The 114,619-nt window shown below is 66.5% G+C and carries 101 protein-coding genes, 1 tRNA gene, 2 pseudogenes and 2 riboswitches (2 of these 106 only partly in view); of the genes and pseudogenes, 56 read left to right on the top strand and 48 right to left on the bottom strand.

What is annotated here, in order from left to right; all coding sequences use genetic code 11:
• The 4 genes from QF031_RS00970 to QF031_RS00955 all read left to right on the top strand — a co-directional run.
• On the top strand, positions 1-1,584 hold the 3' portion of the coding sequence (locus QF031_RS00970; RefSeq protein WP_307422866.1) for a discoidin domain-containing protein. 1,929 nt of this gene lie to the left of the window's left edge; the window shows 1,584 of its 3,513 coding nt (coding positions 1,930-3,513); its start codon lies off the left edge, out of view; the stop codon is at positions 1,582-1,584.
• Positions 1,585-1,767: 183 nt separating this feature from the next.
• Entirely contained in the window at positions 1,768-2,766 is a 999-nt protein-coding gene (locus QF031_RS00965) for a LacI family DNA-binding transcriptional regulator (protein WP_307422864.1), read from the top strand.
• Between the two features lie 142 nt (positions 2,767-2,908).
• Positions 2,909-4,039 carry a Gfo/Idh/MocA family protein gene (locus QF031_RS00960; RefSeq protein ID WP_307422860.1) on the top strand — a complete coding sequence of 377 codons (1,131 nt, stop codon included), beginning with the start codon at positions 2,909-2,911 and terminating at the stop codon, positions 4,037-4,039.
• Positions 4,039-4,797 carry a ThuA domain-containing protein gene (locus QF031_RS00955; protein WP_307422857.1) on the top strand — a complete coding sequence of 253 codons (759 nt, stop codon included), beginning with the start codon at positions 4,039-4,041 and terminating at the stop codon, positions 4,795-4,797. The genes QF031_RS00960 and QF031_RS00955 overlap by 1 nt, the downstream gene beginning before the upstream one ends.
• Here QF031_RS00955 and QF031_RS00950 read toward each other — a convergent pair.
• From QF031_RS00950 to QF031_RS00930, 5 genes are read right to left on the bottom strand one after another with little or no spacing between them, the layout of a single operon-like run.
• Positions 4,794-6,707, bottom strand: a complete 1,914-nt coding sequence (locus QF031_RS00950; RefSeq protein ID WP_307422855.1) for a DUF2264 domain-containing protein — start codon at positions 6,705-6,707, stop codon at positions 4,794-4,796. The two genes, QF031_RS00955 and QF031_RS00950, sit on opposite strands and share 4 nt — an antisense overlap.
• A 16-nt stretch (positions 6,708-6,723) precedes the next feature.
• Positions 6,724-7,434 (bottom strand): ThuA domain-containing protein, encoded by a 711-nt coding sequence (locus QF031_RS00945; RefSeq protein WP_307422850.1) that lies wholly within the window; start codon positions 7,432-7,434, stop codon positions 6,724-6,726.
• The gene (locus tag QF031_RS00940; protein WP_307422847.1) at positions 7,431-8,579 is read right to left on the bottom strand and encodes a substrate-binding domain-containing protein; all 1,149 of its coding nucleotides are present in this window, start codon (positions 8,577-8,579) and stop codon (positions 7,431-7,433) included. Before QF031_RS00940 ends, QF031_RS00945 begins: the two co-directional genes overlap by 4 nt.
• Positions 8,576-9,322, bottom strand: a complete 747-nt coding sequence (locus QF031_RS00935) for a hypothetical protein (RefSeq protein ID WP_370874459.1) — start codon at positions 9,320-9,322, stop codon at positions 8,576-8,578. The genes QF031_RS00940 and QF031_RS00935 overlap by 4 nt, the downstream gene beginning before the upstream one ends.
• Positions 9,243-10,535 carry a hypothetical protein gene (locus tag QF031_RS00930; RefSeq protein WP_307422842.1) on the bottom strand — a complete coding sequence of 431 codons (1,293 nt, stop codon included), beginning with the start codon at positions 10,533-10,535 and terminating at the stop codon, positions 9,243-9,245. Before QF031_RS00930 ends, QF031_RS00935 begins: the two co-directional genes overlap by 80 nt.
• Before the next feature lie 158 nt (positions 10,536-10,693).
• On the opposite strand from QF031_RS00930, the gene QF031_RS00925 reads away from it, so the two are divergent.
• The 8 genes from QF031_RS00925 (at position 10,694) to QF031_RS00890 (ending at position 17,710) form a co-directional block, all read left to right on the top strand.
• Positions 10,694-11,707 carry a hydroxyacid dehydrogenase gene (locus QF031_RS00925; protein ID WP_307422838.1) on the top strand — a complete coding sequence of 338 codons (1,014 nt, stop codon included), beginning with the start codon at positions 10,694-10,696 and terminating at the stop codon, positions 11,705-11,707.
• A gap of 54 nt (positions 11,708-11,761) precedes the next feature.
• Positions 11,762-13,042: an ABC transporter substrate-binding protein gene (locus tag QF031_RS00920; RefSeq protein ID WP_307422835.1), complete on the top strand. Its 1,281-nt coding sequence runs from the start codon at positions 11,762-11,764 to the stop codon at positions 13,040-13,042.
• A gap of 8 nt (positions 13,043-13,050) precedes the next feature.
• On the top strand, positions 13,051-13,977 hold the full coding sequence (locus QF031_RS00915; protein WP_307422833.1) for a carbohydrate ABC transporter permease: 927 nt from the start codon (positions 13,051-13,053) through the stop codon (positions 13,975-13,977).
• Positions 13,977-14,906, top strand: coding sequence for a carbohydrate ABC transporter permease (locus QF031_RS00910; protein WP_307422830.1), 930 nt, complete (start codon positions 13,977-13,979; stop codon positions 14,904-14,906). The genes QF031_RS00915 and QF031_RS00910 overlap by 1 nt, the downstream gene beginning before the upstream one ends.
• Complete coding sequence (locus QF031_RS00905; protein ID WP_307422827.1) at positions 14,903-15,622, top strand: hypothetical protein; 720 nt, start codon at positions 14,903-14,905, stop codon at positions 15,620-15,622. The genes QF031_RS00910 and QF031_RS00905 overlap by 4 nt, the downstream gene beginning before the upstream one ends.
• A gap of 181 nt (positions 15,623-15,803) precedes the next feature.
• On the top strand, positions 15,804-16,178 hold the full coding sequence (locus QF031_RS00900; RefSeq protein WP_307422824.1) for a cupin domain-containing protein: 375 nt from the start codon (positions 15,804-15,806) through the stop codon (positions 16,176-16,178).
• 106 nt (positions 16,179-16,284) lie between these two features.
• Positions 16,285-17,271: an NAD-dependent epimerase/dehydratase family protein gene (locus QF031_RS00895; RefSeq protein ID WP_307422819.1), complete on the top strand. Its 987-nt coding sequence runs from the start codon at positions 16,285-16,287 to the stop codon at positions 17,269-17,271.
• A gap of 262 nt (positions 17,272-17,533) precedes the next feature.
• Positions 17,534-17,710 (top strand): CsbD family protein, encoded by a 177-nt coding sequence (locus QF031_RS00890; RefSeq protein WP_307422816.1) that lies wholly within the window; start codon positions 17,534-17,536, stop codon positions 17,708-17,710.
• A gap of 56 nt (positions 17,711-17,766) precedes the next feature.
• On the opposite strand, the gene QF031_RS00885 is transcribed toward QF031_RS00890, so the two are convergent.
• From QF031_RS00885 to gdhA, 3 genes are all read right to left on the bottom strand, one after another.
• Positions 17,767-18,174 (bottom strand): DUF1003 domain-containing protein, encoded by a 408-nt coding sequence (locus QF031_RS00885; protein ID WP_307422812.1) that lies wholly within the window; start codon positions 18,172-18,174, stop codon positions 17,767-17,769.
• A 94-nt stretch (positions 18,175-18,268) separates the two neighbouring features.
• Complete coding sequence (locus tag QF031_RS00880) at positions 18,269-18,943, bottom strand: DUF1345 domain-containing protein (protein WP_307422809.1); 675 nt, start codon at positions 18,941-18,943, stop codon at positions 18,269-18,271.
• Between the two features lie 84 nt (positions 18,944-19,027).
• Complete coding sequence (gdhA, locus tag QF031_RS00875) at positions 19,028-20,365, bottom strand: NADP-specific glutamate dehydrogenase (protein WP_307422806.1); 1,338 nt, start codon at positions 20,363-20,365, stop codon at positions 19,028-19,030.
• A 200-nt stretch (positions 20,366-20,565) separates the two neighbouring features.
• Between gdhA and QF031_RS00870 the strand changes: the two genes are divergently transcribed.
• Entirely contained in the window at positions 20,566-21,180 is a 615-nt protein-coding gene (locus QF031_RS00870) for an AmiS/UreI family transporter (RefSeq protein ID WP_307422803.1), read from the top strand.
• Here QF031_RS00870 and QF031_RS00865 read toward each other — a convergent pair.
• From QF031_RS00865 to glyA, 8 genes are all read right to left on the bottom strand, one after another.
• On the bottom strand, positions 21,167-22,015 hold the full coding sequence (locus QF031_RS00865; RefSeq protein WP_307422800.1) for an ABC transporter ATP-binding protein: 849 nt from the start codon (positions 22,013-22,015) through the stop codon (positions 21,167-21,169). The genes QF031_RS00870 and QF031_RS00865 overlap by 14 nt on opposite strands.
• A gap of 141 nt (positions 22,016-22,156) precedes the next feature.
• Entirely contained in the window at positions 22,157-23,053 is an 897-nt protein-coding gene (gene purU / locus QF031_RS00860; protein ID WP_307422797.1) for a formyltetrahydrofolate deformylase, read from the bottom strand.
• Positions 23,054-23,056: 3 nt separating this feature from the next.
• On the bottom strand, positions 23,057-24,472 hold the full coding sequence (locus tag QF031_RS00855; RefSeq protein ID WP_307422795.1) for an L-serine ammonia-lyase: 1,416 nt from the start codon (positions 24,470-24,472) through the stop codon (positions 23,057-23,059).
• Complete coding sequence (locus tag QF031_RS00850) at positions 24,472-25,122, bottom strand: sarcosine oxidase subunit gamma (RefSeq protein WP_307422793.1); 651 nt, start codon at positions 25,120-25,122, stop codon at positions 24,472-24,474. The genes QF031_RS00855 and QF031_RS00850 overlap by 1 nt, the downstream gene beginning before the upstream one ends.
• Positions 25,115-28,057 (bottom strand): 2Fe-2S iron-sulfur cluster-binding protein, encoded by a 2,943-nt coding sequence (locus QF031_RS00845; protein WP_307422790.1) that lies wholly within the window; start codon positions 28,055-28,057, stop codon positions 25,115-25,117. Before QF031_RS00845 ends, QF031_RS00850 begins: the two co-directional genes overlap by 8 nt.
• Positions 28,054-28,458, bottom strand: coding sequence for a sarcosine oxidase subunit delta (locus tag QF031_RS00840; RefSeq protein WP_307422787.1), 405 nt, complete (start codon positions 28,456-28,458; stop codon positions 28,054-28,056). The genes QF031_RS00845 and QF031_RS00840 overlap by 4 nt, the downstream gene beginning before the upstream one ends.
• Before the next feature lie 29 nt (positions 28,459-28,487).
• On the bottom strand, positions 28,488-29,708 hold the full coding sequence (locus QF031_RS00835; RefSeq protein WP_307422784.1) for a sarcosine oxidase subunit beta family protein: 1,221 nt from the start codon (positions 29,706-29,708) through the stop codon (positions 28,488-28,490).
• Complete coding sequence (glyA, locus tag QF031_RS00830) at positions 29,705-31,045, bottom strand: serine hydroxymethyltransferase (protein ID WP_307422781.1); 1,341 nt, start codon at positions 31,043-31,045, stop codon at positions 29,705-29,707. Before glyA ends, QF031_RS00835 begins: the two co-directional genes overlap by 4 nt.
• A 124-nt stretch (positions 31,046-31,169) precedes the next feature.
• Between glyA and QF031_RS00825 the strand changes: the two genes are divergently transcribed.
• Positions 31,170-31,838 carry a GntR family transcriptional regulator gene (locus QF031_RS00825; protein WP_307422779.1) on the top strand — a complete coding sequence of 223 codons (669 nt, stop codon included), beginning with the start codon at positions 31,170-31,172 and terminating at the stop codon, positions 31,836-31,838.
• A 19-nt stretch (positions 31,839-31,857) separates the two neighbouring features.
• Here the strand turns inward: QF031_RS00825 and QF031_RS00820 are convergent, their stop codons facing one another.
• Together QF031_RS00820 and QF031_RS00815 are read right to left on the bottom strand one after the other, a co-directional pair.
• Positions 31,858-32,910 (bottom strand): tartrate dehydrogenase, encoded by a 1,053-nt coding sequence (locus QF031_RS00820; RefSeq protein ID WP_307422776.1) that lies wholly within the window; start codon positions 32,908-32,910, stop codon positions 31,858-31,860.
• 41 nt (positions 32,911-32,951) lie between these two features.
• Positions 32,952-34,184: an ROK family transcriptional regulator gene (locus QF031_RS00815; RefSeq protein ID WP_307422773.1), complete on the bottom strand. Its 1,233-nt coding sequence runs from the start codon at positions 34,182-34,184 to the stop codon at positions 32,952-32,954.
• Positions 34,185-34,275: 91 nt separating this feature from the next.
• Between QF031_RS00815 and QF031_RS00810 the strand changes: the two genes are divergently transcribed.
• The 5 genes from QF031_RS00810 (at position 34,276) to QF031_RS00790 (ending at position 40,409) form a co-directional block, all read left to right on the top strand.
• Positions 34,276-35,559: an ABC transporter substrate-binding protein gene (locus QF031_RS00810; RefSeq protein ID WP_307422771.1), complete on the top strand. Its 1,284-nt coding sequence runs from the start codon at positions 34,276-34,278 to the stop codon at positions 35,557-35,559.
• 38 nt (positions 35,560-35,597) lie between these two features.
• A complete protein-coding gene (locus tag QF031_RS00805) occupies positions 35,598-36,533 on the top strand; it encodes a carbohydrate ABC transporter permease (RefSeq protein WP_307422768.1) in 936 nt (311 codons plus the stop codon).
• Positions 36,530-37,462, top strand: a complete 933-nt coding sequence (locus QF031_RS00800) for a carbohydrate ABC transporter permease (protein WP_307422765.1) — start codon at positions 36,530-36,532, stop codon at positions 37,460-37,462. Before QF031_RS00805 ends, QF031_RS00800 begins: the two co-directional genes overlap by 4 nt.
• Positions 37,463-37,597: 135 nt before the next feature.
• Positions 37,598-39,502, top strand: coding sequence for an alpha-amylase family glycosyl hydrolase (locus QF031_RS00795; RefSeq protein WP_307433044.1), 1,905 nt, complete (start codon positions 37,598-37,600; stop codon positions 39,500-39,502).
• Between the two features lie 52 nt (positions 39,503-39,554).
• Positions 39,555-40,409 carry a prephenate dehydratase gene (locus QF031_RS00790; protein WP_307422762.1) on the top strand — a complete coding sequence of 285 codons (855 nt, stop codon included), beginning with the start codon at positions 39,555-39,557 and terminating at the stop codon, positions 40,407-40,409.
• Here the strand turns inward: QF031_RS00790 and QF031_RS00785 are convergent.
• Positions 40,382-42,304, bottom strand: a complete 1,923-nt coding sequence (locus QF031_RS00785) for an FAD-binding monooxygenase (protein ID WP_307422759.1) — start codon at positions 42,302-42,304, stop codon at positions 40,382-40,384. The genes QF031_RS00790 and QF031_RS00785 overlap by 28 nt on opposite strands.
• Positions 42,305-42,538: 234 nt before the next feature.
• Between QF031_RS00785 and QF031_RS00780 the strand changes: the two genes are divergently transcribed.
• From QF031_RS00780 to QF031_RS00745, 8 genes are all read left to right on the top strand, one after another.
• Positions 42,539-43,999 carry a fumarylacetoacetate hydrolase family protein gene (locus QF031_RS00780; RefSeq protein ID WP_307433041.1) on the top strand — a complete coding sequence of 487 codons (1,461 nt, stop codon included), beginning with the start codon at positions 42,539-42,541 and terminating at the stop codon, positions 43,997-43,999.
• The gene (locus QF031_RS00775; RefSeq protein ID WP_307422756.1) at positions 43,992-44,657 is read left to right on the top strand and encodes a GntR family transcriptional regulator; all 666 of its coding nucleotides are present in this window, start codon (positions 43,992-43,994) and stop codon (positions 44,655-44,657) included. Before QF031_RS00780 ends, QF031_RS00775 begins: the two co-directional genes overlap by 8 nt.
• Before the next feature lie 11 nt (positions 44,658-44,668).
• Positions 44,669-46,180 (top strand): 5-carboxymethyl-2-hydroxymuconate semialdehyde dehydrogenase, encoded by a 1,512-nt coding sequence (hpaE, locus tag QF031_RS00770; protein ID WP_307422753.1) that lies wholly within the window; start codon positions 44,669-44,671, stop codon positions 46,178-46,180.
• A gap of 54 nt (positions 46,181-46,234) precedes the next feature.
• Positions 46,235-47,314 carry a 3,4-dihydroxyphenylacetate 2,3-dioxygenase gene (hpaD, locus tag QF031_RS00765; protein WP_307422750.1) on the top strand — a complete coding sequence of 360 codons (1,080 nt, stop codon included), beginning with the start codon at positions 46,235-46,237 and terminating at the stop codon, positions 47,312-47,314.
• Between the two features lie 2 nt (positions 47,315-47,316).
• Positions 47,317-48,102, top strand: a complete 786-nt coding sequence (hpaH, locus tag QF031_RS00760; protein WP_307422747.1) for a 2-oxo-hept-4-ene-1,7-dioate hydratase — start codon at positions 47,317-47,319, stop codon at positions 48,100-48,102.
• Complete coding sequence (locus QF031_RS00755) at positions 48,087-48,899, top strand: HpcH/HpaI aldolase family protein (RefSeq protein WP_307422744.1); 813 nt, start codon at positions 48,087-48,089, stop codon at positions 48,897-48,899. The genes hpaH and QF031_RS00755 overlap by 16 nt, the downstream gene beginning before the upstream one ends.
• A 23-nt stretch (positions 48,900-48,922) precedes the next feature.
• On the top strand, positions 48,923-50,431 hold the full coding sequence (locus QF031_RS00750) for an NAD-dependent succinate-semialdehyde dehydrogenase (RefSeq protein WP_307422741.1): 1,509 nt from the start codon (positions 48,923-48,925) through the stop codon (positions 50,429-50,431).
• Positions 50,432-50,658: 227 nt separating this feature from the next.
• Positions 50,659-52,068, top strand: a complete 1,410-nt coding sequence (locus QF031_RS00745) for an aldehyde dehydrogenase family protein (protein WP_307422739.1) — start codon at positions 50,659-50,661, stop codon at positions 52,066-52,068.
• A gap of 74 nt (positions 52,069-52,142) precedes the next feature.
• Here the strand turns inward: QF031_RS00745 and QF031_RS00740 are convergent, their stop codons facing one another.
• The 7 genes from QF031_RS00740 to QF031_RS00710 form a co-directional block, all read right to left on the bottom strand.
• Entirely contained in the window at positions 52,143-52,529 is a 387-nt protein-coding gene (locus QF031_RS00740) for a hypothetical protein (protein ID WP_307433038.1), read from the bottom strand.
• Positions 52,530-52,723: 194 nt separating this feature from the next.
• Complete coding sequence (locus QF031_RS00735; protein WP_307422736.1) at positions 52,724-53,149, bottom strand: heat shock protein transcriptional repressor HspR; 426 nt, start codon at positions 53,147-53,149, stop codon at positions 52,724-52,726.
• A 15-nt stretch (positions 53,150-53,164) separates the two neighbouring features.
• Complete coding sequence (locus tag QF031_RS00730) at positions 53,165-54,136, bottom strand: DnaJ C-terminal domain-containing protein (RefSeq protein ID WP_307422733.1); 972 nt, start codon at positions 54,134-54,136, stop codon at positions 53,165-53,167.
• Between the two features lie 275 nt (positions 54,137-54,411).
• A complete protein-coding gene (locus tag QF031_RS00725) occupies positions 54,412-55,125 on the bottom strand; it encodes a nucleotide exchange factor GrpE (RefSeq protein ID WP_307422731.1) in 714 nt (237 codons plus the stop codon).
• 3 nt (positions 55,126-55,128) lie between these two features.
• A complete protein-coding gene (gene dnaK / locus QF031_RS00720) occupies positions 55,129-56,997 on the bottom strand; it encodes a molecular chaperone DnaK (RefSeq protein WP_307422729.1) in 1,869 nt (622 codons plus the stop codon).
• 225 nt (positions 56,998-57,222) lie between these two features.
• Positions 57,223-57,519, bottom strand: coding sequence for a hypothetical protein (locus QF031_RS00715; protein ID WP_307422727.1), 297 nt, complete (start codon positions 57,517-57,519; stop codon positions 57,223-57,225).
• A 93-nt stretch (positions 57,520-57,612) separates the two neighbouring features.
• The gene (locus QF031_RS00710) at positions 57,613-58,359 is read right to left on the bottom strand and encodes a TetR/AcrR family transcriptional regulator (RefSeq protein ID WP_307422724.1); all 747 of its coding nucleotides are present in this window, start codon (positions 58,357-58,359) and stop codon (positions 57,613-57,615) included.
• A 125-nt stretch (positions 58,360-58,484) separates the two neighbouring features.
• On the opposite strand from QF031_RS00710, the gene QF031_RS00705 reads away from it, so the two are divergent.
• Positions 58,485-59,414, top strand: coding sequence for an NAD-dependent epimerase/dehydratase family protein (locus QF031_RS00705; RefSeq protein ID WP_307422722.1), 930 nt, complete (start codon positions 58,485-58,487; stop codon positions 59,412-59,414).
• Between the two features lie 19 nt (positions 59,415-59,433).
• On the opposite strand, the gene QF031_RS00700 is transcribed toward QF031_RS00705, so the two are convergent.
• Together QF031_RS00700 and QF031_RS00695 are read right to left on the bottom strand one after the other, a co-directional pair.
• The gene (locus QF031_RS00700) at positions 59,434-60,402 is read right to left on the bottom strand and encodes an IS481 family transposase (RefSeq protein WP_307422720.1); all 969 of its coding nucleotides are present in this window, start codon (positions 60,400-60,402) and stop codon (positions 59,434-59,436) included.
• 108 nt (positions 60,403-60,510) lie between these two features.
• The gene (locus QF031_RS00695; protein ID WP_307422718.1) at positions 60,511-62,712 is read right to left on the bottom strand and encodes an MMPL family transporter; all 2,202 of its coding nucleotides are present in this window, start codon (positions 62,710-62,712) and stop codon (positions 60,511-60,513) included.
• Between the two features lie 218 nt (positions 62,713-62,930).
• Here QF031_RS00695 and QF031_RS00690 point away from each other — a divergent pair, with 218 nt between their 5' ends.
• The 7 genes from QF031_RS00690 (at position 62,931) to QF031_RS00660 (ending at position 69,477) form a co-directional block, all read left to right on the top strand.
• Positions 62,931-63,431: a MarR family winged helix-turn-helix transcriptional regulator gene (locus QF031_RS00690; protein ID WP_307433034.1), complete on the top strand. Its 501-nt coding sequence runs from the start codon at positions 62,931-62,933 to the stop codon at positions 63,429-63,431.
• Positions 63,432-63,460: 29 nt separating this feature from the next.
• Positions 63,461-64,279 carry a methyltransferase domain-containing protein gene (locus QF031_RS00685; protein ID WP_307422716.1) on the top strand — a complete coding sequence of 273 codons (819 nt, stop codon included), beginning with the start codon at positions 63,461-63,463 and terminating at the stop codon, positions 64,277-64,279.
• A gap of 21 nt (positions 64,280-64,300) precedes the next feature.
• On the top strand, positions 64,301-64,597 hold the full coding sequence (locus tag QF031_RS00680) for a hypothetical protein (RefSeq protein ID WP_307422714.1): 297 nt from the start codon (positions 64,301-64,303) through the stop codon (positions 64,595-64,597).
• A gap of 40 nt (positions 64,598-64,637) precedes the next feature.
• Complete coding sequence (locus QF031_RS00675; protein ID WP_307422712.1) at positions 64,638-65,261, top strand: LysE family transporter; 624 nt, start codon at positions 64,638-64,640, stop codon at positions 65,259-65,261.
• Between the two features lie 132 nt (positions 65,262-65,393).
• Positions 65,394-65,927 carry a low molecular weight protein-tyrosine-phosphatase gene (locus QF031_RS00670; protein WP_307422710.1) on the top strand — a complete coding sequence of 178 codons (534 nt, stop codon included), beginning with the start codon at positions 65,394-65,396 and terminating at the stop codon, positions 65,925-65,927.
• Positions 65,928-65,982: 55 nt separating this feature from the next.
• Positions 65,983-68,049 (top strand): aminodeoxychorismate synthase component I, encoded by a 2,067-nt coding sequence (pabB, locus tag QF031_RS00665; protein WP_307422708.1) that lies wholly within the window; start codon positions 65,983-65,985, stop codon positions 68,047-68,049.
• Positions 68,050-68,205: 156 nt separating this feature from the next.
• The gene (locus QF031_RS00660) at positions 68,206-69,477 is read left to right on the top strand and encodes a multidrug effflux MFS transporter (protein ID WP_307422707.1); all 1,272 of its coding nucleotides are present in this window, start codon (positions 68,206-68,208) and stop codon (positions 69,475-69,477) included.
• 46 nt (positions 69,478-69,523) lie between these two features.
• On the opposite strand, the pseudogene cls reads toward QF031_RS00660, so the two are convergent.
• Positions 69,524-71,000, bottom strand: a pseudogene (gene cls / locus QF031_RS00655) (cardiolipin synthase).
• A 96-nt stretch (positions 71,001-71,096) separates the two neighbouring features.
• Here cls and QF031_RS00650 point away from each other — a divergent pair.
• Complete coding sequence (locus QF031_RS00650; RefSeq protein WP_307422705.1) at positions 71,097-72,026, top strand: aminodeoxychorismate lyase; 930 nt, start codon at positions 71,097-71,099, stop codon at positions 72,024-72,026.
• Between the two features lie 58 nt (positions 72,027-72,084).
• Positions 72,085-72,549, top strand: coding sequence for a pyridoxamine 5'-phosphate oxidase family protein (locus QF031_RS00645; protein WP_307422703.1), 465 nt, complete (start codon positions 72,085-72,087; stop codon positions 72,547-72,549).
• Between the two features lie 39 nt (positions 72,550-72,588).
• Here QF031_RS00645 and QF031_RS00640 read toward each other — a convergent pair whose 3' ends face one another.
• Positions 72,589-73,293, bottom strand: coding sequence for a TetR/AcrR family transcriptional regulator C-terminal domain-containing protein (locus tag QF031_RS00640; RefSeq protein ID WP_307422702.1), 705 nt, complete (start codon positions 73,291-73,293; stop codon positions 72,589-72,591).
• Between the two features lie 227 nt (positions 73,294-73,520).
• On the opposite strand from QF031_RS00640, the gene QF031_RS00635 reads away from it, so the two are divergent.
• Complete coding sequence (locus QF031_RS00635) at positions 73,521-73,775, top strand: hypothetical protein (RefSeq protein WP_307422700.1); 255 nt, start codon at positions 73,521-73,523, stop codon at positions 73,773-73,775.
• Positions 73,776-73,868: 93 nt separating this feature from the next.
• Here the strand turns inward: QF031_RS00635 and opgC are convergent, their stop codons facing one another.
• Positions 73,869-76,334, bottom strand: a complete 2,466-nt coding sequence (gene opgC, locus QF031_RS00630; RefSeq protein WP_307422697.1) for an OpgC domain-containing protein — start codon at positions 76,332-76,334, stop codon at positions 73,869-73,871.
• A 245-nt stretch (positions 76,335-76,579) separates the two neighbouring features.
• A riboswitch (SAM riboswitch) is annotated at positions 76,580-76,695 on the top strand.
• A gap of 13 nt (positions 76,696-76,708) precedes the next feature.
• Here opgC and QF031_RS00625 point away from each other — a divergent pair.
• The 3 genes and pseudogenes from QF031_RS00625 (at position 76,709) to QF031_RS00615 (ending at position 78,602) form a co-directional block, all read left to right on the top strand.
• The gene (locus tag QF031_RS00625; protein ID WP_307422695.1) at positions 76,709-76,984 is read left to right on the top strand and encodes a DUF1737 domain-containing protein; all 276 of its coding nucleotides are present in this window, start codon (positions 76,709-76,711) and stop codon (positions 76,982-76,984) included.
• Positions 76,981-77,391: a rhodanese-like domain-containing protein gene (locus QF031_RS00620; protein ID WP_307422693.1), complete on the top strand. Its 411-nt coding sequence runs from the start codon at positions 76,981-76,983 to the stop codon at positions 77,389-77,391. Before QF031_RS00625 ends, QF031_RS00620 begins: the two co-directional genes overlap by 4 nt.
• A pseudogene (locus tag QF031_RS00615) lies at positions 77,392-78,602 on the top strand (O-succinylhomoserine sulfhydrylase).
• A gap of 49 nt (positions 78,603-78,651) precedes the next feature.
• On the opposite strand, the gene QF031_RS00610 reads toward QF031_RS00615, so the two are convergent.
• The 5 genes from QF031_RS00610 to QF031_RS00590 form a co-directional block, all read right to left on the bottom strand.
• The gene (locus QF031_RS00610) at positions 78,652-79,875 is read right to left on the bottom strand and encodes a glutamate--cysteine ligase 2 (RefSeq protein ID WP_307422690.1); all 1,224 of its coding nucleotides are present in this window, start codon (positions 79,873-79,875) and stop codon (positions 78,652-78,654) included.
• A gap of 69 nt (positions 79,876-79,944) precedes the next feature.
• On the bottom strand, positions 79,945-81,468 hold the full coding sequence (locus tag QF031_RS00605; protein WP_307422687.1) for a UDP-N-acetylglucosamine 1-carboxyvinyltransferase: 1,524 nt from the start codon (positions 81,466-81,468) through the stop codon (positions 79,945-79,947).
• Positions 81,469-81,598: 130 nt separating this feature from the next.
• Entirely contained in the window at positions 81,599-82,399 is an 801-nt protein-coding gene (locus tag QF031_RS00600) for an energy-coupling factor transporter transmembrane component T family protein (RefSeq protein ID WP_307422685.1), read from the bottom strand.
• Positions 82,396-83,943: an ABC transporter ATP-binding protein gene (locus QF031_RS00595; protein ID WP_307422681.1), complete on the bottom strand. Its 1,548-nt coding sequence runs from the start codon at positions 83,941-83,943 to the stop codon at positions 82,396-82,398. Before QF031_RS00595 ends, QF031_RS00600 begins: the two co-directional genes overlap by 4 nt.
• On the bottom strand, positions 83,943-84,566 hold the full coding sequence (locus tag QF031_RS00590) for an ECF transporter S component (protein WP_307422678.1): 624 nt from the start codon (positions 84,564-84,566) through the stop codon (positions 83,943-83,945). Before QF031_RS00590 ends, QF031_RS00595 begins: the two co-directional genes overlap by 1 nt.
• Positions 84,567-84,633: 67 nt before the next feature.
• Positions 84,634-84,774, bottom strand: a riboswitch (TPP riboswitch).
• A 268-nt stretch (positions 84,775-85,042) separates the two neighbouring features.
• Here QF031_RS00590 and QF031_RS00585 point away from each other — a divergent pair.
• The 4 genes from QF031_RS00585 to QF031_RS00570 all read left to right on the top strand — a co-directional run bounded on the left by QF031_RS00585 (position 85,043) and on the right by QF031_RS00570 (position 87,881).
• On the top strand, positions 85,043-86,098 hold the full coding sequence (locus tag QF031_RS00585) for an iron-containing redox enzyme family protein (RefSeq protein ID WP_307422675.1): 1,056 nt from the start codon (positions 85,043-85,045) through the stop codon (positions 86,096-86,098).
• On the top strand, positions 86,095-87,018 hold the full coding sequence (locus QF031_RS00580; RefSeq protein WP_307422672.1) for a glycosyltransferase: 924 nt from the start codon (positions 86,095-86,097) through the stop codon (positions 87,016-87,018). The genes QF031_RS00585 and QF031_RS00580 overlap by 4 nt, the downstream gene beginning before the upstream one ends.
• 210 nt (positions 87,019-87,228) lie before the next feature.
• Positions 87,229-87,456, top strand: coding sequence for a CDGSH iron-sulfur domain-containing protein (locus QF031_RS00575; RefSeq protein WP_307422669.1), 228 nt, complete (start codon positions 87,229-87,231; stop codon positions 87,454-87,456).
• Between the two features lie 161 nt (positions 87,457-87,617).
• On the top strand, positions 87,618-87,881 hold the full coding sequence (locus tag QF031_RS00570; RefSeq protein WP_307422666.1) for a DUF4235 domain-containing protein: 264 nt from the start codon (positions 87,618-87,620) through the stop codon (positions 87,879-87,881).
• Positions 87,882-87,902: 21 nt separating this feature from the next.
• On the opposite strand, the gene mnhG is transcribed toward QF031_RS00570, so the two are convergent.
• From mnhG to QF031_RS00540, 6 genes are read right to left on the bottom strand one after another with little or no spacing between them, the layout of a single operon-like run.
• Positions 87,903-88,307 carry a monovalent cation/H(+) antiporter subunit G gene (mnhG, locus tag QF031_RS00565; protein ID WP_307422663.1) on the bottom strand — a complete coding sequence of 135 codons (405 nt, stop codon included), beginning with the start codon at positions 88,305-88,307 and terminating at the stop codon, positions 87,903-87,905.
• On the bottom strand, positions 88,297-88,572 hold the full coding sequence (locus QF031_RS00560; protein WP_307433031.1) for a monovalent cation/H+ antiporter complex subunit F: 276 nt from the start codon (positions 88,570-88,572) through the stop codon (positions 88,297-88,299). The genes mnhG and QF031_RS00560 overlap by 11 nt, the downstream gene beginning before the upstream one ends.
• Complete coding sequence (locus QF031_RS00555; protein ID WP_307422661.1) at positions 88,572-89,117, bottom strand: Na+/H+ antiporter subunit E; 546 nt, start codon at positions 89,115-89,117, stop codon at positions 88,572-88,574. Before QF031_RS00555 ends, QF031_RS00560 begins: the two co-directional genes overlap by 1 nt.
• A complete protein-coding gene (locus QF031_RS00550; RefSeq protein WP_307422659.1) occupies positions 89,114-90,733 on the bottom strand; it encodes a Na+/H+ antiporter subunit D in 1,620 nt (539 codons plus the stop codon). Before QF031_RS00550 ends, QF031_RS00555 begins: the two co-directional genes overlap by 4 nt.
• The gene (locus QF031_RS00545) at positions 90,730-91,335 is read right to left on the bottom strand and encodes a Na(+)/H(+) antiporter subunit C (RefSeq protein ID WP_307422657.1); all 606 of its coding nucleotides are present in this window, start codon (positions 91,333-91,335) and stop codon (positions 90,730-90,732) included. The genes QF031_RS00550 and QF031_RS00545 overlap by 4 nt, the downstream gene beginning before the upstream one ends.
• A complete protein-coding gene (locus QF031_RS00540) occupies positions 91,332-94,406 on the bottom strand; it encodes a Na+/H+ antiporter subunit A (protein WP_307422654.1) in 3,075 nt (1,024 codons plus the stop codon). The genes QF031_RS00545 and QF031_RS00540 overlap by 4 nt, the downstream gene beginning before the upstream one ends.
• A 195-nt stretch (positions 94,407-94,601) precedes the next feature.
• Between QF031_RS00540 and QF031_RS00535 the strand changes: the two genes are divergently transcribed.
• From QF031_RS00535 to QF031_RS00525, 3 genes are all read left to right on the top strand, one after another.
• Positions 94,602-96,005: an MFS transporter gene (locus QF031_RS00535; RefSeq protein ID WP_307422651.1), complete on the top strand. Its 1,404-nt coding sequence runs from the start codon at positions 94,602-94,604 to the stop codon at positions 96,003-96,005.
• Positions 96,006-96,071: 66 nt separating this feature from the next.
• Positions 96,072-96,554 (top strand): cation:proton antiporter regulatory subunit, encoded by a 483-nt coding sequence (locus QF031_RS00530; RefSeq protein WP_307422648.1) that lies wholly within the window; start codon positions 96,072-96,074, stop codon positions 96,552-96,554.
• Between the two features lie 5 nt (positions 96,555-96,559).
• Positions 96,560-97,741, top strand: coding sequence for a cation:proton antiporter (locus QF031_RS00525; RefSeq protein WP_307422642.1), 1,182 nt, complete (start codon positions 96,560-96,562; stop codon positions 97,739-97,741).
• Positions 97,742-97,762: 21 nt separating this feature from the next.
• Here QF031_RS00525 and dcd read toward each other — a convergent pair whose 3' ends face one another.
• On the bottom strand, positions 97,763-98,338 hold the full coding sequence (gene dcd, locus QF031_RS00520; protein ID WP_307422640.1) for a dCTP deaminase: 576 nt from the start codon (positions 98,336-98,338) through the stop codon (positions 97,763-97,765).
• A gap of 130 nt (positions 98,339-98,468) precedes the next feature.
• Between dcd and QF031_RS00515 the strand changes: the two genes are divergently transcribed.
• Positions 98,469-100,229, top strand: a complete 1,761-nt coding sequence (locus tag QF031_RS00515) for a CAP domain-containing protein (RefSeq protein ID WP_307422637.1) — start codon at positions 98,469-98,471, stop codon at positions 100,227-100,229.
• A gap of 24 nt (positions 100,230-100,253) precedes the next feature.
• On the opposite strand, the gene QF031_RS00510 is transcribed toward QF031_RS00515, so the two are convergent.
• The gene (locus QF031_RS00510; protein ID WP_307422635.1) at positions 100,254-100,715 is read right to left on the bottom strand and encodes an SRPBCC family protein; all 462 of its coding nucleotides are present in this window, start codon (positions 100,713-100,715) and stop codon (positions 100,254-100,256) included.
• Positions 100,716-100,983: 268 nt separating this feature from the next.
• Between QF031_RS00510 and QF031_RS00505 the strand changes: the two genes are divergently transcribed.
• A tRNA-Gly gene (locus QF031_RS00505) sits at positions 100,984-101,057 on the top strand.
• A gap of 84 nt (positions 101,058-101,141) precedes the next feature.
• Here the strand turns inward: QF031_RS00505 and QF031_RS00500 are convergent.
• On the bottom strand, positions 101,142-102,521 hold the full coding sequence (locus tag QF031_RS00500; RefSeq protein ID WP_307422633.1) for an MFS transporter: 1,380 nt from the start codon (positions 102,519-102,521) through the stop codon (positions 101,142-101,144).
• 137 nt (positions 102,522-102,658) lie between these two features.
• Here QF031_RS00500 and QF031_RS00495 point away from each other — a divergent pair, with 137 nt between their 5' ends.
• Positions 102,659-103,513, top strand: a complete 855-nt coding sequence (locus QF031_RS00495; RefSeq protein WP_307422631.1) for a LysR substrate-binding domain-containing protein — start codon at positions 102,659-102,661, stop codon at positions 103,511-103,513.
• 168 nt (positions 103,514-103,681) lie between these two features.
• Positions 103,682-103,996, top strand: a complete 315-nt coding sequence (locus QF031_RS00490; protein WP_307422627.1) for a hypothetical protein — start codon at positions 103,682-103,684, stop codon at positions 103,994-103,996.
• A 123-nt stretch (positions 103,997-104,119) separates the two neighbouring features.
• On the opposite strand, the gene QF031_RS00485 is transcribed toward QF031_RS00490, so the two are convergent.
• Complete coding sequence (locus tag QF031_RS00485) at positions 104,120-107,638, bottom strand: bifunctional proline dehydrogenase/L-glutamate gamma-semialdehyde dehydrogenase (protein WP_307422624.1); 3,519 nt, start codon at positions 107,636-107,638, stop codon at positions 104,120-104,122.
• Positions 107,639-107,940: 302 nt separating this feature from the next.
• A complete protein-coding gene (locus QF031_RS00480) occupies positions 107,941-109,404 on the bottom strand; it encodes an amino acid permease (RefSeq protein ID WP_307422621.1) in 1,464 nt (487 codons plus the stop codon).
• A 155-nt stretch (positions 109,405-109,559) separates the two neighbouring features.
• Here QF031_RS00480 and QF031_RS00475 point away from each other — a divergent pair, with 155 nt between their 5' ends.
• From QF031_RS00475 to QF031_RS00460, 4 genes are all read left to right on the top strand, one after another.
• Positions 109,560-110,474, top strand: coding sequence for a LysR family transcriptional regulator (locus tag QF031_RS00475; RefSeq protein WP_307422618.1), 915 nt, complete (start codon positions 109,560-109,562; stop codon positions 110,472-110,474).
• 154 nt (positions 110,475-110,628) lie between these two features.
• Positions 110,629-111,054, top strand: coding sequence for an aspartate 1-decarboxylase (panD, locus tag QF031_RS00470; RefSeq protein WP_307422614.1), 426 nt, complete (start codon positions 110,629-110,631; stop codon positions 111,052-111,054).
• Positions 111,055-111,105: 51 nt separating this feature from the next.
• Positions 111,106-112,032 carry an AEC family transporter gene (locus tag QF031_RS00465; protein WP_307422611.1) on the top strand — a complete coding sequence of 309 codons (927 nt, stop codon included), beginning with the start codon at positions 111,106-111,108 and terminating at the stop codon, positions 112,030-112,032.
• Between the two features lie 35 nt (positions 112,033-112,067).
• The gene (locus QF031_RS00460) at positions 112,068-113,195 is read left to right on the top strand and encodes an FAD-dependent oxidoreductase (protein ID WP_307422609.1); all 1,128 of its coding nucleotides are present in this window, start codon (positions 112,068-112,070) and stop codon (positions 113,193-113,195) included.
• Here the strand turns inward: QF031_RS00460 and QF031_RS00455 are convergent.
• On the bottom strand, positions 113,192-114,619 hold the 3' portion of the coding sequence (locus QF031_RS00455) for an MFS transporter (protein WP_307422606.1). 90 nt of this gene lie beyond the right edge of the window; only the last 1,428 of its 1,518 coding nucleotides appear in the window; its start codon lies off the right edge, out of view; the stop codon is at positions 113,192-113,194. The two genes, QF031_RS00460 and QF031_RS00455, sit on opposite strands and share 4 nt — an antisense overlap.

Below are 114,619 nucleotides of genomic sequence, written 5' to 3'. Positions count from 1 at the left end.
GGGGGCGAGTCTGCGAATGATCGCCGGTGGGTTGTTTCCACGTCGGACGGACGGGTGCTCACTGGCAACGGAGGCGTGCTTAACGGGAGCCAGGCCGGCACTGCTTCGCTTGCCTCCCTTACCGCTGAGCAGGCCAAGGCTGATCCTTCTGCACAGTGGATAGTGACTACGGAGAACGGCAAGCAGTGGTCTTTGGTAAACGGGGGCGCAGCGATTGCCCTGCAGGTTTCGGGCAACCAGACTGCGGCCGGGACTGCTGTGGCCTTGGCATCGTCCACAGGCACCACGGCCACGGCTTCGGCCAGCCCTCACCAGGCGTGGGGTTTCACGGACATCGCGGATCTTAAGCTCCTCGGAGTTTCGCCCGTCGCGCTCAGCACGCTGACTGGCATCGCACCGACCCTGCCCAGCACTGTCACCCCTCTGTACAAGGCAGGTCCGGCCAAGCCGCTCGCCGTCACGTGGTCTTCTGTTGACCCCGCTGTGTGGCAGAAGGAAGGGAAAGTGACGCTGCGGGGTTCGGGGGTGGATCCCTACGGACAGGCCTTTGATGACGCCATGCTGACCGTGACCGTCGGCCAGTACCTGGCAACCGACCCGGCGTCGGTCACGGTAGGTGTTGGTGCCACGCTGGACTCGGTCAAAGCTGCTGCACCGGCTACTGTTCCCGGGCAGATCGGCGACGGTCCTGCGCGCAACCCGATTTCCGTGGTGTGGGACTGGGCTTCGGTTGATGCTTCCGCTCTGCAGGCTGTGGGTTCGGTGACGGTCAGGGGCAAAGCCGGCACGGTGGACGCGACGCTCACCGTTGTGGTGGTGGACCGGGTCCCAACCACGAATATCTGCATGGACGATCCCGGCACCGCTGCTACGGCCAGCTACACCGAGGGCTCTTACGTCGCGAAAAACACCTGCGACGGCAACACCTCCACCCGCTGGTCCAATTGGGTGAGCGGCGGCCGCAGCGGCGACAGCCTGAGCTACACCTTCAGCCGCGACTACACGGTGGACTCCGTGACAGTGACCTCCGCTGAGAAGGCCGCCCAGAGCCTAAAGGTCCAGTACCAGGATGGCTCCGGCGCATGGAAGGACACGTCCGCGGGAACCATCACTGGACTCTCGACGGCTTCCCCCACCACCGTTCGCTTTGACCCGGTGACGGCCCGCGGGATCAGGGTTTCGTTCGTGACCACGGGTTCGTACACCAAGGTCGCGGAGATGGCCATTTCAGGCTCCCGCCTGGCCGATGCAGGCCTCGCCGATCTCGGCAGGCTTCTCGTAGACCAGTTCTCCGTCCCCGGTTTCACCTCGGCGACCACCGACTACCGCGTGTTGTCGACATCGGCGACTCCCGCCGTCGTCGGCTACCCGCTGGACACGAACGCGAAGGTGTCGGTCCAGCAGGCAACGGCAGAAAGCCCGACGGCGGTAATCACCGTGACTGCGCCTGATGGCACCACGAAGGTCTACCGCGTGTCCGTGTCCACGGGCAAGGACGCGTGCAAGAGCGATGGGTGGAAGATGAGTGCATCGCCAGTGTTCAACAACCAGGGGAAGTGCGTGAGCTACTTCGTCTCGAATTAGCACCGCGTTCTTCCCCGAACAGGGAAACGGCGGGGGGAGGCCGTTGGAGCCGCCAGGCAACTGGCGGCTCCAACGGCCTCTTCCACTTTTGCCTCCGCGCTATGCTGTGGAAACCTGCCGCGGCCCGGCACGGGCATGGCACGGCAGTGAAGACCCACTCACTGGCCGCGGAAGGGAAGGCATATGGCTCGAGCGACTGTGCAGGACGTCGCCAAAACAGCGGGAGTGTCCGTCGGCACGGTGTCGCGCGTACTGAACGGAAGTCCGGCAGTCAGCGCGTCCAGCAGGGAAAAGGTGGCAGGAGCGATCCGGCAGCTCAACTACCGGCCGCTGGCCTCCGCGCGGGACCTCCGCCGCGACCGGACCATGCGCATTCTGGCCCTTTCGAAGAACCTTGAGTCCCCCATCATCAGCGAAGCGTTCCGCGGGGTGGGCGACGCCGCGGCATTGTCCGGCTATGTCAGCCTCATCGCCCCCACGTCCGGGAGTTTGGAACGGGAGCAGCAGCTGGTGGACATGCTCCGGAACGGATCCGTGGACGGGCTGATCCTCTTTTCGCCCGCCATGCCTGATGACGATATTGAAGCACTCGCCACCCAACTGAGTGTTGTCCAGCTCTGCGAGATCGCGGAGTCGGACGCAGCGTTCGGCGTATCCATTGACGACCGGCAGGCCGCATACGACATCACGCGGCACCTCATCAGCACCGGGGCCCGCCGGATCGCCATGATTGGCAACCGGGTAGCCCGCTCCGGGCGGCTGCGCGAGCGGGGGTTCCGCGACGCCCTGTCCGAAGCGGGCCTTGACGCGCACCACAGCCTTTTCGCCACCGGCGACTTCGACTTTCACACCGGCCGCCGGCTCACCCGGGAACTCCTGGCCATGGACCACCTGCCCGATGCCGTGTTCTGCGGCAGCGACACCGTGGCGGCCGGCTGCGTCCGCGAGATTACCAACGCCCGGCTGCGGGTCCCGGACGATATCGCCGTGGCCGGCTTCGACGACTCAATCCAGGCGGAGATGTGCGTCCCTGAACTGACCACCATCCGGCAGCCGGCCTACGAGATGGGCCTGATGGCTTTCGAAGCGCTCTTCGCCCGGATGACCCAGGCTGACGGGCACCGCCGCGGCCGCACTTTCCTCCCCCACGAACTCGTGGTCCGGGGCTCGACGAAGGGCTGACGGAGGGGTTGACGTCCCGGCGCAGTTCCTGACAAACTTTTGGAATCGATTCCAAAAGCCAGGAGCAAGTTGTTATAAGCCGCCATGGAATCGTTTCCAAAGTTCTCCACACATCAGACCCGGCACGGAAAAGGAAGCACCCTTGAACTACGAGCAGTCCTCCCCACAGCCCAATGGGCAGGGAGAAGCCCCGGCCCAGGAACTCCGCGTCGGCGTCGTTGGCATCGGCTGGGCCGGCCAGCAGCACCTGAAGGCTTACGCCGACCTTGCCGGAGTCCGCATCGTGTCGCTGGCGGGAATGGAGGAGGAGCTTCGGGACTCGCTGCAGGCCGAATACTCCATTCCCAACGCCTTCGCTGACTGGCAGGAGATGCTGGATCACGGCGGCCTTGATGCCATCAGCGTGGCGGTGCCCACCTTCCTGCATGCACCCATCGCCATCGCGGCCCTGGACCGGGGACTCCACGTGCTGAGCGAGAAGCCCATCGCGCGTAACGCCGTCGAAGGCCAGGCCATGGTGGACGCGGCACGCAAGGCGGGTCGCGTCCTGGACGTCGCCTTCAACCACCGCCGCCGGGGCGACATCCAGGCGCTCAAGGAGATCATCGACGACGGCGCCCTGGGCCGGCCCTACTACGCCAAGGCATCCTGGCTCCGCCGCTCCGGCATCCCCACGCTGGGCAGCTGGTTCACCAACCCCGAACTGGCAGGCGGCGGACCGCTGGCGGACATTGGCGTGCACGCCATTGACTACGCCCTGCACCTCCTCGGCGAACCGAAAGTGGTGGCCGTCTCCGCCGCCACGCATTCCGAGCTGGGCCCGCAGGGAAGGGGCGGCGGGAGCCGCTATTCTGCCCAGGCCACCAGCCACGCATTCGAGGTGGAGGATTTCGCCTCCGCGTTCCTCCGGCTTGAGGGCGGCGGGACGCTGCTGATCGAGGCCAGCTGGGCAACCTACCGGGAAACGGATGACCTGCTCGACTTTACGGTTTACGGCACCGACGGTGGCGCAGAACTCAAGGTGCAGGGCGCGCCCTTCCCGCCGGTTGGCCAGCTCCGGGTGTTTACGGACAGGGACGGTGAGAGTGCCGATTTCGTGCCTCCGGTGCTGCCCGGCCGCGCGCACGATGCAGTGGTGGAAGACTTCGTCACGGCAGTGCGCGGAGGCGAGGCAGTCTGGGGCGGACACGATGGGTCCCTGGCCCTTTACCGGGCACAGATCATTGACGCGTGCTACCAGTCCGCGTTTGAGCAGAGGGAGGTTCGTCTCTAATGAACGGCAAACTGAGGATCCGTGTGTGGAACGAGGGTGTCCACGAGGCCATCAACGAGCCGTCCCACATCGGCGAGATCTACCCGGACGGCATCCACGGCGCCATCGCCGCAGGCCTCCGTTCCTACTATCCGGAAGCAGAAATTACGACGGCGGTCCTGGCCACCGACGACGAGCACGGCCTCGACGAGGAGGTGCTCGCGGAGACGGACGTCCTGCTCTGGTGGGGCCATATGGCCCACGCCGAGGTGAGTGACGCCGTCGTCGAACGTGTCCACCGGCACGTGCTCGGCGGCATGGGACTGATGGTGCTCCATTCGGGGCACTTCTCGAAGATCTTCACCAAGCTGCTGGGCACCAGCTGCTCGCTGGCCTGGCGGAACGACGGCGAACGCGAGCTGGTCTGGACCGTCAAGCCCTCGCACCCCATCGCCGAGGGCGTGGACAGCCCCATCGTCATCCCCGAGCAGGAGATGTACGGCGAGCTGTTCGACATTCCAGACCCCGACGACCTGATCTTCATCAGCTCCTTCGCGGGCGGGGAGGTGTTCCGTTCCGGCGTCACGTTCACCCGCGGCAAGGGGCGCATCTTTTACTTCAGCCCGGGCGACCAGGAGTACCCGGTGTACCACCACCCGCAGATCCAGCGCGTCCTGGCCAACGGCGTGCGTTGGGCGGCCCAGCCCGGCCTGGACCGTTCCGCTCCCGCCGTGACCAACCCTGCCCGGGAGTGGTTCCAGGGGGCCGAGGGGTCCTAACCGGCCAACACTGTCCAAACCTCGTTAAGGTCCACCACGCTGCCGTCGGCGAAGGCAAAACGCCCGTCCGGCAGGAAGTGTGCGCCGTCCAGCTCCGCGCGCAGGCCTTCGCCACCGAGTCCGACGACGGCGGCATAGTCCCCGTCGGGAGCCTCGCCTGAGGTGCCAATCCAGGGAATCCCCAGGTGCTCCCCCATCGGGTGCGGCGCTTCCCGTTCCCAGCTGCCGCCGTCGTCGAGCGTTCCTCCCCAGGGAACCGGCCGCACTTCGCTGGCGAGCGCGCACCCTGCATCCACGGGCCAGCCCCCAATCTGCAGCCTCCCACCATGGCCAGCGGCACCGCGAACCCGGACCAGCCGCAGTTCCACGGCTCCCCGCGTCAGGGACACCACGGTCATCTCGGGGCCGGGCGTGGCTGTTCCGGCCGCACCGCTGCCGTGGTCGGGGCCGGCGTCCGGATCAACGGTGATCCAGTTTGTGGCCGCCCGGGAGGCACCAATCTGCACGCCACCCCGTTCGACCTGGCCCAGGTACTCAAACCCGGTGCGGTGCGTCAGCCGGCCTGCGGCATCAACGAAGACCACGGCGTTGTCCTGGGACTCCGGTTCCAGGTCAGGGAAGGTGGCGGTGGAGTAGCCCAGCCGGGCGTAGAGCGGCGAATCGGCCACTGTTGCCCCGGGGTTGGCATGGTCGGTTCCGTGGTTTCGGACCCGCACCACGCCGTCGGCCGCTGTGCCGTCCACCTGCCAGCCCGGGGCGGCGATGAACCGCTGTGTGTCCGCGACCTCCACCGGCAACGGCTCCTCCACAGCGGTCCAGACGGGGTGGTCCGCGGGCAGGACCAGGCCCATCATGCCCTTGGCCGCCCAATACGGCGAGCCGGCCCCGGAGTAGGCCTGCTTCATCCCGGGGAACTCGCCGTGGAAACCAATAGTCAGCAGGCCGTCGTCGTTCACGGCCCCGCGCTCCAGGAAGTAGCCCAGGACTCCGGACGCCGCCCGCCGTGAAACGCCGGGGCTGAGCCGGGTGTTTCCTAAAAGCTGGCCGGACCAGAACGGGGCGGCTGCGGCAAACCGGTAAATCAGGCTCCGGCCCTGAATGAGTGGAGCGCCGCTGGCTCCCACCAGGTGCACGGCGTCGTCAAGGAAATCCGCCAGCCGTTCACCGTCGAGCGCGGCCCGGGCCTGGACGCGTGGATCACCAGGTGCCATGAGCTGCAGCAGCTGCGGGTAGACCTGGAAGGCCCACCCCACATAGTGGTCGTAGGCCCGCTCGGGCCCGTCCGCGAACCAGCCGTGGCCCCGGTACAGCGAATCATGGATGGCCAGGCCGGCGTCGATGTCCGCGTCGGAGTAGCGGCCGCCAACGCCGGCCAGGAACATCTCGACCACGATCTGGAACCACACCCAGTTGATGGGCGGGTAATCCTCGCCAATTACCGTCTCGAACCACGCGATCAGCTGCTCCTGGACCCGCTCCGGCAGCTTGTCCCACAAAACCTCCCGCGTGAGCGCCAGGCCCACCGCGAGCGAGGCCGCCTCCACCTTCGCCTGGCCCAGCTCCCCCGGCGTGGGCCAGCGGTCCGGGTTGGCCGGGTCGGTGCCGGCGTCGAGCCCTTGCGCGTACCAGTCGGCGAGCCACCTGGTTCCCTCCGGGTCGCCGGCCATCCGGAAGGACGCCAGCAGGAACGTCCGGGCGAATGCCTCCAGGGAATCACTCCGGGGACCGTAGTTGCTGGTGGCCCCTGGCAGGTAGAGGTTTGCATGGTCATCGGTGGCGAAGCGGTGCGCGGACCGGAGCAGCTGGTCGGCGTAGGCGCACCAGTGCTCACGCGTCAGGCCGGTGAACGGGGAAAGCTCATGATCCAGCGGCGGAAGTGCCAGGGCAGTGGAAAGGGCGGAGGTGGGCATGGGTTCCTTGGTCTTGTCAGGCGCCCGCGAGCCAGGCGATGGCCCGCAGGAGGATGGCGCGGTGTTCCGGGGATCGGTAGGAGGCGGTGTCATGGCCCAGGGCGTCATAGAAGGTCCGCCCCGGCCGGCCGCCGGAGGGCGGCCGCTCGAAGCTCCACATCAGCGGATGGTCCCGTCCCTCGTGAGTGTGGGTGGCGTGAACGATGATGTCCGGGCAGGTGCGGAGATGGCTGTAGCGCTCATCGGGCAGCACAAAATCGGGAACGCCGGCAACAACGGGCCCGGAAGCACGAAGCACATTGACGGCGGCCGGCCCGTAGTCCGGGTGCATGGACGTGCCCCGGACCCAGCGGCCACCCAGTCCTTCCTCCCAGGCGGGCAGGTCCACGAAGCTGGTGGAGCTTGAATGAGTCACCAGCAGCGGCCGGTCCGTGCCCAGCCACCGGGCGAGTCCTGCCGAGGCGTCGGGTGTCCCCGGCGAGGGGCGGCCGTCGCGGGGCAGCCCCACATTCACGGCCAGCAAGGCTGGGAGGTCAGCGGCGTCCGCATGCGCAAGGTCCGCCAGGGCTCCGTCCACATCACCGGACATGACGACGCCGAACCCCGCCTCCCGCAGCAGGCCCGCCACCGCACCGGAAGTGTCAGTAAACGGGTGCCAGGGGTCTGCGTACCGCCCTTCCCCGCTGAGGAGCAGGGCCGCGGGCGCGTTGTCCTGCGTGGCCGTCACAGGGAATCCTGCAGCACGCCCGTGGCGGGAACCCGCGGAGCTCCTATGGATGAGTCCCGCAGGATCAACTCGGGGTTGAGCTCCACGCGGTGCACCGGCCGCATGCGCCCTTCGGCGAGCCGGGCCGCCATCAGCTGCACCGCCACCTTGCCTACGTACTGCTTGGGCGGACGGACCGCGGAGATGGCCGGCTCTGCCAGGTAGGCCACCTCGTCGTCGTAGCCCACGATGGCGATGTCCCCGGGCACCTGCAGTCCCTTGTCCACGCAGTGCTGCACGAATGCCACCGCCTGGGTGTCGGAGTGGACCAGCATGGCAGTGGTGCCGGTCTTGCCGCAGAGCTCCAGGACATGGTCGAAGTGTGCACTGCGCCCGCCATTGGCCTGTTTGACCGAATCCTCGTGAACGGTGTCCTTGAGCGGGATCTTCAGTGCCGCCAGGGCCTGTTGCCAGCCGCGCACCACATGTGGGCTGGTGGGGCTGGATGAGTCCGTCAGGCAGCCGATCCGCCGGTGCCCTTCCTGCCACAGATGGCGCGCCGCCATGCCGGCACCAAAGGCATGGTCCGTGGCCACCCACTCCAGCCGGTGGGCCGGAACCTCCGCGGGTGCGCGCCGTTCGGCCAGCACCACGGGAATGGGAAGCGCGTTCAGCCACCGCAACAGATCCTGTCCGTGTTCGCCGCCCATGTCCGGCGCCACGATCAGTCCGTCAATGTTCTGGGTGTCCAGCAGGGCCTGTACCTGGCGGCGGTTGTCCGCGGCGTCATACGTGGAACCCCGGACCAGGATCCGCAGGTTCTGTTCCTCGGCTGCGGCGCGGGCGCCGCTGATCACCTGCGGCCAGTAGTAATCCAGCGACGGCACCACCATGCCGATTGAGTAGCTGTTGGTAGCTGCCCGCCCCGTCGCGGCCCGGTCCAGCGGGCTGGGGAGCGTGGCTCCGCCGTGCACGCGGGACACCAGCCCCTCATCCGCCAGGAGGTTCACATCGCGGCGGATGGTGAGTTCGCTGACACCCATTTTGATGGCGATATCACGGACCGTGATAGCGCCGTGGGCGCGCAACTCCTCCATGAGCCGCTCCCTGCGCTGGAGCGAGAAGAGGGACTTTCCTGCGGACTCGACGGGTTGGTCAGGACTCATGATGTTGCCTCCACAGTGAGGGTGAATGCGCCATCGGCGCCTGTTGATGCCGGCATGCGGAACCGCAGCCGGGTCAGCCTGGCTCCCCAGATGTCCGCCAGCAGCGGATCCTCCAACTCCCATTCGTCCACCAGGACGACGGCGGAGGCCGGCTCCCAGCGCAGCACGGCACCGCGGCCGGCTGGCTTTCCAGGGGTTCCGGAGACGGGAACACCGGCTGGTTCCACGGTGGCCGTGCCGTCCGGTCCACGGCGCAAGGCGCCTGCCGTGAGGTAGGTGATGTCGACGTCGGGCGTCCCTCCAGCGGTGGGCGGCGGAAGCTCCCAACGGTCCGCGATGGTGGCGTGGCCCCTGTCCCTGTCCAGGCCGGAGGTGCGCACCCACTGCCCCGGCTCAAAACCGTAGGCGGCCCCGAGCGCCAGTTCCATCAGGGACTGGTCCGCGGTGGGGTGCCGCAGGACGTGCGCTGTGAATTCACTTCCGGTGCCCTGTTCGAGGCCATGTGGTGCCGGAACGTTGTGCCAGGAGCTCTGCATGGCGCGGATGTCGTAGCGGTCCGGGCCGAAGGTCTTGGCCGTATAGGTGGGCTGGCCGGCGTCCACCAGGAGGGGCACGCCGTCCACCGCCACCACTACGGACCCCACGTCACGGTGGTTGTGGTGCTCACCGTTGTGGCCGCCTTTCGCCGCCAGGAGCAGGCCTTCCACGGACCCTGCGGTTTCGCGGGCCACCATGATCTGCACGGACCCGAGATAGGTGAAGGGAACCAGCGGTGCCGCGGCGGTTGGGCCTGGCGAAGCGGCGAGCAGCGAATGCAGGACGCGCCCCAGCCCGGCAGCGGCCCCAGGGTGAGGGGCCAGCATTGACGCGGCGTGGTGCGCCAGCATCCTGGTCCCCCAGCCGCACCGCCCAGCTGTGCAGCATGTCCCAGGGGAGCGCTTCCGCCGCCCGTGCCGGACCGTCTGCCACGTTGAGGAACCAGGCGCCGCCGATGTGCATGCGGTGCGGGAAGGACACCAGTTCACGGATCAGGGGCAGTCCGGCGTCAAGGGCGCCTCCGGTGGCCTCCTCCAGCAGCTTCAGACCCTCCAGAGCCCGCCCCGCGCCGTTCCACCAATAAGCGAATCCTTCATCGATGGCACCGTCAGCGGGGATTGAGGCAAGGAACCGGTCCAGGCCCTCGATGCACCGCTCCACGATCTCCGCCTGAAGGTGCGGATCCCCGACCAGGAACAGCGCGGCCGCGATCAGGTTTGAATGGATCCACGGGTTCCAGTTGTGGACGTCCCCGTCGAGGCCCAGCCAGTGCCAGTCCAGCCGCTCCAGGAACGGCTGGAAGACCCGCGTGGCCGCTTCGTCGCGCATGCGCCGCCGCAGGCCCGGGGCCCGGGCGTCCAGTTCGCTGCCCAACAGGTGGTCCAGCCAGCCCAGCTGGGCCGCCACCTCGCCGGCCCCAAGATCCAGGAAGGGCCGGGCCATGTCCGGAACCACCTCCGCGGAGCGGCTGAACACGTCGTCATGGGCAGCCCAGCTCCAGGAGCTCTGTTCACACATGAGGTATGCGCCGTCGATCACTTCGTCCAGCCACGCGCTGGCGGCTTCCCGGTCCGTTGTGGTCAGGGCCATCACCACCGCGCGGGTGAGCCTCTGCTGCCGTGCGGCCACCAGGTTCTCATACGCTGTGCGGTTGCCGTCGCGGAAGTAGCGCGCGTAGTGGGAGACCAGGGGCTGCGGCCAGGGCACTCCACGTTCACTGGCTGCCTGTTCCTTTAGCGCGCCCAGGGCATCACCGGGAACTGAACGCCATGCCGGAGCGCCGGCGGGCGGGACGGACACACGTCCCGTTGCTCCCTCCAGCGACCGGACGAGTCCCGCAGCGGTTGCGGCGGAACCCCACGAGGAGGCGAGCAGGGCAGAGGTGGTGAAAGCGGGAGGAAGGCCAGCGGTAGATGACATGCGTACCGATTCTTTTGTTCGATTACGATCGTTTCAGAACGATCAGGACCAGCTTGGATGTTCTGTCTTGTTTATGAGTATCTACTGATTGTTAGATGTGATGCAAGACATGAAACGCGGCATCCCCGCATCCCGCTCAGAAAAGAAAGGAGGCCCGAATGCCGCGTAAACCCAAGGCCCTGCTGGTCATGAACCGTGGAACATTTGCAGACCAGTTCGATTCCACGCGACTTGAACGCTTGGCGGGCCTGGTGGACCTCGGCGCCGAGCCGTGGACCGAGTCCCTCGAACGGCCGGACCTCACGGGCCGCCTCGCCGACGTCGAAATCCTGCTCACAAGCTGGGGCGTACCCCGGCTGGACGCCCCCACGCTGGCACGCATGCCAAAGCTTCGCGCGGTGTTCCACTGCGCTGGAACCGTGCGCAGCTTTGTCACTCCTGAACTGTGGGAGCGGGGCATCCTGGTCACCAACGGTGCCGACGCCAACGCCATCCCGGTGGCGGAGTTCACCTTTGCCTCCATCGTGCTCGCCGGAAAGAAGGCCCACGTGCTGGCCAACGATGCCCGCACCTACCGGGAGGACTGGAGCTACACGACGCAGCGGGGTGAGTTGGGCAACATCGGCCGGGTCATCGGTGTCATCGGGTTCTCCCGCATTGGACGCCGGGTGGTGCGGCTGGTCCAGCAGCTGCAGGATGTCCGCTGCCTGGTGAGCGATCCCTATGCGGATCCTGATGCCGTGGCGGCGGCCGGCGGACAATTGGTGTCCCTTCCCGACCTGCTGGCCGCTTCAGACATTGTGACGGTGCATGCTCCTGCCCTCCCCGAGACCAGGCACATGATCGGTGCGGCCGAGCTGCGCGCCATGAAAGACCACGCAACCCTGATCAACACAGCCAGGGGATCCCTCGTGGATACGAAAGCCCTCGAAGCCGAGTGCGCCAGTGGGCGCATCCAGGCCCTGCTGGACGTAACCGATCCCGAACCGCTGCCCGCGGATTCGGTGCTGTACGACCTTCCCAACGTGGAGCTCACCCCACACATCGCAGGTTCTCTGGGCACCGAAACCCGCCGTATGTCCGACGCCGCCCTGAATGACCTGGAACGGTACCTCACCGGCCAGCAACTGGCGGCGCAAGTGGTGTCCGCGGACCTTTCGCTCAGCGCCTGACAACATAACCGCCGCAGCCCGCGGCACATTTGAAACCCTAGTAAGGAGACCGCAATGAAGCGCACAACCCTCGCCGCCATGGCCCTGGCAGTAACTGCCGGCCTTGGACTCACCGGCTGCGCCGGGGCAGCCGGCCCCGCCGAACAGCAGGGCCAGGAGGGCAAGACCCGCCTCACCGTATCCGTGTGGAACTACGAAGGCACCCCGGAGTTCAAGGCGCTGTTCGACAGCTACGAGGCCGCCAACCCTACCGTGGACATTGAACCCGTCGACATCCTGGCGGACGATTACCCCCAGAAAGTCACCACCATGCTTGCCGGCGGTGACACCACGGACGTCCTGACCATGAAGAACGTCATCGACTACGCCCGCTACGCCAACAACGGCCAGCTGCAGGAAATCAACAACGTGGTGGACAAGGTGGGCAAGGACAACCTGGCCGGCATCGACGCGTTCGACATCAACGGCAAGTACTTCGCAGCACCGTACCGGCAGGACTTCTGGCTGCTGTACTACAACAAGGACCTGCTCAAGGCCGCCGGCGTAGAGAACCCGGCGAACCTGACCTGGGACGAGTACACGGCGCTGGCCAAGAAGCTCACCACTGAAACGGGCGGCAAAAAGGTCTACGGCACCTACCACCACATCTGGCGTTCGGTGGTGCAGGCCATAGCCGCCGCGCAGAACAGCGCCGACCAGAACTCCGGCGACTACAGCTTCTTCAAGGACCAGTACAACACCGCCCTGGACCTGCAGAAGAGCGGCGCCACGCTGGACTTCGGAACGGCCAAGAGCCAGAAGACCAGCTACCGCACCATGTTTGAAAGCGGCCAGGCAGCCATGATGCCCATGGGTACCTGGTACATCGCCGGCATTTTGCAGGCCAAGAAGGACGGAAAATCCAACGTTAACTGGGCCCTGGCACCCATGCCGCAGAAGAGCAGCGACGGCAAGGTCACCACGTTCGGCTCCCCCACGGCTTTCGCGGTGAACAAGAACGCCGCACACTCAGACGAGGCAAAGAAGTTCATCGAATGGGCGGCCGGTGAAGAGGGCGCCAAGGCAATCTCCAAGATCGGCGTTGTCCCTGCCCTGCAGAACGATGCCGTCAAGGACGCCTACTTCAAGCTGGACGGCATGCCCACCGACGACCTGTCCAAGAAGGCCTTCACCCCGGACCAGATTGCCCTGGAAATGCCGGTCAGCGACAAGTCCGCCGCTACCGACAAGGTCCTCAACCAGGAGCACGACCTCGTCATGGTGGGTGAGCGCTCCGTGGATGACGGGACCGCCGAGATGGGCAAGCGCGTCAAGAGCGAAGTCCTCGGTCAGTAACAGCAGTCATGACTACTGAAACCGTTCCTTCAAAGGTTGCCCCGGTCCTCAGCCGGGGCAACCGGAAGCAGGCCAGGCGGAACACCCTGATCGGCTGGACGTTCATCCTGCCGAACTTCCTGGGATTCCTGGCCTTCACCCTCATTCCGGTGCTGGCAGCGTTTGCCCTCTCCTTCATGGAGTGGACCTCCTTCACCGCCCCCAAGTGGGTGGGACTGGCCAACTTCCAGCGGATGTTCGCCAGCGACTCCTTCTGGGTGGCACTGCGGAACACCGTGGTCTACGCCATCGGGCACGTTCCGCTCACCATGGCCCTGGCCCTCCTGCTGGCCATGCTGCTGAACCGCAAACTCAAAGGCATCGGCTTCTTCCGGGTGGCCATCTTCTTCCCGTACATCACGTCCCTGGTGGCAGTGGCCGTGGTCTGGAACATGCTCTTCAGCCCGGACAACGGCCCCATCAACCAGTTCCTGCATGCCATTGGCATCGCCAACGCCCCGGGCTGGACCTCCAGTTCGGACTGGGCCCTGCCGGCCGTCATCATCACCAGCGTCTGGCGCGACATGGGCTACTACATGGTCCTGTACCTTGCCGGCCTGCAGGCCATTCCCAGCGAGCTGTACGAGGCGGCAGAAGTGGACGGCGCCAGCGCCTGGCAGCGCTTCTGGAACGTCACCATCCCGTCCCTGCGGCCCACCACGTTCTTTGTGGTGGTCATGCTGACCGTCTCCAGTTTCAAGGTCTTCGACCTGATCGTGGTCATGACCAACGGCGGCCCGGGACGCTCCACCACGGTGCTGTCGCAGCTCATCTACCAGGAGGGCATCGGCGAAGGGAAGTTCGGCTACTCCTCGGCCATCTCCCTGGTGCTGTTCCTCATCGTGCTGACGGTCACCGTCCTGCAGTTCAAGATCCAACAGCGGAGGGAACGCTGATGACCAACATGGCCGAAGACCTCAAGGCCGAGGCACCCTTCCTGGGATCCAGCGCCCCTGCCGCGGAAGACCGCCGTCGTACGGACCGCAAGCGCTCTCCGCGCGAGCGTAAGAAGCGCACCACGGACGTGGTGATCTACGCCGTACTCGCCGTCCTGGTGGTGGCGCTGATGGTGCCGTTCATCTGGATGGTGTCCTCCTCGCTGAAGGAGAACAACCAGGTCCTCACCGTCCCCATCCAGTGGATCCCCAGCGAGTTCGTGTGGAGCAACTACACGGACATCTGGACCCGCATCCCCATGATGGGCTACCTGCAGAACTCGCTGTACCTGGCCGTGATCATCACGTGCCTGCAGGTGCTCACCGGCTCGCTGGCCGCATACGGCTTCTCCAAGGTGCGCTTCCCCGGCAGGGACGTGCTGTTCCTGGCATACATCGGCACCATCGCCGTGCCGTGGCAGGCCTACATGGTGCCGCAGTACATCATGATGCAGAACCTGGGCCTGACCAACAGCTTCAACGCCCTGATCCTGCTGCAGGCGTTCGGCGCGTTCGGCGTGTTCCTGATGCGGCAGTACTACATGACCATTCCTGATGAGCTGTGCGAGGCCGCCCGCATCGATGGCCTGAGCGAATACGGCATCTGGGCGCGGGTCATCCTGCCGCTGTCCAAGCCGGCACTGGCCAGCCTGGCGCTGCTGACGTTCGTGAACACCTGGAACGACTACATGGGGCCGTTCATCTACCTCACGTCCAACCGGCTGTGGACGGTCCAGCTGGGCCTGCGCTCCTTTGTGGGCCAGTTCGACGCCGAATACGCCATGATCATGACCGGTTCCGTCATCTCGGTGATCCCCATCCTGGCGATCTTCCTGCTCGGCCAGCGGTACTTCATCCAGGGCATCGCCACGAGCGGCATGAAAGGATGACGTCCGTGGCACAGCACCCCAGCCGCCCCCGGCGCGGCCTTGCCGGGCGAATCCCCAGCCCGGGGTTCGAAACGTTCGGTGGCATCTTTGGCTTCATCTACACCTTCCTGGCCGGGAACGTGATGATGGCGCTGGCCAATGCCCCGCTGGTGCTGTGCCTGGCCCTGGTGGCGGACCCACTCGCCGCCTGGCCGTTCTTCCTGGCGCTTTCCGTCACGGTGCCACCGTCGCTCGCCGGGCTCTTTGCCTCCTTCCAGGCATTGAACGACGACGGCGCCGCGGCCAGGCCGGTTACTTCCTTCCTGCGGGGCTACCGGCGCGGCTTCCGGCGGGCCGCCCCGCTGGGCCTGGCCGCCGTCGCCGTACTGCTGTTCCTCGGCGTGGACCTGGCCATCGTCCAGTCCATGCCGGCCGCGGCCATCCTGCTACCCGTGATCATGGTGGCCGCAGCCGTCACGGTCAGCGTGGCAGTGATGGCGGTTGCCGGCGTCGTCATCCTTCCTGATGCCGGGCTGAAGAGCCTGCTCAAAGCCTCCCTCTACCTTTCCGTGAAGCGCTGGTACCTGAGCCTGGCCATGCTGGTGCTGCTGGGAATCATCGCTTCGGCCGCGCTCCTCCAGCCGGTACTGGGTGTTGCCCTGGCGCCGGCCCCGTTGCTGTTCGTGGTGTGGAGCAACGCCGCCTTTGCCTTCTCCACCGCACTCCGCACTTCCTAGGACCCTGCGGCGGCCCGCAAGGGCGTCATTGACCTCGGGCCTGCACGGGCGCATATTGAAATCGTTAAGCGATGGGTCCGGCAGGCTCTGGACGGAATCACCCTCCCTGCCGGGCATCCCCGAAGCACCTCAGCGCGCCCACGGATGAATTCAAAAACCACTCCTGCCCCAGGAGGAAGACATGCCCGCAGTAACCGTCAAGGATCTTGCCACCAAATCCTTCAATGAGCCGGATGAGAAACGCCGCCCGCCCAAGACCCAGGTTGATGTAGTCAGCATTGGCGGTGCCACCCTGGGCCGTTTGACCTTCGAGCCCGGCTGGCGCTGGTCAGAGACGGTCAAGACCGTTGTCCATACGGACAGCTGCCAGAACAACCACCTCGGCTTCTGCACCGCCGGCACCCTCACCGTTCAACTCGACGACGGAACCCGGAAGACCATCCATGCCGGCGACGCCTATTCCATTCCCGCCGGGCATGACGCCTGGGTGGAAGACGACGAGACGTTCGTTGGCTTTGAGGTCATGAGCGCGGCGGAGTACGCCAAGCCGGACTGACTGCTGGGCGCCAGGCGAAGCAGCAGCAGTAAAGGGAGGCCCGCCAGGACCTCCCTTTACTGCTGCCTGGGCCTACCGTTGAGGGGAACACAACGATCGGAGAGCAATGAAAGTCACCATCATCGGCGGCAGCGGCCACATCGGTTCGTACCTGGTCCCCCGGCTGGTGCGCGCCGGCCACGAGGTCACCAACATCAGCCGCGGCACCAGCAAGCCCTATACGGACGGGCCGGAATGGCAGCAGGTCCACCAGGTCAGCGCAGACCGCCAGCAGGCGGAGAGGGACGGAACGTTCGGTGACCGGGTTGCCGGCCTGAAGCCCGACGCTGTCGTAGACCTGGTCTGCTTCACCCTCGAATCGGCGACGTCGCTGGTTCAACGGCTTCGCGGCGAGGTGGGGCACCTGCTGCACTGCGGTTCCATCTGGCGTTACGGGCATAGCCTGAAGCTGCCCATCAGGGAAGGCTCTGATTCTGCCGCTGAACCCTTTGGCGAGTACGGCGTCCAGAAAAACCGGATCGCGTTGATGCTGCAGGAGGAGACGGCCCGCGGCGGCCTGGTCACAACGTCCCTGCACCCCGGCCACATCGTGGGCCCGGGATGGCACCCGGTCGGTCCGCTCGGAAACCTCGACCCCGCCGTCTGGCAGACACTTTCCGCCGGCCAGCCCCTCCGGGTCCCCGGCAGCGGCGCCGAGCTGATGCACCACGTGCACGCCGACGATGTTGCCCAGGCTTTCGAGAAGGCCATCGCGCAGCGTGAGGCGGCCGCCGGTGAGGACTTCAACATCGTCGCCCCCACCGCGTTGACCGTGCGCGGCTACGCGGACATCGCGGCGGCTTGGTTCGGGCATGCCGCGGTGCTGGAGACGGTCAGCTGGGAGCGGTTCCGTGAAGACACCTCCCGGGAGTACGCCGAGTCGAGCTGGGAGCACCTCTACCGCAGCCACTGCTTCAGCATCGAGAAGGCAGCCTCCGTTCTGGGCTACGCACCCAGGTATGAGCCGGAGCAGGCCGTCTTCGAATCCATCCAATGGCTGATCGACCACGGCCGGCTGCACGTCGCCCGCCCGCTGGGAGTTCCGGCAGGCTGAGCGTTTGGACCGTGCCGTCACGCGGAGCAGCCTTTAGCAGGACGGCCGACGGCGGGAGGCCGGGTTTGCGCGGTTGCCGGGCAAAAGGCGGGCCGAAAGGATGCCCTGCGTGACGCCGTCGGGCGTTACTTGCCGCCTCCTCATCACATCGCTGGGCAAAAATACGACGGCGGATGGGCGACAAACTCGAAAGTATGCTTACTATTGAGGGGTCAGGTTCTGGTGCATGCCGGAGCGAGCACGAACTGTAAGGAGTAACTCCATGGGTTTGGATGACAAGATCGGCAATGCCGCAGAGAAGCTTGGCGGCAAAGGCAAGGAAGCTGCCGGAAACGCTAGTGGCGACGAAAGCCTGAAGGCCGAAGGCAAGACTGACCAGTCCAAGTCGGACCTGAAGCAGGCCGGCGAGCACGTCAAGGACGCCTTCAAGAAGGATTAGTTCGACGCCTCAACGAATGGGTGCAACTCCAACCGGAGTTGCACCCATTGGCGTTTTCAGGACTGGTCCCGGATAGCCCGCAACTCCTGCAGCAGTCGTAACTGCTCGGCATTGATGTCCATGAGCATTTCTATCTGCGCCGCGGCGCGCACATCTGTTTCGTAGTCATGCTGCGCCATGGCAGAGGCGATGGCGTCCTGGCGCTTGGCGGCGATCAGCAGAATTGCACCCTGCAGGCCGGCCAGCATGGACAGGAAAAGATTCAGGAGAATATACGGATAGGGGTCCCAAGCGTTGGTTGCCAGGACGAAGGTATTCACCAGTGCCCAGGCCCCCATGGATGCCAGGAAGGCGCCCACGAAGGGCCAGCTGCCCATCCCGTTCCGGAGGGTATCCGCGGCCCTTTCACCGGCACTGAGGCCCTCCTTGTGCCGCCGGTGCCAGTTAACTCTGATGTCTGCCATGGCCCCAGAGTATGCCCTGGAGGTTATGCTCCGGCCGGATAACGGGCCCGGACCGCGGGGCAGGGTCCGCCGTCCCGGCCCAGGCTTGCCGCGCTCAGTGGATCAGCCCGGAGACGAGGTTGATGGTGGTAGCCAGCACGATAGCTCCCAGGAGGTAGGACAGCAGGGCCTGCCGCAGAACCGTGGAGCGGATGGCGTTGGTTTTCAGGTCGGTGTCCGACACCTGGAACGTCATGCCAACGGTGAAGGCAAGGTAGGCGAAGTCCGAGTACCGGGGCTGGGACTCCTCGTTGAAGTCGACGCCGGTCCCGTCGCGGTAGTAGATGGCGGCGTACCGGAGCGTGAACAGCGTGTGGACCAGGAACCACGACAGGGCAATGCTGCCCAGGGCCATGGCTACCGTGGCATCCTTCGCAGACCCCTGCGCGTTGGAGGCGTTCAACAGGATTAGCCCCACCCCAGCAAAGCTTGCCACCGTGGCTCCAAGGATCAGGGCGTCTGAAAAGACCCGCCCCGGGTCCTCCCTCCGGGCATGGGCAGCAGTGGCCACGGGCCCCAGCCTGCCGATGACGCTCCACACCCAGATGAGGTAGGTCGCACAGGCGGCGGCCCACCCGACCGCAGGTGCATAGGCCCAGCTTCCCGACGCCCCGTAGGCCAGGCCTGCAAAGAGGCCGACGGCGAGCATCACCAGCATCCGGAGCCGGGACTGGTGTGCGCGCGAGTTAAAGTTCCGGCGGTGGTCGCCGGCAGCCGTCATGGACTCCATGGGCCGATCATGGCACGGGATGCTGTGGCGTCGCTGGAAAAACAGGACGCCAGCAGTGGCGCCGGGAAAGTCAGGCCGGACCTGCTAGATCAAACCCTGCGCCAGCATCGCGTCGGCCACCTTCACGAACCCTCCGATGTTGGCTCCCAGCACATAATTGCCGGGATCGCCGTACTCGTCGGCGGTGGCGGCGCAGCGGTCGTGGATGCCCACCATGATCTCGGTCAGCCGCTCTTCCGTGTGCTCGAAGGACCACGAATCACGGCTTGCGTTCTGCTGCATTTCCAGAGCCGAGGTCGCCACGCCGCCGGCGTTGGCCGCCTTGCCCGGACCGAACAGTACCGAGGCCTCCTGGAACACGCCCACCGCCTCGCGGGTTGACGGCATATTGGCCCCTTCGCCAACGGCAAGCAGGCCGTTGCGCACCAGGCGGGCGGCAGCGTCGCCGTCGAGCTCGTTCTGCGTGGCGCACGGCAGCGCCACCGTGGCGTCCACGTCCCACACGGACCCGCCGTCCACGTAAGAGACGCCCGCGCGGCGTTCCGCATAGTCCTTCAGGCGGCCGCGCTCCACTTCCTTCACCTCGCGGAGGAGTTTGACGTCGATGCCCGCCTCATCCACCACGTAACCTGACGAGTCGGAGCACGCCACCACGGTGGCGCCGAGGGTCTGCGCTTTGGCGATCGCGTTGATGGCCACGTTTCCGGAGCCGGACACCACCACGCGCTGGCCGTCGAAGGATGTGCCGCGGGTCTTCAGCATTTCCTGGGTGAAGATGACGGTCCCGAAGCCGGTTGCCTCGGGGCGGACCAGGGAACCGCCCCAGGAGATTCCCTTGCCGGTGAGCACGCCGGATTCGTAGCGGTTGGTGATGCGCTTGTACTGGCCAAAGAGGTAGCCGATCTCGCGGCCGCCCACGCCTATATCGCCGGCCGGAACGTCCGTGTACTCGCCGATGTGGCGGTAAAGCTCGGTCATGAAGGACTGGCAGAAACGCATCACTTCGGCGTCGCTGCGGCCGCGGGGATCGAAGTCCGAGCCGCCCTTGCCGCCGCCGATAGGCATACCGGTGAGGGCGTTCTTGAAGATCTGTTCGAAACCGAGGAACTTGACGATGCCGAGATACACGGAGGGGTGGAAGCGCAGGCCGCCCTTATAGGGGCCCAGCGCAGAGTTGAACTCCACCCGGAAGCCGCGGTTGATCTGGACGCGGCCGGAGTCGTCGGTCCACGGCACACGGAAGATGATTTGCCGTTCGGGTTCGCAGAGGCGCTCCAGGATGGCAGCCTCCAGGAATTCAGGATGCCTGTCGTGCACGGGGCCAAGGCTTTCGAACACCTCAACCACTGCTTGGTGGAACTCCGCTTCACCGGGGTTACGTGCGAGGACAGTGTCCTTGATGGCCTCGAGCCGTGCGTCCATGGACTGTTCCTAACTTTGCCGAAACGAAGGACGGCGCAGCAAAGCAACGTCGTCCCGAAGGTTCACGTTTCAACCTATCCGATTACGACCACGCACCAATAGGCGGAGTGATCTCCATCCGCTAGCCTCCGTTATGTGACAGACAGGTTCCGCAATCCGAGATCCCTCCGGATCCGTTCATCTACCCGAAGGAGGAATTGATGCCCTTCATTTGCCTCCTCCTCTCCGGCGCCGCGCTGCTGGTCAACGGGCTGGCGATACTCGGCCAACTCCCCCGCCGCGACGCAGCCGTTTTCAGCCTGGTGCTCGGCGGCACCCAACTGGTGCTCGGCGTCGTGCATCTTGCCGGGGCTGGCACCGGCGTCCACGCCCTTCTGACGGCTGCCGGCATGTTCCTGTTCGGGCTGACCTACGTTTATGCCGGGCTGGACGTCCTGATGGGGCTGGGCTCGAAGGGGCTGGGCTGGTTCTGCGGCATGGTGGCATTCGTTGGCCTGCTGCTGGCGGGTGCCTGGCTGGACAGCGATCCACTGCTTGCCGTGCTCTGGGTGTGCTGGTCCGTGCTGTGGGGCCTGTTGTTTGGTTCCTCAGCCCTCGGTGTGGTGCGGCTGGAACCGTTCGCGGGCTGGGCGCTGGTCCTGGCCAGCCAGGTGACCGCGACGGTGCCGGCCTTCCTTGGCCTGGCCGGCGTCTGGCCGCGCAGCGCCTGGATGGCATGGCTTGCCACGGCCCTGCTGGCCGTACTCTTCGTGGTGGCGCGCGCGCTGGCACTAAAGCCCGTCTCGCCGAGCAGGGCAGCCCCTAGGGAATCCTGACCGCTTCTGCGTACTGCCGGTTGCCCCGCCTGCTGCTGCGGCCTGTACGGGCGCTCCAGCGCTGGTGCCGGTACTCCACGTCGATGGGATGCCCGAAGGCTGCGCTGATGTTCTCACTGGTGATGACTTCGGAAGCGGGGCCGGCGGCCACCGCCTGTCCGCCGGCGATCAGCAGGGCATGGCTTGTGGTGGCAGGCAGTTCCTCCAGGTGGTGGGTGACCAGGACCGACGCCATCTGCGGGTGCGTGTAGGCGAGATCGTCGATGGTGTCCAGCAACTGCTCCCGGGCAGCGATGTCGAGGCCCGTGCAGGGTTCGTCGAGCAGGAGCAACTCCGGTGAGGCGATCAGGGCGCGGGCGATCAGCGCGCGCCCACGCTCGCCTTGGGAGAGCGTGGGCCAGCGCAGGGCGGCTTTGTGGGCCAGTCCGAACTGCTCCACCAGGGCGTCGGCCTTGGTGGACTCGGCGTGGGTGGGCTCCCACCGCGGGGACAGTTCGCTGCTCCCGGTCAGTCCGGTGAGGACAACCTGGCGGACCGTGAGGGGTGCCAGGACCTGGTGGCGCGGATTGACGTGTCCTATTGACTGGCGCAGTGCCTTCATTTCCACCCGCCCCAGGCGCTCACCAAGGACGGATACGGTCCCGGAGCTGGGGTGGTTGACGGCTCCGCACAGCCCCATGAGCGTGCTCTTCCCGGCTCCGTTCGCTCCGAGCAATGCCCAGTGCTCTCCCGCCTTGACGCTCAGGGAGATACCGCTAATGATTTCCCGGCCGTCCCGTCGGAACGAGACATCGTTGAGTTCCAGTACCTGGTGGTCCGCCGGCCGTTCGTGCATCCTTGGGTCTCCTCAAAGGGATTCGTGTTCCCCTAACTCTCCTGCCAGGTCCGGCGTCAACGCAAAATGGGCTGCTGACGCTGCAACGGCCGGCCACCCCGAGGGCGACCGGCCGCGCTTTTGATATGGCGTTTTGTTCCGTTACCGGAGCACCACGGTGCGGTTGCCCTGGAGGATGACCCGGCCTTCGCAGTGCCACTTCACCGCGTTGGAGAGGGCCTTGCATTCCGTGTCGCGGCCGGCCGCCACCAGGTCCTCGGGCCCGTACGTGTGGTCCACGTCCACCACCTGCTGGGAGATGATGGGTCCCTCGTCCAGTTCTGCGTTCACGTAGTGCGCGGTGGCGCCAACGGTCTTGACGCCGCGGGCATAGGCCTGATGGTACGGCTTGGCACCCTTGAAGCTGGGCAGGAACGAGTGGTGGATGTTGATGGCCCGGCCGTCCAGCTTCCGGGTCAGGTCGTCGCTGAGCACCTGCATGTAGCGGGCCAGCACCACCAGTTCGACGTCGAGCCCGTCCACCAGTTCCATCATCTCGGTTTCCGCTGCGGGCTTGGTGTCCGCCGTGACCGGGATGTGGTGGAACGGGATGGCATGCCACTCCACCAGTGCCTGGTGGTCCCGGTGGTTGGAAACCACGGCCACAATGTCCACAGGCAGTTCGCCGATCCGGGCGCGGAAGAGCAGGTCGTTGAGGCAGTGCCCGAACTTGGACACCATGATCAGCACCTTGCGCTTGGAACCGTGGCGTTCCAGCTGCCAGCGCATGCCGAACTTTTCAGCCACCGGGGCGAAGGAGGACCGCAGGGTCTCCAGTGTGGACTCGTCGCCTTCGGAGACGAAGTGCACGCGCATGAAGAAGTGGCCTTCGGAGCGCTCACCGAACTGCTTGTTGTCGATAATGTCGCAGCCGTGCTCCAGCAGGAAGCCGGACACGGCGTGCACAATGCCGGGCCCTTCCGCGCAGTCGAGGGTCAGGACGTGTTCCACGGTGGTGGGCGCCTTGGGGGCGGGGATATGGGTTTCAGTAACAGTCATGGCTCAGCACTCGATCACATTCACGGCGAGGCCTCCTCTGGAGGTTTCCTTGTACTTGGTTTTCATGTCGGCTCCGGTGTCGCGCATGGTCTTGATCGCCTTGTCCAGCGAGACCTTGTGGCTGCCGTCCCCGTGCAGGGCCAGCCGGGCCGCGTTGATCGCCTTCACGCTGGCGATCGCGTTCCGCTCGATGCAGGGGATCTGCACCAGGCCGCCCACGGGATCACAGGTCAGGCCCAGGTTGTGCTCGATCCCCACTTCGGCGGCGTTCTCCACCTGCGCCGGCGTCCCGCCGAGCACTTCGCAGAGCCCGGCCGCAGCCATCGAGCAGGCAGAACCCACCTCGCCCTGGCAGCCCACTTCGGCACCGGAGATGGAGGCGTTCGTTTTGAACAGGATTCCGACGGCGGCCGCCGCCAGCAGGAAGCGGACCACACCGTCGTCGTCGGCTCCCGGAACAAACTTTATGTAGTAGTGCAGGACGGCCGGAACAATGCCCGCTGCCCCGTTGGTGGGGGCGGTGACAATCCGCCCGCCGGCGGCGTTCTCCTCGTTCACGGCCAGCGCGAACAGGTTCACCCATTCCATCGCCAGCAGCGGATCCGCCGGTGCCTGCACGGGCGACGGCGTTGCTGCCGCGGCTTCAGCCGTGGCGGCCGAGGCCGTCAACGTGCGGAACAGGGCGGGCGCCCGCCGGGTCACGTTCAGGCCGCCGGGCAGGATGCCCTCTGCGTTGCAGCCGTTCTCCACGCATTCGCGCATGACGGCCCACAGCCCCAGGAGCTGTTCCCGGAGTTCGGCTTCGCTGCGCCAGGTAAGTTCGTTGGCCAGCATGACATCGGAGATGGACATGCCTTCGCGGCTGCAGATCTGCAGGAGTTCATCCCCCGTGGAGAACGGGTACGGCAGCACGGTGTCATCCGGCACCACTTTGTCCCCGCCCTCGGCGTCGCCGTCCACCACGAAGCCGCCACCAATGGAGTAGAAGCTCCGCTCGCTCAGCACGGCACCCGTGTGGTCCAGGGCCCGGAACGTCATGCCGTTGGGGTGCGCGGGAAGGGACTTGCGCCGGTGGAGCACCACGTCCTCTTCCCAGTTGAAGTCCACCCGGTGGCTTCCGGCGATGTGGAGTTCGGCGTCCAGCGCGGCGGCTGCCACCTGGTCGTCGGCGGTGAAGGTGTCCACGGTTTCCGGGTCCAGGCCCTTCAGCCCCAGGACCACTGCCTTGTCCGAGCCGTGGCCGCGGCCGGTGGCGCCCAGGGAGCCGAACAGTTCGGTCTGGACCCGCGCGGTGGCGGCCAGCTGGCCATCGCCCTTCAGCCCGTCCGCGAACAGCTTCGCCGCCCGCATCGGGCCCACCGTGTGCGACGACGAGGGCCCGATGCCGACGGAAAAGAGGTCAAGGACGCTGAGCGCCATCAGGGGACCTCTGGCGAGGCGTACTCCCGCATGGCGTCCAGCAGCCACCGGCCCAGGAACTCGGCGAAGGAAGCGCGGGGGAAGATCCGGAAGGACTCGTCACCGGTCTTCCACAGGATGGCCGGAATGTTCGCGATTTCCGTGGAGAAGGCCGTGCCGGCCTTGAAGACCCGCGGGTGCAGGTCCAGCGAGCAGCCTTTTTCCAGGACGGCGCGGGCCCGGGGGCCCGTCAATTCGAACGTGGTCCGGTTGGCGGACAGGTCCACCACCTGGCCCGCGTCGCCGCCCAGCGCGTCCCGGAGCGCAGGGATGAGGTCCCCGCCAAGGGATTCGTGCGCTTCGGTGGGTGCAACCACCAGGAACTCTGCGGGGCCGAGCCACAGGACGGACACGTCGCCGTTGCCGGCCACGGCACCGGAGCCGGTGGGGAGGCCACCGGTGACACCGGCCAGGCGCTCCGCCGCGGCGGATCCTGCCAGCGCCCGGAGACCCACCATGGTCAGGAAGGGCACCTCGAAAATTTCAACGGTGCCGGCCAGGGAGCCGGCCGCGAACTCATCCGCCAGCTGGCGCGCCGGGCTGACGCGGGCGGCGAGATTCTTTTCGGCGTTGGTCTTGGCGGAGGTCGGGGATGCTGCTGTTTCAGCCATCTTTACGGGTCCCTTCAGAGTCAAAAAGCACTGTTTCTGCGACAACCACGTCCACCAGCTGGTCGCCGGCGGCTGCCACCAGCGTTTCGCCGATGCGGTTGCGTCCGTTCTTGATCAGGGCCAGGCCGAATGACCGGCCCAGTGCTGCGCTGTGGTAGCTGGAGGTGACGAACCCTTCCATCGGCACGGGGCCGTAGGCGGGGTTGGTGGAGCGGCCCTTTTCCACCAGCTGGGTGCCTTCCGGCAGCCGCAGCGTGCCGTCCACGGGGAGGACGCTGACCAGGTGCTTGCGGTCCTCACGCTGCGCGTCCGACCGGGTGTAGGAGCGCTTGCCGATGAAGTCTTTGGCCTTGGAGACGATCCATTCCATGCCCGCGTCCTGCGGGGTGACGGTGCCGTCCGTGTCCTGCCCCACGATCGGGTAGCCCTTTTCGGCGCGCAGCACGTGCATGGTTTCGGTGCCGTAGGGGGTGATGTTGAACTCGGCCCCGGCGGCAGCCACGGATTCCCACGTGTTCAGCCCGTACCAGGCCGGGACGTTGATCTCGTAGGCGAGTTCACCGGAGAACGAGATCCGGCAGATCCGGGCGCGCACGCCGGAGGCGAGGGTGGTTTCGCGGAAGGTCATGAACGGGAAGGCTTCGGCGTCCAGGCCGCCGTTGGCAGCCAGTTCGGGTGCCACCTTGCCGATGACCTCACGGGACTTGGGCCCGACGACGGCGATGGTGCTCCACTGTTCCGTCACGGAGGTGCACTGCACGTCCAGTTCCGGCCACTCGGTCTGCAGCCATTCCTCCAGCCAGTCCAGCACCTTGGCGGCACCGCCGGTGGTGGTGGTCATGAAGTAGGTCTCGTCGTCGACGCGGAGGGTCACGCCGTCGTCGAAGATCATCCCGTCCGGGGTGCACATGACGCCGTAGCGTGCCGAACCCGGGGCGAGCTTCTTGAACGCGTTGGTGTACATCCTGTTCAGGAACTCCCCCGCGTCCTTGCCGCGGATTTCGATCTTGCCCAGCGTGGTGGCGTCCATGAAGCCCACGGATTCGCGGACGGCGGCGCATTCGCGCAGCACGGCAGCGTCCATGTCCTCCCCGGCCTGCGGGTAGTACCAGGGCCGCTTCCACTGTCCAACGTCCTCGAACAACGCGCCCTTGGCCACGTGCCAGGGGTGGATGGACGTGACGCGGGCGGGGTCGAACAGTTCCCCGCGCTGGCGTCCGGCCAGTGCGGCGAAGGCCACCGGGGTGAAGGGGGCACGGTAGGTGGTGGTGCCGATGTCGCCGATGCCGCGGGAGGCTTCGCCGGCGGTGCGCAGGGCCGCGGCGATGACGCCGATGGCGTTGACGCCGGAGGTCTTGCCCTGGTCGTTGGCGGTGCTGATGGAGGTGTACCGCTTGATGTGTTCCACCGAGCGCATGCCGGCTCCGGTGGAGCGGAGGACGTCCGCCACGGACTGGTCGCGCTGGAAGTCCACGAAGTGGTGGTGCCAGTCGTCCGGGGTGCCGCTCTCGCCCGGCACCAGCCACAGCTGGCGGGTGGGGGCGGAGGCCTTCGGGTCGCCGAACACGGACGGTTCGACGGCGGATTCGAAGCCTGCGGCGATGGCCGCCCTGGCGCCGGCGGAGATGCCCTCCGCGACGCAGTCTTCGGTGGCGAAGGAGCCGCGGCCGGCGCCAATGGTCTGCTGGGCGGGAACTTCAGTGCTGGGCACGAAGGCTGCCAGCTCCTCGTCCCAGCGCAGCTTGCCCTGGCGCTGGGAGTGCAGGTGGACCAGCGGGCTCCAGCCGCCGGACACAGCCAGCAGGTCTGCTGCGATCTGCTCGACGCCGGAGGTGAGCTCGCCGTCGTCGTTGATGCTGCGGACGGTCACGCCGTCCAGCCGGCCTGCGGAGTCAGCCGAGGTGTTGGCCACCGCGCTGCCGATCAGCACGCGGACACCGGATTCGACGGCGGCAGTCGCCGCTGCGGTCAGGGCCGGACGGGCGTCCACCACGGCGGCGACCTTGACGCCCGCGGCGGCGAGGTCGGCTGCGACGGCGTAGGCGCTGTCATTGGTGGTGCTGATGACCACGCGCTTGCCGGCGGCCACGCCGTAGCGGTTCAGGTAGCTGCGCACGGCGGAGGCGAGCATGATGCCGGGGCGGTCGTTGTTCTCGAACACCAGGGGGCGTTCGTGGGCTCCCGGGGCGACAATCACCTGGCTGGCACGGATGTGCCAAATCCGCTGGCGGGAGACACCCGGGGCGGCGGGGCTGGAAAGGTGGTCGGTGCGGTTCTGGACGGCGATGACGTAGTTGGCGTCGTAGGCGCCGAACGCGGTGGTGCGGTTCAGGACCGTGGACTCGGCGCCGGACACCAGCTCGGCTTCGACGTCGGCCACCCATTCCAGGGCGGGCTTTCCTTCGATGGTCTCAGCAAGGCCCGGAGCGGTGGAACCGGAGAGCAGCGCGCCGCCGAGTTCGGGCTGGTCATCGAGCAGCATGACCCTGGCGCCGGTGCGGACGGCTTCGCGGGCCGCGGCGAGCCCGGCGGGGCCGCCGCCGATCACCAGGACGTCGGTGTGGACGTACTTCTTGTCGTATTCGGCGCGGTCGTCCTCCGGGTCCAGCTTGCCCAGGCCGTTGAGCAGGGTGGCCTGGAGTCCGTCCACCAGGGAGACGGTGGTGGCGGGGAGCATGGATTCGGCAACATGGCCGGGGAAGCGGGCTTCCACGCGGACCAGGGCGTTGGCCTCTTCGACGCCGGCGGACATGATGCCGCGGGGGCGGTCCTCGTAGAGGGAGTTGCCGGCGGCGATGCGGCCGTTGGCCAGCAGCGCCGAGGCCAGGGTGTCACCGGGATGGCCGGTGAACTCCTCGCCGTCAACGGTGAAGCGCCAGGAGATGGTGCGGTCGATGCGGCCGCCGGTAGCCAGGCGGGCGTTCTGGGAAGTCACTTGGTCGCTCCTTCCGGGGCGGTGGTGCTGAGGATGCTCGTGGTGGAGGTGCTGGGTGCGGCACTTCCCGTGGTGGTGCTCTCAGGGCCGGTGCTGGCGGTCCCGGTTTCGGGTGCGCCGTCCGGGGAGCGGTCAGGCCGCTTCGCCCCCATCGGGTAGACAGCCTTGATGTCGTAGCTCACCGTGTCGCGGAGCATGTTGAACCACTGGCGGCAGCCGGTGCTGTGGACCCAGCGCTCGGCGAAGATGCCTTTGGGGTTCTCCCGGTAGAAGAGGTAGCGGGACCACTCCGTGTCGCTCAGCTCGTTGGGGTTCTCGGGGTACGGGACGTGGGCCTGTCCCCCGTAGTGGAATTCGGTTTCGTCCCGCGGGCCGCAGTTGGGGCATGGGATCAGCAGCATGTGCGTTAGTCCTTTTCTGGTGGCGGCGGCTAGTGGGCCACGGCAGCGGCGCCGTGTTCGTCGATGAGGGCGCCGGTTTCGAAGCGTTCCAGCGAGAACGGCGCATTCAGTTTGTGCGGGGCGCCGGTGGCGATGGTGTGCGCGAAGGTCATGCCGGCGGCGGGAGTGCCCTTGAATCCGCCGGTTCCCCAGCCGCAGTTCACGAACATGTTCTCCACCGGAGTGGTGCCCACGATCGGCGAGGCGTCCAGGGTGGTGTCCACGATGCCGCCCCAGGTCCGGAGCACGTGGGCCCGGGCGAAGATGGGGAAGAGCTCGACGGCGGCCGCCATCTGCTGCTCGATCACGTGGAAGGAGCCGCGCTGGCCGTAGCCGTTGTAGGAGTCAACGCCGGCGCCCATTACCAGTTCGCCCTTGTGCGCCTGGGAGACATAGACGTGCACGTGGTTGGACATGACCACCGTGGGGTGGACGGGCTCGTGCAGTTCCGAGACCAGCGCCTGCAGCGGGTGCGACTGGATGGGCAACTCGAAGCCTGCCATCTCGGCCAGGACCGAGCTGTGGCCGGCGGCGCAGAGGCCCACCTTTTCGGTGTTGATGGTGCCGCGGTTGGTCTTGACGCCCACTACGCGGTTGCCGTCCTTGAGGAAGCCGGTCACCTCGCAGTTCTGGATGATGTCCACGCCCAGTTCGTCGCACTTGCGGGCGAAGGCCCAGGCCACGTGGTCGTGCTTGGCGATACCGGCCCGCGGCTGGTACGTGGCGCCCATGACGGGGTAGCGGATGTTGTCGCTGATGTTCAGGATAGGGCAGAGTTCCTTGACCTGCTGCGGGTCAAGCCATTCGGCGTCCACGCCGTTGAGCTTGTTGGCGCCCACGCGGCGCATGCTTTCGCGCACGTCGCCCAGGGTGTGGGCCAGGTTCATCACGCCGCGCTGGCTGAACAGGAAGTCGTACTCGAGTTCCTCGGGCAGGATTTCCCAGAGCTTGAGAGCGTGCTCGTAGATGGCCGCGCTCTCGTCCCAGAGGTAGTTGGAGCGGATGATGGTGGTGTTGCGGGCCATGTTGCCGCCGGCCAGCCAGCCCTTTTCGAGGACGGCGATATTGGTCATCCCGTGGTTCTTGGCCAGGAAGTAGGCGGTGGCCAGGCCGTGCCCGCCGCCGCCGACGATCACGGCGTCGTAGGAGGACTTGGGTTCCGGGTTCCGCCAGAGGAAGTCCGGGTGCTCCGGAAGGTGCTGGGTGCTCACTGGGCGGCTCCAATCAGGTCTGCCTCGATGCCGGCCAGGTTGGCGTCGGCGGAGAGGTGCGGGTAGAGGGGGAATTTGCCGGCCAGGGCCGTCACGCGTTTCCGGAGTTCGACGGCGGTGTCCCCGGGGAGGGTGCCGGTGCCCGCTGAGGCGATGAGCGCCGTCGCGATGATGTCCGCAACCTCGGTGAACTCGGCGGCGCCGAAGCCGCGGGCGGCCAGGGCGGGGGTGCCGATCCGGAGGCCGGAGGAGACCATCGGCGGGCGGGGGTCGAAGGGGACGGCGTTGCGGTTGACCGTGATGCCGATCTGGTGGAGCGCGTCCTCACCCTGCTGGCCGTCGAGTTCGGAGTGGCGGAGGTCCACCAGGACCAGGTGGACGTCGGTGCCGCCGTTGACCACGGAAATACCCGCGGCTGCGACGTCTTCCTTGAGGAGGCGCTCGGCCAGCAGCTTGGCGCCCTGGAGCACCCGCTCCTGGCGTTCCTTGAATTCGGGGGCGGCAGCGAGCTTGAACGCCACGGCCTTGGCTGCCACAACATGCTCCAGCGGACCACCCTGCTGGCCCGGGAACACCGCGCTGTTGATCTTCTTGGCGTATTCCTCCTTGGCCAGGATGACGCCGCCGCGCGGACCGCCGAGGGTCTTGTGGGTGGTGGTGGTGACCACGTCCGCGTAGGGGACGGGGTTGGGGTGCAGGCCCGCGGCGACGAGTCCGGCGAAGTGCGCCATGTCCACCATGAGGTAGGCCCCCACGAGGTCGGCGATGCGGCGGAACTCGGCGAAGTCCAGCTGGCGGGAGTAGGCGGACCAGCCGGCCACGATCAGCTTGGGCTTGTGCTCCAACGCCAGGGCTTCCACTTCGGCCATATCGATCCGGAGGTCTTCCTCGCGGACGTGGTAGGGAACCACGTTGTAGAGCTTGCCGGAGAAGTTGATCTTCATGCCGTGCGTGAGGTGTCCGCCGTGCGCCAGGGAGAGCCCCAGGATGGTGTCGCCCGGGTTCAGCAGGGCGAACATGGCGGCGGCGTTGGCCTGGGCGCCTGAGTGCGGCTGCACGTTGGCGAACTCGGCGCCGAAGAGTGCCTTCACGCGGTCGATGGCCAGCTGCTCGATGACGTCCACGTGCTCGCAGCCACCGTAGTAGCGCTTGCCCGGGTATCCTTCGGCGTACTTGTTGGTGAGCACCGAGCCCTGGGCCTCCATGACGGAGGACGGAGCGAAATTCTCCGACGCAATCATTTCCAGGGTGGACTGCTGGCGGTGCAGTTCCTGTGCCACAGCGGCGGCGACATCGGCGTCGACCGTGGCAAGCGAGGCGTTCAGTACGTCCTGCATTGTTCTCCTTATGACCCTTCGGAGTTACTGACCTATAACTGATCTGTAACTGATATATTAGAACTGTCGTAATAGTATGTTCCAGATCACTTGGACGTCAATAGCACTCCTGGGAAGGCTCGAAATGAGCGTCATATTAGAGAACCACCTGACCGGCGACGGGGACCTCTCGCTCTCCGAACAGGCCTACCGGCACCTCCGCGACCGGCTCATCATGCTGGACATCCGGCCGGGCGAGGCAATCAATGACGGCAAGCTGGCCGCCGAACTCGGGATCGGCCGGACGCCGGTCCGGGAAGCCCTCAAGCGCCTGGAAAGCGACCACCTCGTGGTGTCCTATCCCCGCCGCGGAACGTTCGCCACCATCGTCGACATCACTGAACTGGCAGACGTCTCAGAGCTGCGCGAATCCCTGGAACCCCTAGCCGCACGCCGGGCCGCCAAGCTGGCAACGCCGGCGCTGCGGGCGGAAATCCGGGAAACCGCGGCCGCGATCTCCACCATGGGCGACGACGATGATCCCTACGACCTCATGCGGCACGACATCAAGGTCCACCGGCTGATCTACCGGGCCGCGGCCAACGCGCACCTCGAGGACGTCCTGATCCGCTACGACAACCTGGCCACGCGCATCTGGTGCATGGTGCTGGAAAAGGTCCCGTCCGTCGCGTCCCACATTGCCGAGCACGTTGAGCTGCTGGAAGCAGTGGCCGACGGCGACGCGGACCGGGCCGGCAAGCTCGCCCTGGAGCACGTCACCAGTTTCGAGCAGGCCATCCGGAACGTGCTCTAGCCGTCGTGTCCAGGCGCGGCTAGCGCAGCCGGGCCCGCACCTCCTGCGCGAATTCCAGCGTGGTGGCTGAACCTCCCAGGTCCGGCGTTGCGATTCCGTCTCCAAGAGCGGATTCGAAGGCGCCGGTCAGCGACCGGGCTGCCTCCGCCTCCCCCAAATGCTCGAGCATCATGGCCGCAGCCCAGAGGGCACCCACCGGGTTGGCAATACCCTTGCCCGCGATATCCGGGGCAGAACCGTGGACCGGCTCGAACATCGACGGGTACCGGCGCTCCGGGTTGAGGTTGGCGCTCGGGGCGATGCCGATGGAGCCGGCCACTCCGGCCACAAGGTCGGACAGGATGTCTCCGAACAGGTTGGACGCCACGATGGTGCGGACGCTGGTGGGCTTCATGACCAGCCGTGCCGCGAGCGCATCGATGAGCACTTTGTCGACAGTGACGCCCGGGAAGTCCGCCACCGTCTCCGCCACCACCTCGTCCCAAAACGGCATGGTGTGGATGATGCCGTTGGATTTGGTGGCCGAGACCAGCGTGCCGCCCCGGCTCGCGGCGGCCTCGGCTGCATAGCGCGCCGCCCTGCTGACGCCGGCCCTGGTGAAAACGCTCTCCTGCACTGCGAATTCGGCAGGTGTCCCTGAACCGAAGCGGCCGCCGATCTGCGAATATTCGCCTTCCACGTTTTCGCGGACCACCACGATATCCAGGTCCTCGATGCCGGGCATCGCGCCCTTAACGCCTGGCAGCAGCTTCATGGGCCGGAGGTTGATGTACTGGTCGAATTCGCGGCGGATGGGGATGAGCAGTCCCCACAGGGTCACATCATCCGGAACGTCGGGTGTTCCCACCGCTCCCAGGTAAATGCCGTCGCCGGTGCCGAGCTGCTCAATCCCGTCGACCGGCATCATCCTGCCGGTCTTGGTGTACAGATCGCTGTTCCACTCGCGGACCCGCCAGGAGACACCAAACCCGTGCAGCTCAGCCGCCGCGTCCACGCATTCCATGGCCACTTCGGTGACATCGACGCCGATGCCGTCACCGGGAATTGAGTCGATGGTGTAGGTGCGGGTCATGTGCTTCCTGCCTTTCCGGCGTTCCTGAGTATGGGTCAAGCTTAATTCGGAGTCGGGAAGGCGTGGTTCCCGGTACGGGCGGCGCGCGGGAGAAACGCTGCCGGTTCACGCCTGATCCCGGCCAGTCCGGATTCGACGGCACCCCGGACCACAACTTCTGCCCCCAGAGTGCTCGCGACAAGGTGCGGCAGCGGCAGGCCCGAGTCCGTGGGCAGCAAATCGCGCGCACGCTCCAGGACTGGTTCGATGGCGCTGGAGATCCCACCGGCAACGACCACCCGCTCGATGTCGAGAAGGCTGGCGAGCGCCACCGTGATGCGCGCCAGCCGTTCACCCAGCCGGGCGATGATGTCCCGCGCAAGTGGATCTCCCTCGCGGGCTGCCCGGAAGACATCCTCTGCGCTGATGTTTCCCTCGGGTATGCGCCGCAAGGAGGAGGCCCCGTCATAGGTATTTACGCCCGCCCGTGCCCATGTCCGGGCAAGCGCCCCGAGGCCGTCCGAGCCCCCCTCGTCGGACACGAGCTTAGTGTCGAAGACATCCAGGAACCGCATCTCGCCGGCCCCGCCCTGGCGTCCCCGCAACAGGCGTCCATCCACGATCAGGCCCGCTCCGAACCGCTCTCCGGACAGCAGGGTGGCGACATTGGCGGACGGCTCCTGCGCTTGTTCAGCCACGGCAGCGAGGTTGGCATCGTTCTCGATGAGCACCTCGCCTGGTAGCCCGGAGGCGAATCCGGAATTCATCAACTGCCAGAACTCTCCACCTTCCGGAGACATGCCGTCGGCGTCAACCGGCGCGGGAACCCCGACGACCGTCAGCAGGACATCGGCGGCATTCCATCCGGCATCCGAAAGCGTCCGGTCAATCAACGCGCGTGCGGCGGCAACGCGCCCAGCACACCCCAGCGTGTGCGAGTCAATGCGTTCGCAGCGCTTGCCGAGCTCGCGGCCACGCAGGTCGGCAACGAGGGTTGTCAGGCGGCTTTCGCCGGCATCCATCCCCACCACCACACCCGCAGATTCCCGCAGCCTGTAGCGGCGTGCCGGCCGGCCCTTGGTAGAGCGGCTGGCCTCACCGCCGTCACCCACCTCCTCCAGCCAGCCCGCATGAACAAGACCGTCGCAGACACCCAGCACGGTGGCGCGGGTAAGGCCCGTGGCAGCCATTGCTTCACCGGCCGTGAACACCTGTTCCTGGAGGGCGAAGCGCAGCAATGCTTCCGAGTTGATCTGCCGCAACAGTTGGGTCGAGCTCGCCGTAGTTCCGTCCACCCCTTGACGATATCCCTTCCGTCCCCCATCCTCGTATAGGACCTAAATATAAGATCCATATAAAATCTTTTCCGACCGCCCACAGGAGCCAATGTTGCCACCTTTGACGTCCGCGGGGACGCACGTTTCCCGACGTACTTTCCTTGCCGCTGCGGGAGGTGCCCTGACCGCTGCCGGCCTGGCCGGCTGCGCCCCTGCCGGTGCGGCGCCGGCCACGACCATCACGTTCCACCAGTCGAAACCCGAAGCCGTCCCCTACTTCCGGGACCTGGCGGCGAAGTTCACCGGATCACAGGACCGGTTCCGGGTCCTTCACGACATGGCCACCAATCTGTCCGCCAGCTTTGTCCGCAGCAGCCCCCCGGATCTTGGCTGCTTGAACTACAACCTGGAGATGGCCCGGTTCATGGAACGCGGGGCCCTCTCCGACCTTTCAGACCTGCCCGAAGCAGCAACAATCCGGGACGACGTGCTGGACCTGACCAACTGGTACCCCACCTATCCCGGCCGCACCAGCGTGATCCCCTATTCGGTGATGGCCGCGTCCGTCATCTACAACCGCCGGATCTTCCAGGAGCACGGCCTGGCTGTTCCAACCACCTGGGACGAATTGATTGACGTGTGTGAACGGCTGAAGTCCGCCGGAGTGACTCCCATCTACGGCACTTTCCGCGATCCGTGGACAGTGGCGCAGGGCCTGTTCGATTACACGGTGGGCGGCATGGTGGACGTGCGCGGCTTCTACGCCAAAATGCACGAAATCGGTGAGCATGTGGGACCGGACTCCGACGTGTCATTCCAAAAGACGCTGCTGGAACCGGTGCAGCGCATGGTCCAGCTGACCAAATACGTTAATCCCGATGCGGCCAGCCGGGGCTACGGTGACGGCAACACCGCGATGGCGCAGGGCCAGGCGGCAATGTATTTCCAGGGACCCTGGGCCTTTGGAGAGATCGAGAAGGCGGCCACCGGCCTTGACCTTGGCACCTTTCCGCTTCCAATGACCTCTGACCCTGCCGACCTTAAAGTCCGGGTGAACGTCGACCTCTCCCTTTGGGTGCCCGAAGCCGCGAACGGACAGCAAGGGGCGCGCGCGTTCCTTCAATACCTTCTGCAGCCGGAAATCCAGAACCCCTACAACGCCAAGTTCCTGGGATTCGGCACGGCCAAGGACGCTCCTCCTGTCACCGACCCGCGCATCGTCGAAATGCAGAAGTACTACGACGAGGGCCGCTTCTACATGGGCGCCTCGCAGTTCATCCCCAACACGATTCCCGCGGCCAACTACATCCAGTCGATCATCGGTGGCGCCGATCCCGAAGGCACCCTGCGCCGGATGGACGCTGACTGGGCGCGCCTGGCTTTCCGGGCGTAACCGCACCTCCGCCCCGACGCACGAAACGAGGACCCCCCATGTCATCAGTGACCAAAAATTCCGCCAGGGCGGCGGTGACTCCCGCGGCGGCGCCGAAGGTAAAACGCGCCCGCAAGAGCCGGGTGGACCCGCTCTACTACTTTTTCCTGTTCCCATCGCTCGTGATTTTCACGCTTGCCGTTACGCTTCCCGCCATACTCGGATTCGTCTACAGCTTCACCAATTCAGTCGGCTTCGGGAAATTCGAGTTCATCGGCATTCGCAACTTCATCGCGGTTTTTCGGGATGAAGGAATCCTGGGCGCCTACGGGTTCACGCTCGCCTTTTCGCTCCTGACGGTCATCGTCGTGAACGTCCTCGCTTTCCTCCTGGCGCTGGGGCTGACGTCCCGGGTCCGGTTCCGGACGGCGCTGCGCACGGTGTTCGTGATTCCCATGGTGATCTCCGGCATCGTCATCGCCTTCGTCTTCCAGTACCTCTTCTCCAATTCACTGCCGCTGATGGGTAAGAGCCTGGGCATCGAACCCCTGGCGACGAGCATCCTCGCCAACCCCGACCTCGCCTGGCTGGGAATCGTTTTCGTCACCGCGTGGCAGTCAATTCCAAGTGCCATGCTGATCTACATCGCCGGGCTCCTGACGGTCCCTCCCGAGGTCTATGAAGCCAGTTCCCTCGACGGCGCCAGCCCCTGGCACAACCTGCGGCACATCACCTTGCCGCTGGTGGCCGGGTACGCCGTGATCAATACCGTGCTTGGTTTCAAGAACTACCTCAACGCCTACGACATCATCGTGGGTCTCACGGACGGCGGCCCCGGGGTGTCCACCCGCAGCGTTGCCATGGCCATCTTCCGGGGCTTCGAGGGCGGCGATTACGCCTACCAGATGGCCAACGCCGTGATCTTCTTCCTCATCAGCATCACCATCGCACTCATCCAGCTTCGCTTCACACGTGGCAAAGGAGGGATCGCATGAGCAACGCGACCCGCACCACCCCGGCAGGACCGGCCAGCCCAGGACCACTCAATGCCGGGCAAGGCATCGCCGGAAGAAGCCGCGCCGGGAAGCGCCGGATCCGCACCGGCCACGAACGCACCAACTGGGCCGCCACGGTCATCCTCATCGTCTGTACACTCGGTGTGCTCGTCCCGCTGTACGTCACCGTCAGCATGGCCTTCAAGACCACCGGGCAGGCAGTTGACGGCAATGCATTCTCCCTGCCGTCGCCCCTGAGCCTCGAAAGCTTCGGCCAGGCCTGGACGCTGACGAACTTTCCCCGCGGCTTCGCGATCTCCGTGTTCGTGTCCGCCACCGCAGTAGTCGGGGAGATCGTCGTGTCGGCGCTGGCAGCCTACGCGATCGTCCGCAACTGGGACCGCCGGCTGTTCCGCTGGTCGTTCTTCTACCTGCTTGCCGCCATGTTCATCCCGTTCCCCGTGGTGGCGCTGCCGCAAATCCAGCTCACGGGCCTTGTGGGACTGGACAATCCGCTCGGCGTCGCAATCCTGCACATCGTCTTTGCCCTGGCCTTCAACACAATGCTCTTTACGGCGTTCCTGCGCTCAATCCCGCTGGAACTGGAGGAAAGCATGCGGATGGACGGCGCCGGCACATGGCAGGTGTTCTGGCGGCTCATCTTCCCCCTGCTGGGACCCATGAGCGCAACCGTCGGCATCTTCGCCTTCATCGCCTCATGGAATGACTTCATGATGCCGTCGCTCATCATTTCCGATCCCGAAATGCAGACCATTCCCGTGCTGCAAAAGATCTTCCAGACGCAGTTCAGCAACAGCTACAACGTTGCCTTCGCCTCCTACCTGATGGCAATGGCGCCGGCCATCGTCGTTTACCTGTTTACCCAGCGATGGGTGATGTCCGGCCTCACCCAGGGTGCGGTCAAGTGACGATCCCATCCGCATGACCACCACTCATCAAGCCGAAGGACCCTGCGCAGCTAAAGTGACGTGGAATACTTCGACACACATGCCGCCGGAGGTACCGGCGGGGCCGGAAGGGGCAATGGCGTGAGCGGCAAAGGGATGCAGGAAACGGTCAACGAGGATCAGCAGGCACGCCGGCACGTGCTGTCCGCCGTGTCCCGGGAACGGGGGCTGCGCCCGGACCCGGATTTCGACCGGCGCCTCGAGGATCGCTTTCCCACGCTCCGCAGCCTGTTCCACTCCCTCTACGGCGACCGCAATGACTGGCTGGCCCAGCTGACGGACCTGGTCCTCCAATGCGCGCGGTCCTGGCAGGACCGCCCAACGGCGTTGAAGGCCCTGGATGCGGAGCGGGAAGGCAACCCGGACTGGTTCCAGGCCAACCGCATGCTCGGCGGCGTCTGCTACGTGGACCGCTACGCGGAAAGCCTGGAAGGGGTCCGGACCCGCATCCCGTACTTCAAGGAACTGGGCCTGACCTACCTGCACCTCATGCCCCTGTTCCTGGCGCCGGAACCACACTCGGACGGCGGCTACGCGGTCTCCAGCTACCGCCAGGTCAACCCGAAGCTGGGCACCATGGAACAGTTGCGTTCCCTGGCAGCCGAGCTGAAGGACAACGGGATCAGCCTGGTGGTGGACTTCATCTTCAACCACACCTCGGACGAGCACCAGTGGGCCCGCAAGGCAGCCGGCGGGGACCCCGAATTCAGCGACTACTACTGGATCTTCCCGGACCGGACCATGCCGGACGCCTTCGAGGCGGACGTCCGCGAAATCTTTCCCGAGAACCACTCCGGGTCCTTCATCCAGATGGATGACGGCCGCTGGGTGTGGGCCACATTCCACACGTACCAGTGGGACCTGAACTACTCCAACCCGGAGGTCTTCCGGGCCATGGCAGGAGAGATGCTGTTCCTGGCCAACCAGGGGGTGGACATCCTGCGCATGGACGCAGTGGCGTTCATCTGGAAACAGCTGGGCACCCCATGCGAGAACCTGCCGCAGGCGCATACCCTGCTCCGGGCCTTCAACGCCGTGTGCCGGCTGGCCGCGCCGTCGCTGCTGTTCAAGTCCGAGGCCATCGTGCACCCGGACGAGGTGGCGCTCTACATCGACCCCAAAGAATGCCAGCTCTCCTACAACCCCCTGCAGATGGCTCTTATTTGGGAATCCCTGGCCACCCGGGACGTCTCGCTGCTGGGCCAGGCCCTGGAACGCCGGCACAACATCCCGGACGGCACGGCGTGGGTGAACTACGTGCGCAGCCACGACGACATCGGCTGGACCTTCGCCGACGAAGACGCCGCCGAGCTGGGCATCAACGGCTTCGACCACCGCCGGTTCCTGAACTCCTTCTACGTCAACCGCTTCCCCGGCAGCTTCGCCCGCGGCGTCCCCTTCCAGGACAACCCCAAGACAGGTGACTGCCGGATTTCCGGCACGACGGCGTCCCTGTGCGGCATGGAGGTTGACCCGGCTGAGGCGGTGGAACGGATCCTCCTGGCCCACTCGGTGCCGTTCAGCACCGGCGGCATCCCGCTGCTGTACCTGGGCGACGAGGTGGGGCAGGTCAACGACTACGGCTACGCGTCCGAGCCCGGGCACGAGGAGGACAGCCGCTGGGTGCACCGGCCACACTTCCCCGCGGAGCAGTACGCCCGCCGCCTGGATCCCTCCACACCGGAGGGTGCAGTGTACGCCGGGCTGAAGCGGATGATCGAGGTCCGGGCTGCCACCCCGGAACTGGCCGGGACCACGTTGATCGATTTCGGCACCAACAACCGCTCGGTCCTCGCCTACCAGCGGCCCGGCGAGTCCGGGGACAGCACGGTTTTGGCCCTCGCCAACTTCAGTGACTCCGCCCAGCCCCTTCCGGCGGAAACATTCGGCGGATTCTCCCCTGCCGCCGTCGACCTTCTCTCCGAAGCAGCCCTGCAGCTGGACGACGGCGTGACGCTCCTTCCCCGGCAATACCTCTGGCTGCGCGTCACGCCGGCGTAGCATCGCGGGCTTGTTTTCTTATCGGACGCACCCCCGTGAAACCATACGGATCATGGCCTCCAAGATTGCGTACCAGGGTGAGCCCGGCGCCAACTCCAATATCGCGTGTCAGCAGATGTTCCCGGACATGGAAAGCGTGCCGTGCGCCAGTTTCGAGGATGCCTTTGAGCTGGTGACCAGCGGCGAGGCGGAGCTGGCCATGATCCCCATCGAGAACTCGATCGCCGGCCGGGTGGCGGACATCCACATCCTGCTGCCGCAGTCCAACCTGCAGATCGTAGGCGAGTACTTCCTGCCTATCCATTTCGACCTGCTGGGCATCCCGGGCAGCACCATTGAAGGCGCCACGGAGGTCCACAGCCACATCCACGCGCTGGGCCAGTGCCGGAAGCTGATCCGCGAGCACGGCCTCAAGCCCGTCATCGCCGGAGACACAGCGGGTTCGGCCAGGGAGGTGGCGGAATGGAACGATCCCCGCAAGCTCTCCCTCGCTCCCCCGCTGGCCGCCGACATCTACGGCCTGAAGGTCCTGGCCTCCCGGGTGGAGGACGACCCCTCCAACACCACCCGCTTCGTGGTCCTGGCGCGCGAAAAGGCACTGCCGGCCCGGGACGAACTTCCCGAACCGGCAGTCACCAGCTTTGTGTTCCGCGTGCGCAACGTCCCGTCCGCCCTGTACAAGGCACTGGGCGGCTTCGCCACCAACGGCGTGAACATGACCCGGCTGGAAAGCTACATGGTGGGCAACGAGTTCGCCGCCACCATGTTCATGGCTGACGTCGAAGGCCACCCCGAGGACCTGCCGCTGAAGCTGGCCCTCGAGGAACTGGACTTCTTCACCACCGAGGTGCGGATCCTCGGCGTGTACGCCGCGGCCGACTACCGGCTCGCCGCCGCCACGGCCTGACGCGGTGCCGCGGGGGCGGCCTTCAGCAGCGGCGTGAAGAACGCGCCCAGCTCCGCGGTTGCCGTCAGCGGCAGGACATTGGCCACGTACTGGTCCGGGCGGACCACCACCACAACGCCGCTGCGGTCCAGGCCGCGGAGGTCGAAAATGTCCGCCTTGGGATCCGTGGCGTACACCTTCTCGTAGTCGGTCAGCTTGAACGGGCCCACCAGCGGCTTGAAGACGGCGGGCACGGCATTGATGTCGACGGCGGTGTGCGGCTGCTGGTAGATGACCTTCAGGTCGAACCACGCGTCCGGGTCGGCGCCGGCAGGGGTGGCGGCCAGCGGGGACTCCGGCGAGTTCACGAACCACTCGGCGAGCATGTCCGTTGCCGAGTTGGTGCCCGGCAGGGCGGGGTCAGCGAAGACGTAGATCCGCCAGCGGCCGTCGGCGGTGGCGTGGTGGCCAAGATGGAGGGGGTTGGTGTCCCCCACCCGGACCACGGGTGCGGACTTGAAGCGCTTGCCCACCGGGAACCCGGTGGCCAGGTCCTGGTGGTCGGTGCTGCCAACGATCAGGGACGGCGTGTACTGCGTCATGAAGCCGGCAGGGAATTCGGCGGTCTGCACGTAGAAGTCTTCAAGGTCGGAGGGGTGTTCGAACTCCTCCGGCTTCTTGGCCATCATGGTGGACCATTCCTTGTCGAAGTCGATCAGGTTCTTCGCCACTACCTGGCGCTCCTCGGAGTAGGTGCTCAGCAGGCTCTCCGGGCTGCGGCCCTCCAGGACATGCCCCAGCTTCCAGGCGATGTTGAACCCGTCCTGCATGGAGACGTTCATGCCCTGGCCGGCCTTGGCGCTGTGGGTGTGGCAGGCGTCGCCGGTGATGAAGACCCGGGGTGTGCGGGTGCCGCGTTCCGCCGGCAGGACGTCGTCGAACCTGTCCGTGAGCCGGTGGCCCACCTCGTAGACGCTGTGCCAGGCCACGTTCCGCACGTCCAGGGTGTAAGGGTGCAGGATGTCATTGGCCTTGGCAATAATCTCCTCGATGGAGGTGTCCCGCACGGAGTGGTGGCTGTTGGGATCCACTTCGCCCAGGTCCACGTACATGCGGAACAGGTGGCCGCCCTCCCGCGGAATGTGCAGGATGCTGCCTTTGGCACCCTGGATGGCGCACTTGGTCCGGATGTCCGGGAAGTCGGTGACGGCAAGAACGTCCATGACGCCCCAGGCATGATTGGCCTGGTCCCCGGCCATCGTGCAGCCGATCGCCTGGCGCACCTTGCTGCGGGCGCCGTCGGCACCCACCACGTACTTGGCCCGGACAATCCGGTCCTGACCTTCGTCGGGTCCGGCCGTATGGCGGAGTGTCACCGTGACGGGATACTCGCCCTCATTGGCCACGGTGAGGCCCTGGAAGTCGTAGCCGTAGTCGGGCTTAAGCCGTGTGGGTGAATTTGCGGCATATTCGGCGAAGTAGTCCAGGACGCGGGCCTGGTTGACGATCAGGTGCGGGAATTCGCTGATGCCCATCTCGTCATCCACGGCGCGGGCAGTCCGGATGATGTTCGCGTGGTTGGCGGGATCCGGCTTCCAGAAGGCCATTTCGGTGATGCGGTACGCCTCGGCGATGATCCGCTCCGCAAAGCCGAAGGCCTGGAACGTCTCCACGCTGCGCGCCTGGATGCCGTCGGCCTGCCCGATTGCGAGCCGGCCCGGGCGGCGTTCGATAATGCGGGCGGTTACGTTGGGGAACATGGAGAGCTGCGCCGCGGCGAGCATGCCGGCAGGGCCGGTGCCCACGATGAGGACGTCCACTTCGTCGGGAAGTTCCTCGGGGCGGTTAAGGCCGACGCCGGCTGCCGGCTGGACACGCGGGTCACCGGATACGTATCCGTGGTGGTGGAACTGCACGGGCTTTCCTCACTTCGTTGTGGATGACTATCGGGGCCAAAGTGTGTTCTATATCAGAACACACGATTCGATAATCGAAACTATAGATCTGGCTTCCACTGTACGCCCGATGTGATCCGGGCGACAAGTGCCATCGGCCCGCTCGTCAAAAGCCCGGAAAATCAGGGGTTGACGGACCGCGCCGGATGGGTGATAGTGATCGTATACGATTTCGTACCTGATGAGGAGAAGGCTTTGGAGCAGGTCAACGGCGACACCCTGGCGGCAGCACGCAAGGTGATCGCAGTGCACATCAACTACCCCAGCCGGGCCGCCCAGCGGGGCCGCACCCCGGCGCAGCCGTCCTACTTCCTCAAGCCTTCCAGCTCGCTGGCACTGGGCGGAAGCCCCGTTGAGCGGCCCGCCGGCTGCGAACTGCTCGGCTACGAGGGCGAGATCGCCCTGGTGATCGGCAAGGCCGCCCGCCGTGTTTCGATTGAGGACGCCTGGAACCACGTCGCGGCCGTCACCGCCAGCAACGACCTCGGCGTGTACGACCTGCGCTGGGCGGACAAGGGCTCCAACCTCCGGTCCAAGGGCGGCGACGGGTTCACCCCCGTGGGCCCGGCACTGATCCCGGCAGACGCCGTCGACCCCGCCAAACTGCGCATCCGCACCTGGCACAACGGGGACCTGGTCCAGGACGACACCACCGGGGACCTGCTCTTCCCGTTCGCCCGGCTCGTCGCGGACCTCTCCCAGCTCCTCACGCTCGAGGAAGGTGACATCATCCTCACCGGCACCCCTGCCGGTGCCTCGGTCGCCAAGCCGGGCGACGTGCTGGAAGTGGAAGTGGAGACGATCGACGGTGGCCTGTCCACCGGCCTGCTGGTCACCACCGTTGAGGAAGGCACGACGGCGTTCGCGGACTTTGGTGCCCGGCCCAAGGTCGATGACCTGCAGCGGGAGGAAGCCTACGGTTCCCGTGAAGCCGCGGGGCTTGCCGCCGTCGGGCCTGTTCTGACCCCGGAATTGAAAGCCAAGCTGGAGTCCGTTGCCACCGCCACCCTGTCCTCCCAGATGCGCAAGCGGGGCCTTAACAACGTCAGCATCGACGGACTGCAGACCACCCGTCCGGACCGCCGCGTGGTGGGCCTGGCCCGCACTCTCCGCTACGTCCCCAACCGCGAGGACCTGTTCAAGACCCACGGCGGCGGCTTCAACGCCCAGAAGAAGGCCATCGACTCCGTGAACGAAGGCGAAATCCTGGTCATGGAAGCCCGCGGTGAAAAGGGAACCGGCACTGTGGGCGACATCCTGGCCCTCCGTGCCCAGGTCCGCGGTGCCGCGGCCATCATCACCGACGGCGGCGTCCGCGACTACTCCGCCGTGGCGGACCTGGAGATGCCCACCTACTTCGCCAATCCGCATCCGGCCGTGCTGGGCCGCCGCCACATCCCGTGGGACACGGACATCACCATCGCGTGCGGCGGGGCCACCGTCCAGCCCGGCGACATCATCGTGGCCGATTCCGACGGCATCCTGGTGATCCCCCCGGCCATCGCCGAAGAACTGGTGGAGGACTGCATCCAGCAGGAGAAGGAGGAAACCTTCATCTTCGAGATGGTCAAGCAGGGTAACAGCGTGGACGGCCTCTACCCCATGAACGCCGAATGGCAGGCAAAGTACAAGGAATGGGCAGGCACCAATGAGTGAGGCCACCATGGTTGCCGGCAGCAAGTCCGAGCAGGCCTACCAGGCCGTCAAGGCCCGGATCGTGGAAGGCATCTACACCCCCGGCTACCGGCTGGTCCTGGGCTCCATCGCCAAGGACCTGGGGTTCAGCGTGGTCCCCGTCCGCGAAGCCATCCGGCGGCTGGAAGCCGAAGGCCTGGTGACGTTCGAACGCAACGTGGGCGCCACCGTGGCCGGCATTGATCCCACCGAATACCTCTACACCATGCAGACCCTCAGCATCGTGGAAGGCGCCGCCACAGCGCTGTCCGCCCCGCTGATCGATCCCGCAGCCGTGGCCAGGGCCCGCGCCGTGAATGAAGAGATGCGCGAGTGCCTGGACCACTTCGACCCCGTCCGGTTCACGCAGCTCAACCAGGACTTCCACAGCGTCCTGTTCGAGCACTGCCCCAACCCGCACATCCTGGACCTGGTGCACCGCGGCTGGAACCGGCTCGCAGCCATCCGGTCCTCCACGTTCCGCTTCGTCCCGGGCCGCGCCCGCGAGTCCGTGGATGAACACGAAAACCTGCTGAAGCTCATCGAAACCGGAGCCGACGCAGAGCAGATCGAAAAAGCCGCCAGGCTCCACCGCTCGGCAACCCTTGACGCATATCTCGCCCAAGCAAAGCACCAGTAAGGACTTCAATGATGACGACCTCAGTAGAAACTTCCAAGCACTACGTCCCTGAGGACCTGCCCACCCACATCCAGCACTACATCAACGGCCAGTTCGTTGACTCCGTGGGCGGCAAGACCTTCGATGTCCTGGACCCGGTGTCCAACCGGAACTACGCCACCGCCGCGGCCGGCCAAAAGGAAGACATCGACCTCGCCGTCGCCGCAGCCCGCGAAGCGTTCGTGAATGGCCCCTGGCCGAAGATGAAGCCCCGCGAGCGGGCCCGGATCCTGAACAAGATCGCTGACGCCGTCGAAGCCCAGGAAGCGCGCCTCGCCGAACTGGAAACCTTCGACACCGGCCTGCCCATCACGCAGGCCAAGGGCCAGGCCCTCCGCGCCGCCGAGAACTTCCGCTTCTTCGCTGACCTGATCGTGGCCCAGTTTGATGACGCCATGAAGGTCCCGGGCTCGCAGATCAACTATGTGAACCGCAAGCCGATCGGCGTCGCGGGCCTCATCACCCCGTGGAACACCCCATTCATGCTCGAGTCCTGGAAGCTGGCCCCTGCGCTGGCCACCGGCAACACCGTGGTCCTCAAGCCGGCCGAGTTCACGCCGCTTTCCGCGTCGCTATGGGCCACCATCTTCAAGGACGCCGGCCTTCCCGACGGCGTCTTCAACCTGGTCAACGGCCTGGGCGAGGAAGCCGGCGACGCGCTGGTGAAGCACCCGGACGTCCCGCTGATCTCCTTCACCGGCGAGACCACCACCGGCCAGACGATCTTCCGGAACGCCGCCGCCAACCTCAAGGGCCTCTCCATGGAGCTTGGCGGCAAGTCCCCGTGCGTCGTTTTCGCGGACGCCGACCTGGACGCCGCCATCGATTCCGCCCTGTTCGGCGTCTTCTCCCTCAACGGCGAACGCTGCACGGCCGGCTCCCGCATCCTGGTTGAGCGCGCCATCTATGACGAGTTCTGCGAGAAGTACGCCGCCCGCGCAAAGAACATCGTGGTAGGCGATCCGCACGACCCCAAGACCCAGGTGGGCGCCCTGGTCCACCCCGAGCACTATGAGAAGGTGGCATCCTACGTTGAGATCGGCAAGTCCGAAGGCCGGCTCCTGGCCGGCGGCGGCCGCCCCGACCACCTGTCCGAAGGCAACTACATTGCACCCACGGTGTTTGCCGACGTCGCGCCTGACGCCCGGATCTTCCAGGAGGAAATCTTCGGACCGGTGGTGGCCATCACCCCGTTCGAAAACGACGACGAGGCCCTCGCCCTGGCGAACAACACCAAGTACGGCTTGGCCGCCTACATCTGGACCCAGAACCTTACCCGCGCCCACAACTTCTCGCAGAATGTCGAGGCCGGCATGGTGTGGTTGAACAGCCACAACGTCCGGGACCTGCGCACCCCGTTCGGCGGCGTCAAGGCTTCCGGGCTCGGCCACGAGGGCGGCTACCGCTCCATCGACTTCTACACCGACCAGCAGGCCGTGCACATCACGCTCGGTACCGTCCACACCCCCAAATTCGGCGCCTAAGCCAGCCGGCCGCCGTCGTACCTTCCAAGCCCCTTTCAAAGAAGAGAGACTCCAATGACCAACTTCGTCCCCACCCCCACCGTCCCGGCACCGGACATCGTCCGCTGCGCCTACATGGAAATCGTGGTCACGGACCTCGCCAAGTCCCGTGAGTTCTACGTGGACGTCCTGGGCCTGCACGTCACCGAAGAAGACGAGAACAACATCTACCTGCGCTCCCTGGAAGAGTTCATCCACCACAACCTGGTGCTGCGCAAGGGTCCCGTCGCCGCCGTCGCGGCCTTCGCCTACCGCGTGAAGTCCCCCGCCGAGGTGGACGCCGCCGAGGCCTACTACAAGGAGCTCGGCTGCCGGGTGGAGCGCCGCAAGGAAGGCTTCACCAAGGGCATCGGTGACTCGGTCCGCGTGGAGGACCCGCTGGGCTTCCCCTACGAGTTCTTCTACGAGGTGGAGCACGTGGAGCGCCTCACCCAGCGCTACGACCTCTACTCCGCCGGTGAACTGGTCCGTTTGGACCACTTCAACCAGGTGACCCCGGACGTCCCCAAGGGCCGGAAGTACCTGGAGGACCTGGGCTTCCGCGTCTCCGAGGACATCAAGGATTCCGACGGCGTCACCTATGCCGCCTGGATGCACCGCAAGCAGACCGTCCACGACACCGCCCTCACCGGCGGCAACGGCCCGCGCATGCACCACGTCGCGTTCGCCACCCACGAGAAGCACAACATCATCCAGATCTGCGACAAGATGGGCGCCCTGCGCATCAGCGACCGGATCGAACGCGGCCCCGGACGGCACGGCGTGTCCAACGCCTTCTACCTCTACATCCTGGACCCGGACGGCCACCGCATCGAGATCTACACCCAGGACTACTACACCGGCGACCCCGACAACCCCACCATCACCTGGGACGTCCACGACAACCAGCGCCGCGACTGGTGGGGCAACCCCGTGGTCCCGTCCTGGTACACCGAGGGTTCCCTGGTCCTGGACCTGGACGGCAACCCGCAGCCGGTCATCGTCCGCGAGGAAAAGTCCGAGATGGCCGTGACCGTGGGCGCCGACGGCTTCTCCTACACCCGCAAGCCGGAGGGTGAAGCTGCCGAGGGCTTCAAGCTGGGAGTCCAGGTCTAACCATGCTGGAGCCGACGACGATTGAGGCCATCGCGGACGAACTGGTGGAAGCCGGCCGGACCCGCACCCCTGTCCCCCGCCTGACCGCCCGCTACCCGGAGATGACGGTGGAGGACTCCTACGCGGTGCAGCAGCTGTGGCGCCGCCGGAACGAGGACGCCGGCCGGACCCTGGTGGGGCGCAAGATCGGCCTCACGTCCAAGGCCATGCAGGCTGCCACCGGCATCACCGAACCGGACTACGGCGCCATCTTCGACGACATGGTGCTGGAAACCGGCTGCTCCGTGGAGTGGGACCGGTACACGCATCCGCGGGTGGAGGTGGAACTGGCGTTCGTCCTTAAGGACGGGCTGAAGGGCCCGGGCGTCACCATCTTCGATGTCCTGAAGGCCACCGACTACGTGGTTCCGGCCCTCGAAATCCTGGACTCCAGGATCGAGATGGAGGGCCGGACCATCGTGGACACCATCTCGGACAACGCCGCGATGGGTGCCATGGTGATCGGCGGCAACCCGGTCAAGCCGGACGCCGTGGACCTCCGCTGGGTCTCCGCCATCCTGTACAAGAACCAGACCGTGGAGGAAACCGGTGTGGCCGCCGGAGTCCTGGACCACCCTGCCAACGGGGTCCACTGGCTGGCCAACAAGATCGCCGCCCATGGTGACTCTTTGAAGGCTGGGGATATCATCCTGGCGGGGTCCTTCACCCGTCCCCTGTGGGTCTACAAGGGCGACACCGTGCACGCGGACTACGGCCCCCTGGGAGTTGTGACATGCCGTTTCGAGTAGAGGACACTTTCCGCTCCGCGCTTGCTGCGGCAGGCCGTCCGCTGGCGGGTATGTGGGTGTGCTCCGGCAGCCCGCTGATCGCCGAGCTGTGCGCCGGATCGGGCCTGGACTGGCTGCTGGTGGACGCCGAGCACAGCCCCAACGGGCTCGAATCCATCCTTGCCCAGCTGCAGGCCGTCCACGGCTACCCGGTCCACACCCTGGTCCGGCCGCCCGTGAACGACACCGTGGTGATCAAGCAGTACCTGGACCTTGGGGTGCAGAACCTGCTGATCCCCATGGTCAACTCCGTGGCCGAGGCTGAAGCCGCGGTGGCCGCAACCCGCTACCCCCCGCAGGGTGTCCGCGGAGTGGGCTCCGCGCTGGCCCGCGCCGCCCGCTGGAACCGGGTACCCGATTACCTGGCCCGGGCCAACGAGACCATCAGCGTCACGGTCCAGATCGAATCCACCGCCGCCGTGGCGGCGGTGGAGGACATCCTGAAGGTGGACGGGGTGGACGCCGTCTTTATTGGGCCGTCCGACCTCGCCGCCTCCATGGGCCTGCTGGGACAGCAGGAACACCCCGAGGTGCGCGCCGCCGTCGACCACTGCCTGTCCGCCGCGAGGGCGGCCGGAAAGCCCGCCGGGGTGAACGCCTTCAACCCGGACACGGCCCAGCATTACCTCACGAACGGCGCCGGCTTCATCCTGGTGGGAGCCGACGTCGCCCTCCTGGCCCGCGGCTCCGAAGCCCTCGCCGCAAAGTACATACCGCACCCGGCGGCTGGCCCTGACGAAACCCGTCCCAGCTACTGACCTTCCCTTCCTAAGGACTTCCCATGACAGTTACTGCTGCGCTGCCCCCTGCCCTCACACCGGAGCGCGAAGCCGCGCTCCTTGCTTCCGTGCCCACAGGTCTTTTGATTAACGGTGAGTGGGTGGAGGCGTCCGACGGCGGCACGTTCGATGTGCACGACCCCGCCACCGGGGAGGTTCTCGCCACCCTCGCTTCCGCCACGAGTCAGGATGCGATCGCTGCGCTGGATGCAGCCGACGCCGCCCAAGCGTCCTGGGCACGGACCGCGCCACGGGTGCGGTCGGAGATCCTGCGCCGCGCCTTTGACCTGGTCACCGAACGCGCCGAGGACTTCGCCCTGCTGATGACCCTGGAAATGGGCAAGCCCCTGGCCGAGGCCCGCGGTGAAGTCACCTACGGGGCCGAGTTCCTCCGCTGGTTCGCCGAGGAAACCGTCCGGGACTACGGCCGCTACCTCACCACCCCCGAGGGCAAGAACAAGATCCTGGTCCAGCACAAACCGGTGGGCCCTTGCCTGCTCATCACGCCGTGGAACTTCCCGCTGGCGATGGCCACCCGCAAGGTCGCTCCCGCCGTCGCCGCCGGCTGCACCATGGTGTTGAAGCCGGCCAAGCTTACGCCGTTGACGGCGCAGTACTTCGCGCAGACCATGCTCGACGCCGGCCTGCCCGCGGGCGTGCTGAACGTCGTCGCCTCGTCCTCGGCTTCGGGGATTTCCGTGCCGCTGCTGAAAGACTTCCGGCTGCGGAAGGTCTCCTTCACCGGCTCCACCCCGGTCGGCAAGCGCCTGATGGCCGACGCGGCGCAGAACGTGCTGCGGACCTCGATGGAGCTGGGCGGGAACGCACCGTTCATCGTGTTCGAGGACGCGGACCTGGACGCCGCGGTTGAAGGGGCGATGGCGGCGAAGATGCGGAACATGGGCGAGGCCTGCACCGCAGCGAACCGGTTCCTGGTCCACGAGGCCGTGGCCCAGGAATTCACCCGCAAGTTCGCCGCCGCCATGGCAGCCCTGACCACCGGCCGCGGCACCGACCCGGACAGTAAAGTCGGGCCGCTCATCGACGGCGGCGCGCGCGACGACGTCCACGCCCTGGTCACCGGCGCCGTCCAGGCCGGGGCGGTGGCCGTCACCGGCGGCGCCCCCGTGGACGGGCCCGGCTACTTCTACCAGCCCACCGTCCTGGCCGACGTCCCCAACGACGCGGCCATCCTGGGCCAGGAAATCTTCGGCCCCGTCGCCTTCGTCACCACCTTCAGCAGCGAAGACGACGCCATCCGGCTGGCCAACGCGAGTGAGTACGGACTCGCCTCCTACCTCTACAGCCGGGACTTCAACCGACTCCTGCGGGTGGCGGAGCAGATCGAATTCGGGATGGTCGGGTTCAACGCCGGCGTCATTTCCAACGCCGCAGCACCCTTCGGCGGCGTCAAACAGTCCGGCTTGGGACGTGAGGGCGGCTCCGAAGGCATCGCCGAATACACCACCACCCAATACATCGGCATCGCCGACCCCTACGCGGCCCAATAAGACCGCCCAAACTGGCCCAGTTATCACTGCGGGACCCCGGAACCCGGGGTCCCGCAGTCGTTAACCGCCCAAAAGTGGGCCAGTGTGACACACACCCGCCGGCGTTCGCTCCAGCACAACAGTCCTGCGCACAAAGACAAGAGCCTGGAACGGGGTGCAACCCACACTTGGAGTAACCCGCTACGCCGACCGGCTGGCGTCCTTGCCTACTCGAAGTGGAGTATCCCTTGGAAACCTATGATGCGCTTCTCGCGTCCATTGCCCCCGCCACCGGCACCGGCCGGACCATCTTTGACCCTGCCACCGGTGAAGCCGTGGGCGAAGCCCCCATCCACGGCCTCGACTACCTGGAAAACGCCGTGTCCGCCGCCGTCGCAGCCCAGCCCGCCTGGGCTGCCCTGGGCCACGACGCCCGGTCCGCCGCGCTCCTCAAAGCAGCCGACGCCGTCGAACGCTCCGCCGAGGAACTCGCCCAACTGCTCTCCCGCGAGCAGGGCAAACCCCTCAACGGCCCCAACGCCCGCTTCGAAGTCGGCGCCTGCGTCGCATGGCTCCGCGCCACCGCCGGTCTGCCCCTCGAACCGGAAACCATCGTTGACGACGGCGAGACCCGCGCCGAACTGCACTACCGGCCCATCGGCGTCGTCGGCGCGATCGGCCCCTGGAACTGGCCCATGATGATCGCCGTGTGGCAGCTCGCCCCCGCCCTGCGCATGGGCAACGCCGTGGTGGTCAAACCCTCGGGCAACACCCCGCTGTCCGTCCTGGCCCTGGTCAAGGTCCTCAACGAGGAACTCCCTGACGGCATTCTCTCGGTGGTCTCCTGCGGCCGCGAAGTGGGCGCCCGCCTCACCGACCACCCCGCCATCGGCAAGATCATGTTCACCGGTTCCACCGCCGGCGGCCGCGCCATCATCAAGTCCTCCGCGGACACCGTCAAGCGGCTCACCCTGGAACTGGGGGGCAACGACGCCGGCATCGTCCTGCCGGACGCCGACCCCAAGGCCATCGCCCAGGACGTCTTCTGGGGCGCCTTCCTGAACACCGGCCAGACCTGCGCCGCGCTCAAGCGCCTCTACGTCCACGACAGCATCTACGACGCCGTCTGCGAAGAACTTGCGGCGGTTGCGAAGGCGATGCCCATGGGCAACGGCCTGGACGAGAACAACGTCCTGGGCCCGCTGCAGAACAAGGCCCAGTACGACGTCGTAGCGAACCTCGTGGAGGCAGCGAAGGCTTCCGGAGCACGCGTCCTGCTGGGCGGCGACCCGGACACCAGCCAGCCCGGCTACTTCTACCCCACCACCCTGGTAGCGGACATCGACAACGACAACCCGCTGGTGGCCGAGGAACAGTTCGGCCCGGCCCTGCCGATCATCCGCTACAGCACCATCGACGAAGCAGTGGAGAAGGCGAACGGACTCGACGTCGGACTGGGCGCCTCCGTCTGGTCCCCGGACCAGAAGGCCGCCCGCGACGTCGCAGCCCGGATCCAGGCCGGCACGGTGTGGATCAACCGGCACGGCGCCGTTGATCCGCGCATCCCCTTCGGCGGCGCGAAGCAGTCCGGTTACGGCGTGGAGTTCGGCGTCGAAGGCCTCAAAGCGCTCGGCGTCCCCCAGGTCATCAACGGCTGACCGGGACTTCGACGGCGGGGGTCCCTGCATGCAGCCCGCAGGCAGGACTCCCGCTGTCCTGTTGGCTGGTGTTGCTAGCCCATGGCTGGTGCGGTGGATGTGCGTCCGGAAAACTGCCGACGGGCCCAGCGGGCGAGTTTCTTGCCCTTGCCCTTCCACCAGTTGTCCTCGTCCTTGTTGTAGTGGAAGCGGAAGACGATGGCCACCAGCACGAACATGCCCATCACCACGTCAACCCAGGACGACGTCACCAGGGCGATGAAGACGGTCAAGGCGTTGGCCATGACCGACGGAATGGCCAAGGTCCGGAACACGGTGCTGGCCACGAAGCGCCCGTGCGACCTCGGGACGGACAACTCGCGGACCATGTCGAAGCAGACGCAGACCACCACGATGGTCTGGCCGATGGCCAGCAGGACCTGTCCTGGCACGGAGCCGCTGAAGGCAGCCACGGCTTCCATTCCCGGGCTCACGGCCGGGCCTTGCTGCTAAGAGCTTTGCTGAGAACCTTAAACACGGAAAACCCCCAGAACTTGCGGAACCATCGCCGCTGATCCGGCGATGGTTCCATTCAAGTTTCAGGGGGCTTTTCCGTCACGAGTAGTGGGTACTCTAATTTCGCGGAACGCCGGAACCCGGTGTGCTGCCCGGGGTGCTACTGCCCGATGGCCCGGGGGCGCCACAGCATGACAGCCTGCGACCGCGGCCGGGGCCGCTGCCCGCGGGCAAGACTCACCACGTCACCGGCTGCGCCAGCGGCGAAGATCCGCGAGTCCACGGTGCGGGGCCTCCGACCGAGTTCCTCGGTGAGTTCCGAGATCCGGCTTTGGAGCGCGGCCACCTGGTTTTCGAGTTCCAGGATGCGCTTGATCCCCTCCAGCGAAACACCCTCGTGGGACAGGCGCTGCACTTCCCGCAGCATGTTCACGTCACGCTGCGAGTAGCGCCGGGACTTGCCCGGGGCACGGCTGGGCTTGACGATGCCGAGCCTGTCGTACTGCCGCAGGGTCTGCGGGTGCATGTCCGCCAGCTCGGCCGCCACGGAGATCACGAAGATCGGCTGGTCAGCACTGATGTCCACGGCTCACCTCCGCTCCTAGAGCCGGGCCTTGGCTGCCAGGCCCTCACGGACATCCGCCGACGACGTTGCCTCGGCGAACGCCTTGACCGCAGCTTCGGCGTCCTTGTTGAGATTCTTGGGAACAGCGACGTCGATGGTCACCAGCAGGTCACCGGTGCCCTTGGATGTCTTCACGCCTTTGCCCTTGACCCGCAGCGTGCGGCCCGACGGCGTGCCCGCCGGAACGCGGACCTTCACCGTGTCGCCGTCGATGGTGGGCACCTCGATGTCCGCGCCCAAAGCAGCCTCCGGGAAGGAGACCGGGACGTGGATGCGCAGGTTGTCGCCGTCGCGCGTGTAAAAAGCGTGGGGCTGGACGGACACGGACACCACCAGGTCGCCGCTGCCGGCAGCACCTGGCTGGCCCTTGCCGCGCACGCGCACCTTCTGGCCGTCCTTGATGCCGGCAGGAACCCGGACGTCGATCACCTCGCCGCTTGGCTCGCGGAGGCCGATGGTGGTGCCGCGGATGGAACCGGCGAAGGAAATGCTGGTGGAGGCGGTCCGGTCGGCACCCTTTTGCGGGGTGCGCTGGAACCCGGGCGCACCGCCGAAACCGCCAAAGAGGTCAGCGAATTCGGGCGGGATGCCGCCCGCGGAAGGATTGAAGCCGCCGGCATGGCGGCCGGTATTGCCGGTGAAGAGGCCGCCGAACATGTCCTCGAACCCGCCGTTGCCGCCGGCGGCACCGCCGGGAGCAAAGCGGGCCCCGCTGCCCATGGCCCGGATGGCGTCGTACTGCTGGCGCTCATCAGGATCCGAGAGCACGGAGTAAGCCTCTGAGATGTCCTTGAACTTCTTCTCGGAAGCAGCGTTCCCCGCATTTGTATCGGGGTGGTGCTGCCGCGCAAGCTTCCGGTAGGCCTTCTTGATGTCGGCATCGGAAGCGTCCTTGGCAACACCAAGGATCTTGTAAAAGTCCTTGTCCACCCAATCCTGGCTAGCCAATGGCGTTTCCTTTCAAAGTCTTCTAACTAACAGCTCTCCGCGGTACAGGGGCCCCCGCCCCTACGCGTGGCGGCTGGGTCCTTGCGGACCCCAGCCGCCACGCTCCGGCAGGCCCGATGCCACTCCCGGGGCCCCTGTACCGCTGCGAGCTTTGTGGTTACCTCACCTTAGGCGAGATGACCGCCGGCGCGGAGGCCGGATAGGGGGCGGCGGTGTGGAGGGCACCGCGAAGCGGGCACCGCCCCCTATCCGGCGTAGCGCCGAAGTACCCCCGCCTAAGCCGGGACCGCCACGATCACTTGGGCTGCGCGGAGGACGCGGTCCCCTGACTTGTAGCCGGAGCGGAGGACCTGGCTGACGGTGTCAACCTCGATGTCCTCGCCGGGCTGCTGGATCAGGGCTTCGTGGATGGTGGGATCGAACTCCACGCCGGTCTCGTTGATGCGGACCAGGCCGTAGGTCTTCAGCGCGTTCTCCAGTTTCGTGGCGATCGCGGCGAAGGGCCCGTCGGTGAGGTCCCCGTGCTGCCGGGCGGCGTCGACGTCGTCCAGGACCGGGAGCAGGGAGTTCAGGACGCCGATGACGGCCATTTCCCCTGCCACGGCGCGGTCGCGTTCAACGCGCTTGCGGTAGTTGACGTACTCGGCCTGGAGGCGGAGCAGGTCGTTGCGCAGTTCGGCTGCCTCGGCGTTGCCGCCTGACCCCGCCGGAGCCCCCTGGGCCACGGATTCCTCGGCCGGCACGTCCACGCCGTTGAGAATCTCCTCGGCTTGGGCCAGCGCGTCGCCGTCGGAATCTGCCCCGGCCTGGGACCCGGCCCCGGAAGCAGTGTTCGCGCCTTCAGCGTGACTGCCCTCGGGGTGCCGTGCCTGCCCGGTCACCGGGTCAACCTTGCGGTTGTCCCGGATGACCGGTTCCTGGCCGTTGCCCTGCGTGTTCTGCTGGCCGGCGGATGCGTTGTGCTCTTCCTCGTTACCGTGGTGCGGCATGGGTTACTTCTTCGCTTCGTCTTCGTCGATGATCTCGGCGTCGACGATGTCTTCGTCGGAAGAACCTGCCGAAGCTCCGGCGGCACCCTCAGCACCTGCAGCGCCTGCACCGTCCGGCGAACCGGCCTGGGCGTAGATGGCTTCGCCGAGCTTGGTCTGGGAAGCCTGCAGCTTCTCGAACGCCGACTTCACAGCGGCGTCGTCGGTACCTTCGAGTGCCTTCTTGAGGCTGTCGACGTCGCCCTGGACCTCGGTTTTGACCTCTTCCGGCAGCTTGTCCGCGTTGTCGGCGATCAGCTTGTCCACGGAGTAGGCCAGCTGCTCGGCGGTGTTGCGGGTGTCGGTGGCCTCGCGGCGGGCCTTGTCCTCGGCTGCGTGCTCCTCGGCGTCCCGGACCATGCGCTCAATGTCCTCCTTGGAGAGGCTGGAGCCACCGGTGATGGTCATGGACTGTTCCTTGCCGGTGCCCTTGTCCTTCGCGGAGACGTGAACGATGCCGTTGGCGTCGATGTCAAAGGTGACCTCAACCTGGGGAACACCGCGCGGTGCCGGGGCGATGCCGGTCAGCTCGAAGGTACCCAGCGGCTTGTTGTCGCGGGTGAACTCGCGCTCGCCCTGGAAGACCTGGATGGCCACGGACGGCTGGTTGTCGTCAGCGGTGGTGAAGGTCTCGGACCGCTTGGTGGGGATGGCGGTGTTGCGCTCGATCAGGTGCGTCATCACGCCGCCCTTGGTTTCGATGCCGAGGGACAGCGGGGTGACGTCGATCAGGAGGACGTCCTTGCGCTCACCCTTCAGCACACCGGCCTGCAGGGCTGCACCGACGGCCACGACCTCGTCCGGGTTAACGCCCTTGTTGGGCTCCTTGCCGCCGGCCAGTTCCTTCACCAGCTCGGAGACGGCGGGCATACGGGTGGAGCCACCCACCAGCACAATGTGGTTGATGTCGGAGAGCTTGATGCCGGCTTCCTTGATGACGTCGTGGAACGGCTTCTTGGTGCGCTCCAGCAGGTCCTTGGTGAGGTCCTGGAACTTGGCGCGGGTGAGCTGCTCGTCCAGGTGGACCGGGCCGTCGGGGGTGACGGAGAGGTACTGGAGGGAGACGTTGGTGCTGGAGGAGGAAGAGAGTTCCTTCTTGGCCTGCTCAGCTGCTTCGCGGAGGCGCTGCAGGGCGATCTTGTCCTTGGAGAGGTCGATGCCCTTCACCTTGAGCTGGTTCAGCAGGTAGTCAACGACGCGCTGGTCCCAGTCGTCGCCGCCCAGGCGGTTGTCACCGGCGGTGGCGCGGACCTGGATGGTGGAGAAGTTGTCTTCGTCCTTGCCCACTTCCAGCAGGGAGACGTCGAAGGTGCCGCCACCGAGGTCGAAGACCAGGATGAGTTCGTCTTCCTTGCCCTTGTCCAGGCCGTAGGCCAGTGCGGCGGCGGTGGGCTCGTTGACAATGCGCAGGACGTTCAGGCCGGCGATCTCGCCGGCTTCCTTGGTGGCCTGGCGCTCGGCGTCGTTGAAGTAGGCCGGGACGGTGATGACGGCGTCGGTGACCTTTTCACCCAAGTAGGACTCGGCGTCGTTCTTCAGCTTCATCAGCGTACGCGCGGAGATTTCCTGCGCGGTGTACTTCTTGCCGTCGATGTCCACCTTCCAGTCGGTGCCCATGTGGCGCTTGACGGAGGCGATGGTGCGGTCGATGTTGTTGACGGCCTGGCGCTTGGCGATCTCGCCAACCAGGACCTCGCCGGACTTGGAGAATGCAACGACCGACGGCGTGGTGCGGCCACCCTCGGCGTTGGCAATAACGGTGGGCTCGCCACCTTCGAGAACGGAGACGACGGAGTTGGTGGTTCCGAGGTCGATACCTACTGCACGTGACATGTGTTGCTTCCTTCTTTCCTTGGAAACTGGTTGGCGCCCTAAGCATTGAGCGTTCTGCACTCAACTCTACTCAGGGCGCCAACGATGTCAATCCAAAGTTGAGCGGACTGCGCTCAACTTTGGATGCAGCTTATCTCCGGATTCCGTGGATTGGCGGGCAGGGGGACGGAAGATAACGACGCGGCGCGCCAGTTCGCTTTGCGAGAACGGCGCCCCAGGGCTGCTTCAGCGCTCCGTGTTCCGGTCACCGTGCAGCGGGCCGCGCTCTTCGTCGGTTGCCTGAACCTGGCCACCGGTAAGCCCGTCCCGGATGGCCTTCTCGGTGCGGGCGACACCCGTGGTCCCCGCGTCGCCGTAGTCGCCTTCTTCGTATTCACCGTCCAGGGCATCACGCTCCGGTTCGTTGACGGTGCCGGCGTCACCGTAGTCGCCGTCCACGTACTGCCCGCCTTCCCCCTCCAGCCCGGGGGCGCTGCTGCCCTTGCGGGGCTCCTCGGCTGCAACTTCTGGATTCTCAGTCATGGTGCATCTCTCCTTCGAGGCTCCGCGTCCGTCCGGGCGCACTGGCAGTCTATCGACGGGGCGGGCGCACCAACAGGCCTTAAACCGCCCCCGTCAGGAGGGCTGCACCGGCAGCCCCGCGGTCCCCGCCAGGACGGCGAGGTGATGGTCGAAGAGTTCATGCGGTGCCCGGAAGGTGTCCGGCCCGTACTGGTTGAACACTTCGAAGCTGACTGCACCAAACAGGGAGCTCCACACCAAAACGCCCCGCGCCACCAGCTCATCCGGAATGGCCAGCCCGAATTCCCGGCGGATGGCCTCGAGGTCCGCGGCCAGGGTGGACGGAAGCTGCGGGGATGGTCCCGCAATCGCCAACTGCCCCGCCCGGGAGGCGGCATCCAGGATGCCGATGAGGCTGACGATGACGCGCGTGCCGGGGCCCGTCGTGCGCTCGGCCGGCGCGTTGTAGCCGGGAACCGGGCTGCCGAACAGAAGCGCATAGCTGGCAGGCTCGCGCAGCGCCCACGTCCTGACGGCTCCACCCAGGGCCAGGAACCGGCCAAGATGGTCGCCCTCCGGCGCCGCCGCAACGGCCGCGTCCACCTCATCCCCCAGTTCGCCGAAGGCATCGATAAGCAGCAGCGTGAGCAGTTCGTCCCGACTCTCCACGTAGCGGTAAACGGCGGAGGACACCACTCCCAGATCCCTTGCCACGGCCCGCAGGGAGAGGGCGGCTGCGCCGTCGGTAGCCAGGTGCTGCCTGCCCAGCCGGACAATGTCCGCCACGGTCTGCGACCGCGCGCGCTGCCGGGGCGTCAGGGGCCGGGGCTGGTTGGCGGTTGTTCCGCGGGCATCATCCATGACCCCAGCTTGCCACAAACGAGAGCGCGGGGAGCTAAAGAGAGCACCGCTCTTGACATTGCCATCCTGGACGCGCATTCTTACTTTCGAGAGCACTGCTCTCATTTACTGAAAGGGAGACAGAAGTGCCTGACGTATATGTTGTGACCGGGGCGGGACCCGTGGGCTGGACGGTAGCGGAACAATTGGCGGACCGGGGACGGCAGGTGCGCGTCCTGACCCGGTCGGGCAGCGGACCGGACCACCCGCTCATCGAGCGCATCAGCGGGGATGCCAAGGATCCGGCGGTTCTGCGCACTGCCTTTGCCGGCGCCAAAGCCATCTTCCACTGCGTCCACGGATCGGCGTACACCGCGGCGGCCTGGCGGGCAGAGCTGCCTGCCGCCGAGCAGGCAGTGCTCAGCGCCGCGCAGGAGGTGGGCGCCGTCGTCGTCTTCCCTGAAAGCCTCTACTCCTACAGCGAGCCGGACCGCGTGATCACCGAGGCCGGCCCACGCCGGGCCACCGGGGGCAAGCGCGGTGTTCGGACGGACCTGCTGCAGGCCCGCGAGGTCTCCGCCACGCCCACGGTAAGCGTGGTGGCGGGCGACTTCTTTGGGCCGCGCGTCCGGATGGCGCACGCCGGCGAGCGCATGGTGGCGCCGGTCCTTGCCGGAAAGAACGTCAGCGTGATGGGAAGCGCCAGCCAGCCGCACTCGTTCACCTACGTACCCGACCTGGCCGGCGCCATGATCGCGGCCGCTGACCAACCGTCCGCCTGGAACGCCGTCTGGCATGCCCCGACGGGGCCGGCGCGCACGCAAAAGGAACTTGCTGCGGCCTTCGCTGCGGCGGCGGGACGGCCCGCCCCGAAGGTGCGCGTCCTTCCCGGCTGGACACTCCGGGCGGCGGCACTGGTTTCAGCCGGCGCCCGCGAGCTGGCGGAGATGCTGTACCAGTTTGAGCGGCCCTTCGTCATGGACTCCGCAGCTTCCGAGGCAGCGCTTGGAGTCAGCCACACGCCGCTGGAAACGGCTGCTGCCGCCACCGTGGAGTGGTGGCGGCAGCAGCGTTAGTCCGGGCGGAACGCGGGGGCTAGCTGTATTGACCTGAGAGGTTGGTGACGCGGCTGACCGGTGGCTGACCTTTGAGTGAGGTGTGGCCTCGATGGTGATTGTAGTGATGGAGCCAGTCCTCGAAGGCGGCAACACGCTCGGCCTCTGACCGGTAAGGACGGGCGTAGGCCCATTCGTCAAGCAGCGTGCGGTTGTAGCGCTCGACTTTGCCGTTGGTCTGGGGCCTGTACGGGCGCGTGCGTTTGTGCTTGATCTCGGGGCCCAGCGCGTCCTTGAACGCGTAAGAGCGGTAGCAGGAGCCGTTATCGGTCAGGACCCGTTTCACAGTGATTCCGTGGGACTCGAAATAGCCGTTAGCGCGTTTCCAGAAGCTGGCGGCGGTTTCCTTTTTCTCGTCGGGCAGGATCTCTGTGTAGGCAAGCCGGGAATAATCATCCACGGCGTTGTGCAGGAAAGCGTAGCCCGGTCTCCGGTTCACCGCGGTACCGGTCTTGTTCCGGTTGCCGGCGGTCCTGCCGACGCTGCGGTGTCCGCCGCCGTCCGGGATCCGTCCCAGTTTCTTGATGTCGACGTGGACCAGGTCCCCTGGGCTGTGGTGCTCGTACCGGCGGATCACCCGGCCCGTGGCCCGGTCCAGCCACGCCAGCCTCGCCAGCCCAAATCTGGACAGCACCCGGTGCACCGTGGAGGGATGGATGCCCAGGAGGTAGCCGATGCGTGCCGGGCCCCACCGGCGGTTGATCCTGATCGCGATGATCCGCCGCTCCCGCCGCACGGAGGTCCGCCGTGGGGAGCTGACCGGCCGGCTGGAACGGTCCGCCATCCCGGCCTCGCCAAGAGCCCGGTAACGGGCCGCCCACCGGCCGGCGGTCGTGACGGATACCTGAAAACGTTCAGCTGCCCGCCGCAACGGCCATTTGTCGTCCACGATGCATCTGGCCAGCCGGAGCCGTCCCTTGGGCGTCAGAAGCGCGTTAGCATGGGACATTGAAGACCTCCTTGTGGTTCGGACTCTAGACAAGCCCCACTCCACTCGGAGGTCTTCTTTTTGTCACCTAACCACGCCGCATGTTCCTAACGTCCGTGATCGATACAGCTAGCGGGCGGGAACCTCTTCCCGGGGCTCGACGCCGGGCTCCCGGGGCTGCACGGCGTCCCGGCCATCGGTCCGCCCCAGCTTGCTGGGCCACCAGATCTTCGGCCCGATGTCGTAGGCGAGGGCCGGCACCAGCAGCGAGCGCACCAGCACCGTGTCCAGCAGGACGCCGAACGCCACGATGAAGGCCAACTGCACCAGGAACATGATGGGGATGACGCCAAGGGCGGCGAACGTGGCGGCCAGCACCACGCCGGCCGAGGTGATCACGCCGCCGGTCACGCCGAGGCCGCGCAGAATGCCCGGCTGGGTGCCGTGCTTGAGGGATTCCTCCCGCACCCGGCTCATCAGGAAGATGTTGTAGTCCACACCGAGGGCCACCAGGAAGACGAAGCCGAACAGCGGCACGGTGGCGTCGGCGCCGGGGAAGCCGAAGAGGTTGTTGAACACAAAGGCCGACACACCAAGGGCCGCTGCGTACGACAGCACCACGGAGAGCACCAGCAGGACCGGGGCCACGATGGAGCGCAGCAGGAGCATCAGGATGAAGAGGATCACCACCAGGACCACCGGAATGATGACCACCAGGTCGTGCTGGGCGGTGGTATTGGTGTCCAGGGCGGTTGCCGTCACGCCGCCCACCAGGGCGCCGGGGTCAACGGCCTTCACCTCGGTACGCAGGGCCTTGACGGTATCCTCCGCCGCCAGGGAATCCGCCGCGTCGTTTAGCGTGGCGTTGATGAGCACCTTTCCGTCCCGGACATCCGGTGCGGCGGGTGTGCCGGGGGCGCCGGTGATGGGCACACCGCCGGGGCCGAGCAGGTAGGCCTCGCCCACGCCGTCGTCCGCTTTCACCTTGTCCAGCACCTCCGCTGCCTTGCCCTGGTCTGCAACCACGACGGCGGGGCTGCCGCTGCCGGCGTCGAAGTGGCGGGCCAGGGCGTCCTGGCCGTCAACGGCGTTGGAGGCAGTAAGGATTACGTCCGTCTGCGGCACCCCGTTGGCTTTCAGCTGGAACAGGCCGCCCGCAGCGACCAGGAGCAGGAGGACCGAGGCAACCCACACGGTCCTGGGCCGGCGTGACACCAGCGAACCCGTGGCACGCCACAGGCCCTTTTGGCCTTCCAGCCCGGTGACCAGCTCAGGTTCACGCTGGTCTGCAGGCAGGAGCTTGGGCCGGAAGGGCCAGAACGCGGCCCGGCCCAGCAGTGCCATCAGGGCCGGCAGCAGGGTCAGTGCGGCGAACAGGGCACACAGGATGCCTGCAGCGGCAACCGGCCCCAGCGCTTTGTTGGAGTTGAGGTCGGAGAAGAGCAGGCACAGCAGGGCGATGATCACGGTGGCGCCCGAGGCCAGGATGGGCTCGAAGGACGCCTTCCAGGCGGTGAGCACGGCGGCCGTGCGGTTGGTGGTGTGGGTGAGCGCCTCGCGGAAGCGCGCCACGAAGAGCAGGGCGTAGTCCGTGGCGGCGCCGATCACCAGGATGGACAGGATGCCCTGGCTTTGGCCATTGAGCTGGATCCAGCCGGCTTTGGCCATGCCGAACACCAACAGGATGGCTGCACACAGGGCAAACACTGAGGTCAGGAGCACCATGATAGGCAGCAGCAGGGACCGGTAGACGATCAGGAGGATCACGAACACGGCGGACAGGGCAACGAGCAGGAGGATGCCGTCGATGCCGCCGAATGCCGCGGTCAGGTCTGCGGCAAGTCCCGCAGGGCCGGTCACAAAGGTCTGGGCACCTTCCGGCGCCGCCTCCCCTACCGTGGCCCTCAGTTCCTTGACGGCGTCCTTGAGCTCGGCCGACGATCCGATGGGGACGACGAACTGGACGGCCTTGGCATCCTTGGACGGGATGGGACCAATGACCGTGCTGCCGAGCTTGAGGTTTTCAAGATCGGCTTTCAGTGTGGCCAGTTCGCCCAGCTGGGGAGGTGTAAAAGCCTCGTTTTTCTCGATGACGATGATGCCCGGAACCTCGTCCGAGTCGCGGAACTTCGCCTGCCAGTCCTGCGCCTCAGTGGCCTCGGCGCTGGCGGGCAGGAAAGACGCCTGGTCGTTGGAGGAGACCTCCTCCAACCGGCCGAACGTGGGGCCGCCTACCCCGGCGAGTCCCAGCCAGGTCAGCACCAGGACAACCGGGATCAACCAGCGCAGCCAGAACGGGACGCGTTCCCTGCCTGCTTTTGTGCGTTTCATGATGCCTTACATGTGGGTGAGCATGAGGAGGAGTAGTATTTGTTCCAGCATAGATTATCTCCACAACAGAGATAAGTGCCAGTCAAGCTTTTTTTGCTTCCTCCCCGGCCAGGAAGGCAGGAAGTGGACAGGGCGCCAAGTGACCCCCGGCCCTGGAGTAATATCCGTCAGGACGCTTGGGCAAATACGCGAAGCAGATCGAAGGCTGGGAGGTGGAGATGGCAGGCGACGGCACTCCTGACGCATCCCCCTTCGCGCAGGCGGGGCCCGGCTTCGGGCATCCCCTGCTCCGGATCCTGCAGGAGTTCACCATCGAAGCGAACCGCTATGTGGACGCCGCCGGGGACCGCCAGGACATGCATCGCACCGACATGAACGCCCTCGCCGTGATCATGCGCCATACCGCCAGGGGCAGCATCGTGACGCCCGGACTGCTGCGGAAGGAACTGAACCTTAGTTCTCCCGCCACGACCGCACTGATCGACCGGTTGGACAGTTCCGGGCACGTGGTCCGGGAACGCCACAGCACGGACCGCCGGCAAGTCCAGCTGAAGATGACCCCCAAGGCATTCCGGGAGGGCGGAGCCATCTTCGCTCCGCTGGCACAGCACATGGGCAGCGCCATGGCCGGCTTCTCCGAGCAGGAACTGGAAACTGTCACGCGTTTCATGACGTCGATGATCGAAGCAACCGTGGCGGCAAGGACGGAATCCGAGTAGGAGCCTTGCGCGGAGGGTAGCGTTTGGTTATGAGTGCGCAGCAGCCTGAAGACGACGTTTACACGCACGGCCACCATGAATCGGTGGTCCGCGCCCATGCCGCCAGAACCGCCGAGAATTCGGCGGTGTTCGTCCTTCCGTACCTCACGCCGGGAGCGACCCTGCTGGACGTCGGCTGCGGGCCCGGCACCATCACCTGTGACTTCGCTGCCCTGGTCAGCCCCGGCAAGGTCACCGGACTGGACCGCTCACCGGACATCATCGCCCAGGCCCAGGCGCTCGCCGTCGAAGGCGAAGTGCCCAACGTGGAGTTCGTGGCGGGCAACATCTATGACCTGGACTTCGCGGACGAAAGTTTTGACGTCGTCCACGCCCACCAGGTGCTCCAGCACCTCACGGACCCCGTGGAGGCCCTGCGTGAGATGCGCCGCGTGGCCAAGCCGGGCGGCATCGTGGCCGTCCGCGACGCGGACTTCCACGGCATGAGCTGGTACCCCGAGATTCCTGAGCTCGACGAGTGGATGGACCTGTACCAGCGGATCGCCCGGCGTAACGGAGCAGAGCCCGACGCCGGGCGGCGCCTGGTCAGCTGGGCCCAGTCTGCGGGGTTCACCGATGTGGCACCCACCAGCAGCAACTGGCTTTACGCCACGGCACAGCAGCGCCGCTGGCAGGCCCGCGTCTGGGGTGAGCGGGTGCTGCACTCCGCGTTCGCCGAGCAGGCGCAGGAGTATGGGTTCGCCGAGCCCGCGGACCTGGCCAGGATCTCAGCGGGCTGGCACCGCTGGGGCTCCACGGACAACGGCTGGTTCCTGATCCCGAACGGTGAGGTCATCGCGCGGGCGTAGCTTCAGCTGTCCACATAGCCTGTGCCCGCACTCCCCGGTGCCGTTGGTCATCTGGATCCGGACGTAACGCGCTACTTTGCCATCGCCCATGCCGGGGCCTGGGCGGCGTGCACCGACGTCCACGCACCGGTCCTCGTGGAAGCGGAGGTGCTGGGGGAACTGGCCCTTGACCGCGGATTCCGCATGATCGGGCATTTTGGCCTCGACGAGGAAGGGTACCTGTCCAACGGCCCGCACTACTACTTCGACCGGTACCATCTGGGCCTGCCGTGCACCATGGACCACTGGGTGCATTCAAAGCATGGAAAGTGCGGCTGACAGGCAGGAGGGCATGCCCTTGCCCCCGTAAGATTGTTTAGTGCAATTTTCCCTGTGGCTGGCCCTCGCGGGTGCCGGCGTCCTGATCAGCTTTACCCCTGGCGCCGGGGCCATCAACACCATGAGCAACTCGCTCAACGCGGGCTTCCGCCGCTCCATCTGGGGAATCCTGGGCCAGCAGGCAGCCCTCGTAGTGCACGTTCTGATTGTGGCCCTGGGCGTTGGGGTGCTGGTGGCCAGTTCCCCCGTCGCTTTCAACGTGATCCGCTACGCAGGGGCGGCCTACCTGGTGTACCTGGGCATCCGCCAGTTCCTCAGCAAGCCCGGCGTCGCGCAGGAGCAGGCGGCCACGCTCCGCAACGAACCCGCCTGGTCCATCTTCCGGCGCGGCTTCTGGGTCAACTTGTTGAACCCGAAGGCGATCGTCTTTTTCCTTGCCTTCACGCCGCAGTTCATCCGGCCTGACCAGCCGCTGTTGACGCAGTACGCCATCCTCACCGTCACCATCGTGGCCATCGACATCCTGGTGATGTGGTTCTTTTTTGCGGCGGCCGCCCGGTCATTCCAGCGCTTCACCAACACAGATCAGGGCCAGCTGGTCCTCAGCCGGGTGTTCGGCGTCCTGTTCGTGGGTGTCGGCATCCTGCTGGCCCTGATCCACTGACGGGGCCCTTCCTGTCTCCGCACCACCACGGCCCGTACCCATTTCAAGGTTAGTAATGCATCTTTACAAGCAGTAAAACATTATGAACAGGCGGGTAGCCAGGAGCGCTAGGCAGCGAGCATGCTTATTCCCATGGACTCAACGTCGAGCGCATATCGCGTTATCACTGTCTGCACCGGCAATATCTGCCGGTCCCCCATGGCCGAGCTCATGCTCGAGGCAGCGCTCGAACGCGAGGGCCTGCACCGGCTGGTGGAGGTGGACTCCGCCGGCATCACCGGTTACGAGGCAGGCCGGCCCATCGACCCCCGCGCCGCCCGCCGCCTCGCTGCAACACAGCTGGCATCCGAGCACCACGTGGCCCGTGAGTGGGAGCCCGCCTGGTTCCGCGAGCGCGACCTGATCCTGGCCCTGGACATCGACCACTACGCATGGCTGACTGAAGCGGCTCCGGACCAGGAATCCCTGGACAAAATCCGCATGCTGCGCAGTTTTGATCCCGCCATGGCGGACCGCGACCGGCTGGACCAGGGCATCGAGGACCCCTGGTACGGCGGCCACGCGGATTTTGATGCCGTGTGGCACCAAATCCACACAGCCCTGCCGGGCCTTGTCCAGCACATCAGGACAGCGGTCCTGCAGAACACCCAGCTTCAGCCGCACTAGCAGCGGAACAGCAAACTTACGCAGCGTGCCCACTGAAAACGGTACGCTCTAGTCCATGAGCCCAGCCCCCGTCATCATCGCCATCGACGGGCGCTCCGGCGCAGGGAAGACCACCCTCGCCGTCGAGCTTGCAGCCCGGCTCCGCGCCCACCACAAGGTCTCGCTGTTCCACCTCGAGGACATCTACCCTGGCTGGGACGGGCTGGCGGCCGGCATCGAACGCTACCTCACCACAGTCCTCACCCCGCTCGGGCGGGGCGAGGCAGCGGCGTGGACCAGCTGGGACTGGGAGAACCATTACGACGGCGGCCCCCGGGTGACGCTGCCCGCGGAGATCGTCATCGTGGAGGGCGTGGGGGCGGCCGCGGAGGCCGCCCGGCCGATGCTGGATGCAGTGATCTGGGCCGAGTCCCCGGACGATGTCCGCCGGTCCCGCGCACTTGACCGGGACGGGTCCACCTACGAGCCGTACTGGGACCGATGGGCCGCCCAGGAGGAGGAGTGGCTGGGGCGCGACGATGTGCCCGGCAGTGCGGACCTCCGCGTCCAGAACCTCGCAGACGGATCAGCGCCGTCGGACCTGCTGCAGCTCCTGCCCTACCTGCCGGCCCTGGCCCCGGTCCTCGCCCCCGAACTGTCCGCGCGCAGGGGCCTGCGGCTCCACGCCGAGCGCCTGGATGCCGCGCCGGACGGCCCGGTGCTGTTCGAGTCCCTGTATGGCGCATCGGCCAACGCTGTCTGGCTGGACTCCTCCAACGCGGGCAGCCTGCCGGAGGCGTCCGACCCGGCAGCGCTGACCGCCGCGGTGCGCAGCCGGTTCAGCATTATGGCGGACGACGGCGGCACGTTCGGACAGTACGTCACGCACCGTTCAGGGGTCAGCCAGGTCAGGGCCGGGTCCTGCACCGCGAAAATCCCCGGCCCGTTCTTCCGCTGGCTCGACGCCGTCTGGGGCCGCCGGGCCGTACGCACCCCCGGTGGCTACCCCTGCGGGTTCACCTTGGGCTGGCTGGGCTGCCTGGGTTACGAGCTGAAGCGGGAGACCGGCGGCAGCGACGTCTCCGCGTCCACAACTGACGCTGTCCTGATCTTCGCCGGCCGGGCGGTGGTCCTCGACCACGCCAACGGAGACGCATGGCTGCTGGCGTTTGAGGCACCGGACGCCGACGAATGGCTGGCATTGGCGCGGGCCGCCGTGGAAGCTGCGGCGGGATCAACCTCGGAAGCCGGCGGCAGCACCGGCGTCGTACTAGCTGAGCCCCCTGTTTTCCGCAGCCGGGACACGGGCGCACAATACCGGGACAAAATCGCCGCCGCCCAGCACGAAATTGCCCAGGGAAACACCTACGAAGTGTGCCTGACCACCACCCTTGAAGCCCGGATCCCGGCCGGCTCGCTGGATCCATGGGCCGCGTACCTGGCGCTGCGCCGCCGGAATCCAGCCCCGTTTGCCGGTTACCTTCGGTTCGGAGACCTGTGTGTGGCCAGCACCTCGCCGGAGCGGTTCCTGCAGATAACGTCGGACGGCGGCATGCGCGCCGAGCCGATCAAGGGCACCCGGCGCCGGGCTGCGGACCCCGAGGAGGACAGCCGGCTGCGCACGGAACTGGCCTCGTCGCTGAAGGACAGGGCCGAGAACATCATGATCGTGGACCTGCTGCGCAACGACCTCAGCCATTTCGCGGAGCCGGGCACTGTTACGGTCAGCCGGCTTTGCGCGATCGAAAGCTACGCCACAGTGCACCAGATGGTCAGCACCATCGACGCGCAGCTCCCTCCCGGAGCACCGCGGGCAGAGGCGGTGGCAGCGTGTTTCCCGGCCGGCTCCATGACCGGAGCGCCCAAGATCAGCACCATGGCCATCCTGGACCGGCTGGAGGCGGGGCCGCGGGGTCTCTATTCCGGCGCCTTCGGCTACTTTTCGCTCAACGGCGCGGCTGACCTCGCCGTCGCCATCCGGACCCTGGTGACCAGCGCGCCAGGGGACGGAACCGTGGAACTGTCGCTCGGCGTCGGCGGCGCCATCACCTCGGACTCGGTTCCGGACGAGGAATATGACGAGATCCGGACCAAGGCCTACGGTGTGCTTTCCACCCTCGGCGCGACCTTCCCTTACGCCTGACAGCGGTCCCCGGCCCACCCACCGGCCTGCACCGGGGCATCCACACTGCGGACGCCGGTTTGGGCAGACGCCGTGCGGGGTAGGCCCAGAGCGTCAGCTGAACCGCTCAAGCCACGCGGCGGACTCCACAAAGCTTCCACGAGTTAGGTTTGCCGCGTGACGGATTCCCATCCCCGCAACTCCAGCAAGCAGGCACCGCGTACCGTCAAATACGTGCTCATGCTTGGCGCCCTCGCCGCGCTGCCGGCACTCACCACGGACATGTACCTGCCCTCCCTCCCCGCCGTGGAGGCCGATCTCCACACCACGCAGACTGCCGCCCAGCTGACACTGTCCGGAACCCTCGTCGGAGCCGGGGTTGGCCAGCTGGTGATCGGCCCGTTCTCCGACCGGTTCGGACGAAGGCTGCCGCTCATCATCGGCATTTCCCTGCACGTGGCCATCTCCCTCCTGTGCTCCATCACCCCGAACATCGAGACACTGACGGGGCTGCGGGTGCTGCAGGGCTTCTTCAACGCGGCCGCCGCGGTGGTGGCACTGGCCGTCATCCGCGACCGCTTTGTCGGCTCGGCCGCCGCCCAACTGCTGTCCCGGCTGATGCTGGTCATCGGCGTCGCACCGCTCCTTGCCCCCACCGTGGGGCAGGCGATCGCCGCCGTGTGGGATTGGCGTGCCGTCTTTTACGCCCTGGCACTCATCGGGGTGGTCCTGGTGGCAATTGTCCTGAAGTTCATGCCGGAGACGCTGCCGGAGGACCGGCGCAGTCCCGGCCACCCCAAGCATGTGGCCAGGGCATACTGGGCGCTGCTGCGGGACAGGCATTTCATGGCGCTGGCCGTCATCCCCGGGTTGGGGTTGGCCCTGATCATGAGCTACGTGGTGGGGTCGCCCTTCGTCTTCCAGAACGAATACGGCCTCACGGCCCAGCAGTTCGCCCTCGTCTTCGCCCTCAACGGGGCCGCGCTGGTGCTCTCGGCCCAGCTCAACGCGGCACTCGTGAAGAAGTTTTCGCCGGTCCGTCTCCTGCGCACCGCCCTCCTGGCCCAGCTGGTGCTGGCCCTGCTGCTGCTCCTGGTGGTGGCCACCGGCGCCGGCGGTGCCTTCGGGCTGATCGCCGGCTTGTGGCTGGTCCTGTCAGCACAGGGCATGGTCCCGGCCAACGCCTCCGTCCTGGCCCTGCACAATTACGGCCACATGGCGGGAACGGCAGCAGCGGTGATCGGCGCTCTGCAATCCGGCGTTGCCGGACTGGTCAGCCCCCTGGTAGGGGTACTGGGCGGAAATTCGTTGTCGATGGTCAGCGTCATGATCGGCAGCTGCGCCGTCGCGGTGGCGGTGCTTGCCGTCGGCACTCCCGCCTACCGGAAGGGCGGCTGGGCGGAACACGCAGGGCTCGACGACGGCCAGCGCGTGGGTGCCGACGACTAGGTGCCGCCGGACAGGCTTACTGGACGGGCCTTACTGAACCGTGGCCCTACTGCACTGTGGCTGTCAGGCGTGCCACGTTGTCCACGTACCGCGCCGCGAGGGGCCGGTTGAGCCAGTCCGCCAGCTTGAGCTCGTGGGAGATGTCCCGGTAGGTGTCCTCCACCGCCCGCATCTTGTTCACGATGTCCTCGCCCAGGAGCATCACGGACACCTCAAGGTTCAGCGAGAAGGACCTCATGTCCATGTTGCTGGAGCCCAGGACGGCAACCTCGTCGTCAATGGTGAAGTGCTTGGCGTGCAGCACGAACGGCGCCTTGTACAGGTAGATCCGCACACCCGCCTCAAGGAGCGCCTCGTAGTAGGACCGCTGCGCGTGGTGGACCAGGAACTGGTCGCCCTTCTCGGACACGAACAGTTCCACGTCGACGCCGCGCTGGGCCGCCGTGGTGATGGCGTACAGCAGCGAATCGTCCGGAACAAAAATAGGGGCTGCAGATGGAGATGCGGTGCTGCGCCGAGTAGATCAGCGTGTTGAACAGCCGGAGGTTGTTTTCCGTGATGAATCCCGGACCGCTGGGCACCACCTGGGCGGTGATGCCGCCGGGATGCGGATCGGAGGGAAGCTGCAGCTGGTGCTCCAGCGACTCATCGGTCTCGCTCAGCCAGTCGGTGGCGAACACGACGTTCAGGGTGGTCACGATCGGCCCGCGCAGGCACGCCATCAGCTCCACCCACTCGCGGCCCGCCTTGCGGTGGCGGGGGTTGTTGTAGGAGGGCTCGATCAGGTTCTGCGACCCCGTGAACGCGATCTCGCCGTCGACCACCATGATCTTGCGGTGGTTGCGGAGGTCCGGCCGACGCCACTGGCCGTGGATGGGCAGGAGGGGAAGCATCCGCTTCCACTGGATCTTGCCCGCCTTGAGGCGCTTGAGCAGTTTTTTGTAGCCCTTGATCCGCAGCGTGCCGATGTGGTCGAACAGGAGGCGCACCTCGACGCCCCGTTCGGCGGCTTCCTCCAGGGCCGTGAGGAGATCATTGGTGACGTGGTCCGAGCTCATGATGTAGAACTCGGCATTGACGAACTTCTTCGCCTTCCGCACGGCCTTGGTCATGTCCAGGATGGAGTCCGGGTAGCCGGGGATGAGTTCCACGGAGTTGCCGTCCACCATGGGCAGCGACCCCAAGGTGCGGTTGAGTTCCGCAGCGGACTTGACCCACTCCGGGCCGGGATAGTCGCTTTCGACGTCCGAAAGCGACGTGATGCCGGCCTGCACCCGGTCGTTGACCTGCTGCTGCTGGGCGCGGCGGCGGCTGGACAGCTGGAAATTGCCGAACAGCAGGAACAGGATGATGCCGACGAAAGGAATGAAGAAGATCCCCAGGAGCCAGGCCATGGCCGTAGTGGGACGCCTGTTGCCGGGAATGATGCCCAGGGCCAGGACCCTGATGACAAGGTCGGCGAAGCCCAGGAGCACCACCACCCACGTCGGCGCGGTGCCGGCAAGCGAAAATGGCCACAACACGTGTCTATAACCCCCGGGGAGATCGGGCTCCGGAGGACGGCTTCCGGCCGGTGCACTCTGCCCAGCTTATCCGCGGTGCCGCACTAAGCTGGTGCCATGACCTCTCCAGCCCCAGTGGTTCTCACTTTCCTCGATCCCGCGTTCCCGGACGGCAGGGTGGCGGATGCGTCCCAGCCCCAGCTGCTGGTCACGGACCTTGGGGTCACCAGGGGCGACGGCATCTTCGAGACGATGCTTGCGGTAGGCGGATCAGTACGGAAAATGCAGGCGCACCTGGACCGGCTCGCAGGCTCTGCCGCTGCCCTGGATCTGGCCATCCCGGATCAGGACGTGTGGCGCCGGGCCATTGCCGCCGCCGTGACCCGGCACCGGACAGAGAACCTGCCGGCGGACGCTGGCGCGGATGAACTGGTGGTCAAGCTGGTGGTGACCCGCGGGGTGGAGGGCGCCCCGGCCCCCACGGCGTGGGTGCAGGCCTCGCCCGCCGGGGCGGCCGGCCGCCGCCAGCGCGAGACGGGCATCGACGTCATCCTCCTTGACCGCGGCTACGACAGCGACGTGGCCGAACGGGCACCCTGGCTGCTCCTGGGCGCCAAGACACTTTCCTACGCCGTCAACATGGCAGCGCTCCGCTACGCACACAAGCAGGGCGCGGACGACGTCATCTTCCTGTCCTCCGATGGCCGCGTCCTGGAAGGCCCCACGTCAACGGTGCTGCTGGCACATGTGGACAAGTCCGACGACGGCACGCCAGTCAAGCGCCTCATCACACCTCAGCTGGACAGCGGCATCCTGCCGGGCACCTCCCAGGGGGCGCTTTTCGCTGCCGCCAAGGCGGCGGGCTGGGAACTGGGCTACGGCCCCCTGGAGCTGCAGGACCTCCTGGACGCGGATGCGGTCTGGCTGATCTCCAGCGTCCGCCTGCTTGCCCCTGTGAACACGATTGACGGCAAGCAGATCGGCGCCCCGTCGGTCCAGAAGGAGCTGACAGTTGAGTTGAGCGGGCTTTTCGCCGGCATCCACTAGGCGCTGCAAGGAGGTTAATCCCTTTTCCCACTCCCGCATCACCCGTAAGGTGTGGACCATGGACTCGCAAAACCTGCCGATCGAAAAACTGTCCTTCGACGACTGCTGGGAACTGCTCGACAATGACACTGTGGGCCGGCTGGCCATCGTGGTGGATGAGCATCCGGAAATCTTCCCCGTGAACTACGTAGTCCACCTGCGCAGCATCGTCTTCCGCACGGCCCCGGGCTCAAAGCTCTGGGGCGCCAGGATGGAACGGCCCGCAGCGCTCGAAATTGACGGCTACGACCCCGCCTCCGAAATGGCCTGGAGCGTGGTGGTGCGGGGTGACACGGAGATCATCGAGGACCAGGCCGTGCAGGATGCGGTGGACGGGCTTGGCCTGGAACCGTGGCAGCCCGGCGAGAAAGCCAACTACGTCAGGCTAGGCGCCAAGGCGATGACGGGCCGCCGGTTCCGGGTGAACCGGCCCGACGTCTGGAACACCCGCCTGCAGGACCGCCGCCGCGCGTCGTTCGAATAGCCTCGCCCGCACCAGCAGCGCCAATTCCGGGCTCGCTGATCAGGTGCCTGACCCTGCGGCCGGCCGTGCAAGCTGTGCTTCCAGCCCGGTGAGCAGGATGCCGAGCCCCTGATCAAGCTCCGCGTCGCCGTCGTACTCCGCCAGTACCGGAGCCAGCGCACGCAGCCGCGGAAATTCCTTTGCGGGCAGGCGGTGGAGGCCCAGGCGCAGCAGCGCCTCGTTCTCTTCCGGGTCCACCACATACTCCTGCAGCTCGTTCAGGATGTGCCCGTAAAGGAAGCCGTAGTAGGCGCGGTAGACGTGGAGCGCGTCGGCCGGCTCGAACCCTGCCGCCACCAGCAGGGAGAGGATCTGTTCCAGGGGGCGCAGCGTCCCCAGCGGGCGCAGGCCCAGCGGCGTGGACAGGGGGCGTGTGACCAGCAGGGGCACCACGTTGGGGTGGCGGAGCGCTTGCCGGCGCAAATCGTGGGCAAGGGCCCTCAGCTGCGCCTTCCAGTCAGGGTCCGCGGACTGTATGGAAAGCTCAACGAGGACGAGCTCGGCCACTCCGTCGAGCAAGGCAGCGCGGTTTTCAGCGTAGCGGTAAAGGCTCATGGGATCCCGGCCGAGCTCCTGCCCCAAGCGACGCATGCTGAGCGCCTCGAGGCCCTCGGCGTCGACGAGTTCCAGGGCCTTCGCCAGCACGATGTCCCTGCTCAGACGGGTCTTGGTTGAGCCCGGCGCGGACGTTTTGGCGGAATTCATCGAAAAGTTCCTCACTGCCGGCATCCTCCCCCGGACATACCCGGGACAGTTGCCAGATAAATGGCCTACGGGTAAAGTCTACAGTGTAGAGAAGGCGGTGACAGCGCTGATGCTCCCCCGGTCTCAGCGGGGGACAACCTTAAGACCCGACCGCCCCCGTGCAGGGCCTCGCGGTCCGCTGCTGTAGCCGAACGGCGGCACCAAGCACTTAGCGAAGGGACGCCCTCATGGCCGATTCGCAGTTTGACCTTTTCCTCCACGAAGCTACCTACGCCGACCAGGTTTCCGATGCCAACCTGGACCGGGACCGCCTTTACGGGCTGTACACGAGCTGGTGCTGCATCAATGCGCAGCCGCCTGGCGCGGAGTCCAGTTTCTGGGCCGCCATGAAACACAGGTTCCCGCAGCGGCGCAACGGGCTGCGCATGAAAGGCCCGGCCGCTGCCGACTACATCCTGGCGAGCAGCCCGGCACTTGTCTAAGTTGCCCACGATTTTCCAACAGTCCGCCGGATAACCAGCGCGAACCACCACATGCTGTGGCACCTTTGGTGCCGCAGCATTTTCGTCCCCGGGCTAGGTAGGGATAATCCGGAACAGGAACCTGGTGCGCACCATTACCCACAGCAGACCAAGGACCACGGCGTAGGCCGCGGTGTTCAGCAGGATGCTCTGCTGCTGCAGCGCCGGAATATTGGCGACGACGGCGATCAGCAGCACGTGCATGATGAACACGTAGAGCGTGGCCCGGCCCAACGGGATCAGGAACCAGCCCAGGGCCCGCTGCACGGGCTTCCAGTAGGCGCTGAGGAATGCGTAGGCCGACACCACCAGGACCATGACGTTGAGCAGGCGGCCGAGGGCCAGATACGTCCGGCCGAAAAGTGTGTCATACATGGCGCGGTATGCAGCATCCGGCAGGACCGTCAGGCGGACGTCGTAGTTGTTGGCCAGATACGGGTTGCCCCACGACAGGAAGGCCAGCGCGAACGCCGCTGCGGTGCAGGCAACCACCAGCCAGCCGTGCTCCGACAACCAGGCAATGATGATCCGGCGGTAGTAGCCGGCAACCAGTCCCAGTACGAACAGCACCTGCCACACCAGCAAGGGGAAGGAATCCTCGAACTGCGACGGCAGGACGCGGAACCTGGTTACGGTGCCCACTGCGTACAGGGCGAGCGTCGCCGCCAGCACCCAAATGGCCTTTCCGCGGTTCAGCGCCGCCAGGATGAGCGGGCTGACAAGCAACAGCACCACGTAGAGGCCCATGGCGTTGAACTGCCAGGGCCCGAACTGCAGCAGCACGATGGCCGGCAGCACATGAGGCGGAACGGGGAACTGGAACAGGGACGACATGCCCGCATAAAGGTCGTAAGTCCGTCCGGCGCCGTTGTGCCCGGCGCCGCCGGTTCCCTGGTCCACGAAGGTGGTCAGCGCCTCGGTATGGAAGAACGGAAGCAGGGACAGAAGGAAGACACCGATCAGCACGGCGAGCGCGGTCAGGTAGAGCTTGCCCGCGCGGCGGGCGGTGAGGTCCACCACCCGGCCGAAGTCCTCCTTGGCCTTGGGCCCGTACACCATGCCCACCACCAGCCCGGAGAAGAGGACAAACAGCTCGGCGCCTGACACGAAGCCCACGGCCTCCTGGGTCAGCAGCTGAAAGAGCGAAGCCATTCCCAGGTGGTTGACCACCACAAAAACAATGGCGACGCCGCGCAGCAGGTCAACGCGCGAGTCCCTGGTGGAAGGATCCCGGTAGCTCCAGGCTGTCGCCGCGTTGATCCGGCGGGGAACCTGCCACAGGGCCACCAGGAGGATGACCATGGCGGCGGCAACAGTCCACGCTGCCGCCCCGGAGAGGGTGTTGGCCCGGACGTAGGTGCTGGTGGAGGCCACATCGGTGACGGGGCCTGTCACCATCGGCGAGGCCTTCAGCCTGTCCAGCGCCGCCTTTGCGTTATCCGGGTTTCCGGTGAGCAGCCAACTGATGCTCGCCACGCCGGTGTCCCTGGTGCTGGTGCGCTCATCCCACACAATGGCAGCCGTGCGGGCGAAATCCGGGGAGGTGGCAGTTCCCACCACCTGGTCCCACCAGCCCGCTTTGATGTCCGTCTCAGGTGCGCCACTGGAGGCGGTGCTGTAGAACGCCGACGTCTGAAGGAGGAATGGCTTCCTGCGCCCCTCCGAGTAGGTGCCATAGAAGTCTTCGCCGCCGGAGGCCGTGAGCATCTCCTGGAGCTCGCCGGCGCGGGGCAGGGTGTTGGCGGCGGCTCCGCCGCCGGTGTCGTCGTGATAAGCAGCCAGCCCCACCCAGTCCACGGCGTCATCCCCGGGGTAGTACGGTGCGTAGGCGCTGTCGCTTCCGTTCCAGGACCCATCCCCATTCGTGTCCAGGAGGGCGAAACCGCCACTTCCCGGCTGCGGCGCGTTCCGGCTCCGGTCAAAGGGGTAGTCCTTGCCCAGGTAAGGTGCCCACACCATGGTGACCCGAACGCCGTCGTACTTCCTGAATGCCGTGGACACCGCCTGGAAAGCCTGACGGTAGGCTGCGGGCTGCTGGCCCCAGCCCACCCAGCTTGTGTTCATGTCGGGCGCGAACCGGATCAGCAGTTGCCCGATGTAGCCGGACGTCAGGCGCCCTACCTGCTGCGCGAAGGCTTCGGCCTCCGCAGCGCCGAGCTGGTCCAGCGGCGCGGACGGCTTCACCGTGAGCAGGGCGTGCGCGCCCTTGGCTGCGGCCTGCTGCAGGAAGCCGTCGATGTCGTTCCGCTCAGACTCGCGGTACGGCATGGTGATGTCGTGCCCGAAGACGGCGGGGCTGGCGCCGAGGCGGTCGCTGAAGCCTGCAGCGGTATCCTCGCCCCACTCAAGCACCGCACCCAGCCAAGGCTTTCCGCTGTCAGGTGCGCTCTGGGCCGCCTGGGCCGGGCCTGCCGGTGCCACCACAGCCAGGAGGGCAATAACGGCGGCTGCCAGGAAGGCGGGCACGGAACGCGGACGGCTCCGCCTGACGGCGTGGTGGTGCGATGTGATTGCCCGCATGCTGACAAGGACCCCCGGTACTCATTGCTCTGACGACGGGGCGGCGCCCCCGTGAGAACTTTATCGGCCCCGGGGCCCTGTATTGGGCATGCGCCGCGCGTCCCACCTGCGGCGATGCCCGCCGTCGTGCCTTCCCCGCCATAGCGCCGCCCCTGCTTGCTCCGCTTGCGCTGGCGTCGGCTGAATTACGGAACATGACGACGGCGGCGGTGCGGCTTGGGAGCGCAGGTGTTACGTTTTTGGGGAGTAATGAGTACCGGCGCCAAGCCCTGACTGGCCGGTCGGCAACCCTCCCTTTCGCGGCGGGGTGCCTCAGGTGAATACTCGGCATATCGACCGAATCGAGCTGCAAGCGTGAAAGAAGGAGATCCGTCGTGTCCGACGCACCTGCCATTGACGAAAAACTGTCCTACCGCCTGATTACCGGTCCGGATGACCGTGCGCTCTGCGAGCGCATTTCGGCTGCGCTCGCAGAGGGCTATGTGCTGCACGGCAGTCCGGCGGCCACTTTCAACGGCACCCGTGTGATCGTGGCGCAGGCAGTTGTCCTTCCGGCCGCAATCGCATCAGCAGACGCCGCGGTGGCCACTGCAGTGGACGAGCTCGACGGTGAATTTGAGGGCGAGTTCGACGGCGAGGGCCACGCATGAGCTACGCCGGAGACCTGACGCCGCAGGAAGCATGGGCCAAGCTGGAGCAGGGCGCCATCCTGGTGGACGTGCGCACCGAGGGCGAATGGGCCCACATCGGCATCCCGGACACCAAGGCCACGGACAACGACCCGCTGTTCATCCAATGGACCTTCCCCGGCGGCATCCCCAACCCGGACTTCCTCAAGGACCTTTCGGAACAGGCACCGGAGGATTCCGGCGCGGAGCTGGTGTTCCTGTGCCGTTCCGGTAAGCGCTCCATCGCGGCAGCGACGGCCGCCACGCAGGCAGGCTTCACCGCCTACAGCGTCCTGGAGGGTTTCGAAGGCGATCCGGACCGCCACGGCGAGCGGACCGTGAACGGCTGGAAGAACCGCGGCCTGCCCACCAACCTCGGAAAGAACTAAGTGAGCTTTAACCAAGACGCCCCCGGCTGGAACCCCGACACCCAGGCAGTCCGCGGCGGGCTGGACCGCAGCAACTTCCAGGAAACGTCGGAGGCGATTTTCCTGAACTCGGGCTTCGTGTACGAATCCGCTGCGGCTGCTGAACGGGCGTTCACGGGCGAGGATGAGCGCTTTGTCTACTCCCGTTACGGCAACCCTTCCGTGGCCACGTTCCAGGAGCGGCTCCGGCTGCTCGAAGGCACCGAAGCATGCTTTGCGACGGCGTCAGGCATGTCAGCGGTGTTCACTGCCCTGGGTGCGTTGCTGGCTGCCGGCGACCGTGTGGTGGCCGCGCGCTCGCTGTTCGGTTCATGCTTTGTGGTCCTGAACGAGATCCTGCCCCGGTGGGGCGTGGAGACGGTGTTCGTGGACGGCCCGGACCTGGGCCAGTGGCGCGAGGCGCTCTCCAAGCCCACCACCGCCGTCTTCTTCGAGTCCCCGTCCAACCCCATGCAGGAGATCGTGGACATCGCCGCGGTCAGCGAACTGGCGCACGCCGCCGGGGCCACCGTCGTCGCCGATAATGTCTTTGCCACTCCCCTGCTGCAGCGCTGCGGCGACCTGGGCGCCGACGTCATTGTCTACTCGGGCACCAAGCACATCGACGGCCAGGGCCGGGTGATGGGCGGCGCCATCCTGGGCACCAAGGAGTTCATCGACGGCCCGGTGAAGCAGCTGATGCGCCACACCGGCCCCGCGCTTTCCCCGTTCAACGCCTGGGTGCTGGCCAAGGGCCTGGAGACCATGGGCCTGCGCGTCAACCACTCCTCCGCCACCGCCCTCCGGCTTGCCGAATGGCTCGAGGACCAGCCGGCGGTGAGCTGGGTGAAGTACCCGCTGTTGAAGTCGCACCCGCAGTATGGGCTGGCGGCGAAGCAGATGAGCGCGGGCGGCACCGTCCTTACCTTCGAGCTCGCCTCCTCGGGCGGACAGTCCGGGAAGGAAGCGGCCTTCGCGCTGCTGGACGGGCTGCGGATCATCGACATCTCCAACAACCTGGGCGATTCGAAGTCCCTGATCACGCATCCCCCGCCACCACCACGCACCGTGCCATGGGGCCGGAGGGACGCGCAGCCATCGGCCTGAGTGACGGTGTAGTCCGGCTCTCCGTGGGGCTCGAGGACGCCGACGACCTCATCCGCGACCTGGAACAGGCGCTGAAGCAGATCTAGGTTCGCCAGGAAAACCGCGTGGCGCGCGCTGGCAAGCCGGGGCGGCAGCTCAGGATTGGCGCACCCGCAGCAGCTCCGGCACGGCCTCGACTTCCGAAAGGTCGAGGGCGTCGCGCATGGTGACCCTGACGGCGTGCTTGACCACCGCGCCGAGACCCAGGTCGTCCGGCTGCGCCACAAGAGCTTTCCCGCGCACCAGGCGCTGCTCAGCCGCCCCGGTGCCCCGGGCAATGATGTCCTCCACACCCTGCCGGGCCAGGGCCAGTTCGCCCTGCTCCTTCAGGACAGGGGCCAGATAATCCACCAGCGAACGCGCCACGTCCGCGGCCGGGGCGGGGCGAAAGTTGCCAAAGTCCAGCAGCTCACCGCTGAGCCCTTCACTGCTGGCCTGCCAGGAGGCCATCCGCAGAAGGACTGTGGGAACGGGTGCAGGATCGACGTCCTCACGCCATTCCCTGCCGGCGGATTCCACCAGGGCCCGGACCAGCACGGCAATAAGGGCTGCGTCCTCGGCCCGCAGGCAGACGTCCGCCACCCGAACCTCCACGGTGGGGTGGTGGCGGGAGAGGCGGGCGTCGAAGTAGAGCATGCCCTCATCGAGCATGACGCCGGTTTCCAGCAGCCGGGTCACCACGCGCCTGTAGGCAGGGTACGTTCCGTACATGCCGGCCGGGCCCGCCGTCGGCCACCGGTTCCAGGCCTGGGTCCGGTAGCTTTCGAAGCCGGTGGGTACACCGTTCCAGAACGGCGAATTGGCGCTCAGCGCCGTCAGGACCGCCAGCTTGTCGCGGATGCGGTCCAGCACGGCCACGCCTTCTTCCGGCGATTCAATGAACGTGTGCACGTGGAAGCCGCAGGTCAGCTGCTCCTGGGCCGTGAGCCCGAAGCGTTCCAGCATCCTGGCATAGCGCGGGTCCGGAGTTGTATGGCTGGTGGACGCCAGCGGTGAGGTGGCAAGCGCTGCCACCCGGGCACCGTGCTTCCTGGCTGCCTGGTCGGCCAGCGCACGGCCAGCCCGGATCTGTTCGAGCAGGCCGCCGTGATCCAGGCACGGCCGGGTCTGCGTTTCGATCTGCTCAAGCTTCAGCTCGGCACTCAAGCCCATCTCGTCGTCGTAATCCCTGAGGTTCCCGGCGTGATGGCCGTCCGGGTCCACCGGAAGGTCGTCCGCCGCAACCCGGTGGCCGGCAAGGAGGGCGTCAGCCAGGGCAAGCGGTTCTCCGGACCCGGGATCAACGATCAGGAGTTCTTCCTCCACGCCGAACGTACGCATAGGAACATTCTCCGGCAGCACGGGGGCATTGGAAGCGTCTCCCGCGGTTCATGACGAACCGTGAATGCATCAGTCCTGGAAGTACTCCACCTTGGCGCCGATGGTGTTCAAACGCTCCGCGAGGTCCTCGTATCCGCGCTCGATCACATAGATGTTCCGTAGTTCGGACACGCCCCGGGCTGCGAGCATGGCCAGCAGGAGGCAGGCCGCCGGACGGAGTGCGGGCGGGCAGCCCACCTCGGCAGCGCGCCACTTGGTGGGCCCGTTGACGTAGATCCGGTGCGGGTCCAGGAGCTGCACCTGGGCGCCGAGCCGGTTCAGCTCGGTCAGGTAGATTGCCCGGTTTTCGTAGACCCAGTCGTGGATCATGGTCTGGCCGTGGGCGTTGGCAGCAATGACGGCAAAGAAGGGCAGGTTGTCGATGTTCAGCCCGGGGAAGGGCATGGGGTGGATCTTGTCCTCGGGGGCGCGCAGCTCAGAGGGTTTGGTGGTCACGTCCACCAGCCGGGTGCGGCCGTTGCGGGCCATGTACTCGCCGGAGATTTCCAGCTGCTGCCCCATCTGGCCCAAGGTGGCCAGCTCGATTTCCATGAATTCGATGGGGACCCGGCGGACCGTGACCTCGGAGTTGGTGACGATGCCGGCCGTAATGAGGCTCATGGCCTCGATGGGGTCCTCGGAGGGGAAGTACTCGATGTCGGCGTCGATTTCCGGCCGCCCGGTGATCTTCAGGGTGGTGGTGCCCACGCCCTCGATGGTGACGCCCAACATCTGCAGGTAGAAGCACAGGTCCTGCACCATGTAGTTGGGGCTGGCGTTGCGGATGACGGTTGTTCCGGCCCTGTGTGCCGCCGCCATGATCGCGTTCTCGGTGACGGTGTCGCCGCGCTCGGTAAGGACGAAGGAGCGGTCCCGGGTGTCGGCAACGGGGGCCTGGACGGTGTAGAACCCGGCAGTGGCTTCCACGGAAAGACCGAACTCGCGCAGGGCCTGCATGTGCGGCTCCACGGTGCGGGTGCCCAGGTCGCAGCCGCCGGCGTAGGGCAGCCGGTATTCGCGTGACTCGTCCAGCATGGGGCCGAGCAGCATGATGACGCTGCGGGTCCTGCGGGCCGCGTCCACATCCATGGCCTCCAGGTCCAGGACGGCGGGACGGCGCAAACGAAGGTCCGTGTCATTGAGCCAGGTGCACTCCACACCGATGCTGGTCAGCACCTCGACAATGCGGTTGACTTCCTCAATCCGGGCCAGCCGGCGGAGCACAGTGGTGCCGCGGTTGATCAGGCTGGCGCAGAGCAGTGCGACGCCGGCGTTCTTGCTGCTGTTCACGTCCACTGCCCCGGACAGGGTGCGGCCGCCCTCCACCCGCAGGTGGGTCATCTGTGGTTTGCCCACGTTGACGATGCTGCGGTCGAAGATGTTTTCCAGCCGCTGGATCATTTTCAGGCTCAGGTTCTGCTTGCCCTGTTCCATCCGGGCAACGGCGCTCTGGCTGGTGCCCAGTTCAGCGGCGAGCTGGCCTTGAGTCCACCCTTTCTCACTCCGGGCGTCCCTCAGCATGGCGGCAACGTGTTCTGCAGTCTCCTGGGTCATACGGCAAATATATCATAAATGAGCTATTAGCCGGGCTGGGCGCCTACCCCGCCGCAGCTTTGGGGGCTAGGGAAACATGATACCCATCACATGCGATAGGGAAGCCTACGAAGCTTTTCGGGATCTCGGCTCAACTCCCCAACCACACCATGTTCCACGTCCCGGCGGTAACAGCGGCAAAGAGCGCGAGCCCAGCTACCAGGATTCCCCCGGCAATCACCCCGGCATCGAGCGGGCTGAAGGTTGACTCGCGGGCCCAGGTCCGGGTGCCGCCGCCAAAGCCCCGCGCCTCCATGGTCACGGCCAGCCTCGATGCCCGCCGGATGGCCTGCACCAGGAGCCCGAAGCTTTGCCCCAGGGTGGCCTTCACCCGCTGGCCCAGGTTGCCGCGCGAACCCACGCCGCGTGCCCGCCTTGCCATCCCAATGGTCTGCCATTCCTCGGCCATCAGCCCAACCAGGCGCATCGCGGCCAGGGTTCCCAAGACGAACCGGTGCGGCAGGCGTGCCTTTTGCGCCAGCGCGTCCGCAAGGTCCGTGGGATCGGTGCAGCTCATGAGGAGCACCGCCGGAAGGGCGATGGCAAAGCCGCGCAGCAGGAACCCGATCCCCAGCTGGAGAGAACCTTCGCTCATGGTCCAGATGCCGGCGTCGAGCAGGATCCTTCCGCTGTCCGGCGCCAGGATGGAGGTGCTCCAGCCTCCTATGGCCGCGGCAAGGATTAACGGCCAGCCGCGCTGCCACAACAGGGAAAGGGTGAGTCCGGCCAGGGGGAACAGCAGAAGCTCGAAGACCAGTGCCACGGAGGCCGAAACCCAGTCGATGGACAGCGCAAGGACGGCCGTGATGAGCAGGACTGCCGCGAATTTGCTGAGCGGGTTGGCGCGGGCAAGGAGCGCGCGGTTGCCGGTGAGGGTGAGTTCCTGCCTCATGGCGCCACTGCTTCCGCGGCGGCCATGCGCAGCTCTGCCCCGCCCAGCGCGTCCGTGAATTCGGCGTCATGGGTCACGGAGACCACCGCGGTGCCGGCATCCAGCAGCTCGGACAGGAACGAGGCCAGCTCAGCCCAGGTATTGGCGTCCTGCCCGAACGTAGGCTCGTCAAGGACCAGGACCTGGGGGCTGGCGGCAAGGACGGTGGCCACGGACAGCCGCCGTTTTTCACCGCCGGAAAGCGTGTACGGGTTGGCGTCCACGAGGTGGGTGAGGCGCAGCCGCTCCAGCAGCTCGTCAACCCGGTCCTCGCCGTGGCCCAGGTGCCGGGGACCGAAGAGCAGCTCATCGTGCACCTTGCCGGTCACAAACTGGTGTTCCGGCTCCTGGAACACCGTCCCCACGCGTGAAATCAATTGCTCGGCCTTCCACCGGAACGGATCGATGCCCGCACCGCGGCTCAGGTCCAGGGTGGCGGAAACCGTTCCGGATACCGGCTCCAGCAGTCCCGCGAGCGTCAGCGCGAAGGTGGACTTACCGGCGCCGTTCGGGCCCGTGATGGCCAAGGCCTGCCCGGCACGGACCTGCGCGGCTATGTCCTCCTGGACCGGGACGGGCGGAATCATCCGGAAGCCCTTGCGGCGGGGACGTTCGCGGGACACACCGAGACGTTCGGCGGCCAGCAGCAGGTTCCCCGTTCCCGCGGCCGGCACTGCGGCACGGGCGCGGGTGGCCGGGACATACCCGGGGACCCACACCCCCGCGGCGGCGAGCATGGCGCGCGCCTCCTTGAGTACCCGGTCCGGCGGCCCGTCCAGAAGCACGGCAGAGTCGGCTGCGGAGCCCGGCTGCAGGACCACGATCCGGTCCACCAGGTCCTTCCAGACGGACACCCGGTGCTCCACCACCACGAGCGTCGCCCCGGTCTTGTCCAGGCACCGCGCCACGGCGTCCCGTACCTCCAGTACGCCGTCCGGGTCCAGGTTGGCGGTGGGCTCGTCCAGCAGGATCAGCCCCGGGCGCATGGCAAGAATGCCTGCCAGCGCCAGGCGCTGCTTTTGCCCGCCGGACAGGGCCGACGTCGGGTGGTCCAGCGGGAGGTGGGACAGTCCGACGTCGGCAAGCGCCTCATGCACGCGCGCCCAGATGGCGTCGCGGGGCACGGCAAGGTTCTCTGCGCCAAAGGCGACGTCGTCACCAACGCGTGAAAGCACCACCTGCGTCTCCGGGTCCTGCTGCATGAGCCCTGCACGGCCGCGCTGGGAGCGGGGCACGGCGCCGTCAACCAGCAGCGAACCGGACTCGTCGGCGTCGCCTGCCTCACCGTCGTCGTTGGTATCTCCCAGCACGCCGGCCAGCGCGTGCAGGAGCGTCGACTTTCCGGCCCCCGAGGGGCCGAGCAGCAGCACCCGCTCACCGGGGCTGATGTCCAGGTCCAGGGCGTGGACGGCGGGCCTCGCCCTGCCGGCATGCCTCCAGCCCCAGCCGCGTGCGGCGACGGCGGCAGGGCGGACGGCGCCGGCGGCGTCCTGGGAGGGTGCCATCAGGAGAAGACTGCCTCCGTTGCAGCCTTGCGGGACGCGAAGGAGCTCAGCACGCCGGTCCGCGCCAGGGCGCGGGTGGCGAGCCAGGACAGGCCGCCGGCAAGGACGGCTCCGGAGATGGTGGTGAGGACGATGTAGGCGAACTTGTCGGCACCGGAGTAGGCGATGTTCCAGCCCCACGGCGCAAACGAATCGTTCAGGCCGCAGAAGAAGCCGGCCGCGGCACCTGCCAGGAGGGAGACGGGCAGGTTGAACTTGCGGTAGACGAAGATTGCGAAAATGATTTCCGCGCCCAGGCCCTGGATGAACCCCGAGAAGAGGACCGAGGCGCCGTATTGGGAACCCATCAGCAGTTCGCCGGTGGCGGCTACGGTCTCGCAGAACAGGGCGGCCCCAGGCTTGCGGATGATGAGCATGCCCAGCACCCCGGGAATCATCCAGCCGCCGGCGAGCAGCCCGGTCAGGGGCGGGTAGGCGGCGTTCATGGGGGCGGAGAGCGCTGCTGCGCCCTGATCCCACGCCCAGAAAATGACACCGCCGGCGATGGCCACCAGCGCGGCGACCACGATGTCCACGACGCGCCAGGACCTGCTGGTGGTCTTCTTGATTGCTGCAGTGCTCATGTAATCCTCCTGGGAAACAGGAGGGGAAAGTGGCCCCCTGCTGACGGCCATTGCCGTGCAGCGGCGACACTTTGAGAACTCGACTCCCTTGCGCCGGTACTAACCGGATCAGGTTCGAGGGTCTGCGGCTGTCCGCACTCTCAGCGCCCACCTGCGGTGCCCGGCTGGTGCCAGGATGCCCGACGGCGGCGCTCCCCTGTCGTTTTTAGTGTTGCTTTTTCGTTTGGGTAAGGCTTGGTGATCTGCCCATCGGGCGTGGTCCAGTTTACACCGGGCGGGCCCGGGTTGACGGCCGGGAGCGCCAATTGAAGACATGTGACCGGGCCGCAGCGCGGCAGGTGGCCCGCACACTTAGCTTTTATTAGTAATCATGCTTACTATGTTGTCTCCCGGGTTTCGAGGAGGACGGGCATGGGAGTCACCATGGGCGGTCCCGCGTTCGTCCCCGCCACCAGCGCGACAAACCAAGGAGCACCATGAGAATCCCGGAATCCAGAGGCCCCGTCAGCAGCGCACTTTTCGCGGCCCTGGCGCAGGCGCCGGAGGACGCCGGGACGGAGCTGGACAGCCTTTACGGACTGGTGGAGCGGCAGCTGGCCGGGACCGCTGACATCCTTGCCCACGAGGACATCCAACTGGCGCTCTTCTGCCTGTACGAACTCCATTACTCCGGACTGGACGGCGTTTCGGACAACTGGGAGTGGGAGCCGGCGCTGATCAGGGTCCGGCGGCTGATCGAGGAACCGTTCGAAGCGGCACTGCGCGCTGCCGCATCGCAGGCTGCGGGAAACTTCGAACTGCCCGGCGGGGTCGCCATGACCAGCGACGCGGTTGCCGACGTCCTCTTCGGCCTGGCCGCAACGGACACCGGTCCCAGCGTGTCCCGCTACGTTGCCAGGAAGGCCAGCCTGGACCAGCTGAGGGAGTTCCTGGTCCACAAATCCATGTACCAGCTGAAGGAAGCCGATCCACACACGTGGGCCATCCCGCGGCTCAGCGGCCGGGCCAAGGCGGCCCTGGTGGAAATCCAGGCCGACGAATACGGCGGCGGCCGGCCGGAGCGGATGCACAGCGCACTGTTCGCCCGGACCATGCGCGGCGTGGGCCTGGACGACAGCTACGGCGCCTACGTCGACGCCGTCCCCGCGATCTCGCTGGCCTCGGTAAACCTTATGTCCCTCTGCGGGCTGAACCGGCGGCTCCGCGGTGCCATCACGGGCCATCTCGCAATCTATGAAATGACCTCCTCCCAGCCCAACCGCTTCTACGGCAACGGGTTCCGCCGCCACGGTTTTGGCCCGGACATCACCCACTACTTCGACGAACACGTGGAAGCCGACGCCGTCCACGAGCAAATCGCCGGCCGGGACCTCGCAGGCGGCCTGGTTGAAGCCGAGCCCGGCCTCCTTGCCGACGTCCTGTTCGGGGCCACGGCCGTCATGGCCATCGACAGCCGCCTTTCGGCCCACCTCATGTCCTCCTGGGAAGCCGGGCAGACATCGCTTCGGACGGCCGTGCCGGTGGCCGCGTGACGAAGGCGCCCGCGGCAGGGCACGGGTGGCCCCGCCTGGCCGCCGACGCGGAGTACATCCTTCCCCTGCGCTGGACGGAGGACTCCGGCCTGGCAGAGCTCACGGACTACCTCCGGCACCTGGCGGGCTGGATCCCCGTCACCGTGGTGGACGGCTCGGACTCCGCCCTCTTCGACCGCCACCGTGCCGCGTTTCCTGCCGTCGTCCGGCACATCCGCCCGGACAGCCCGCCCGGCCACGGCACCGCTGCCTTTGACGGCCAATCCCCCGCGGAAGCTGTCAACGGCAAGGTGGCAGGCGTCATGGCCGGCGTGCGCACCGCAGGCGCCCCGTTCCTTGTCATTGCCGATGACGACGTCCGCTACACGCGCGAGGCCCTCGCCGCCGTCGTCCATCACCTCGGGACCGCCGACGTGGTGCGGCCGCAGAACTACTTCACACCCCTCCCCTGGCACGCGCGCTGGGACACGGCCAGGACCCTGCTCAACCGCGCATGGTCCGCCGATTACCCGGGAACGCTCGGGGTGCGCCGGGACGCCCTGCTGGCCACCGGCGGCTATGCGGGCGTCCTGTTTGAAAACCTTGAGCTCATCCGGACCATCACGGCGGCCGGCGGCAGCGAGCGGACACTTCCGGACCTGTTCGTGGCCCGCAGGCCGCCCACTGCCCGGCACTTCCTCGGCCAGCGCTTGCGCCAGGCGTACGACGACTTCGCCCAGCCGCGGCGGCTGGCCGCCGAACTTGCACTGCTCCCGGCAGCCGCGGCCGCTCTGTTCCTTCCCGGCAAGGCGCGGCAAACCGCGCTGGGCGGGCTCGCTGCAGCTGCCATCGCCTGTGCAGAGATCGGACGACGCCGGCACAAACGGGACCGCCGTGTTTCCCGCCTCGGCAGCATGGTTCGCTCCGCTCTGGGCAGTTGAGCGGGCGGTCTGCGTCTGGCTGGCCCTCGGCCACAGGTGGAAGGGCGGCATGCCCTACGCCGGCAGCAGGATCAGGACGGCAGCGCATTCCGAGGCAGAACTCCGGCGGCGCCATGGCGGCAAGCTCCGCCGGGTACCCGGCAGGGATAGGACAACAACGATGAATGCGGTGCAGGCATGAACCCCGAACAACATGAAGCAGGAGCGGATATGGACCAGGAACCGGCCGCCAGTTCGATAGTGGTCTGCCCGGACGGGCCCCTGATTGTCCGGGGCGACTTTGAAATCGTCACCCCGTCCGGCGCCGCCGTGCCGCGGGACCGGAAGACAGTGGCCTTGTGCCGGTGCGGAGCCTCCGCCATCAAGCCGTACTGCGACGGCACGCACAAGATGATCAAGTTCCGCACCGAGCCCCCGGCAGCCCAGGAGGCCGGTTAGTTCCATCAGGACGACCCAGTCCGCCAGGCTGATCAGTCCGCCCATCCGCCGCCTACCCGCCGTCTGCCGGCCACGCCCTTGCCCGGACTCTTGCCGGGACCGGGACACGTGTACGGCTAGGCTGGAGGCAGTCCGTTTTCCGCCCGCAAGGAGTAATAGGAATGAACCTTCTCATCAAGCTGCTCGGCACCGGGGTGAGCCTCGGCGCAGGCCTCGCCGGCACCAAACTGGTCAACGCCATCTGGGAAAAGACCACGGGGCAGAAAGCGCCCACCGGCAAGCACGAGGATGTCCCCACGAGCCTGCGCTCTGCCCTGACGTTTGCGCTGATCTCGGCGTCGGTCAGCGCCATCATCCAGGTCCTGGCAAACCGCGGCACCCAGCGCGCCATCACCCGCTTCGCCAAGTCGCAGGACATCGTCTAGCTGCCCTAACTTCCCTTAGCGCTACCGGCCGTCGTCGGGGCTGTCCCTCAAGGCAGCCTCGGCGGCGGCTTTTTGCACCACGGCGTCCAGTTCATCGGCGGTGAGCAGTTCCCGGTGCAGGTGCTTGGTGCGGTAGCCGGCGCGGCCCACCATGTGGGCGGACACCGGCACCGTCAGCAGCTGGAAGATCCAGGCCACCACCAGCACCGGCCACACCCACCACGTCCCCAGCTGCAACCCAATCGCGGCCAGCAGCAGGAACAGGCCCAGGACCTGGGGTTTCGTGGCCGCGTGCATCCGGCTTAGCAGATCCGGAAAGCGGAGCAGGCCGATTGCGGCGCCCAGGGACATGAGTGCCCCCACCACCATGAACACGGCGGAGACAAGGTCGATCCAGGCGTCAGCGCCGGAAAAATCAGGATTCATCGGGCTTCACCCTCCGGTCCGCCACGAACCTGGCCACCGTCACGGACCCGATGAAGCCGATGACGGAGATGGCCACCACCAGCATCAGGTTGTTCAGGTGCCGGTTCACGGCCATGTCGATGCACAGCGCCCCGCCCAGGATCGCGAGCAGGACGTCAGTTGCGAGTACCCGGTCCAGCAGCGAGGGGCCGCGGGCAATCCGGATGACGGCCGCGGCCGCTGCCAGCGAGAAGATGACTGCTGTTACTGCCAGGACAATGTGCATCACGCGGCGGCCTCCATCCGGACGGCTTCAAGTTCTTCCCGGCTGCCCATGATGCGGATCAGCCCGGCTTCAATGGACCGGACTTCGTTCCGCAGGCCCTCCACGTCTTCCTGGGAGGTTATGTTGAGCGCGTGCAGGTAAAGGGTGGACGTTGAGCGGTCCACCTCCACCACCAGCGACCCCGGGATCAGGGAAATAACATGCCCCGTGGCGGTGACGATCAGGTCCTGATGGCTCCGCAGCCGCACGGCGACCACGGCGTTGGTGACCCTGGGACCGCGGACCGTGGCGAGGTAGAGTACCTGGCCGCTGGCCACCACCACCTTCCACAGGAACATCAGCGCGAAAGGCACGGCGTGGAGGATGTTGAAGCGGCCGCTGAGCTCCACGGGCGGAAGGTAGAAGAGCCGGGCGACGCCCACGGCCAGCAGTGCACCGAACAGCAGGTTGCCTGGGCTGAAATCCTGCCACAGGGCGCCCCAGACAATCACCAGCCAGACCAGGAGCGGCAGTTCCTGGCGTAGGGAGATGCGTTTGCGGCTCATCGTCCTCCTCCCCCGGAGGTTGTCACGGCAGGTGCCGCGGGAACAGGGGTGCCCTCACCCAGGACCGCCTGGATGTACGGTGTGCGGTCAAGCATGTCCCGGGCGGCCCGGTCAGACAGGCCGAACAGTGGCCCGGCGAAAGCCGTCAGGGCAATACCCAGCACCACCAGTCCGGCCGTTGAGCCCACCATGGTGCGCGGCAGGAGCGTTACGGTGTTGTTGATCTTGGCTCCGGGCCCGGAAATCCGCGCCGCGGGAGTTGCCAGGAGTACCGGATCAGGATGTTCGGCGTCGGTGGGGCGGCGCCAGAATGCGCGGTTCCATACCCTGGCGATGGCCAGCAGCGTCAGGAGGCTGGTCACCACCCCGCCGATCACCAGCGCGTACGCCAGCGGCGTTCCCAGTTCAACGCCGGCCTGCAGCAGCCCCACCTTGCCGAGGAAGCCGGAAAACGGCGGGATGCCGGCCAGGTTCATGCCGGGAATGAAGAACAGCAGCGCCAGCACGGGCGACAGCTTGGCCAGACCGCCCAGGCGGTCCACGGAGGAGCTGCCGCCGCGGCGCTCAATGAGGCCGGTCACCATGAAGAGGCTGGTCTGGATGGTGATGTGGTGGGCGACGTAGAACACCGCCGCTGCCAGTCCCGCAACGGAGGACATGGCCAGGCCGAACACCATGTAGCCAATGTGGCTGACCAGGGTGAACGAGAGGAGACGCTTGATGTCGCTTTGGGCCAGCGCACCAAGGATGCCCACCACCATGGTCAGCAGCGCCGCCACCATCAGGGGCGTGTTCAGGGTGTCGCCGGGGAACAGCAACGTTTCCGTCCGCACCATCGCGTACACGCCCACCTTGGTGAGCAGGCCGGCGAACACCGCGGTGACGGGCGCGGGCGCCGTGGGATAGGAGTCAGGGAGCCAGAAGGACAGGGGGAAGACTGCAGCCTTAATGCCGAACGCCACCAGCAGCATCACGTGCAGGAGGGTCTTGGTGCCCTGGTCCAGTTCGCCGAGCTTGATGGCCAGGTCCGCCATGTTGACCGTCCCGGTGGCCCCGTAGACCATGGCGATGGCGATCAGGAACAGCACGGAGGACACCACGGACACCACCACGTAGGTGACGCCGGCCCTGATGCGCGGCCCGGTGCCGCCCAGGGTCATCAGCACGTAGCTTGCGGTCAGCAGGATCTCAAAGCCGACGTACAGGTTGAAGAGGTCCCCCGACAGGAATGCGTTGGACACCCCGGCCACCAGGATCAGGTAGGTGGGGTGGAAGATCGATACCGGGGCGTCCTCATCACCGTCGGCCATGCCCTGCCCGGTAGCGTAAACCAGCACGGCCAGGCTCACAGCGGAGGACACCACCAGCATCAGCGACGAGAACTGGTCCACCACCATGACGATGCCGAACGGCGGCACCCAGCCGCCGATGTTCACCGCGGCAGTGCCGCCATTCCATGCGGAAGCCAGCAGGAGGCATTCAAGCGCCAGTGTGAGCGACAGCAGGCCGATGCTCACCGCACGCTGGGCCCGGGAGTTCCGGATCAGCAGGAAGGTGAGGGCGGCGCCGAGGATGGGAAGTACGACGGCGAGCGGGGCCAGGCTTGCGATGCTCACTTTCCGCCTCCTTCCGGGTTGGAGTCAACGTTCAGTGAGCCGGGCTTTTCCTCCGCGGCGGCGTGTTCGGCGGGCATCTCCCGGCCCCCGGCCACCAGCGTGGCCACCGGCTGGTCCCTTTCCCCGTCCGCATCCGCGCTGGAAGCCCCGTGGTTTGACACATCCCGGCCATCAGTGCCGAGCATGGTGAGCGGGAACTCCGAGGTTTCGGCGGGGATTTCGGCGTCGTCCTCGGCATCGAAGCTGGGGGTTGCCGCCACGCGGCGGTCCTCCAGGTCGTCCTGGATCTCGTCCTGGCGGGCCAGGACCCACGTGCGGTAGATGATGCCGAGCATGAACGCCGTGACGGCGAAGGAAATCACAATCGAGGTAAGGATCAAGGCCTGCGGCAACGGATCGTTGTAGTCCTGTGCGGCCGTGTCCTTGGCAAACAGCGGGGCCAGGCCGGCGTATCCCCCGGTGGCCAGGATCAGCAGGTTGGTGGCGTTGGCCAGGAGCATCAGTCCCAGCAGCACCCGCGTGAGGCTGCGTTCCAGGATGAGGTAGATGCCGCAGGCATACAGGGCGCCCATGACGATCAGCAGGGTCAGGTTGACGCTCATGCGTGGCCCTTCGCGGTGGTCTCGGCAGGAATCCCGTCCGGTTCCTGTTCCTGCTGGTCCCCGGCGTCCATGCGGTCCGGTTCCTGCCCGTGCCGGTCGTGGTCCGGTTCGTGGCCGCCGGCCGCGGACCGTTCCTCCATGTGCTCATCAATTTCAGCCCCGAGGCTGCGCAGCACATCCAGCACCAGGCCCACCACCACGATGTAAACGCCGATATCGAAGATGGTCGAGGTGACGAACTTGATGTCCCCGAACACGGGCAGCCACACCTGGATGATGGCTGACTGGAACACCTGGCCGCCCAAGAGCAGGGGCGCCACGCCGGAGATGGCCGCCAGGGCCAGCCCTGTACCCAGCAGCCCGCCGGCACTGATCGGCGCCGCTTCCCGCAGTTCGAAGCGGCCTCCGGCCAGGTAGCGGATGGTCAATGCCAGGCCTGCCGTCAGGCCGCCGGCGAACCCGCCGCCCGGCAGGTTATGGCCTGCCAAAAGCAGGTAGAGGGAGAAGATGATCATCGAGTGGAAGATCAGGCGGGTGATCACTTCGAAGATGATGGAGCGGCGTTCCGGGGCCAGGGTCCGCCCGGCCACAATCCAGGCGTCGCGGGCCGAGGCCGCGAACTTGCGGCTGATGGCCAGCGCTGCCCCGTCACGGGACCCGGGATCCACGCCGCGGTAGCGTCCCACAGTGCCTTCGGCAACGGACGCTGAAGCCTGCAGGCGGTCGCCGCGTCCCCGTACGAAGATGAGGCTGGCCACGCCGGTGGCGGCGAGCGCCAGCACGCTGATTTCGCCGAACGTGTCCCAGGCGCGGATGTCCACCAGGGTCACGTTGACCACGTTCATGCCGCCGCCGCCCTCGTAGGCAAGCTGCGGGAACTGCAGCGATATGGGAATGGCGGTGCGGGCGCCCATGGCAAAAATCGCGGCGAACACCATGGTCACGCCGAATCCCGCACCGATGATGACGCGCACCACCCGGTACCTGCCGCCGGTGCGGTCCCGCAGCTCAGGCGGCAGGCTGCGCATGGCCAGGACGAAGGCCACCAGGATGATGGTCTCCACCAGCATCTGGGTCAGGGCCAGGTCCGGGGCGCCCTGCAGGGCAAACACCAGCGCGATGCCGTACCCGGTCACGGACACCATCAGGACTGCAAGGAAGCGTTTGTTGGCCTTGACGGCGGCGAGGGCGCCGATCACGATGCCTGCGCCCGCGACGATCTGCAGCGGGGAGTTGGGATCCACCAGGTAGATGTTTTGCGGCATGGGGCTGCCGCCAAGGAGGATGGCCGCGAGCGGCAGCACGAAGGCCACGCTGAGGATCACGGCAAGGTAGAAGTACAGCGAACCGCGCTGGGTGCGGCCGGTGATCCAGACTGCGACGTCGTCCAGGCCGCCGATGGTCCGCTGGTAGGCCCGGTCGCCGTCCACCCACGGCGGTACCAGGGACTGGGCGCGGGCCACCGCGTTGCGGCCAAAGTACATGGCTGCGCCCAGCGCGAAGGTAAGCGCCGTCAGCCCAAGCGCCGGGGTCACGCCGTGCCACAGCGCAAGGTGGCCGGCCTGCTCGACCGGAGTGCCGGCGTCGGGCGCTGTGGAAGCGAACAGCGCGGCGTACGGCTGGATCCAGGCGTCCGCCGGGACCGGCCAAAGGCCGTAGGCGATGGTGAAAAGGCTCAGGATCGCGGGGGCGGCAAGGAAGGAGGGCCGGACCGCCTTGAACGGGGTGGGATCCACGCCTGGCTTGACGGCAAAGGCACCCCACATGAAGCGGGCGCTGTACGCAAACGTGAGGATTGAACCCAGCACCACCCCAACCAGGACGGCCGCGCCCCAGGGGCCGGAGTGCGGTTCCTTGGCGTGGTGCACGAAGGCTTCCAGTACCGATTCCTTGGCCACGAAACCGCCCAGCAGCGGAACGCCCGCCATCGACGCGGCACCGATTCCGGCCACGATGCCCAGGGCCCGTGAGGATTGGAAGACGCCGGACAGCTTGCGCACGTCCCGGGTTCCGGACTGGTGGTCGATGATGCCCACCACCAGGAAGAGCGTGGCCTTGAACAGCCCATGCGCCAGCAGCATGGCCAGGCCCGCGAGCGCGGCGTCGGGCGTTCCCAGGCCCACCACCATGGTGAGGAAGCCCAGCTGGCTGACCGTGCCGTAGGCAAGGATCAGCTTAATGTCGGTCTGCCGCAGCGCCCGGTAGCCGCCCACCAGCATGGTGGCCAGGCCCAGCCCCAGGACCACGGGCTGCCAGTACGCCGTCTCCGAAAAACCGGGCGCAAGCCGGGCCACCAGGTAGATGCCGGCCTTAACCATCGCCGCCGCGTGCAGGTAGGCACTGACCGGAGTGGGTGCGGCCATGGCGCCGGGCAGCCAGAAGTGGAACGGCACCAGCGCGGACTTGGTGATGGCGCCCACCAGGATGAGGACGACGGCGGCGCTCACCAGGGCGCCCGACGTTCCCGTCGCCAGGGCGGCGGCCTGGTCCAGGATGCCGGAGATGCGGTAGGTCCCGGCGGTGTAGCCGAGCATGATCAGGCCCACCAGCATGGCAAGGCCGCCGGCAGTGGTGACCATCAGGGCCTGGAGGGCGGAACGGCGGGCGGCAAGCCGGGTCCTGGCAAAGCCGATCAGCAGGTAGGACAGGATGGTGGTCAGTTCCCAGAAGATAAACAGCAGCAGGAGGTCATCCGCTGTGACCAGGCCGAACATGGCGCCGGCGAAGGCCAGGAGCTGGGCGCCGAACGCGCCGAGGTCCTGGTCCTTCCGCTTGAAATACCGCGCGCAGTAAACCAGCACCAGGGAGCCCACGCCGAGCACCAGCAGGGACATCACCCAGGCCAGCGCATCCATGCGGAAGGCCAGTTCCAAATGAAGGCTGGGGATCCACTCCAAGGACTCGGTGATTGTTCCAGGGCCTGCGTAGATGGGGCCGTGCTGGAACATCAGCCAGCCGAAGGAGAACGCCGGAACGGCAGCCAGCGCGTAAAAGGCGTTGCGGCCCCAAATCCTGAAGAGGAAGGGCGCGATGACAGCTACCGAAAAGTGCACGGCAAGGACTGTGATCACTGTATTCTCCGCAACGTCAGGGATTCGATTGTCAAAAGTTGGAGCAGGCGGCAAAAAGTAAGTTTCGGGAGGGTCCAGTTTACCAAGGCAGGTCCGCTCCCCTCCCCTGGCAGAGGCCCCGCAGCGGGCAGAATCCCCGGCAGCACGGGCCCGTGCTGCGCCGGGTGTTCGCCACCGGCGGATACGATGCATCGTATGAACAGCGCCAGCGCGCCGGGGGCAATGCAGCCGGCCTCGGAACTCGAAGCCGGAACCCCTTCCTCCAGCAAGGGCCGCGTGCTGGCCTGGGCGTCCTGGGACTGGGGTTCCGCGGCCTTCAATGCGGTGATGACCACCTTCGTTTTCACCGTCTACCTGACATCGGCTGCCTTCGGCGGGGAGGACAGCGCATCGGCCGTGCTCGGCGCGGCACTGGCCGTGGGCGGGCTCGCCATCGCCCTGCTGGCACCGGTGACCGGCCAGCGCTCCGATGCGGGTGGCCGGCGCAAGCTGTGGCTGGGAGTGAACTCGGCCGCCGTCGCCATCCTCACGGCCCTGTGCTTCTTCGTGTTCCCGCGGCCGGAGTTCCTGCTCCTCGGGGCATGCCTGATCGCCCTGGGCAATGTGTTCTTCGAATTCGCCGGCGTGAACTACAACGCCATGCTGGCCCAGGTTTCCACCCCGCAGAACATTGGAAAAGTCAGTGGCTTCGGCTGGGGCGCCGGTTACCTGGGCGGTATTGTTGCCCTCCTGATCGTCCTGCAGCTCTTCGTCCAGCCCGCCTTCGACTGGTTCGGGGCATCCACCCAGGACAGCCTGAACATCCGCCTGGTGGCCGTCTTCTCCGCCCTGTGGTTCCTCGTCTTCGCCCTTCCTGTCCTGTTCGCCGTGCCTGAGCTGCCCCGGTCCTCCCCGGCCAGCCGATTGGGGTTCATTGCCAGCTATGGACTGCTGCTCCGGCGGATCAAGGCCATCTACGCCACCAGCCCGCACACCATCTACTTCCTCCTGGCCAGCGCCGTCTTCCGGGACGGGCTGGCCGCCGTCTTCACTTTCGGCGGGATCATCGCTGCCGGCACCTTCGGCTTTGCCCTGTCCCAGGTGATCTTCTTCGCCATCTTCGGGAACGTGGTGGCGGCTATCGGCGCGGTCATCGGCGGATTCCTGGACGACAAGGTGGGGCCCAAGGCCGTCATCACCGGCTCCCTGGTGGGGCTCCTCGTTGCCGGGACCGCAATCCTGGCCCTTGGCAACGGCAACTATTCCTTCTTCGGCATGCAATGGGCGGGCAGCACCACGTTTTGGGTGTTCGGACTGTTCCTCTGCCTGTTCGTCGGACCCGCGCAGTCCTCGTCCCGCGCCTACCTTGCCAGGCTGGCGCCGCACGGGGAGTCCGGCGAGCTCTTCGGCCTGTATGCCACCACCGGCCGGGCCGTCAGCTTCCTGGCACCGGCTTTGTTCACGCTCTGCATCACCCTGGCTACCCCGCTGGTGCCCGCCGGCCAGGCACAGCGCTGGGGCATCCTGGGCATTATGGTGGTCCTTCTCGCGGGGCTCCTGGTGCTGCTGCCGGTGAAGCCGCCGGAAAAGGCCCCCATCGCCGTGGTCCCCGCCAGCTGAAACACCCCGTTCCGGCCCTGTTCCTGGGGCCCCGCCAAGTGCTGCAAGGCAGACTAGGCTGGAGCTATGAATGTGGATGAAACAAACCTTCCCGGCCTGGGCCGCCGGAAGGATTTCATGACCGCCTCCGGACGCCGCATCGGCGTCGTGGAGCTCCGGGAAGGCCAGACGGAACTCATCGTCTCCACCTGGGATGACCCCGATACCTGCCAGGCCTCGATTCCGCTCACCAGCGATGAAGCAGCCACCCTGGGCAACCTCCTGGGCGGCACCCACCTGGCCATGAAGCTCGCGGAGGAGCACAAGGACGTTCCGGGCATCGTCACCCGGCAGTTCTCCATTGCCGCCGACTCCCCGTTCCAGAACCAGCCCATGGGCAAGGCATGCATCCGCACCCGCTGCGGCGTGTCCATCGTTGCCATCATGCGCGAGGGTGAGGTGCTGCCATCGCCCGGGCCCGACGTCGTCCTCCACCCCGGTGACCTGCTGGTGGCAGTGGGCACCCAGGAGGGCCTCGACTCAGCGGCCCATATCCTGCGCCACGGCTAGTTCCCATGGACCCGTTGGCCCAGACCCTCATTGAACTGGGGGCCGTTGTGTTCTGCCTCGGCCTCCTGGCCAGGCTGGCCGGACGGATTGGGATGTCGCCCATCCCGTTCTACCTGCTGGGCGGGCTGGCCTTCGGTGCCGGCGGCATCATCAAGCTCGAAGGCATGCACGAATTCGCCCACCTCTCCGGCGAAATCGGCGTCATCCTCCTGCTGCTTATGCTCGGACTGGAATATACGGCTGCTGAGCTCTTCACCGGCCTGCGCAGGTCCTGGCAGGCAGGCGTCCTTGATCTCGTCCTGAACTTCCTCCCCGGCGCTGTGCTTGCCGTGCTCCTGGGATGGGGCGGCGTGGGCGCCATGGTGATGGGCGGCGTCACCTACATTTCCTCGTCGGGAATCGCCGCCAAGGTCATCACCGACCTGGGCAGGCTTGGCAACCGCGAAACACCCGTGGTGCTGTCCATCCTGGTGTTCGAGGACCTGGCCATGGCCGTCTACCTTCCCATCCTCACGGCCACCCTGGCCGGAGTGAGTTTCCTGGGCGGACTGACCACCGTGGCGATTGCACTGGCAGTGGTCAGCGTGGTCCTGATGGTGGCACTGCGCCACGGGCACCACGTGTCCAAGGCCGTCCACAGTGAGAACTCCGAGGTCTTCCTGCTCAACGTCCTCGGCGCCGCCCTGCTGGTGGCGGGCGCTGCGTCCGCCATGCAGGTTTCCGCCGCGGTGGGCGCGTTCATGCTCGGCATCGCTATCTCGGGCGCCACCGCCCACAACGCCACGCGGATCCTTGAACCGCTGCGGGACCTGTTTGCTGCCATCTTCTTTGTCGCGTTCGGGCTCAACACGGACCCCGCCTCCATTCCGCCTGTCCTGGGCTGGGCCCTGGTCCTGGCGGCAGCCACGGCAGGAACCAAGATGATCACCGGAATCTGGGCGGCAAAGCAGGCCGGGATCGCCCGGCCCGGCCGCTTCCGCGCCGGCGCCGCCCTGGTGGCCCGCGGCGAATTCTCCATCGTGATCGCGGGCCTGGCCGTGGCCTCAGGAGCAGTGCCACACGACCTCGCGGCGCTGGCCACCGCCTACGTGCTGCTGATGGCGGTAATGGGTCCGCTGGCGGCCCGCTACGTGGAACCGCTGGCGAAGTCGCTCATCCGGCCGCGGGCCGTCGCCCCGCAGCTATAGGGGCGCTGCTGGATGCTGGTGCTAGATGTTGGTGCGGTGGAAGTTCAGGTGGCTGCGGCTGGCCGTGGGGCCGCGCTGGCCCTGGTACCGGTTTCCATACTCGCCCTGGCCGTACGGGTATTCCGCGGCGGAGCTTAGCCGGAAGAAGCAGAGCTGGCCGATCTTCATGCCCGGCCACAGCTTGATGGGCAGCGTTGCCATGTTGGACAGCTCGAGGGTGACGTGGCCGGAGAAGCCGGGGTCGATGAAGCCGGCGGTGGAGTGCGTCAGCAGGCCCAGCCGGCCCAGCGATGACTTGCCTTCCAGGCGTGCCGCGATGTCATCGGGCAGCGTCACGGTCTCATAGGTGGAACCCAGGACGAACTCCCCCGGATGCAGGATGAAGGCCTCGTCCTGCTCCACTTCCACCAGCCGGGTCAGCTCGGGCTGTTCCTGCGCGGGGTCGATGTGCGCGTACTTGTGGTTGTCGAACAACCGGAAGAACTTATCGATCCGGACATCCACGGACGACGGCTGGACCATCGCCGGATCGTACGGTTCCAGCACGATCCGCTGGGTATCAATTTCGGCTCGGATGTCGCGGTCGGAGATCAGCACCGTCCCAAATTACCGTATCGGTTATCCACAGCCGCACTTTCCCGTTGTTGCTGTGGCCTCCTGGGGCTAATGTTGCGAATGAAAGCCGCCGGAATGGTCTCCCGGATGGCGTAACAGAGCTGGGGATGTTGTGAATAAATTTGTGGCGCCGTCTTTTATTGGCGTGCTCTGTGCATTGGCACTGGTCTCGTCGTCCGCTGCTGCGCCGCCGGTGCCGCTGCCATTCGGCCAGGCGTCCGGAGCGGCCAGCATCTCGCTGGGGACCCCTTTGATCCGCAGTGACGGTGCATCCGCCCAGGGGGGTTCAGCGGGGACACTCACTCCTGCCGTGGATCCTGACATCCGCGTCGCTTCCCCTCTAACGGAGGCCACGCCCGTACCGGCACCCGCATCCGCTCCCGCAGTGGCTGCATCAGCCCCGGCCGCGGCTACGCCGTCCAGTGCCGGGGTTGCCCCTTCCACGGAGACTTCCACGCCACCGGCGCCCGCCGCTTCTTCCCCTTCCACTTCCACAGAGGCCACGGCGCAAACGGCCTCCATCCCTCCGCTGTGGGCACCGGACCAGGAACTGGCTTCCCCGTCCGCCACCCAACTCGCGGCGCCCGAGTCCGCCGCTGCGCTTCCCTCCACCCAGGCACTGGTGCCGGACAGCAACGCGGCCGCCGTCCTCACCGTGTTCACCAAAATCAACGAGTACCGCGTGGCCAACGGCCTGAACAAGGTCAAGTACCACCCCACGGTAGCCACCTTGTCGCAGGACTGGTCGGACAGCATTGCCTCACGCGAGGTAATTGAACACCGCGCGAATTTCTGGACCGATCCCCGCGCCCTGAATCCCAACAACGGCGCCGGCGAGGTCATCGCCATCCGTACTGACCGTGATGCCGCCCAGCTGGTTGAGTGGTGGAAGGGCTCGCCGGGCCACAACGCCATGCTCCTCGACCCGCGCTTCAACGTGATGGGCGCAGGGATTTCCTACACCAACTCCACCTACCAAATCTGGGGTGTGGTGAACTTCTTCGGATACACCACCCTGCCCGCAGGCACTCTCGACTCCCCCGGCGGCGCCGGGGCCGGCGGCGCATTCCCCGCTCCGCCGCCAAGCCTGTGCGACGCACCCGTCAAGCACATGCCGCCAACCCTCGATCTCGCCGCCGCGGCAATCACCGGCCCGGCCGACCTCGTCTCCGTCGACTCCACCGGGCAGCTGCTGGACCGCGCATCCACAGGGCCCCGCAGCTATGCCCCGGCAAGGGTGGTCGGATCAGGCTTCGGCGGAGCCAAGGAAGTCTTTGTCACCGACTGGGACCGGGACGGCGCGTACGACGTCCTGACCCAGTGGACCGGCGGCAACCTGACACTGCACAGGGGCATCCCCAGCGGCGGGTTCCAGGCGCCCGTCACCCTCGGAACGGGCGGCTGGAACACCCTGACCCTGGCCGTGGGCGGCTGGTGCGCCAACAACCGGATGCCCCAGATCCTGGCCCTGGACGGGGCCGGCAACCTGTACCTCTATGCCAACAAGGGCACCGGCGATATCGCGGACCGAGTCGCCGTTGCCACCAATGTTTACGCGTCCCGGCTCTCCATGGTGGACTACGACGCCGACGGTTTCCAGGACATCCTGGCGCTGAAGACCGACGGCACCGTGCAGCTCTACCGCGGGTGGGGCACCGCTGCAGTCCGGGCGGAGGCCCGGCCCACCGTCGCAACCGGATGGACGGACGTTACGGGAATCCGCGCACTGCGGGGTGCCACCGGGCCCAACTCCACCGGCGTCGCGCTCCGGCGGGCCAATGACACCGTGCAGTACTGGGACCTGAGCTCCGGAAGTCTCGCGTCGCCGTCGAACATTGCCGGACCCTGGACGGGCCAGCGGCTGGCGCAGTAAGCCATTGGAACCGGGCGGACAGTGTCAGATTGCGGGCTGTAGTTCCAGGACGCGCTTCAGGCGGTCAAGCTGGGCCACGTCGGCGCTGACCCGGCGCTGCAGCATCCCGTCCAGGAGGCTGAACCTGCTGAGGAAGCCGAAGCGCCCCTCACGTTTCGCTTCCATGGCAAACCGCACCCGGGTGCCGGCGTCCTCGCTGCTGAGGTAGTAGCCGCCCCAACGGATCGCGGGACCGGAGACGATGTGGAATTCGATTTCTGCCCCTGGCCGCACATTGGTGATCTCCAGCTCCGCCGGGATGCTCAGCCCGGAGCGGCCTGCCACCATTTTGCGGTACACCGCGCCTTTGGCATCAGCCGGCCCCTGCACGAGCTTCACGCTGCGGACGTCGTTACGCCAGGCGGGAAGGTTGGTCGCGTCAAGGAGGTACTGATACACGGCCATGGCCTCGCGTTCTATGAGGACCTCGTGCTCTGCGATTGCCATGTAAGAAATTCCTGTGGTTGACGTCGGCTGCCGCAATAGCTGCCTCCCCCAAACGCGGCCGCTACCCGGATCAGGTTAGCCAGCGCCCGTCGCACGAACCTAGCGGGCAGCGCGGCCGTTATTGAAGAGTTACTGGATGACGTCCCGGGTTGCAGGCCCGAGGTGCAGGACACGGGGCGAAGGACACGGAGCCGCTGCTGGCGCGGTTGGCAGGGAGCCCGCAGATCTGCGCTAAGCTAAGTTCTGCCCCGCTCAAGCGCGGGGCGCTGCGGCTGTAGCTCAATGGTAGAGCGCTAGCTTCCCAAGCTTGATACGCGGGTTCGATTCCCGTCAGCCGCTCCAATGCTCTCCTGCCGGACCAGGCTCCCGGCCCTTCTTCCATCACCCTGGCCACGCCCACATTCACTGCCCTGTTGCGCCGTCCTGTCATGCCGCCGCGCGCCGGGCGATCTGCACCGGATGCCGCCGGTCCCGCCAGTCCACCCTGAGCTTGAGGGAGCCCTTCCGCGCCAGGATCGCTGCAACGGTCACGGCCGCAAGTGCCGGAACGCCGCCGGAAACCAGGAGGGCAACATGCGGGTCGGCATGTTCTGCAATCCAGCCCAGCATGGGGCCGCCCAGCGCCTGGCCGCCGATCAGCACCATGATGTACAGGCTCATCACGCGGCCGCGGATGCCCATGTTGGAACTGACCTGCACCAGCTGGTTGGAGCCGGTGAGGAACATGAGGCACCAGAAGCCGGACAGCACCATCACCACACCGAACCACACCATGGACGGGGCGAGAACTGCCAGGCAGAGCATGAGTCCGTACATCCCGGCGCAGAACACCACGGACCGCAGGCGCAGTTGCCGACGGCGGGTGGACGCCACCGCGCCGGACAGCGCGCCCAGTGCCACCAGGGCGTTGAGGAGACCGTAGCCGCCCGCGCCCACCTTGAAGACGTGGTCTGCGAAGGCGGCCAGAAGCACCGGCAGGCTCATGGCAAAGACAGAGATGAAGCCGGCCATCAGCCATGGCCAGTAGATGGTGGGCTTGCTCAGGGCGTAGCGCAGCCCCTCCCGGAGCATCCCCTTGGTCTTGGGGGCAGGCGCGTTGACGTACAGCTCGTCCTTGCGCAGGACCAGCAGCATCACAACCGTGGAGCAGCAGGCAACGGCGTTGGCCGCGAAAGCCCAGCCGGCGCCCACCGCGGTCAGGAGCAGCCCCGCGATGGCCGGACCGATCAGGCCGCCCAACTGGAAGGTGGTGGAGTTGACGCTGATGGCGTTCCGCAAATACTTGGGGCCAACGAGCTCATTGACGAACACCTGGCGTGCAGGCTGGTCGAGGACGGTCACCAGGCCAAGGACCAGGGCAATGCCGTAGACGTGCCAGACCATGATGACGCCGGTGAGGGCAAGCGTGGCGAGCGTCGCTGCCAACACCGCGGCCACGCTCTGGCACAGGATGAGGATCTTCCGCTTGGCGAACCTGTCAGCGATCATGCCGCCCCAGGGTCCCAGCAGCAGCGAGGGCAGGAACTGCAGCGCCACGGTGATGCCTACGGCTGTCACGGAGCCGGAGAGCTGGAGCACCAGCCAGTCCTGGGCGATCCGCTGCATCCAGATGGCGATCACCGCGATGAAGTGTCCGGCGGCAAAGATCCGGAAGTTGGGCACTCTCAGCGAGATGAAGGTGTGCTTCCAGGGGAGCCGCTCGGCGACGACGGGAAGCGGCTGGGTCTGGTTCTCCGGCGGCGCTGAGCCCGCCGCGTCAATGATGGGCTGGGAGACGGAAGCCGACGAAGGCGGTGGGGGTGCCACAGGAAAGTCCTCAAAATTGCGTGCGGTCTGGGATGCCCTTAACGCTAGGCTGGCAGAGCAGATTATGGAGGCGTATGGTCCCTATAACTCGTATTGCAGAACGCAATAACAAAAGACAGAAGACACCGGAGTCGGCCATGTTTGAACCAGCCCAGTTGCGCTCTTTCCTGGCGGTTGCCGATACCCTCAGCTTCACCAAGGCCGCCGAACGGCTGGGACTGGCACAGCCCACCATCAGCCAGCACATCCGCAAGCTCGAAGCTGCAGCCAAACGCAGCCTCATCACCCGCGATACCCGTGACGTCCGGCTTACCGACAACGGCGACGCCATGGCCGGATTCGCCCGGAACATCCTGTCCGCCCATGATGCTGCCGCCCGGTATTTCTCCGGCTCGGCGATGCGGGGCCGGCTGCGGTTCGGCACCGCGGATGACCTCGCCATCACAGGGCTGCCCAGGATCCTGCGGGAGTTCCGGCAGATCTACCCGCAGATCAACCTGGAACTGACCGTGGGGCAAAGCGACCAGCTGTACCGCAAACTCAACGCCGGTCAGCTGGACCTCGTCTTCGTGAAGTGGGTGGCCGGGGCGAAGGACGGCACAGTGGTCCAGCATGACTCTTTCTCCTGGGTGGGCCTGGAGCAGACGGTGATGGAGCCCGGCGCCCCCGTGCCGCTGATCGCCTACCCGGCCCCAAGCCTCAGCCGGAAACTCGCCATCGATGCGCTCGAGGCGCACGGCAGAACCTGGCGGATCACCTGCACCACCCGGCAGATCAGCGGGGTGCTTGCGGCGCTGAGGGCGGGCATCGGCGTGGCCGTCATGCCCACCTCGCTGGTGCCGGAAGACCTGAAGATCATTACCCGCCGCTTCGACCTTCCCCCCGTGGGGGATGTGGACTTCACCCTGATCCGCAACCCGCTGGCAAACGCCGAGGTGATCGACGCACTCACCCAGTCCATCGTCGGGCGGACCATTAACCGCCAAACTTAACCCTCCGCGGACGCATTTCCCAGCATTTAGGGGAGTTAGGGGGTCCGTGTCCATTGATAGGGGAACTGGCATCACCTATGCTGGTTTTCCAAGGTCAAGCAGCAGGCCGGTTCTCTAAAACAAGCGCGTCCCCGCATCCGGGAAAACGCCGCTTGGGACAGGCAGCCAATGACGACAGCCAGGAACATCAATCTCGATTCTGCGCATGCGCGCCCGCACTCCACAGCGCGGCCGCCCACCCGCCAGAACACCCTCGGAACCGGACGCCCCTCCGTGGACTCCGGATACGTGGGAAAACCCACCTGCGACAAATGCCGTACCGACGAGTTCGTCTACCTTGAGTCGTACATTCCGCCCACGTATAGGCGTGACGGAACAGTGTCCACCCTTGGCGAAGTGGCCTACACCTGCACCCGCTGCGAGAATTTCTCAGCCCACAGCGTCCCGGTCACATGGACACCGCCCGGCTGGTACTTGGGCTAGGAACCGGCGAGGTCTCATCCCTGCGCAACAGGCGCGGACACCACAGCAATAAGGCCGGGCAACCACCAGCAGGTGGCTGCCCGGCCTTCTTTTGCCCGTGTAACCCTGGTCAGCGCCTCCGCACTAGATCAAGGGCTCCGACAGGTGGTTCGGGGTGCCGAACCGGTGGGCGGTGATGCTGACAGCCTGCTCGTGGAGGAACGGCAGCAGTTCCACGCGGCCGGCCTCAGTGACGGCATGGGCGTAGACGGCCAGGTCGGGTCGCCCGCCCGTCGCCTCGGCGAGCGCCGACGCGTCGCCCCCGATCAGGCGGATCCGGGCGCCGGACAGCTTGCCCGCCGCGGCGAGGTGTCCCGCGGAAGCCAGCCAGCCGGCGTCGGAATCCACCGTCACGTCAATGTCCTGTGCGGTGAGCACGGAACGCAGCTGGGCGGGAAGTTCGACGGCGGTGGAAACCGTGAGTGCCGAACCCGCCAGCACACCGGCCGCCACGGTCCGGACAAGGTGCGCCACGGGCGCGCCTTCGGAGAGGCGGATGGTGACCGGCAGGTGGCGGTAGCGGAAGATGTTGCGTTCCGCACTCAGCCCCGACACATCCTTGGCCGTGCCGAACTCCGAAGCCCAGGCCTCGGCGTCGGACGCCAGGGCGCGCTGGACGGACTCAAGCTCGGCCGGCTGCAAAGCGGGACCTGCGGCGTTAAGGATCCGGCGGACACCCGCATGGGTTACCGGAGCGGTGGCGGTGCTCGTTGCAGGAGTCCAGTCGCCCAGGCCGGCGAGGTAGTTCGGTCCGCCCGCCTTAGTGCCGGCGCCGACCGCTGATTTCTTCCAGCCTCCGAAGGGCTGGCGCTGCACGATCGCTCCCGTGATCCCGCGGTTCACGTACAGGTTGCCGGCCTGGATGCCGTCCAGCCAGATGCCCAGCTCCTCGGAGTTCAGCGAGTGCAGGCCCGCGGTGAGGCCGTACTCGATCTGGTTCTGGATGGCGATGGCCTCTTCCAGCGTATCGGCGGTCATCACGCCGAGGACGGGGCCGAAGAACTCGGTTAGGTGGAAGTAGGAACCGCGCTTGACGCCGTAGCGCACCCCCGGGCTCCACAGCCGGCCTGTGTCATCGAGCTGCTTGGGCTCAACGGCCCAGTTCTCGCCGTCGCCCAGGGTGGTGAGGGCGTTGAGGAGCTTGCCGTTGGCGGGCTCGATGATGGGGCCCATCTGGCTGGTGGGATCCTGCGGGTAGCCCACCTTGAGGGAGGTCACGGCATCGATCAGCTGGTTGTGGAACCGCTTGGACTTGGCCACCGAGCCCACCAGGATCACCAGCGAGGCGGCGGAGCACTTCTGGCCGGCATGGCCGAACGCGGAGTAGGCAACGTCCTTCGCTGCCAGATCCAGGTCGGCGCTGGGGCTGACGATGATGGCGTTTTTGCCGCTGGTTTCGGCCAGCAGCGGCAGGTCCTTGCGGAAGGACCTGAACAGCTCGGCGGTTTCGTAGCCGCCCGTGAGGATTACGCGGTCCACGGCAGGGTGGCTGATGAGCTGCGTGCCCAGCTCCCGCTCCCCCAGCTGCACCATGGTCAGCACGCCCTTGGGCACGCCGGCTTCCCACAGCGCCTCCACCATGACGGCACCGCTGCGGGCGGCCTGCTTGGCAGGCTTGATGACGACGGCGGAACCGGCGGCGAGTGCCGCAAGGGTGGACCCTGCCGGGATGGCGACCGGGAAGTTCCAGGGCGGGGTGACAACGGTGAGCTTGGCTGGAACGAACGTGGCGCCGTCGACCGTGTCCAGCTTGCGCGCGGACTCCGCGTAGTAGTGCGCGAAGTCCACGGCCTCGCTGACCTCGGGATCGCCCTGGTCGATGGTCTTGCCGGTCTCGCTGGCCATGACCTCGAGCAGGTCGGCGCGGCGGGCTTCAAGGATTTCCCCGGCCCGGTGCAGGATCTCGGCGCGTTCGTTGCCGGACAGCTCGCCCCAGGCCTTGCCTTTGTCCACAGCGTTGGTAATGGCCGCGTTCAGAGTTTCCTCGTCGTTGATGAACGCGGCCTTGACGGCGGCGTTGCCCAGGGTGGAGGACTCGACGCGCTCCAGGATGGCCCTGCCCCAGGTGCGGTTGGCCGGCAGTGCCGGATCCGTGTCAGGGGTGTTCCCGAAACCGGTGTGCGGCATCGGCTCGGGCGGAAGGTTACGGTCCTGGCGGCGGTTGGGCAGCGGCACGGTGTTGTCCAGGGCCTCCAACGAGGAGAGGAACCGCTGCTTTTCACGTTCGAACAGGCCCTCGTTTTCGCTGAGCTCGAAGACTGCGGACATGAAGTTTTCCTGGCTGGCGCCCTCTTCCAGGCGGCGGATCAGGTAGGCGATGGCGACGTCGAACTCGGCCGGATGCACCACGGGGGTGTACAGGAGCAGGGAGCCGACGTCCTTCTTAACGGCCTCGGCCTGCCCCTGCGCCATGCCCAGCAGCATTTCGAACTCGATACTCTGCTGTGCGGTATCCGCGATGCCGCGCTGCTTGGCCAGGAGCCAGGCGAAGGCAATGTCGAAGAGGTTGTGGCCGGCCACGCCGATACGGACGTTCCTGATCCGGTCCGGGTGCAGCGCGTAGTTGATGACCCGCTTGTAGCTGGTGTCGGAGTCCTGCTTGGTGCCCCAGGTGGCCAGCGGCCAGTCGTGGAGCGAGGCTTCCACCTGTTCCATGGGCAGGTTGGCGCCCTTGACCACGCGGACCTTGATTCCGGCACCGCCGTTGGCGCGGCGCCCGGCGGCCCAGTCCTGCAGGCGGATCATGGCGGACAGTGCGTCCGGTAGATAGGCCTGGAGCACAATGCCGGCTTCGAGGTTCTTGAATTCGGGCTTGTCCAGGATCCGGGTGAAGACCGCAATGGTCATGTCCAGGTCCTTGTACTCCTCCATGTCCAGGTTGATGAACTTGGCCTTGCGGCCGCCCGCGGCGAAGGAGTTGGCGCGCTGGAAGAGCGGGGTGAGCTTTTCGACGACGTGTTCCACGGCTTCGTCGAAGGCCCAGGCGGAGTGCGGGGCCACGGTGGAGGAAACCTTGATGGAGACGTAGTCGACGTCGGGGCGCGCCAGCAGCGTGTGTGTGCCTTCCAAGCGGCGGGAGGCCTCGTGCTCGCCCAGGACCGCCTCGCCGAGGAGATTGACGTTGAGCTTGATGCCGTCCTTTTTGATCTTGGCGATGGCAGGGCCCAGCTTGGTTTCGGTCGCGTCGACTATCAGGTGGCCCACCATTTCACGCAGGACCTTGCGGGCGATGGGGATGACCACCTGCGGCATCACCGGGGCCATGGTGCCGCCGAGTGCCACGGCGCTGCGCATGTACCAGGGCAGGAAGGCGGGAACCTTCGGGGCCAGCTTGGCGAGGTTGCGGGCGGCGACGTTCAGGTCCTCGGGGCGGACCACGCCGTCCACGAACCCGACCGTGAAGTCCAGGCCGTTGGGGTCCTTCAGGACGCCGGCCAGCTGCTCGGCGGAGGCGTCCACCGGAACCTTGGCGGCTTCCGTCAGCCAGCGTCGGACCAGGGCGACCGCGTCATCGGCGAGGGCCTTGGCCTGGGGGACGTCGACGTCGACCGTCTGCGGGGTGGCCGCCTTGGTGACTGCCGGTTCCATTGCAACGTGGGTCATGGTTTTCCCGATCTTTCTGGTGTTCTGGGAGGTCTTTCCACCAGTATGAGCTTCTGCTCACATAAGATAAAGCGATCTTTCCCAACCAATACAGGTTAGGAAAACCGATGCATTTGTCGGGCCTCCCATGCGCCCTTAAACTCCAAGCGGCAAGCCCGGCCCCTCCCGTTGCTCCATCACTTTTGGTCCCTAAAACGGCTGTTTAGGGACCAAAAGTGATAGAGGAACTTGTGTTGAGGGGCAGGGCTTGCCGCGCGTCCCGGGACAAACCGCCAAAAGTGGGCGGGCGTCCAGAGGGAGGGTTAGCCGACCGGCCGGTGCATCTCCACAATTTCCTGGTGCCGCGGGCTGTTGGGGTTCATCAGAGAATGCTTGCGGCCGTAGCCGAAGTAGATGACCAGGCCGATGATCAACCAGACCACAAACCGTACCCACGTTTCCCAGTGCAACTGAAGCATCAGGAAGCCCGAGGCCAGGACGCCGAAGGCCGGAACCAGGGGCATCAGTGGCAGGCGGAACGTGCGGGGAGCGTCCGGGCGCTTGTAGCGGAAGATGATCACGGACAGGCAGACGACGACGAACGCGGCCAGGATGCCGATGTTGGTCAGGTCCGCGACCTCCTTGATGGGGAAGACGCCGGCCAGGAAGGCGGAGGCGATGCCGCCGATCCAGGTGACGCGCTGGGGGGTGCCGTGGCGGTCGGTCTTGGCGAACCAGCCGGGGAGCAGGCCGTCGCGGCTCATCGAGAACCACACGCGGGTCACGCCGAGCAGGAAGGTGAGCATCACGGTCAGGATGGAGAGCACAGCGAAGACCGAGATGATGGTGGCGATCACCGGCAGGCCCACCGAGGTGAAGGCGGAGGCGAAGCCGGCCTTGGGGTCGATCTCCTTGTAGTTCTGCATGCCGGTCAGGACCAGGGTGGCGGCCACGTAAAGGAGCATGGCGATGATGAGCGAGAGGACGATGGCCTTGGGCATGTGCTTCTTGCCGTCCTTGGCTTCCTCGGCCGCGGTGCTCATGGCGTCGTACCCGAAGACGGCGAAGAAGACGGTGGCGGAGCCTGCAACCACAGGGCCGAAGCCGCTGGGCATGAACGGGTTGTAGTTGTTGGTGTCGATGTAGAACACGCCGAGGCCGATGATGAAGAGGATCAGGACCACCTTGATGGCCACGGCCACGAGTTCGAACCGGCCGAACGCCTTGGTGCCCCGCGAAAGGATCCAGGTGACAAGGAGGCATACCAGGATGGCGGGAAGGTTGACGATGCCGCCCTTGCCCTCGTCGGCGGTGGAAGTCATCCACACCGGCAGGTGGATGCCAATGCCGGACAGGAACGCATCAAGGTAGCCGGAAATGCCGATGGCCACCACCGCCACGATGGCGATGTATTCCAGCAGCAGGTCCCAGCCGATGAACCAGCCGATCACCTCGCCAAGTGCCACATAGCCGTAGGTGTAGGCGGAACCGGCGCGGGGAATCATGCCCGCGAATTCCGCGTAGGACAGGGCCGCGGCCGCAGAGGCCAGGCCCGCAATCAGGAAGGAAATCAGCACCGCGGGCCCCACTCCCGGGTTTCCTTCGCTGCCGGCGGCCACCAGTCCCGCAAGGGAGAAGATGCCGACGCCGATAATGCCGCCAACGCCAATGGCGGTGAGCTGCCACAGCCCAAGGGACTTGAACAGTCCGCTGTGCTTGCTCTCTTCCTCGATGTCATCGATGGGCTTTCGCCGCATGATGGATTGGCTCAAATCTTTAGTGCTCATCCGAAACTCCTGCTTGGGGTGCGACCCCGCCGCGGCACGCCAAGAAACCTGGCTGTGACGGGGGTAACTCGGTTTCAACAGTATGCGTGCGCAATTGCGTTAGATAAAGTGGCTACTTCTAACCTATATTCGTTAGTTCCAGTTAGGAATCCGCCATGCTCGATGTCCGCAGGCTGAGGCTGCTCCGTGAGTTAAGCATCCGGGGGACGCTTGCGGAGGTGGCGGAGGCACTGCAGTACAGCCCGTCGTCGGTGTCGCAACAGCTTGCCCTCCTGGAGAAGGAAGTGGGCGTGGAGCTGCTCCGGAAGACGGGGCGGCGGGTGCAGCTGACGCCGCAGGCGGAAGTGCTGGTGGCGCACACCGCGCAGCTGCTGGAAACAATGGAGCAGGCGGAGGCTGACCTGGCGGCCTCGCTGACCACGGTCACGGGCACGGTGCGGATGGCCGTCTTCCAGTCCGCGGCGCTGGCCCTGATGCCGGGCACCCTGACGCGCATGGCCGCCACCTACCCCGAGGTGCGGATCGAGATGATCCAGCGCGAGCCCGAGACCGCCCTGCATGAGACGTGGGCACGTGACTTCGACCTGGTGATCGCGGAGCAGTACCCCGGGCACGCCGCCCCCCGCTACCCGGAGCTGGACCGGGTGAAGCTGACAACTGATGCCATCCGGCTGGCGGTTCCTCCGGCGTCCGACGGCGCGCCCGCCATCCATACGCTGGAGGACACCGCGGAGCTTGCCTGGGTCATGGAGCCGCGGGGTGCGGCGTCCCGCCATTGGGCGGAACAGGCGTGCCGCAGCGCGGGCTTCGAGCCGGACGTCCGCTTTGAGACGGCCGACCTGCAGGCACAGGCCCGCCTGATCGAGTCCGGCAACGCGGTGGCCCTGATGCCGGACCTGGTGTGGACCGGCCGCGGCACCACAGCCCGGCTGCTGGAGCTTCCGGGCAAGCCGCACCGCACCATCTTCACGTCGGTCCGCCGGTCCAGCGCCCAGCGCCCTGCCATCCTCGCCGCCCGGGAAACGCTTGCTGCCGCTGCCGCCGCAGTGGCAACGGACGACGCCCGGTGAGCAGCCGCCGTCGTACGTGTCCTTCCCTGCGCCTTCAGGCGGCGGGTCGTTGCGCAGGTGCGTCCCCTGCACAACGAGACTGCCTGTCACTGTGCGTAACCCTGTTCCCTGCGTCACTGCAGGCAGGAGGCCGCAGGTCTAGACTGGAGCCGTTATGAATCGAACAATGTTCAAGTCCAAAATCCACCGGGCCACCGTCACGCACGCCGACCTGCACTACGTCGGCTCGGTCACCGTTGACCTCGACCTGCTCGAGGCCGCCGACATCCTGCCCGGCGAGCTGGTGTCCATCGTGGACGTCACCAACGGCGCGCGGCTTGAAACCTACACCATCGCGGGTGAACGCGGTTCCGGCGTGATCGGCATCAACGGTGCAGCGGCGCACCTGATGCACGAGAACGACGTCGTCATCCTGATCACCTACGCGGAGATGACCACCGAAGAGGCCAAGTCCTACCAGCCCCGTGTGGTCCACGTGGACGAAAACAACCGGGTAATCCAGCTGGGCAACGATCCCGCCGAAGGCCTCACGCCCGGCATGATGCGCCCCCCTTTCGCGCTCAACAACGCCACCCTGTAACCGGAGAGTGAGCTCCGGCAGACCCTACTTCCATGCGCCCAAAGGCATCCTTTGTTAGGGGTGCTGGCCGGGTTCTTCGTGGTCTGGTGCATCATCCTGGTGGGATGGTTCGTGGGCCGGCAGAGGATATTGGGGGACAACGCCCGCCCGGTCCTCAGCGGCCTGACGTTCTTCGTGGCCAGCCCGGCCCTGCTTTTCGAAACCCTCAGCAAGGCCCGCCTGCAGGAAGTCTTCGCCGAGCCGCTGCTGGTTACGGCGGTGGGGGCGATTGTCACGGCCGCCATCTTCTTTGCCATTGCCAAGTTCTGGCTGAAGCGTGAACTGCCCGAATCGCTGATGTCCGCCATGTCTGCCTCCCTCGCGAACTCAGCAAACCTAGGTATTCCCATCGCGGTATATGTTTTGGGGGACGCCAGTTACGTGGCGCCGCTGCTGATCTTCCAGCTGGCGTTCTTCACCCCGGTGTTCCTGATGATCCTGGACTCGAGTACCAGCACGCACCGCACCACCGTCCTGGGGTTCTTCCTGATGATCCTGCGCAACCCCATGATCGTGGGTTCCGGCCTGGGGCTGTTGGTTGCGGGCACGGGTTTCCAGGTCCCGCCGCTGGTGATGGAGCCCATCCACCTGATCGGCGGCGCGGCGATTCCTGCCATGCTGATCGCGTTCGGGATGAGCCTGAACGGTACCCGGCCGCTCCAGGCAGCTGCAGGCAGGCGTATGGATACCCTCCTGGCGAGCGGCTTCAAGCTGGTTGTCCAGCCGGCCCTTGCCTACGTTTTTGCCCGCTTCGCGCTGGGGATGGACGGGCACGCCCTGTTCGCCGTGGTGGTCACCTCGGCACTGCCCACGGCGCAGAATGTGTTCGTGGCCGCCAGCCGCTACCAGACGGGGCTTACCGTAGCAAAAGACACCGTGCTGATCACCACCGTGGTGGCGGTGCCGGCGATGATCGGCGTCGCCCTGCTTCTGGCCTAAGCACTGAACAGGCATAACCGCAGCTTGGAGGGCTGATGAATACTGTGCTGGATACCGTGGTGATCGGCGGCGGCGCCATGGGATCAGCCGCCGCGTGGGCCCTGTCCCGGCGCGGCAGGCAGGTGATGCTGGTGGAACAGTTCGGCCCCGGGCACAGGATCGGCGCGTCCCACGGGGCCACCCGGAACCTGAACCTGGGCTACCACCAGCCGGACTATGTTGCCATGCTGGCCGAGGGACTGGCCCTGTGGGAGGAGCTGGAGCAGGAGAGCGGCGGGCAGCTGCTGGCGCGCACCGGCGTCGTCACCCACGGCCCCGGCGGCGACCTGGACAAAGTTTCTGCGGCCCTCACCGCTGCCGGGATCCGCGCCGAGTTCCTGAACCCCGCTGAGGCCGGCGAACGCTGGCGCGGCATCCGCTTCGACCAGCCGGTCCTGCACATGCCCGACGGCGGCCAGCTTAACCCCGAAGCCGCACTCCCCGCCTTCCAGCGGCTCGCTTCCGCCCGGGGCGCCGAGATCAGGCACCACACCAGGGTGGTGGACTTCGAGGTGTTTGACGACGGCGTGCGGCTGACGCTCGAGTCAGCTACGGGAACCGAGGTGGTCACCGCAGCCCAGGCCGTGGTGACGACAGGCGGCTGGACGGAGAAACTGCTGGGCAAGGTTGCCGGGCCAGCGGGCATCCGCATCCCGAAGCTCAGGGTCACCCAGGAGCAGCCGGCGCATTTCCGGGTGGCGGACGCCGGCGCGGTGTGGCCCGGCTTCAACCACTACCCCGGCCCGGACTACCAAGGCTGGTACTCGCCGGTCTACGGCATGCAGACCCCCGGCGAGGGCATCAAGGCAGGCTGGCACGGGGTGGGCCCGGTGGTGGATCCTGATCACCGGGACTACCTGCCGGAGCCAACGCAGCTCGCCGCCCTGCAGGAGTACGCCCGGCAATGGCTGCCCGGCGTTGACGCCGATTCGTTCGAGGCCATCAGCTGCACGTACACCACCACGCCGGACGAGGACTTCATCCTGGACCGCATCGGTCCGGTGGTGATCGGTGCGGGTTTCTCCGGGCACGGCTTTAAATTCACGCCGGTAATCGGGCGGATCCTGGCCGACCTTGCCACCGGGACCCGGCCCGCACCGGCGATCTTCAGGGCGTCCCGCTAGCTGTTGTGGCGCTCGGCAGTACCGGAAACCTGCTCGTCACGCGGTTCCGCGGCGGCCGGACTTTCCGTGGAGTCCCCGGCAGCTGCCTCCTCGCCTGCCTTTTCCACCTTGTCAGCCTTGACGGCGGGCATGGCCAGCACGGCGGCAACGGTCAGCAGCCCGGCCACCAGCGCAGCGAGGAAAACGGCAGCGGAGGCGCTGATCACGGTGGCGGGATCGGCGTCGCCACCGCTGCTGCCGCCGTAGATGGAGTTGGCCACGGCACCAAACACTGCCACGCCCAGGGCGCTGCCGATGGACCGGGCAAACATGTTGGTGCTCGTCACCACGCCGCGTTCGTGCCAGGGCACGCTGGACTGCGCGGCGATCAGCGTGGGTGTGGCCAGCAGGCCCAGGCCGAGCCCGACGACGAAGCAGCTGACGGCGATCAGCGCCACGTTGGGCGTGAAGGCGGTCAGCGACAGGATCAGCAGTCCCGCCACCGAGATGGCGATGCCGATCAGCGCGGTGGGCTTGAAGCCGATCCGCAGGTAGAACTTCCCGGCCTGCGAGGCGCTCAGCGGCCAGCCGAGCGTCAGGGCGGCGAGCGCCAGGCCTGCCACCAGCGGCGAGGAGGACAGCGCGCCTTCCAGGAAGGTGGGCACGTAGGAGGTCAGGCCGATCATTACTGCGCCAACGCCGAAGGAGACCAGCGCGGTGGTGGCCAGCAGGCGCCGGGACACCACCCAGGCCGGAAGGATGGGCTCCGCGGCCCGGCGTTCCACCAGGAGGAATGCCACCAGCAGGACTGCGCCGACCGCAAACACGCCGATGCTGATGGGCGAGTTCCAGGCCCAGGCCTGCCCGCCCTGGAGGGCACCGAGGATGAGCAGGCCGAGCGATCCGGCCAGCAGGACGGCGCCGGCGTAGTCCACCTTGTGGGTGGCGCGTTCCACGTTCTCGTGCAGGGTGCGGACCAGCATCCACCCGGCCAGCAGGCAGAGCGGGACGTTGACCAGGAAGATCCCGCGCCAGATGCCCAGCGCGGAGAAGACGCCGCCCAGGCTGGGGCCCACCACGGAGGAGATGGCCCAGACGCTGGCCAGGTAGCCCTGGACCTTGGCGCGCTCCTGCAGGGTGTAAATGTCACCCGCGATGGTGACGGCGACCGGCAGTACCGCGCCGGCACCGAGTCCCTGCAGTGCGCGGAAGGCGATCAGCGAGGGCATGCTCCAGGCCACGCCGCACAGGACGGAGCCGAACAGGAACAGGCCAATGCCGGTGAGGATGATGGGCTTGCGGCCGGCCATATCCGAAAGCTTGCCGTAGATGGGCACTGACACCGCCTGCGCCAGCAGGTAGGCGGAGAACAGCCAGGGGAAGGAGGAGAACCCCCCGATGTCGCGGACGATCGACGGAACCGCCGTGGCCACGATGGTGGAGTC

This window comes from Pseudarthrobacter defluvii (assembly GCF_030816725.1).
Taxonomy (GTDB): Bacteria; Actinomycetota; Actinomycetes; order Actinomycetales; family Micrococcaceae; genus Arthrobacter; species Arthrobacter defluvii_A.
This window is presented reverse-complemented; position numbering and strand designations above follow the sequence as displayed.

Excerpts from the sequence above, each read along its gene's own strand:
- QF031_RS00965 (WP_307422864.1), top strand. The coding sequence starts at position 1,768 with ATGGCTCGAGCGACTGTGCAGGACGTCGCCAAAACAGCGGGAGTGTCC.
- QF031_RS00955 (WP_307422857.1), top strand. The coding sequence starts at position 4,039 with ATGAACGGCAAACTGAGGATCCGTGTGTGGAACGAGGGTGTCCACGAG.
- QF031_RS00950 (WP_307422855.1), bottom strand. The coding sequence starts at position 6,707 with ATGCCCACCTCCGCCCTTTCCACTGCCCTGGCACTTCCGCCGCTGGAT.
- QF031_RS00940 (WP_307422847.1), bottom strand. The coding sequence starts at position 8,579 with ATGAGTCCTGACCAACCCGTCGAGTCCGCAGGAAAGTCCCTCTTCTCG.
- QF031_RS00930 (WP_307422842.1), bottom strand. The coding sequence starts at position 10,535 with ATGTCATCTACCGCTGGCCTTCCTCCCGCTTTCACCACCTCTGCCCTG.
- QF031_RS00925 (WP_307422838.1), top strand. The coding sequence starts at position 10,694 with ATGCCGCGTAAACCCAAGGCCCTGCTGGTCATGAACCGTGGAACATTT.
- QF031_RS00920 (WP_307422835.1), top strand. The coding sequence starts at position 11,762 with ATGAAGCGCACAACCCTCGCCGCCATGGCCCTGGCAGTAACTGCCGGC.
- QF031_RS00915 (WP_307422833.1), top strand. The coding sequence starts at position 13,051 with ATGACTACTGAAACCGTTCCTTCAAAGGTTGCCCCGGTCCTCAGCCGG.
- QF031_RS00910 (WP_307422830.1), top strand. The coding sequence starts at position 13,977 with ATGACCAACATGGCCGAAGACCTCAAGGCCGAGGCACCCTTCCTGGGA.
- QF031_RS00905 (WP_307422827.1), top strand. The coding sequence starts at position 14,903 with ATGACGTCCGTGGCACAGCACCCCAGCCGCCCCCGGCGCGGCCTTGCC.
- QF031_RS00900 (WP_307422824.1), top strand. The coding sequence starts at position 15,804 with ATGCCCGCAGTAACCGTCAAGGATCTTGCCACCAAATCCTTCAATGAG.
- QF031_RS00895 (WP_307422819.1), top strand. The coding sequence starts at position 16,285 with ATGAAAGTCACCATCATCGGCGGCAGCGGCCACATCGGTTCGTACCTG.
- QF031_RS00890 (WP_307422816.1), top strand. The coding sequence starts at position 17,534 with ATGGGTTTGGATGACAAGATCGGCAATGCCGCAGAGAAGCTTGGCGGC.
- QF031_RS00885 (WP_307422812.1), bottom strand. The coding sequence starts at position 18,174 with ATGGCAGACATCAGAGTTAACTGGCACCGGCGGCACAAGGAGGGCCTC.
- QF031_RS00880 (WP_307422809.1), bottom strand. The coding sequence starts at position 18,943 with ATGGAGTCCATGACGGCTGCCGGCGACCACCGCCGGAACTTTAACTCG.
- gdhA (WP_307422806.1), bottom strand. The coding sequence starts at position 20,365 with ATGGACGCACGGCTCGAGGCCATCAAGGACACTGTCCTCGCACGTAAC.
- QF031_RS00870 (WP_307422803.1), top strand. The coding sequence starts at position 20,566 with ATGCCCTTCATTTGCCTCCTCCTCTCCGGCGCCGCGCTGCTGGTCAAC.
- QF031_RS00865 (WP_307422800.1), bottom strand. The coding sequence starts at position 22,015 with ATGCACGAACGGCCGGCGGACCACCAGGTACTGGAACTCAACGATGTC.
- purU (WP_307422797.1), bottom strand. The coding sequence starts at position 23,053 with ATGACTGTTACTGAAACCCATATCCCCGCCCCCAAGGCGCCCACCACC.
- QF031_RS00855 (WP_307422795.1), bottom strand. The coding sequence starts at position 24,472 with ATGGCGCTCAGCGTCCTTGACCTCTTTTCCGTCGGCATCGGGCCCTCG.
- QF031_RS00850 (WP_307422793.1), bottom strand. The coding sequence starts at position 25,122 with ATGGCTGAAACAGCAGCATCCCCGACCTCCGCCAAGACCAACGCCGAA.
- QF031_RS00840 (WP_307422787.1), bottom strand. The coding sequence starts at position 28,458 with ATGCTGCTGATCCCATGCCCCAACTGCGGCCCGCGGGACGAAACCGAA.
- glyA (WP_307422781.1), bottom strand. The coding sequence starts at position 31,045 with ATGCAGGACGTACTGAACGCCTCGCTTGCCACGGTCGACGCCGATGTC.
- QF031_RS00825 (WP_307422779.1), top strand. The coding sequence starts at position 31,170 with ATGAGCGTCATATTAGAGAACCACCTGACCGGCGACGGGGACCTCTCG.
- QF031_RS00820 (WP_307422776.1), bottom strand. The coding sequence starts at position 32,910 with ATGACCCGCACCTACACCATCGACTCAATTCCCGGTGACGGCATCGGC.
- QF031_RS00810 (WP_307422771.1), top strand. The coding sequence starts at position 34,276 with ATGTTGCCACCTTTGACGTCCGCGGGGACGCACGTTTCCCGACGTACT.
- QF031_RS00805 (WP_307422768.1), top strand. The coding sequence starts at position 35,598 with ATGTCATCAGTGACCAAAAATTCCGCCAGGGCGGCGGTGACTCCCGCG.
- QF031_RS00800 (WP_307422765.1), top strand. The coding sequence starts at position 36,530 with ATGAGCAACGCGACCCGCACCACCCCGGCAGGACCGGCCAGCCCAGGA.
- QF031_RS00795 (WP_307433044.1), top strand. The coding sequence starts at position 37,598 with ATGCAGGAAACGGTCAACGAGGATCAGCAGGCACGCCGGCACGTGCTG.
- QF031_RS00790 (WP_307422762.1), top strand. The coding sequence starts at position 39,555 with ATGGCCTCCAAGATTGCGTACCAGGGTGAGCCCGGCGCCAACTCCAAT.
- QF031_RS00775 (WP_307422756.1), top strand. The coding sequence starts at position 43,992 with ATGAGTGAGGCCACCATGGTTGCCGGCAGCAAGTCCGAGCAGGCCTAC.
- hpaE (WP_307422753.1), top strand. The coding sequence starts at position 44,669 with ATGACGACCTCAGTAGAAACTTCCAAGCACTACGTCCCTGAGGACCTG.
- hpaD (WP_307422750.1), top strand. The coding sequence starts at position 46,235 with ATGACCAACTTCGTCCCCACCCCCACCGTCCCGGCACCGGACATCGTC.
- hpaH (WP_307422747.1), top strand. The coding sequence starts at position 47,317 with ATGCTGGAGCCGACGACGATTGAGGCCATCGCGGACGAACTGGTGGAA.
- QF031_RS00755 (WP_307422744.1), top strand. The coding sequence starts at position 48,087 with ATGCCGTTTCGAGTAGAGGACACTTTCCGCTCCGCGCTTGCTGCGGCA.
- QF031_RS00750 (WP_307422741.1), top strand. The coding sequence starts at position 48,923 with ATGACAGTTACTGCTGCGCTGCCCCCTGCCCTCACACCGGAGCGCGAA.
- QF031_RS00740 (WP_307433038.1), bottom strand. The coding sequence starts at position 52,529 with ATGGAAGCCGTGGCTGCCTTCAGCGGCTCCGTGCCAGGACAGGTCCTG.
- QF031_RS00725 (WP_307422731.1), bottom strand. The coding sequence starts at position 55,125 with ATGCCGCACCACGGTAACGAGGAAGAGCACAACGCATCCGCCGGCCAG.
- dnaK (WP_307422729.1), bottom strand. The coding sequence starts at position 56,997 with ATGTCACGTGCAGTAGGTATCGACCTCGGAACCACCAACTCCGTCGTC.
- QF031_RS00715 (WP_307422727.1), bottom strand. The coding sequence starts at position 57,519 with ATGACTGAGAATCCAGAAGTTGCAGCCGAGGAGCCCCGCAAGGGCAGC.
- QF031_RS00710 (WP_307422724.1), bottom strand. The coding sequence starts at position 58,359 with ATGGATGATGCCCGCGGAACAACCGCCAACCAGCCCCGGCCCCTGACG.
- QF031_RS00700 (WP_307422720.1), bottom strand. The coding sequence starts at position 60,402 with ATGTCCCATGCTAACGCGCTTCTGACGCCCAAGGGACGGCTCCGGCTG.
- QF031_RS00695 (WP_307422718.1), bottom strand. The coding sequence starts at position 62,712 with ATGAAACGCACAAAAGCAGGCAGGGAACGCGTCCCGTTCTGGCTGCGC.
- QF031_RS00690 (WP_307433034.1), top strand. The coding sequence starts at position 62,931 with ATGGCAGGCGACGGCACTCCTGACGCATCCCCCTTCGCGCAGGCGGGG.
- QF031_RS00685 (WP_307422716.1), top strand. The coding sequence starts at position 63,461 with ATGAGTGCGCAGCAGCCTGAAGACGACGTTTACACGCACGGCCACCAT.
- QF031_RS00670 (WP_307422710.1), top strand. The coding sequence starts at position 65,394 with ATGGACTCAACGTCGAGCGCATATCGCGTTATCACTGTCTGCACCGGC.
- pabB (WP_307422708.1), top strand. The coding sequence starts at position 65,983 with ATGAGCCCAGCCCCCGTCATCATCGCCATCGACGGGCGCTCCGGCGCA.
- QF031_RS00650 (WP_307422705.1), top strand. The coding sequence starts at position 71,097 with ATGACCTCTCCAGCCCCAGTGGTTCTCACTTTCCTCGATCCCGCGTTC.
- QF031_RS00645 (WP_307422703.1), top strand. The coding sequence starts at position 72,085 with ATGGACTCGCAAAACCTGCCGATCGAAAAACTGTCCTTCGACGACTGC.
- QF031_RS00640 (WP_307422702.1), bottom strand. The coding sequence starts at position 73,293 with ATGAATTCCGCCAAAACGTCCGCGCCGGGCTCAACCAAGACCCGTCTG.
- QF031_RS00635 (WP_307422700.1), top strand. The coding sequence starts at position 73,521 with ATGGCCGATTCGCAGTTTGACCTTTTCCTCCACGAAGCTACCTACGCC.
- opgC (WP_307422697.1), bottom strand. The coding sequence starts at position 76,334 with ATGCGGGCAATCACATCGCACCACCACGCCGTCAGGCGGAGCCGTCCG.
- QF031_RS00620 (WP_307422693.1), top strand. The coding sequence starts at position 76,981 with ATGAGCTACGCCGGAGACCTGACGCCGCAGGAAGCATGGGCCAAGCTG.
- QF031_RS00610 (WP_307422690.1), bottom strand. The coding sequence starts at position 79,875 with ATGCGTACGTTCGGCGTGGAGGAAGAACTCCTGATCGTTGATCCCGGG.
- QF031_RS00605 (WP_307422687.1), bottom strand. The coding sequence starts at position 81,468 with ATGACCCAGGAGACTGCAGAACACGTTGCCGCCATGCTGAGGGACGCC.
- QF031_RS00600 (WP_307422685.1), bottom strand. The coding sequence starts at position 82,399 with ATGAGGCAGGAACTCACCCTCACCGGCAACCGCGCGCTCCTTGCCCGC.
- QF031_RS00595 (WP_307422681.1), bottom strand. The coding sequence starts at position 83,943 with ATGGCACCCTCCCAGGACGCCGCCGGCGCCGTCCGCCCTGCCGCCGTC.
- QF031_RS00590 (WP_307422678.1), bottom strand. The coding sequence starts at position 84,566 with ATGAGCACTGCAGCAATCAAGAAGACCACCAGCAGGTCCTGGCGCGTC.
- QF031_RS00585 (WP_307422675.1), top strand. The coding sequence starts at position 85,043 with ATGAGAATCCCGGAATCCAGAGGCCCCGTCAGCAGCGCACTTTTCGCG.
- QF031_RS00575 (WP_307422669.1), top strand. The coding sequence starts at position 87,229 with ATGGACCAGGAACCGGCCGCCAGTTCGATAGTGGTCTGCCCGGACGGG.
- QF031_RS00570 (WP_307422666.1), top strand. The coding sequence starts at position 87,618 with ATGAACCTTCTCATCAAGCTGCTCGGCACCGGGGTGAGCCTCGGCGCA.
- mnhG (WP_307422663.1), bottom strand. The coding sequence starts at position 88,307 with ATGAATCCTGATTTTTCCGGCGCTGACGCCTGGATCGACCTTGTCTCC.
- QF031_RS00560 (WP_307433031.1), bottom strand. The coding sequence starts at position 88,572 with ATGCACATTGTCCTGGCAGTAACAGCAGTCATCTTCTCGCTGGCAGCG.
- QF031_RS00555 (WP_307422661.1), bottom strand. The coding sequence starts at position 89,117 with ATGAGCCGCAAACGCATCTCCCTACGCCAGGAACTGCCGCTCCTGGTC.
- QF031_RS00545 (WP_307422657.1), bottom strand. The coding sequence starts at position 91,335 with ATGAGCGTCAACCTGACCCTGCTGATCGTCATGGGCGCCCTGTATGCC.
- QF031_RS00535 (WP_307422651.1), top strand. The coding sequence starts at position 94,602 with ATGAACAGCGCCAGCGCGCCGGGGGCAATGCAGCCGGCCTCGGAACTC.
- QF031_RS00530 (WP_307422648.1), top strand. The coding sequence starts at position 96,072 with ATGAATGTGGATGAAACAAACCTTCCCGGCCTGGGCCGCCGGAAGGAT.
- QF031_RS00525 (WP_307422642.1), top strand. The coding sequence starts at position 96,560 with ATGGACCCGTTGGCCCAGACCCTCATTGAACTGGGGGCCGTTGTGTTC.
- QF031_RS00510 (WP_307422635.1), bottom strand. The coding sequence starts at position 100,715 with ATGGCAATCGCAGAGCACGAGGTCCTCATAGAACGCGAGGCCATGGCC.
- QF031_RS00495 (WP_307422631.1), top strand. The coding sequence starts at position 102,659 with ATGTTTGAACCAGCCCAGTTGCGCTCTTTCCTGGCGGTTGCCGATACC.
- QF031_RS00490 (WP_307422627.1), top strand. The coding sequence starts at position 103,682 with ATGACGACAGCCAGGAACATCAATCTCGATTCTGCGCATGCGCGCCCG.
- QF031_RS00485 (WP_307422624.1), bottom strand. The coding sequence starts at position 107,638 with ATGACCCACGTTGCAATGGAACCGGCAGTCACCAAGGCGGCCACCCCG.
- QF031_RS00480 (WP_307422621.1), bottom strand. The coding sequence starts at position 109,404 with ATGAGCACTAAAGATTTGAGCCAATCCATCATGCGGCGAAAGCCCATC.
- QF031_RS00475 (WP_307422618.1), top strand. The coding sequence starts at position 109,560 with ATGCTCGATGTCCGCAGGCTGAGGCTGCTCCGTGAGTTAAGCATCCGG.
- panD (WP_307422614.1), top strand. The coding sequence starts at position 110,629 with ATGAATCGAACAATGTTCAAGTCCAAAATCCACCGGGCCACCGTCACG.
- QF031_RS00460 (WP_307422609.1), top strand. The coding sequence starts at position 112,068 with ATGAATACTGTGCTGGATACCGTGGTGATCGGCGGCGGCGCCATGGGA.